115 protein-coding genes, 1 tRNA gene and 2 pseudogenes (1 of these 118 only partly in view) are annotated in these 113,853 nt (G+C 53.6%); 47 read left to right on the top strand and 71 right to left on the bottom strand.

Translation table 11 applies throughout. The features are described from left to right. On the bottom strand, positions 1-1,059 hold the start of the coding sequence (gene purL, locus JFT58_RS18370; RefSeq protein WP_054897796.1) for a phosphoribosylformylglycinamidine synthase. It extends 2,838 nt beyond the left edge of the window; the window shows 1,059 of its 3,897 coding nt (coding positions 1-1,059); it begins with the start codon at positions 1,057-1,059; the stop codon falls past the left edge of the window. Positions 1,060-1,345: 286 nt separating this feature from the next. On the opposite strand from purL, the gene mltF reads away from it, so the two are divergent. After that, the gene (gene mltF / locus JFT58_RS18365; protein WP_054897797.1) at positions 1,346-2,806 is read left to right on the top strand and encodes a membrane-bound lytic murein transglycosylase MltF; all 1,461 of its coding nucleotides are present in this window, start codon (positions 1,346-1,348) and stop codon (positions 2,804-2,806) included. Between the two features lie 136 nt (positions 2,807-2,942). Here mltF and JFT58_RS18360 read toward each other — a convergent pair whose 3' ends face one another. The 5 genes from JFT58_RS18360 to treP form a co-directional block, all read right to left on the bottom strand. Then, positions 2,943-3,221, bottom strand: coding sequence for a PTS transporter subunit EIIB (locus tag JFT58_RS18360; RefSeq protein ID WP_054897798.1), 279 nt, complete (start codon positions 3,219-3,221; stop codon positions 2,943-2,945). A 2-nt stretch (positions 3,222-3,223) separates the two neighbouring features. Next, positions 3,224-5,758: a phosphoenolpyruvate--protein phosphotransferase gene (gene ptsP / locus JFT58_RS18355; protein WP_054897799.1), complete on the bottom strand. Its 2,535-nt coding sequence runs from the start codon at positions 5,756-5,758 to the stop codon at positions 3,224-3,226. A 209-nt stretch (positions 5,759-5,967) separates the two neighbouring features. Beyond that, positions 5,968-7,188, bottom strand: coding sequence for a maltoporin (locus JFT58_RS18350; RefSeq protein WP_054897800.1), 1,221 nt, complete (start codon positions 7,186-7,188; stop codon positions 5,968-5,970). A gap of 166 nt (positions 7,189-7,354) precedes the next feature. Further along, positions 7,355-9,001 (bottom strand): alpha,alpha-phosphotrehalase, encoded by a 1,647-nt coding sequence (gene treC / locus JFT58_RS18345; RefSeq protein WP_054897801.1) that lies wholly within the window; start codon positions 8,999-9,001, stop codon positions 7,355-7,357. A gap of 122 nt (positions 9,002-9,123) precedes the next feature. Further along, positions 9,124-10,566: a PTS system trehalose-specific EIIBC component gene (gene treP, locus JFT58_RS18340; RefSeq protein ID WP_034128010.1), complete on the bottom strand. Its 1,443-nt coding sequence runs from the start codon at positions 10,564-10,566 to the stop codon at positions 9,124-9,126. A 254-nt stretch (positions 10,567-10,820) separates the two neighbouring features. Between treP and treR the strand changes: the two genes are divergently transcribed. Together treR and JFT58_RS18330 are read left to right on the top strand one after the other, a co-directional pair. Then, a complete protein-coding gene (gene treR, locus JFT58_RS18335) occupies positions 10,821-11,525 on the top strand; it encodes a trehalose operon repressor (protein WP_054897802.1) in 705 nt (234 codons plus the stop codon). A gap of 129 nt (positions 11,526-11,654) precedes the next feature. Continuing rightward, complete coding sequence (locus JFT58_RS18330; protein ID WP_054897803.1) at positions 11,655-11,966, top strand: hypothetical protein; 312 nt, start codon at positions 11,655-11,657, stop codon at positions 11,964-11,966. Positions 11,967-12,107: 141 nt separating this feature from the next. Here JFT58_RS18330 and guaA read toward each other — a convergent pair whose 3' ends face one another. The 4 genes from guaA to JFT58_RS18310 form a co-directional block, all read right to left on the bottom strand. After that, positions 12,108-13,685 carry a glutamine-hydrolyzing GMP synthase gene (gene guaA / locus JFT58_RS18325; RefSeq protein WP_014719806.1) on the bottom strand — a complete coding sequence of 526 codons (1,578 nt, stop codon included), beginning with the start codon at positions 13,683-13,685 and terminating at the stop codon, positions 12,108-12,110. 80 nt (positions 13,686-13,765) lie between these two features. Beyond that, positions 13,766-15,235 carry an IMP dehydrogenase gene (gene guaB, locus JFT58_RS18320; protein ID WP_034128014.1) on the bottom strand — a complete coding sequence of 490 codons (1,470 nt, stop codon included), beginning with the start codon at positions 15,233-15,235 and terminating at the stop codon, positions 13,766-13,768. A gap of 271 nt (positions 15,236-15,506) precedes the next feature. Continuing rightward, positions 15,507-16,055: a hypothetical protein gene (locus JFT58_RS18315; protein ID WP_005791157.1), complete on the bottom strand. Its 549-nt coding sequence runs from the start codon at positions 16,053-16,055 to the stop codon at positions 15,507-15,509. 137 nt (positions 16,056-16,192) lie between these two features. Beyond that, complete coding sequence (locus tag JFT58_RS18310; protein WP_054897804.1) at positions 16,193-16,960, bottom strand: sulfite exporter TauE/SafE family protein; 768 nt, start codon at positions 16,958-16,960, stop codon at positions 16,193-16,195. A gap of 101 nt (positions 16,961-17,061) precedes the next feature. Between JFT58_RS18310 and JFT58_RS18305 the strand changes: the two genes are divergently transcribed. The 4 genes from JFT58_RS18305 (at position 17,062) to JFT58_RS18290 (ending at position 24,511) form a co-directional block, all read left to right on the top strand. Continuing rightward, entirely contained in the window at positions 17,062-17,952 is an 891-nt protein-coding gene (locus tag JFT58_RS18305) for a LysR family transcriptional regulator (RefSeq protein ID WP_054897805.1), read from the top strand. A 10-nt stretch (positions 17,953-17,962) separates the two neighbouring features. Next, positions 17,963-19,342, top strand: a complete 1,380-nt coding sequence (gene xseA, locus JFT58_RS18300) for an exodeoxyribonuclease VII large subunit (RefSeq protein ID WP_054897806.1) — start codon at positions 17,963-17,965, stop codon at positions 19,340-19,342. A 3-nt stretch (positions 19,343-19,345) separates the two neighbouring features. Further along, entirely contained in the window at positions 19,346-20,167 is an 822-nt protein-coding gene (locus JFT58_RS18295) for a M23 family metallopeptidase (RefSeq protein WP_198834487.1), read from the top strand. Positions 20,168-20,497: 330 nt separating this feature from the next. Continuing rightward, positions 20,498-24,511 (top strand): membrane-targeted effector domain-containing toxin, encoded by a 4,014-nt coding sequence (locus JFT58_RS18290; protein ID WP_178111265.1) that lies wholly within the window; start codon positions 20,498-20,500, stop codon positions 24,509-24,511. A gap of 133 nt (positions 24,512-24,644) precedes the next feature. On the opposite strand, the gene JFT58_RS30355 is transcribed toward JFT58_RS18290, so the two are convergent. After that, entirely contained in the window at positions 24,645-24,866 is a 222-nt protein-coding gene (locus JFT58_RS30355; protein ID WP_229999534.1) for a hypothetical protein, read from the bottom strand. 43 nt (positions 24,867-24,909) lie between these two features. On the opposite strand from JFT58_RS30355, the gene leuA reads away from it, so the two are divergent. Beyond that, a complete protein-coding gene (gene leuA / locus JFT58_RS18280; protein WP_014719812.1) occupies positions 24,910-26,589 on the top strand; it encodes a 2-isopropylmalate synthase in 1,680 nt (559 codons plus the stop codon). A 167-nt stretch (positions 26,590-26,756) separates the two neighbouring features. Here leuA and JFT58_RS18275 read toward each other — a convergent pair whose 3' ends face one another. From JFT58_RS18275 to trmJ, 21 genes are all read right to left on the bottom strand, one after another. Further along, positions 26,757-27,548, bottom strand: coding sequence for an amidohydrolase (locus JFT58_RS18275; protein WP_054897810.1), 792 nt, complete (start codon positions 27,546-27,548; stop codon positions 26,757-26,759). Continuing rightward, positions 27,536-28,684 (bottom strand): pyridoxal phosphate-dependent aminotransferase, encoded by a 1,149-nt coding sequence (locus JFT58_RS18270; protein ID WP_054897811.1) that lies wholly within the window; start codon positions 28,682-28,684, stop codon positions 27,536-27,538. Before JFT58_RS18270 ends, JFT58_RS18275 begins: the two co-directional genes overlap by 13 nt. A gap of 134 nt (positions 28,685-28,818) precedes the next feature. Next, entirely contained in the window at positions 28,819-30,288 is a 1,470-nt protein-coding gene (gene der / locus JFT58_RS18265; protein ID WP_016977675.1) for a ribosome biogenesis GTPase Der, read from the bottom strand. A gap of 264 nt (positions 30,289-30,552) precedes the next feature. Continuing rightward, a complete protein-coding gene (gene bamB / locus JFT58_RS18260; protein ID WP_054897812.1) occupies positions 30,553-31,704 on the bottom strand; it encodes an outer membrane protein assembly factor BamB in 1,152 nt (383 codons plus the stop codon). Next, on the bottom strand, positions 31,697-32,338 hold the full coding sequence (locus JFT58_RS18255) for a YfgM family protein (RefSeq protein ID WP_003194010.1): 642 nt from the start codon (positions 32,336-32,338) through the stop codon (positions 31,697-31,699). The genes bamB and JFT58_RS18255 overlap by 8 nt, the downstream gene beginning before the upstream one ends. A gap of 41 nt (positions 32,339-32,379) precedes the next feature. Beyond that, the gene (gene hisS, locus JFT58_RS18250; RefSeq protein WP_034128022.1) at positions 32,380-33,669 is read right to left on the bottom strand and encodes a histidine--tRNA ligase; all 1,290 of its coding nucleotides are present in this window, start codon (positions 33,667-33,669) and stop codon (positions 32,380-32,382) included. 23 nt (positions 33,670-33,692) lie between these two features. Further along, positions 33,693-34,802 (bottom strand): flavodoxin-dependent (E)-4-hydroxy-3-methylbut-2-enyl-diphosphate synthase, encoded by a 1,110-nt coding sequence (gene ispG / locus JFT58_RS18245; protein ID WP_003175952.1) that lies wholly within the window; start codon positions 34,800-34,802, stop codon positions 33,693-33,695. A 2-nt stretch (positions 34,803-34,804) separates the two neighbouring features. Further along, complete coding sequence (locus JFT58_RS18240; protein ID WP_034128023.1) at positions 34,805-35,791, bottom strand: RodZ domain-containing protein; 987 nt, start codon at positions 35,789-35,791, stop codon at positions 34,805-34,807. Further along, positions 35,791-36,549 carry a type IV pilus biogenesis/stability protein PilW gene (gene pilW, locus JFT58_RS18235; RefSeq protein WP_034128024.1) on the bottom strand — a complete coding sequence of 253 codons (759 nt, stop codon included), beginning with the start codon at positions 36,547-36,549 and terminating at the stop codon, positions 35,791-35,793. The genes JFT58_RS18240 and pilW overlap by 1 nt, the downstream gene beginning before the upstream one ends. Before the next feature lie 12 nt (positions 36,550-36,561). Continuing rightward, complete coding sequence (gene rlmN / locus JFT58_RS18230) at positions 36,562-37,710, bottom strand: 23S rRNA (adenine(2503)-C(2))-methyltransferase RlmN (protein WP_003194014.1); 1,149 nt, start codon at positions 37,708-37,710, stop codon at positions 36,562-36,564. Between the two features lie 29 nt (positions 37,711-37,739). Next, positions 37,740-38,165 (bottom strand): nucleoside-diphosphate kinase, encoded by a 426-nt coding sequence (ndk, locus tag JFT58_RS18225; RefSeq protein WP_003175956.1) that lies wholly within the window; start codon positions 38,163-38,165, stop codon positions 37,740-37,742. A 92-nt stretch (positions 38,166-38,257) separates the two neighbouring features. Continuing rightward, positions 38,258-38,458, bottom strand: coding sequence for a Fe-S cluster assembly protein IscX (gene iscX, locus JFT58_RS18220; RefSeq protein ID WP_034128025.1), 201 nt, complete (start codon positions 38,456-38,458; stop codon positions 38,258-38,260). A gap of 14 nt (positions 38,459-38,472) precedes the next feature. Next, entirely contained in the window at positions 38,473-38,814 is a 342-nt protein-coding gene (fdx, locus tag JFT58_RS18215) for an ISC system 2Fe-2S type ferredoxin (RefSeq protein WP_032895388.1), read from the bottom strand. A gap of 3 nt (positions 38,815-38,817) precedes the next feature. Beyond that, positions 38,818-40,680 carry a Fe-S protein assembly chaperone HscA gene (gene hscA / locus JFT58_RS18210; protein ID WP_054897813.1) on the bottom strand — a complete coding sequence of 621 codons (1,863 nt, stop codon included), beginning with the start codon at positions 40,678-40,680 and terminating at the stop codon, positions 38,818-38,820. Positions 40,681-40,731: 51 nt separating this feature from the next. After that, positions 40,732-41,253 (bottom strand): co-chaperone HscB, encoded by a 522-nt coding sequence (hscB, locus tag JFT58_RS18205; RefSeq protein WP_034128027.1) that lies wholly within the window; start codon positions 41,251-41,253, stop codon positions 40,732-40,734. 8 nt (positions 41,254-41,261) lie between these two features. After that, positions 41,262-41,585 (bottom strand): iron-sulfur cluster assembly protein IscA, encoded by a 324-nt coding sequence (iscA, locus tag JFT58_RS18200; protein WP_003209680.1) that lies wholly within the window; start codon positions 41,583-41,585, stop codon positions 41,262-41,264. Positions 41,586-41,613: 28 nt separating this feature from the next. Beyond that, complete coding sequence (gene iscU, locus JFT58_RS18195) at positions 41,614-42,000, bottom strand: Fe-S cluster assembly scaffold IscU (RefSeq protein WP_003175965.1); 387 nt, start codon at positions 41,998-42,000, stop codon at positions 41,614-41,616. Between the two features lie 99 nt (positions 42,001-42,099). After that, a complete protein-coding gene (locus JFT58_RS18190; RefSeq protein WP_003194019.1) occupies positions 42,100-43,314 on the bottom strand; it encodes an IscS subfamily cysteine desulfurase in 1,215 nt (404 codons plus the stop codon). Between the two features lie 50 nt (positions 43,315-43,364). Beyond that, positions 43,365-43,856: a Fe-S cluster assembly transcriptional regulator IscR gene (gene iscR / locus JFT58_RS18185; protein ID WP_003194020.1), complete on the bottom strand. Its 492-nt coding sequence runs from the start codon at positions 43,854-43,856 to the stop codon at positions 43,365-43,367. Positions 43,857-44,143: 287 nt separating this feature from the next. Beyond that, positions 44,144-44,929, bottom strand: coding sequence for a serine O-acetyltransferase (gene cysE, locus JFT58_RS18180; RefSeq protein WP_034128028.1), 786 nt, complete (start codon positions 44,927-44,929; stop codon positions 44,144-44,146). A 2-nt stretch (positions 44,930-44,931) separates the two neighbouring features. Next, the gene (gene trmJ, locus JFT58_RS18175; protein WP_034128029.1) at positions 44,932-45,702 is read right to left on the bottom strand and encodes a tRNA (cytosine(32)/uridine(32)-2'-O)-methyltransferase TrmJ; all 771 of its coding nucleotides are present in this window, start codon (positions 45,700-45,702) and stop codon (positions 44,932-44,934) included. A gap of 145 nt (positions 45,703-45,847) precedes the next feature. On the opposite strand from trmJ, the gene suhB reads away from it, so the two are divergent. After that, complete coding sequence (gene suhB / locus JFT58_RS18170) at positions 45,848-46,663, top strand: type III secretion system regulator SuhB (protein ID WP_005791195.1); 816 nt, start codon at positions 45,848-45,850, stop codon at positions 46,661-46,663. A gap of 206 nt (positions 46,664-46,869) precedes the next feature. Here the strand turns inward: suhB and JFT58_RS18165 are convergent, their stop codons facing one another. The 6 genes from JFT58_RS18165 to queA all read right to left on the bottom strand — a co-directional run bounded on the left by JFT58_RS18165 (position 46,870) and on the right by queA (position 52,943). Continuing rightward, complete coding sequence (locus JFT58_RS18165; RefSeq protein ID WP_003194023.1) at positions 46,870-47,412, bottom strand: glycine zipper 2TM domain-containing protein; 543 nt, start codon at positions 47,410-47,412, stop codon at positions 46,870-46,872. 123 nt (positions 47,413-47,535) lie between these two features. Next, positions 47,536-48,450 (bottom strand): protein translocase subunit SecF, encoded by a 915-nt coding sequence (secF, locus tag JFT58_RS18160; protein WP_003194024.1) that lies wholly within the window; start codon positions 48,448-48,450, stop codon positions 47,536-47,538. A 9-nt stretch (positions 48,451-48,459) separates the two neighbouring features. Further along, complete coding sequence (gene secD, locus JFT58_RS18155; RefSeq protein WP_003194025.1) at positions 48,460-50,328, bottom strand: protein translocase subunit SecD; 1,869 nt, start codon at positions 50,326-50,328, stop codon at positions 48,460-48,462. 62 nt (positions 50,329-50,390) lie between these two features. After that, complete coding sequence (gene yajC / locus JFT58_RS18150) at positions 50,391-50,729, bottom strand: preprotein translocase subunit YajC (RefSeq protein ID WP_003175975.1); 339 nt, start codon at positions 50,727-50,729, stop codon at positions 50,391-50,393. A 43-nt stretch (positions 50,730-50,772) separates the two neighbouring features. Further along, positions 50,773-51,888, bottom strand: a complete 1,116-nt coding sequence (gene tgt / locus JFT58_RS18145; protein ID WP_032803964.1) for a tRNA guanosine(34) transglycosylase Tgt — start codon at positions 51,886-51,888, stop codon at positions 50,773-50,775. Between the two features lie 5 nt (positions 51,889-51,893). After that, positions 51,894-52,943 (bottom strand): tRNA preQ1(34) S-adenosylmethionine ribosyltransferase-isomerase QueA, encoded by a 1,050-nt coding sequence (gene queA / locus JFT58_RS18140; RefSeq protein WP_054897814.1) that lies wholly within the window; start codon positions 52,941-52,943, stop codon positions 51,894-51,896. A 108-nt stretch (positions 52,944-53,051) separates the two neighbouring features. On the opposite strand from queA, the gene JFT58_RS18135 reads away from it, so the two are divergent. Further along, positions 53,052-53,136, top strand: a tRNA-Leu gene (locus JFT58_RS18135). A 227-nt stretch (positions 53,137-53,363) separates the two neighbouring features. Further along, positions 53,364-54,074, top strand: coding sequence for an endonuclease NucS domain-containing protein (locus JFT58_RS18130; RefSeq protein ID WP_198834486.1), 711 nt, complete (start codon positions 53,364-53,366; stop codon positions 54,072-54,074). A 137-nt stretch (positions 54,075-54,211) separates the two neighbouring features. Here the strand turns inward: JFT58_RS18130 and JFT58_RS18125 are convergent, their stop codons facing one another. Continuing rightward, positions 54,212-54,727: a hypothetical protein gene (locus JFT58_RS18125; RefSeq protein ID WP_198834485.1), complete on the bottom strand. Its 516-nt coding sequence runs from the start codon at positions 54,725-54,727 to the stop codon at positions 54,212-54,214. Between the two features lie 380 nt (positions 54,728-55,107). On the opposite strand from JFT58_RS18125, the gene JFT58_RS18120 reads away from it, so the two are divergent. The 3 genes from JFT58_RS18120 (at position 55,108) to JFT58_RS18110 (ending at position 56,980) form a co-directional block, all read left to right on the top strand. Next, entirely contained in the window at positions 55,108-55,974 is an 867-nt protein-coding gene (locus tag JFT58_RS18120) for a ParA family protein (protein WP_198834484.1), read from the top strand. A gap of 18 nt (positions 55,975-55,992) precedes the next feature. After that, positions 55,993-56,382 carry a hypothetical protein gene (locus JFT58_RS18115; protein WP_198834483.1) on the top strand — a complete coding sequence of 130 codons (390 nt, stop codon included), beginning with the start codon at positions 55,993-55,995 and terminating at the stop codon, positions 56,380-56,382. A gap of 322 nt (positions 56,383-56,704) precedes the next feature. Further along, entirely contained in the window at positions 56,705-56,980 is a 276-nt protein-coding gene (locus tag JFT58_RS18110; protein WP_198834482.1) for a hypothetical protein, read from the top strand. 765 nt (positions 56,981-57,745) lie between these two features. Here JFT58_RS18110 and JFT58_RS18105 read toward each other — a convergent pair. Together JFT58_RS18105 and JFT58_RS18100 are read right to left on the bottom strand one after the other, a co-directional pair. Further along, the gene (locus JFT58_RS18105; RefSeq protein WP_198834481.1) at positions 57,746-58,339 is read right to left on the bottom strand and encodes a hypothetical protein; all 594 of its coding nucleotides are present in this window, start codon (positions 58,337-58,339) and stop codon (positions 57,746-57,748) included. A gap of 105 nt (positions 58,340-58,444) precedes the next feature. Continuing rightward, complete coding sequence (locus tag JFT58_RS18100; RefSeq protein WP_198834480.1) at positions 58,445-60,796, bottom strand: hypothetical protein; 2,352 nt, start codon at positions 60,794-60,796, stop codon at positions 58,445-58,447. A gap of 142 nt (positions 60,797-60,938) precedes the next feature. On the opposite strand from JFT58_RS18100, the gene JFT58_RS18095 reads away from it, so the two are divergent. Continuing rightward, positions 60,939-62,669, top strand: a complete 1,731-nt coding sequence (locus JFT58_RS18095) for a DEAD/DEAH box helicase (RefSeq protein ID WP_198834479.1) — start codon at positions 60,939-60,941, stop codon at positions 62,667-62,669. Between the two features lie 34 nt (positions 62,670-62,703). Here JFT58_RS18095 and JFT58_RS18090 read toward each other — a convergent pair whose 3' ends face one another. Both JFT58_RS18090 and JFT58_RS30350 read right to left on the bottom strand, forming a co-directional pair. Beyond that, positions 62,704-63,384, bottom strand: a complete 681-nt coding sequence (locus JFT58_RS18090) for a HEPN domain-containing protein (protein WP_198834478.1) — start codon at positions 63,382-63,384, stop codon at positions 62,704-62,706. Positions 63,385-63,399: 15 nt separating this feature from the next. After that, on the bottom strand, positions 63,400-64,026 hold the full coding sequence (locus JFT58_RS30350) for a DUF6988 family protein (protein ID WP_233095414.1): 627 nt from the start codon (positions 64,024-64,026) through the stop codon (positions 63,400-63,402). Between the two features lie 103 nt (positions 64,027-64,129). Between JFT58_RS30350 and JFT58_RS18075 the strand changes: the two genes are divergently transcribed. The 3 genes from JFT58_RS18075 to JFT58_RS18065 all read left to right on the top strand — a co-directional run bounded on the left by JFT58_RS18075 (position 64,130) and on the right by JFT58_RS18065 (position 65,788). After that, positions 64,130-64,495, top strand: a complete 366-nt coding sequence (locus JFT58_RS18075; RefSeq protein WP_198834477.1) for a hypothetical protein — start codon at positions 64,130-64,132, stop codon at positions 64,493-64,495. Positions 64,496-64,537: 42 nt separating this feature from the next. Then, on the top strand, positions 64,538-65,107 hold the full coding sequence (locus JFT58_RS18070) for an SHOCT domain-containing protein (protein WP_198834476.1): 570 nt from the start codon (positions 64,538-64,540) through the stop codon (positions 65,105-65,107). Between the two features lie 105 nt (positions 65,108-65,212). Further along, the gene (locus tag JFT58_RS18065) at positions 65,213-65,788 is read left to right on the top strand and encodes a hypothetical protein (protein ID WP_198834475.1); all 576 of its coding nucleotides are present in this window, start codon (positions 65,213-65,215) and stop codon (positions 65,786-65,788) included. A gap of 40 nt (positions 65,789-65,828) precedes the next feature. On the opposite strand, the gene umuC is transcribed toward JFT58_RS18065, so the two are convergent. From umuC to JFT58_RS18045, 4 genes are all read right to left on the bottom strand, one after another. Then, positions 65,829-67,118 (bottom strand): translesion error-prone DNA polymerase V subunit UmuC, encoded by a 1,290-nt coding sequence (umuC, locus tag JFT58_RS18060; RefSeq protein WP_198834474.1) that lies wholly within the window; start codon positions 67,116-67,118, stop codon positions 65,829-65,831. After that, positions 67,118-68,014 (bottom strand): abortive infection family protein, encoded by an 897-nt coding sequence (locus JFT58_RS18055; protein WP_198834473.1) that lies wholly within the window; start codon positions 68,012-68,014, stop codon positions 67,118-67,120. The genes umuC and JFT58_RS18055 overlap by 1 nt, the downstream gene beginning before the upstream one ends. Before the next feature lie 14 nt (positions 68,015-68,028). Then, positions 68,029-68,460, bottom strand: coding sequence for a LexA family protein (locus JFT58_RS18050; RefSeq protein ID WP_198834472.1), 432 nt, complete (start codon positions 68,458-68,460; stop codon positions 68,029-68,031). Positions 68,461-68,599: 139 nt separating this feature from the next. Beyond that, the gene (locus JFT58_RS18045) at positions 68,600-68,911 is read right to left on the bottom strand and encodes a helix-turn-helix domain-containing protein (RefSeq protein ID WP_198834471.1); all 312 of its coding nucleotides are present in this window, start codon (positions 68,909-68,911) and stop codon (positions 68,600-68,602) included. A 165-nt stretch (positions 68,912-69,076) separates the two neighbouring features. Here JFT58_RS18045 and JFT58_RS18040 point away from each other — a divergent pair, with 165 nt between their 5' ends. From JFT58_RS18040 to JFT58_RS18020, 5 genes are all read left to right on the top strand, one after another. After that, positions 69,077-69,403 (top strand): hypothetical protein, encoded by a 327-nt coding sequence (locus JFT58_RS18040; protein ID WP_198834470.1) that lies wholly within the window; start codon positions 69,077-69,079, stop codon positions 69,401-69,403. 68 nt (positions 69,404-69,471) lie between these two features. Then, positions 69,472-70,020: a hypothetical protein gene (locus JFT58_RS18035; RefSeq protein ID WP_198834469.1), complete on the top strand. Its 549-nt coding sequence runs from the start codon at positions 69,472-69,474 to the stop codon at positions 70,018-70,020. Further along, positions 70,017-70,448: a hypothetical protein gene (locus JFT58_RS18030; protein ID WP_198834468.1), complete on the top strand. Its 432-nt coding sequence runs from the start codon at positions 70,017-70,019 to the stop codon at positions 70,446-70,448. The genes JFT58_RS18035 and JFT58_RS18030 overlap by 4 nt, the downstream gene beginning before the upstream one ends. Before the next feature lie 192 nt (positions 70,449-70,640). Continuing rightward, on the top strand, positions 70,641-71,501 hold the full coding sequence (locus JFT58_RS18025) for an N-6 DNA methylase (RefSeq protein ID WP_198834467.1): 861 nt from the start codon (positions 70,641-70,643) through the stop codon (positions 71,499-71,501). Further along, positions 71,498-72,373, top strand: a complete 876-nt coding sequence (locus tag JFT58_RS18020) for a hypothetical protein (protein ID WP_198834466.1) — start codon at positions 71,498-71,500, stop codon at positions 72,371-72,373. Before JFT58_RS18025 ends, JFT58_RS18020 begins: the two co-directional genes overlap by 4 nt. Positions 72,374-72,413: 40 nt before the next feature. Here the strand turns inward: JFT58_RS18020 and JFT58_RS18015 are convergent, their stop codons facing one another. The 8 genes from JFT58_RS18015 to JFT58_RS17980 form a co-directional block, all read right to left on the bottom strand. Continuing rightward, entirely contained in the window at positions 72,414-73,469 is a 1,056-nt protein-coding gene (locus JFT58_RS18015; RefSeq protein WP_198834465.1) for a hypothetical protein, read from the bottom strand. Positions 73,470-73,544: 75 nt separating this feature from the next. Beyond that, on the bottom strand, positions 73,545-73,895 hold the full coding sequence (locus JFT58_RS18010) for a hypothetical protein (protein ID WP_198834464.1): 351 nt from the start codon (positions 73,893-73,895) through the stop codon (positions 73,545-73,547). Positions 73,896-74,195: 300 nt separating this feature from the next. Continuing rightward, a complete protein-coding gene (locus JFT58_RS18005) occupies positions 74,196-74,525 on the bottom strand; it encodes a hypothetical protein (protein ID WP_198834463.1) in 330 nt (109 codons plus the stop codon). A gap of 87 nt (positions 74,526-74,612) precedes the next feature. After that, positions 74,613-77,762, bottom strand: a complete 3,150-nt coding sequence (locus JFT58_RS18000) for an efflux RND transporter permease subunit (protein ID WP_198834462.1) — start codon at positions 77,760-77,762, stop codon at positions 74,613-74,615. Between the two features lie 455 nt (positions 77,763-78,217). Next, entirely contained in the window at positions 78,218-78,661 is a 444-nt protein-coding gene (locus JFT58_RS17995; RefSeq protein ID WP_198834461.1) for a globin domain-containing protein, read from the bottom strand. A gap of 505 nt (positions 78,662-79,166) precedes the next feature. Next, on the bottom strand, positions 79,167-79,604 hold the full coding sequence (locus tag JFT58_RS17990) for a hypothetical protein (protein WP_198834460.1): 438 nt from the start codon (positions 79,602-79,604) through the stop codon (positions 79,167-79,169). 224 nt (positions 79,605-79,828) lie between these two features. Further along, positions 79,829-82,471, bottom strand: coding sequence for a DEAD/DEAH box helicase (locus JFT58_RS17985; protein WP_198834459.1), 2,643 nt, complete (start codon positions 82,469-82,471; stop codon positions 79,829-79,831). Positions 82,472-82,473: 2 nt separating this feature from the next. Beyond that, positions 82,474-83,985, bottom strand: a complete 1,512-nt coding sequence (locus JFT58_RS17980; RefSeq protein ID WP_198834458.1) for a site-specific DNA-methyltransferase — start codon at positions 83,983-83,985, stop codon at positions 82,474-82,476. Between the two features lie 154 nt (positions 83,986-84,139). Between JFT58_RS17980 and JFT58_RS17975 the strand changes: the two genes are divergently transcribed. Beyond that, positions 84,140-84,883, top strand: coding sequence for an abortive infection family protein (locus JFT58_RS17975; protein WP_198834457.1), 744 nt, complete (start codon positions 84,140-84,142; stop codon positions 84,881-84,883). A gap of 50 nt (positions 84,884-84,933) precedes the next feature. Here the strand turns inward: JFT58_RS17975 and JFT58_RS17970 are convergent, their stop codons facing one another. Further along, a complete protein-coding gene (locus tag JFT58_RS17970; protein WP_198834456.1) occupies positions 84,934-86,493 on the bottom strand; it encodes an SIR2 family protein in 1,560 nt (519 codons plus the stop codon). 208 nt (positions 86,494-86,701) lie between these two features. Here JFT58_RS17970 and JFT58_RS17965 point away from each other — a divergent pair, with 208 nt between their 5' ends. The 5 genes and pseudogenes from JFT58_RS17965 to JFT58_RS17950 all read left to right on the top strand — a co-directional run bounded on the left by JFT58_RS17965 (position 86,702) and on the right by JFT58_RS17950 (position 90,509). Continuing rightward, entirely contained in the window at positions 86,702-87,175 is a 474-nt protein-coding gene (locus JFT58_RS17965; RefSeq protein ID WP_198834455.1) for a hypothetical protein, read from the top strand. Continuing rightward, positions 87,169-87,993: a GIY-YIG nuclease family protein gene (locus tag JFT58_RS17960; protein WP_198834454.1), complete on the top strand. Its 825-nt coding sequence runs from the start codon at positions 87,169-87,171 to the stop codon at positions 87,991-87,993. Before JFT58_RS17965 ends, JFT58_RS17960 begins: the two co-directional genes overlap by 7 nt. A gap of 28 nt (positions 87,994-88,021) precedes the next feature. Further along, positions 88,022-89,074, top strand: a pseudogene (locus tag JFT58_RS17955) (tetratricopeptide repeat protein); the annotation flags it as partial. 480 nt (positions 89,075-89,554) lie between these two features. Next, positions 89,555-89,641: pseudogene (locus JFT58_RS30820) on the top strand (SEC-C metal-binding domain-containing protein); the annotation flags it as partial. 52 nt (positions 89,642-89,693) lie between these two features. Beyond that, on the top strand, positions 89,694-90,509 hold the full coding sequence (locus JFT58_RS17950; protein WP_198834452.1) for a restriction endonuclease: 816 nt from the start codon (positions 89,694-89,696) through the stop codon (positions 90,507-90,509). Positions 90,510-90,565: 56 nt separating this feature from the next. Here JFT58_RS17950 and JFT58_RS17945 read toward each other — a convergent pair whose 3' ends face one another. The 3 genes from JFT58_RS17945 to JFT58_RS17935 form a co-directional block, all read right to left on the bottom strand. After that, a complete protein-coding gene (locus JFT58_RS17945) occupies positions 90,566-90,814 on the bottom strand; it encodes a hypothetical protein (RefSeq protein ID WP_198834451.1) in 249 nt (82 codons plus the stop codon). Between the two features lie 187 nt (positions 90,815-91,001). Further along, entirely contained in the window at positions 91,002-92,135 is a 1,134-nt protein-coding gene (locus JFT58_RS17940; RefSeq protein WP_198834450.1) for a hypothetical protein, read from the bottom strand. A 172-nt stretch (positions 92,136-92,307) separates the two neighbouring features. Beyond that, positions 92,308-92,973 carry a hypothetical protein gene (locus JFT58_RS17935; protein WP_198834449.1) on the bottom strand — a complete coding sequence of 222 codons (666 nt, stop codon included), beginning with the start codon at positions 92,971-92,973 and terminating at the stop codon, positions 92,308-92,310. 473 nt (positions 92,974-93,446) lie between these two features. On the opposite strand from JFT58_RS17935, the gene JFT58_RS17930 reads away from it, so the two are divergent. From JFT58_RS17930 to JFT58_RS17920, 3 genes are read left to right on the top strand one after another with little or no spacing between them, the layout of a single operon-like run. Next, positions 93,447-93,938 (top strand): hypothetical protein, encoded by a 492-nt coding sequence (locus JFT58_RS17930; RefSeq protein WP_198834448.1) that lies wholly within the window; start codon positions 93,447-93,449, stop codon positions 93,936-93,938. 13 nt (positions 93,939-93,951) lie between these two features. After that, a complete protein-coding gene (locus JFT58_RS17925; protein WP_198834447.1) occupies positions 93,952-94,785 on the top strand; it encodes a hypothetical protein in 834 nt (277 codons plus the stop codon). Between the two features lie 18 nt (positions 94,786-94,803). Next, complete coding sequence (locus JFT58_RS17920) at positions 94,804-97,107, top strand: hypothetical protein (protein WP_198834446.1); 2,304 nt, start codon at positions 94,804-94,806, stop codon at positions 97,105-97,107. A 24-nt stretch (positions 97,108-97,131) separates the two neighbouring features. Here the strand turns inward: JFT58_RS17920 and JFT58_RS17915 are convergent, their stop codons facing one another. The 7 genes from JFT58_RS17915 to JFT58_RS17885 form a co-directional block, all read right to left on the bottom strand. After that, complete coding sequence (locus tag JFT58_RS17915) at positions 97,132-97,755, bottom strand: hypothetical protein (RefSeq protein ID WP_198834445.1); 624 nt, start codon at positions 97,753-97,755, stop codon at positions 97,132-97,134. 117 nt (positions 97,756-97,872) lie between these two features. Continuing rightward, entirely contained in the window at positions 97,873-98,208 is a 336-nt protein-coding gene (locus JFT58_RS17910) for a hypothetical protein (RefSeq protein WP_198834444.1), read from the bottom strand. 190 nt (positions 98,209-98,398) lie between these two features. Then, positions 98,399-98,713, bottom strand: coding sequence for a hypothetical protein (locus JFT58_RS17905; RefSeq protein ID WP_198834443.1), 315 nt, complete (start codon positions 98,711-98,713; stop codon positions 98,399-98,401). A gap of 75 nt (positions 98,714-98,788) precedes the next feature. Continuing rightward, the gene (locus tag JFT58_RS17900) at positions 98,789-99,532 is read right to left on the bottom strand and encodes a hypothetical protein (protein WP_198834442.1); all 744 of its coding nucleotides are present in this window, start codon (positions 99,530-99,532) and stop codon (positions 98,789-98,791) included. A gap of 181 nt (positions 99,533-99,713) precedes the next feature. After that, positions 99,714-100,100, bottom strand: coding sequence for a hypothetical protein (locus JFT58_RS17895; protein WP_198834441.1), 387 nt, complete (start codon positions 100,098-100,100; stop codon positions 99,714-99,716). 96 nt (positions 100,101-100,196) lie between these two features. Further along, entirely contained in the window at positions 100,197-100,439 is a 243-nt protein-coding gene (locus tag JFT58_RS17890) for a hypothetical protein (protein ID WP_198834440.1), read from the bottom strand. Then, positions 100,439-100,747 carry a hypothetical protein gene (locus JFT58_RS17885; protein WP_198834439.1) on the bottom strand — a complete coding sequence of 103 codons (309 nt, stop codon included), beginning with the start codon at positions 100,745-100,747 and terminating at the stop codon, positions 100,439-100,441. The genes JFT58_RS17890 and JFT58_RS17885 overlap by 1 nt, the downstream gene beginning before the upstream one ends. 84 nt (positions 100,748-100,831) lie before the next feature. Between JFT58_RS17885 and JFT58_RS17880 the strand changes: the two genes are divergently transcribed. Then, positions 100,832-101,620 carry a hypothetical protein gene (locus JFT58_RS17880; RefSeq protein ID WP_198834438.1) on the top strand — a complete coding sequence of 263 codons (789 nt, stop codon included), beginning with the start codon at positions 100,832-100,834 and terminating at the stop codon, positions 101,618-101,620. A 40-nt stretch (positions 101,621-101,660) separates the two neighbouring features. Here the strand turns inward: JFT58_RS17880 and JFT58_RS17875 are convergent, their stop codons facing one another. Beyond that, positions 101,661-102,827: a hypothetical protein gene (locus JFT58_RS17875; RefSeq protein WP_198834437.1), complete on the bottom strand. Its 1,167-nt coding sequence runs from the start codon at positions 102,825-102,827 to the stop codon at positions 101,661-101,663. A gap of 74 nt (positions 102,828-102,901) precedes the next feature. On the opposite strand from JFT58_RS17875, the gene JFT58_RS17870 reads away from it, so the two are divergent. Genes JFT58_RS17870 through JFT58_RS17860 form a run of 3 tightly spaced genes read left to right on the top strand, consistent with a single transcriptional unit; the run spans position 102,902 to position 104,842 of the window. Next, the gene (locus tag JFT58_RS17870; protein WP_198834436.1) at positions 102,902-103,699 is read left to right on the top strand and encodes a hypothetical protein; all 798 of its coding nucleotides are present in this window, start codon (positions 102,902-102,904) and stop codon (positions 103,697-103,699) included. 26 nt (positions 103,700-103,725) lie between these two features. Next, positions 103,726-104,157: a hypothetical protein gene (locus JFT58_RS17865; RefSeq protein ID WP_198834435.1), complete on the top strand. Its 432-nt coding sequence runs from the start codon at positions 103,726-103,728 to the stop codon at positions 104,155-104,157. A 1-nt stretch (position 104,158) separates the two neighbouring features. Continuing rightward, complete coding sequence (locus tag JFT58_RS17860) at positions 104,159-104,842, top strand: hypothetical protein (RefSeq protein WP_198834434.1); 684 nt, start codon at positions 104,159-104,161, stop codon at positions 104,840-104,842. A 10-nt stretch (positions 104,843-104,852) separates the two neighbouring features. Here the strand turns inward: JFT58_RS17860 and JFT58_RS17855 are convergent, their stop codons facing one another. Both JFT58_RS17855 and JFT58_RS17850 read right to left on the bottom strand, forming a co-directional pair. Then, complete coding sequence (locus JFT58_RS17855; RefSeq protein WP_198834433.1) at positions 104,853-105,521, bottom strand: hypothetical protein; 669 nt, start codon at positions 105,519-105,521, stop codon at positions 104,853-104,855. Next, on the bottom strand, positions 105,518-106,804 hold the full coding sequence (locus tag JFT58_RS17850) for a hypothetical protein (protein WP_198834432.1): 1,287 nt from the start codon (positions 106,802-106,804) through the stop codon (positions 105,518-105,520). The genes JFT58_RS17855 and JFT58_RS17850 overlap by 4 nt, the downstream gene beginning before the upstream one ends. Before the next feature lie 167 nt (positions 106,805-106,971). Between JFT58_RS17850 and JFT58_RS17845 the strand changes: the two genes are divergently transcribed. From JFT58_RS17845 to JFT58_RS17810, 8 genes are all read left to right on the top strand, one after another. Further along, positions 106,972-107,688, top strand: a complete 717-nt coding sequence (locus tag JFT58_RS17845) for a hypothetical protein (protein ID WP_198834431.1) — start codon at positions 106,972-106,974, stop codon at positions 107,686-107,688. Positions 107,689-107,849: 161 nt separating this feature from the next. After that, positions 107,850-108,572 (top strand): hypothetical protein, encoded by a 723-nt coding sequence (locus tag JFT58_RS17840; RefSeq protein ID WP_198834430.1) that lies wholly within the window; start codon positions 107,850-107,852, stop codon positions 108,570-108,572. Between the two features lie 69 nt (positions 108,573-108,641). Beyond that, positions 108,642-109,235 carry a HEPN domain-containing protein gene (locus tag JFT58_RS17835; RefSeq protein ID WP_198834429.1) on the top strand — a complete coding sequence of 198 codons (594 nt, stop codon included), beginning with the start codon at positions 108,642-108,644 and terminating at the stop codon, positions 109,233-109,235. A gap of 132 nt (positions 109,236-109,367) precedes the next feature. Next, positions 109,368-109,805, top strand: coding sequence for a hypothetical protein (locus tag JFT58_RS17830; RefSeq protein WP_198834428.1), 438 nt, complete (start codon positions 109,368-109,370; stop codon positions 109,803-109,805). Positions 109,806-109,838: 33 nt separating this feature from the next. Then, positions 109,839-110,282, top strand: a complete 444-nt coding sequence (locus JFT58_RS17825; RefSeq protein ID WP_198834427.1) for a hypothetical protein — start codon at positions 109,839-109,841, stop codon at positions 110,280-110,282. A gap of 58 nt (positions 110,283-110,340) precedes the next feature. Further along, the gene (locus JFT58_RS17820) at positions 110,341-110,595 is read left to right on the top strand and encodes a hypothetical protein (RefSeq protein WP_198834426.1); all 255 of its coding nucleotides are present in this window, start codon (positions 110,341-110,343) and stop codon (positions 110,593-110,595) included. Next, positions 110,571-110,855 (top strand): hypothetical protein, encoded by a 285-nt coding sequence (locus JFT58_RS17815; protein ID WP_198834425.1) that lies wholly within the window; start codon positions 110,571-110,573, stop codon positions 110,853-110,855. The genes JFT58_RS17820 and JFT58_RS17815 overlap by 25 nt, the downstream gene beginning before the upstream one ends. After that, on the top strand, positions 110,855-111,607 hold the full coding sequence (locus tag JFT58_RS17810; RefSeq protein ID WP_198834424.1) for a hypothetical protein: 753 nt from the start codon (positions 110,855-110,857) through the stop codon (positions 111,605-111,607). The genes JFT58_RS17815 and JFT58_RS17810 overlap by 1 nt, the downstream gene beginning before the upstream one ends. Before the next feature lie 27 nt (positions 111,608-111,634). Here the strand turns inward: JFT58_RS17810 and JFT58_RS17805 are convergent, their stop codons facing one another. Continuing rightward, positions 111,635-111,871, bottom strand: a complete 237-nt coding sequence (locus JFT58_RS17805; protein WP_198834423.1) for a hypothetical protein — start codon at positions 111,869-111,871, stop codon at positions 111,635-111,637. A gap of 349 nt (positions 111,872-112,220) precedes the next feature. Continuing rightward, complete coding sequence (gene merR / locus JFT58_RS17800; RefSeq protein ID WP_003425050.1) at positions 112,221-112,652, bottom strand: Hg(II)-responsive transcriptional regulator; 432 nt, start codon at positions 112,650-112,652, stop codon at positions 112,221-112,223. Between the two features lie 71 nt (positions 112,653-112,723). Here merR and merT point away from each other — a divergent pair, with 71 nt between their 5' ends. From merT to merC, 3 genes are all read left to right on the top strand, one after another. After that, complete coding sequence (gene merT / locus JFT58_RS17795) at positions 112,724-113,074, top strand: mercuric ion transporter MerT (protein WP_003425049.1); 351 nt, start codon at positions 112,724-112,726, stop codon at positions 113,072-113,074. A 17-nt stretch (positions 113,075-113,091) separates the two neighbouring features. Next, positions 113,092-113,367: a mercury resistance system periplasmic binding protein MerP gene (gene merP / locus JFT58_RS17790; protein ID WP_003425048.1), complete on the top strand. Its 276-nt coding sequence runs from the start codon at positions 113,092-113,094 to the stop codon at positions 113,365-113,367. 12 nt (positions 113,368-113,379) lie between these two features. After that, positions 113,380-113,853: organomercurial transporter MerC (gene merC / locus JFT58_RS17785; RefSeq protein WP_442963551.1), on the top strand; the 474-nt coding region annotated here is incomplete at its 3' end.

Below are 113,853 nucleotides of genomic sequence, written 5' to 3'. Positions count from 1 at the left end.
CTTGCCGTACGGCACTTCCCACGGCTGTTCGAAGCCCGGGATCTGCAGGTTGGACACGGTGAAACCGGTAAGGCCCGCCTTGGGCTTGGCACCACGGCCGGTGGCGCCTTCGTCACGGATTTCGCCGCCCGAACCGGTGGCTGCGCCCGGGAACGGGGCAATCGCGGTCGGGTGGTTGTGGGTTTCAACCTTCATCAGGATGTGCACCGGCTCCTGCACCGCGCCGTACTGGCGGGTTTCCGGGTCCGGGAAGAAGCGACCGGCGACGGAGCCGACGATCACCGAGGCGTTGTCCTTATAAGCCGACAAAACGCCTTCGCTGTGCATCACGTAGGTGTTCTTGATCATGCCGAACAGGCTTTTTTCCTGGCTTTGGCCGTCGATGTCCCAACTGGCGTTGAAGATCTTGTGACGGCAGTGCTCGGAGTTGGCCTGGGCGAACATCATCAGTTCGATGTCGTGGGGGTTGCGCTTCAAGCCGGTGAAGGCGTTGACCAGATAGTCGATCTCGTCTTCGGCCAGGGCTAGACCCAGCTCGGTGTTGGCCTTCTCGAGGGCGGCGCGGCCACCGCCCAGCACGTCAATCGCGGTGAGCGGCTTGGGTTCGGCGTGGCTGAACAGGCCGGCAGCCTGTTCCAGCTGGCTGACGATGATCTGGGTCATGCGGTCGTGCAGGCTGCTGGCGATCAGCTCGGCCTCGGCGTCGCTGAACTGCCCGGCGACGTAGAAGGCGATCCCACGCTCCAGGCGCTGGATTTTATCCAGGCCGCAGTTGCGGGCGATGTCGCTGGCCTTGCTCGACCAGGGCGAGATGGTGCCGAACCGTGGCAGAACCAGGAACAAGCGGCCAGTCGGCTCTTGAACGGGAACGCTTGGGCCGTACTTCAGAAGGCGTGCCAGCACTTGCTGTTCGTCGGCGGTCAAGACGCCGGTTACGTCGGCGAAGTGAGCAAATTCAGCGTACAGGCCTGTAACAGCTGGAACCTTCTGGCTCAGTTGCTCAAGGAGTTTGCTGTGGCGAAAGGCAGAAAGGGCAGGAGCGCCGCGCAGGATCAACATCTTCGGGACAGCCTCGGGAAGGGGTGTGCTTTGAGGCCGTGCATTCTAGCGTAAACCTTCGCCAACGGCACCCGAAACGCTACCGGTGGCCGCCGCCGAACGTCAGTTGGCACGCTTTGCCTGCAGTTACGGCGTTATCCAGGGTATTGGGCGCAGTTATTTTAACCGTCACAATCGCTCGCCAAGCCCCGTTTCTGCGGGCTGCAGCACAGTTTTACGCTGGCTAGCAGACAAGTGCGCCGCTGTCGAGATATGGCGCCGTGAGCCGTTTGCGTATACTGCGCAGATGTTCTTCCCAACTGTTTCGCGCCTGCGATGCGCCAAATGGCTCATCGCCACCTTGCTCTTCCTGATGCTCAGTGCCTGTGTTGATAAACCCAGCACACTGGAGCGAATCAAGGAGGATGGCGTATTGCGGGTGGTCACTCGCAACAGTCCCGCTACGTATTTCCAGGATCGCAACGGTGAAACCGGCTTCGAATACGAACTGGTCAAGCGCTTTGCCGACGACCTGGGGGTGAAGCTGGAAATCGAGACGGCCGACAACCTCGACGACCTGTTCAGCCGGCTGGGCAAACCCAACGGCCCGGTACTCGCCGCCGCCGGCCTGGTGAGCAGCGACCAGCGCCAGCAGCAGGTGCGCTTCTCCCACCCGTACCTTGAAGTCACCCCACAGATTATCTACCGCAACGGCCAATCGCGCCCCACCAACGCCGCCGACCTGGTGGGCAAGAAGATCATGGTGCTCAAGGGCAGCACCCACGCCGAGCAACTGGCGGCGCTGAAAAAACAGAACCCGGCCATCGAGTACGAAGAATCCGACGCCGTTGAAGTGGTGGATTTGCTGCGCATGGTCGACGAAGGGCAAATCGACCTGACCCTGGTGGACTCCAACGAAGTGGCCATGAACCAGGTGTACTTCCCCAACGTGCGCGTGGCCTTCGACCTCGGCAATGCCAGCAATCAAAGCTGGGCCGTGGCAGCAGGCGACGACAACAGCCTGCTCAACGAGATCAACAGTTACCTGGACAAGGTCGAGAAGAATGGCACTTTGCAACGCCTGAAGGACCGCTACTACGGGCACGTCGATGTCCTCGGCTATGTCGGCGCCTACACCTTTGCCCAGCACTTGCAACAACGCCTGCCCAAGTACGAGAAACACTTTCGCGCCTATGCCAAGGCCGAGAAAGTCGATTGGCGTTTACTGGCAGCCATTGGTTATCAGGAATCGCTGTGGCAACCCACGGTCACGTCCAAGACCGGCGTGCGCGGCCTGATGATGCTGACCCAGAACACCGCGCAAGCCATGGGCGTGTCCAACCGCCTTGACCCCAAGCAGAGCATCATGGGCGGCGCCAAGTACCTGGCCCGGATCAAGGATGAGCTGGACGACAAGATCGCCGAACCCGACCGCACCTGGTTCGCCCTCGCCGCCTACAACGTAGGCACCGGCCACCTGGACGACGCGCGCCTCCTGGCGAAGAAAGAAGGCCTGAACCCGAACAAGTGGCTGGACGTGAAGAAGATGCTGCCACGCCTGTCGCAGAAGCAGTGGTACAGCAAGACCCGCTACGGCTACGCCCGCGGCGGCGAGCCGGTGCATTTTGTGGCCAACATCCGGCGTTACTACGACATCCTCACCTGGGTGACCCAGCCGCAGCTGGAGGGTAACCAGGTGGTGGAAGGCAACCTGCATGTGCCGGGCGTGGACAAGACCAAGCCACCGCAAGACACCCCGCAACTCTGATCACGACAGCCCGCACACAGCAAATCTCTGTGGGAGCCGGGCTTGCCCGCGATGGCGGCCTGACAGTCGAGGTAGTCGGCGCCTGACACACCGCTATCGCGGGCAAGCCCAGCTCCCACATCTGATCATCGTCGCCTTATAGGCCGGTGAGCAGATGGAGCACGCCGCCCGGCAGTACCATCACTGCGGGTATACCGGCAGCCTTCAACGCCGACTCATCCAACCCACCCACCTCCTTCAATTGCACGCGCACCCGCGTGAGTGCCACGCGCTGCTGTGACGTGACGTTCCCCTCCCCGCCCAATGCACTCACCACATCGGCCGACAACAGGCTCGGCGTCGTCGGTGCGACCGTCTCGGCCACCAAATCAGGCGTCAGGGCTTTCCAGAACGCCCGCTGCAATTTCTCGAACATGCTCAGTGCTCCACGACAGGTGAGGTTTCAACGGTGGCCGCGTGGTACAGGCGCAGGGCCTCGCGCACTTGGTCGGCTTCTTCCAGGCCCAGCACTTGGCGGGCAATGATCTGGCAGTCGTGCAGGTCCAGTTCGCGCACGGTGGCCTTGATGGTGGGGATCAGCGGCACGCTGACCGACAGCTCATCCACACCCAGGCCGATCAACGCCGGCACAGCAAGGGTTTCGGACGCCAGCGCACCACATACGCCCACCCACTTGCCATGGGCATGGGCCGCCTTGACGGTGATGTCGATCAGGCGCAGGACGGCCGGGTGAAAACTGTCGGCCTGGCTGGCCAGGCGCGGATGGTCGCGGTCCATGGCCAGGGTGTACTGGGTCAGGTCGTTGGTGCCGATGGAGAAGAAATCCACATAGGGCGCAAACACATCCGCCATCAGCGCTGCGCTGGGGACTTCGATCATGATGCCCAGCTTTGGTAACTCGGCCAGCCCGAGGGCCAGCGCCTCTTCTTCGAGCATCTTGCGCGCCAGATGCAGCTCCGACAGCAGGCTGACCATCGGCAACATGATATGCAGCCGCGCCAAGCCTGCACTGGCAAGAATCGCACGCAACTGTTCACGCAGCAGTTCGGGGCGTTCCAGGCACAGGCGGATACCGCGCAGGCCAAGGAATGGGTTGGTCTCGCTTTCCATCGGCACATAGGCCAAGGGTTTATCGCCGCCCACATCCAGGGTACGTACCACCAGATTACGCTCGGGGCCGAGGGCGCGGGCGATGGCGCTGTAGGTGTCGGCCTGCTCCTCTGCGCTCGGGGCACGGTTGCGTTCCAGGTAGAGGAACTCCGAACGCAGCAGACCCACGCCTTCAGCGCCCAGGGTCAGTGACTGTTCCACTTCCTGCAATGAGGCGACGTTGGCTGTGACCTCGACGTGGTGACCGTCGCGGGTGACCGCCGCCTGTGAGGCCTGTGCCACTTCACGCTGCAGCCGTAGCTTTTGCTGTTGACGAACCGCCTGCAGTTGCTCGATTTCAGCCAGGTTCGGCTCCAGCTGCAGCTCGCCTTTGTCGGCGTTGAGCAGTACCCGCTTGCCGTTGGCCAAGGCCAATACTTGACTGGGTACGCCGCAAAGGGATGGCAGGCCGAGGGCCCGGGCGAGGATGGCCACGTGGCTGGTAGCGCCACCGGCGACCGTGACGAAGCCCAGCACTTTGCTGGTATCCAGGCCGGCGGTTTGTGAGGGGGTCAATTGTTCGGCGACCAGAATGGCGCACTCCGGCAGCTCCATGGAACGCTCCGGCACCCCCAGGATCAACTTGAGCACGCGCTGGCCGACGTCGGCCAAATCCGCCGCACGCTCAGCCAGCAGCGTTTTACCCAAGCCTTCGAAGAGCCTGGCGGTCGCCACCGTGGCCGTATTCCAGGCAAAGGCCGCGCTCTTGCCTTCGGCCAGCAGGCTATGGGCTTGTTCAAGCAGGGTCGGGTCTTCGAGCAGTTCCTGGTGGGCGCGGAAGATCTCGGCCTGGGCACTGCCGGCCGCCTTGGCCTGCAACGCTTGCAGCGCCTCGTTTGCCGCCCGCAGGCCACGGGCCAATGCGGTACGTTCGAAGGTTTCTCCGGCACCGGCTTCGGGAATCTCAAGCGCCGGTTCAGCCACTTGGACAACCTGGCCGAACGCCGAGCCCGGCGACGCGCAGACGCCTCGCAACACGGACGCAGAAGACGCAGGCGTGGCGGGCTCGTTGATCGCCTCGACCGCTACCGGCAGCGTCTCGCCACAGCCGTCGAGCAGCAACGCCACCAGCGCCTGGATTGCCGCCTCGGCATCTTCCCCCGCCGCGCTCACTTGCACGCTGTCGCCCTGGGAGGTCTGCAGCGCCATGATCGCCACAAGCGACTTGGCATTGGCGCTCAGGGTTTGCTTGTGCAGGAAAATGCTGGAACTGAACCCCTTCGCCGCCTGGGCAAAGACCGCCGCAGGGCGGGCGTGCAGGCCGCTGGCATTGGGCAATGTCACTGGCTTGGAAAACAGCGCATTGCCCTCTTCCTCGTCCACCTCAGCGGGCATCGGCCCCGGTGAGACCTGCACCAGAGGCTGGCCGGACTCCACCAGCGCCTGACCGGCCACCAATGGCACAAACGGCTCGCCGCTCACAATGAGCATCAAGGTCAGCAGGCTACGTGCATTGAGCGCCACATAATCGGCATCGAACTCGATCAGCGGCTGCCCGGCCTCCACCCGCTGGCCCTCCTCGACCAGCCGGGTGAAGCCCTGGCCTGCCAGGTTCACGGTGTCCAGGCCAATATGCAGCAGCACCTGCACTCCGTTATCGGCGGTGACACTGACGGCGTGTCCGCTGTCCTGAATATTGCTGATCACCCCGGCCAACGGCGCGCAGAGGGTCTGCGAGGTGGGGTCGATGCACAGGCCATCGCCAATCACGCGGCCGGAAAATACCGGGTCGGGGACCTGATCCAGCGCCAGCAAACCCCCGGACAAGGGTGCCAGCAGTTCCAGGGGTTGAGATGTGGTCATGACTTCACCTGTTTGTGTTGTTCTTTAAAAATCATTGAGTCGATGCAAGGATGAGGATGACGAAGATCAAAGGTGGGAGCGGGCTTGCTGTGGCGAGCAAGCTTGCTTGCGCTGGGGTGCGAAGCGCCCCCAAAAGCCTGCGACTGCTGCGCAGTCGAGCGGGAGCAAGCTCCCTCGCCACAGCAAGCCCGCTCCCACACGAGCCCGGCTTACTTCCACCAATATTCGACCTGCACACCGACGTTCGACCCATGCCGCGCCGTGCCATAGGCGCCGGTGTCGGACAACGCCGAGCCCGCCGCCAGCTCATTGGCCGCACGCTTGGCCGCTTTGTTCCAGGACGCATAGGTGTAATACAACCGCACTTCCGGCCGCGCCCAGAACTCAGGACCTTTGGGCGACCAGGTCGGGGCGAAGGTAAATTTGCTCAATTTGCGCGTACCGCCGGTGGCCTCGACCTGATCGTGCCCCAGCTCAGTGACCAGTTTGAATTGCTCGCTGAGCGCATACGCAGGACGCACACCGAGCGACATCCAGTTCTGGTCCTGACGCCCTGGGCGCACATCTTTCTGGTACACCGCCTCGACTTGCCCGCCGAAACGCGGGGTCACTTGCCAATCAAAGAACTCCACGGCGCGGTAACTTTTGCTGCTTTTGTCCAACGTGGTATTGCCGGTGTAACCCAGACCGGTGCCGGGGCCTTCGCCGTACTGCAGGGCAAACTTGTTCTTGCCACCCAGGAAGGCCGCTTGTACATGCTGCGCCGTCAGCGCCCAGCCACTGTTGGTGTCACGCCCACCGGCCTTGGCGATGTAGCTCAAGCCAAGTTCCAGTTCGCCACCGGGGTTGGTCTTGAAACCTGCGACGTTGAAGTCGTGACGGGTGGCGTACTCCTTCTGGTACAGGTTGTCCTTGCGCGACAGGGCGTAGCTGTATTTCAAGCCGCCGATCAACACGTCCTCGATCCCGCCACCGGTGGCGCTCTGGTTCCAGTAGTAGAAGTCGGAAATATGGATGTCGTTACGTTTGTAGTAACGCCGCCCGGCCCACAGCGAACCGCCATTGAGACTGGGCAGGTTGGACCATTGCGCATACATCTGCGGCATGCGCGCCGAGCCATTGTTTTCACCCTGGAACTTCAGGGCACGGTCGTACTTGTTATAGAGGGAAGCCATGGCATCGACGCTGAACACCGAACCGTCATCGAGGGTCAGCAAATCCTGACGCAGTTCCAGCTCGGCGTACTGCTCGCATTCGTTGCCCAAGCGGTACTTGGTTTGCGCACCCGGCAGTTGGAAACATTGCTGCTTGCCGCTGCCCGTTGACGTGCCCGCGCCGCTGCGCAAATACCCGGCAAATTCCAGGGCTTGGGCGCCGAAAGGCACCGTGAGGCAGGAAGCAATAAGGCCCAGTTTTATTGTTGTTTTCATGAAGTGCTCCTTTTATTTTTATTGTTTTTTCTTGCTGTCTTGCGTGACGCGATCACCTGTAGGAGCGAGCTTGCTCGCGAAGAATTTGCAACCTCCACGCAACACCTGGAGGGGCGCGTTAGCGTTGGCGATCTTCGCGAGCAAGCTCGCTCCTACAGGGGGCATTTCAACCAGTCAGGTGCAGCACGAAGGATTCATAAGGGCGTAGCACCATCGTGCTCGTGCGCAGCGGGCAATCGGGGTAGTTGCTGATCAGAAGGCGTTGCTCGTTTGCGGCGTTGATCACGCCTTCGGGCAGTTGGATCTCGCACGACGATCCATAGAAGTTGTTGAGTACCAACAGGCGCTCGCCATGACCTTCACGCAGGTACGCCCAGACCTGGAGATGGTCTTGCAGCAACGCACGGTAAACGCCTTGCTGTATCAGCGGCTCGCGACGGCGCAGGTCGATCAGCCTGCGGTAGTGATGCAGCACCGAATCCGGGTCATCCATCTGGCTGTTGACATTGATCTGCGCAGCATTCGCGGGAATGCCGATCCAGGGTTCACCGCGGCTGAACCCGGCGTTCGCTTCGGTGCTCCACTGCATGGGCGTACGCCCGTTATCGCGGGACTTCTGCATGATCGCCGCCATGCTCGAAGCTTCGGACTCTCCCGCGTCGCGCTTGAGGCGGAAGATGTTCAGGGTTTCCACATCGCGGTATTGCGAAATGCTGTCGAAGCCGGGGTTGGTCATGCCCAGCTCTTCGCCCTGATACACATATGGCGTGCCCTGCAGAAAGTGCAGCGCCGTGGCGAGCATCTTGGCCGAGACCACGCGGTATTCGCCGTCGTCACCAAAGCGCGAGACCACCCGTGGCTGGTCGTGGTTACACCAGAACAACGCGTTCCAGCCGCCACCGGCCTGCATGCCCACCTGCCAGTCGGAGAAAATCTGCTTGAGTTGCAGGAAATCGAAATCGGCCTTCACCCACTTCTGCAGGTTCGGATAATCGACTTTCAGGTGATGGAAATTGAAGGTCATCGACAGCTCTTTCGACGCTGGATTCGAGTAGCGAATGCAGTGTTCCAGGCGGGTGGATGACATCTCGCCCACGTTGATCAGGTCATGGCCTTCAAAGACCTCGCGGTGCATTTGCTGCAGGTATTGGTGCACGTTCGGGCCGTCGGTGTAGAAACGGCGACCGTCGCTGTTGTCTTCGGGGAAATCGGCGGGCTTGGAGATCAGGTTGATCACATCCAGGCGGAAGCCGCCCACGCCTTTGTCGCGCCAGAAGCGCATCATCTTGAACACTTCGGCGCGTACCTTGGGGTTATCCCAATTGAGGTCGGCCTGGGTATGGTCGAACAGATGCAGGTAGTACTGGCCAGTCTGCGCTTCGTATTCCCAGGCCGAGCCGCCGAACTTGGATTCCCAGTTGTTCGGCTGGTCACGCCAGATGTAGAAGTCACGATAGGGATTGTCGAGGCTGCTGCGCGCCTGCTGGAACCATTCGTGTTCGATGGAGGTGTGGTTGACCACGATGTCGAGCATCAGCTTGATACCACGCTTGGCGGCTTCGCTGATCAGCAGGTCGCAGTCGGCCATAGTGCCGTAGCTGGGGTCGATGGCGTAGTAGTCGCTGATGTCGTAGCCGTTGTCGCGCTGGGGCGAGCGCAGGAACGGAGTAACCCACAGGCAATCCACGCCCAGCCACTTGAGGTAGTCGAGTTTGTCCACGATGCCCAGCAGGTCACCGGTGGCGTTACCCGCGTGGCTGTGGAAGCTTTTGGGGTAGATCTGGTAGATCACCGAGTGTTGCCAGGTTTGCATGGTGGATTCCTTCAGTAGAGTTGGGTGTTGGCCCTTCCGGCCTCATCGCAGGCAAGCCAGCTCCCACATTTGAATGTGTTCACACATCACTGTGGGAGCTGGCTTGCCTGCGATAGCGATCTTCAGGCGACCCGGTAACCAGGCCGAACGATCTTCATGCTCAACATGCACGTCAGCGCAAACGGCACGACCATCGCCACGACCATGCCAATCACGAACATCGGAATGGCGCTCGGTACGATCGAGATAAACCCGGGTAGCCCACCGACGCCGATGGCCGAGGCCTGCACCTTGTTCAACGACAGGAAAATGCTGCCCAGCGCCGAGCCCAGCAGAGCGGCATAGAACGGGAATTTGAAACGCAGGTTCACCCCGAACATCGCCGGCTCAGTGATGCCGAAGTAAGCTGAAATGGCCGAGGTCGAGGCCATGCTTTTGTCCCGCGCATTGCGAGTCATGTAGAACACCCCGAGCGCGGCGCTGCCCTGGGCCAGGTTGGACATGACGATCATCGGCCAGATAAAGGTGCCGCCCTGGGTGGAAATAAGCTGCAGGTCGACGGCCAGGAACATGTGGTGCATACCGGTGATCACCAGCGGCGCATAGAGCAGGCCGAAAATCGCGCCGCCGATCATAGGTGCGATTTCAAACAGGGTGACCAGGCCTTCGGTAATCAGGATGCCGAGGTGACGCGTCACCGGGCCGATGATTGCCAGGGCCAGCACACCAGTGACCACGATGGTGGTGATCGGCACCACCAGCAGTTGAATGGCATTCGGCACCCGCGCCCTCAGCCACTTCTCGATCACGCTCATGACAAAGGCCGCCATCAGGATTGGCAGGATCTGCCCCTGGTAACCCACCTTCTCGATCTGGAACCAGCCGAAGATATCGAAGTACGGCAGGCTCTGGCCGTCGAGGCCGGCTACCGCCTTGCCGTAGTTCCAGGCGTTGAGCAGGTCCGGGTGCACCAGCATCAGGCCCAGCACGATGCCGAGGATTTCACTACCGCCGAACCGCTTGGCCGCCGACCAGCCCACCAGTGCCGGCAGGAACACGAAGGAGGTGTTGGCCATCAGGTTGATCAGGCTCCACAGGCCATCCAGATTCGGGTAGGCCTCCAGCAGCGTCTGGCCTTCGATGAACATGCCCTTGGCGCCCATCAGGTTGTTCACGCCCATCAACAGGCCGGCAATGATCAGCGCGGGCAGGATCGGCATGAACACATCGGAGAACACCCGCACCAGGCGCTGCATGGGGTTGGCCTTGTCGCCGCCGGCTTTCTTGACGTCGGCAATGGTCGAAGCGGCAAGGCCGGTCAGTTCGCGCAGGGCGGCGTAGACCTTCTCCACTTCGCCGGGACCGATCACCACCTGGAACAGGCCGCCGGTAAAGAACGAACCCTTGACCAGATCGACCTGGTTCAGGGCACTGCTGTTGACCAGGCTGGGGTCCTTGAGCGCCAGGCGCAGGCGGGTCACGCAATGGGCAGCCTGCTCAAGGTTTTCGCGGCCTCCGAGGTTGTCGAGGATCTCGCGGGCAATCGTTGAATAGTCGTGGCTCATGCTCGTTTTCCACTGTGATTGTTTTTATGGGTGGCAGTCGTTGGCAGCACGCCGAGGAGGGAAAAGTACTCGTCTGTACGAGTTAAATCAACAACTCGTCTGTACGAGTTACACTTTTGTTTATTCATACGATCTTTCCGTCAGGTTTTTCACCTACGGGCACGGGTGTCCAATGGACAAACCCAACCTCTGCCACTAAGGTTCCTGCCTTGAACGCGCAGTCCACCTTCATAACGCCGGGCAAGAGCCATCCCATGAGCAAATACAACCAGATCTATACGGATCTGCTTGCCAGCATCACCACCGAGCGCCTGCAACGCGGTACGCGCCTTCCCTCCGAAACCGAACTGATGGACGCCTACCAGGCCAGCCGTGGCACCGTGCGGCGCGCCATCGAGCAGTTGCAGGAACGTGGCTTTGCGCAAAAGATCCACGGCAAGGGCACCTTTGTGTTGTCGCCCAACCCGATCGAGTTCCAACTGGGCGGCATCGTCAGCTTCCACGAAACCCACGCTGACCTGGGCGATGATGTACGTACCGACGTGGTCGAGTTCACCCAGATCCCGTTGGAAGGCTCACTGCTGCAACACATCGAGGCCGAACCCGGCACCCTGATCACGCGCGTCAAACGGGTGCGCCGCATCGGTGGCAAACGCGTGATTCTGGACATCAACCACTTCATCAGCGACCTGATTCCCGGCCTGGACCGCGACATCGCCGAGCAGTCGATCTACGCGTTTATCGAGCAAACGCTGCAGCTGCAGATCAGCTACGCGCAACGCACCATCGAAGCCCTGCCACGCAGCAAGGACGACCAGGCGCATCTGGATCTGGAGGGGCAAAGCCATGTGATTGTGGTGAGTAACCAGACGTTTTTGCAGGATGGAAGGCAGTTCGAGTACACCGAGTCGCGGCATACGTTGGATAAGTTTTACTTTTCGGATATAGCGCGGCGGTAAGCGTAAGCCGTGAAACCCACTGACACCACGAAAAATACCCTTCACGAAAAACCTTCTTCGTAGTGACTGCATTAACTGTTGCGCAGACGCCGTACACATTATCCGAGTCAAACCAAGGGAGAGAATACGATGTTCAGGAAGAGCCTGGTGTCGAGTATGTACGCGTTGCTATTGATCGGCTGCACCGGCAGAGGCTTTCAACCACCGCCGCCGGAATTTACCAATTGGAAGAAGATCGGGGTGTCTGAAGAGGGCGTCAAACACGCCATGACCGCATGCGGCTATACCAACCTGATAGGGACGGGCGACAGAACCCCGATTGACCAGGTGCTCACGCGGTTTTATTGCATGAAAGACGCAGGTTTCAAGCGCACAGATAACATTGACCTTTGCAAGGAAGGCCGCATCGGCGAATCACCCGTTTGCGAAGGCCGCCGGTAATCCGTCAGCGAAAAGACACAAGGTGCTTGGCGATGCACAAAGCTGCCAGAATTTGCCAGACCCAAAAAGCCAAAAGCCCGCAATTACGCGGGCTCCAGGGCATTTCTTGCTAGATCGTGCCGGACAATGCCGGACGTCCCATCATTCCCACTCAATCGTCGCCGGCGGCTTGCTCGACACGTCATACGTCACGCGCGAGATACCTTCGATCTCGTTGATAATCCGGCCGCTGACCGTCTCCAGCAGTTCGTAAGGCAGGTGTGCCCAACGCGCTGTCATGAAGTCGATCGTCTCTACGGCACGCAACGCAACAACCCATGCGTAACGACGACCATCGCCTACAACGCCAACCGATTTCACCGGCTGGAATACCACGAACGCCTGGCTGACCTTGTGGTACCAGTCGGCCTTGCGCAGTTCTTCGATGAAGATGTGGTCGGCGCGACGCAGCAGGTCGGCGTATTCCTTCTTCACTTCACCCAGGATACGCACGCCCAGGCCCGGGCCTGGGAATGGGTGGCGGTAGACCATGTCGTACGGCAGGCCCAGTTCCAGGCCCAGACGGCGGACTTCGTCCTTGAACAGTTCGCGCAGCGGTTCTACCAGCTTGAGGTTCATCTCCTCAGGCAGGCCACCCACGTTGTGGTGGGACTTGATCACGTGGGCCTTGCCGCTCTTGGCGCCGGCCGACTCGATCACGTCGGGGTAGATGGTGCCCTGGGCGAGGTACTTGATGTTGTCCAGTTTGTTGGACTCGGCATCGAACACGTCGATGAAGGTGCGGCCGATGATCTTGCGCTTCTTCTCCGGGTCGGACTCGCCGGCCAGGTTGTTGAGGAACTGGTCCTCAGCGTTGGCGCGGATCACCTTGACGCCCATGTTCTCGGCGAACATGGCCATCACTTGCTCACCTTCGTGCAGGCGCAGCAGGCCGTTGTCGACGAATACGCAGGTCAGCTGGTCGCCAATGGCCTTGTGCAGCAAGGCGGCCACAACCGAGGAGTCAACGCCGCCGGACAGGCCAAGCAATACGTTGTCAGTGCCGACCTGGGCGCGCACTTGGGCGATGGCGTCTTCAGCAATTTTCGACGGGGTCCACAGGGCTTCACACTCGCAGATGTCGAGGATGAAACGCGACAGGATGCGCCCGCCTTGCTTGGTGTGGGTCACTTCCGGGTGGAACTGCACCCCGTAGTAGCGACGCTCATCGCTGAACATGCCGGCAATCGGGCAGCTCGGGGTGCTGGCCAGGATGTGGAAGTCTTCCGGCATTTTGGTGACCTTGTCACCGTGGCTCATCCAGACGTCGAGGCCGAACAGGCCGTCGGCGTCGATGTGGTCTTCGATGCCGTCCAGCAGGCGGCTCTTGCCGACCACGTCCACACGGGCATAACCGAATTCACGCAGCTCGGAGCCTTCTACCTTGCCGCCCAGTTGCTCGGCCATGGTCTGCATGCCGTAGCAGATGCCGAATACCGGCACACCCAGGTCGAATACCGCTTGCGGGCAGCGCGGACTATTGGCTTCGTGAACGGACTCGGGGCCACCGGCGAGAATGACGCCTTTGGGTGCGAATTCGCGGATCGCTTCATCGTCCATGTCGAACGGATGCAGTTCGCAGTACACGCCGATTTCACGCACGCGGCGGGCGATCAGCTGGGTGTACTGGGAACCGAAGTCGAGGATCAGGATGCGGTGGGCGTGAATGTCGAGGGCCATGAAGTCAGTCTCGTCTAATGAATCAGAAACAACTCGGGGCTGAAGAACAGCCCCGGTTACTTAACGTTTTGCTGGAAGCCTCAACCTACACGGTAGTTTGGCGCTTCCTTGGTGATCTGCACGTCGTGGACATGGGATTCAGCCATGCCGGCGCCGGTGATCCGTACGAACTCTGGCTTGGTGCGCATTTCTTCGATGTTGGCACTGCCGGTGTAGCCCATCGAGGAACGCAGGCCGCCCATCAGTTGGTGGATGATCGCGCTCAGGGTTCCTTTGTACGGCACACGGCCTTCGATGCCTTCCGGTACGAGCTTCTCGGCGCCTGCCGAAGAGTCCTGGAAGTAACGGTCGGAAGAGCCTTGCGCCTGGGACATGGCGCCCAGCGAACCCATGCCACGGTAAGCCTTGTACGAACGGCCCTGGAACAGTTCGATCTCGCCCGGTGCTTCTTCGGTACCGGCGAACATCGAGCCCATCATCACGCAGGAGGCACCGGCTACGATGGCCTTGGACAGGTCACCGGAGAAACGGATGCCACCGTCGGCGATCAAGGGTACGCCAGTGCCTTCAAGGGCAGCGGCGACGTTGGCGATGGCGCTGATTTGCGGCACGCCCACACCGGCGACGATACGCGTGGTGCAGATGGAGCCTGGGCCGATACCGACCTTGACTGCGTCGGCGCCAGCTTCGGCCAGGGCCTTGGCGGCAGCGCCGGTAGCGATGTTGCCGCCGATCACCTGCACTTCAGGGAAGTTCTGCTTGACCCAACGCACGCGGTCGATCACGCCTTTGGAGTGGCCGTGGGCGGTGTCGACCACCACCACGTCAACACCGGCAGCGACCAGGGCCGAGACGCGGTCACCGGTGTCTTTACCGGTACCGACCGCAGCGCCCACGCGCAGACGACCTTGGTCATCCTTGCTGGCCAGCGGGTAAGCCTTGGCTTTTTCGATGTCATTGACGGTCATCATGCCTTTGAGGGCGAATTTGTCGTCGACGATCAGCACGCGCTCGATGCGGTGCTTGTGCAGCAGTTCGCGCACATCGTTCTTGTCGGCGCCTTCCTTGACGGTGACCAGACGCTCTTTAGGCGTCATCACTTCGCGGACGGTGACTTCAAGGCGGTTCTCGAAACGCACGTCACGGGACGTGACGATGCCGACCAGGTCGCCATCGTGCAGCACCGGGACGCCGGAGATGTTGTGCATACGCGTGAGTTCGAACAGGTCACGCACGGTGGCGTCAGCTTCGATGGTGATCGGATCTTTCACCACGCCGGCTTCGTAACGCTTGACCTTGCGCACTTCGGCAGCTTGCTGCTCGATGGTCATGTTCTTGTGGATGATGCCGATGCCGCCTTCCTGAGCCATGGCAATGGCCAGACGGGCTTCGGTGACGGTGTCCATGGCAGCGGAAACCAGGGGAATATTCAGCTCGATGCCACGGGTTAGGCGGGTCTTGAGACTGACTTCGTTAGGAAGCACCTCGGAATAACCGGGCACTAGGAGAATGTCGTCGAATGTCAGAGCTTCTTGGCTGATACGCAGCATCGCGGGGGCTCCCGAGCGGGAAAATGGAAGCGCGCCATTATATACATGCACCCTGCCGGGCTCAATGTAAAACTCTGACAAACTTGGTAATACTGATAGATGGGTAATTTCATCGCCCCGATCATTCCCATGCTCCGCGAGGGAATGCCTCTGGTGACGCTCCGCGTCGCCTTGGGGCAGGATTCAAAATCTCCGACAACAACGGAACGCGGAGCGTCCCATGCGGCGTTGCCCACGCGGGAGCGTGGGAACGATCGTGTTCGGCAAAAAGTTACAGTTCGACTTTGACCCAGCTCATTTTTTGATCGAGCCAATCGGCAAACTCGTCGATAAAGCTCTGTTTGAAGCCCGCCTCCGCCCAGTTGTTGAAAATGAATCCCAGGTTGGAAAACCCGCATTCCTGCAGGAATAGAAAGCCGTTGATGTCGTCTTCATGCCCACATAGCGGGCAGGTGAAGTTATCGGTGTGGCCAGGCATCCAGTCTTCCAGGCTTTCAAACAGCGCCTCGCCGACTTCCTTGAGGCACTCCGGGCAGCCCGCTTCTTCGAGGAACCCCTTGGCCGGGGTATAGATGCAACGCTTGTAGATGATCTCCAGGCCATTGACCGGCTCGTTGAACGGCAGCGCTTCGGGGTGCAGCACCACCGCGCGGGCACCATCGGCCAGGGCGTAGCCCATGCGGTTGCCGGTACGCCCGCAAGTGGTGAGCTCTTCCTTGATGATGTTCTTGCGCACCAGCCAGCGCACAATCGCCCGGGCGCGGGGTTCGTGGACCGGCAAGGTGGAGATTTTCGGGACAAGGATGCTTTGGGAGTTCATGGGAGTCCTGCGGTGTGGCTATTGGCGCCATCGCGGGCAAGCCCGGCTCCCACAGGTGATCGCATTCCAATGTGGGAGCCGGGCTTGCCCGCGATGACGCCCGGGAGGACGGCAGCTTAATCCCTGAAAAAATCAGGTCAAGTACTCAAATACCGTCCGATCAACGCAATACCGCTGGCCAATACCAGCCAGGTCACCAACCGCACGAACGCCTCACGGGACAGCCGCATCGTCAGCCTGCGCCCACACCACAACCCCAGGGCCATCGCCGGCAACAGGCAAACCGCCAACATCAATAACGGCAAATCTGCATACACCCCGGCAATCAGGAACAGACTCAAACGCACGACCGTGCTGCAACTGATCAGCGCGCTTTGCGTAGCCCGCGCAGCGTCCTTGGGCAAACGGCTGTTCAGGTAAATCGCATATAAGAAGCCGCCACTGCCGAATAGCGCCCCAAACAGGCCGCCAACGGTGCCCATGGGAATCGACCAGCCCGCCGCCAGCTGAGTCGGCCTTGCTTTCACCGCCAGGCTGTAAATCGCGTAGGCGCTGATAAACAGCCCCATCAATAACAGCAACAGGTCCGAATGCAGGTTGAGCAAAAACACCACGCCCAGGGTGCAGCCGATGGCCATGCAGGGCAGCAACCGCAACAGTTCCGGCTTGTTCACATCGCGCCGCGTTTGCAGCAGGCCGCCAAACGCCGCGACAAAGTCCAGAAGCACCAGCAACGGGATGATCTTCGACAGCGGCATGAATAAAATCAGGATCGGCCCCGCCACCAGCGCCGTGCCGAACCCGGCAATGCCGAACACGATATAAGCCACCGTCACGCCCAGGCCGATCACCAGCCAATCAATACCGCCGAAAGTCCACTGGCTCATCAGCTCAACCGGGCTCATGACTTATTCCTTCTATTGAGATGCCGTTCACTTTAGCCATCGGCAAGGGTTGCGACTAATATCTTCCAGGCTCACTACTCATCTCAAAAAGGCATGACTCTTTGATCTCCACCCGGCAACTGCGTTATTTCGTCGAAATCGCCGACAGCGGTAGCTTCAGTGCTGCCGCCGAGCGCCTGTTCGTGGCGCAATCAGCCTTGAGCCGGCAGATCAAGGAGCTTGAATCTCAACTGCAAACCCCACTGTTCGAACGCACTGCACGCCAGCCAAGGCTGACGGCCGCCGGCGAAGCCTTCTACCCACGGGCGCGCAACCTGCTGAGTGAGTTGCTCAAGGCCAGCGACCTGGCGACACAAGTGGGCCAGGGCCAACTCGGCACCTTGCGCCTGAGCCATTCGAGCACCGTGCCGATGAGCGGCGCGTTACTGCAAGGCATCAGCACGTGGCTGGAGCGCTGCCCGGGTGTGTCGATGGATATCGTCAAACTCTCCTCCGAAGCCCAACTGGAGGAAATCGTCGAGGGCCGCCTGGACGTCGGCCTGCTGCGGTTGCCGGTGTTGCGCCAGCGCGAAGGCGTGCGCGTGGTGCCTTGGTACACCGAGCCGTTGGCGCTGGCAGTGCCTGCGGGTCATCCCTTGGCACGCGGCAACGCAGCGGTCGAGTTAATGCAACTCAAGGATGAGGCGTTTATTTCAATCCCCCACCCTCAGCGCGGCGGGCTGAGCTATCTGTCGGCTGAATTGTGCATGCGTGCAGGTTTTTTCCCCAAGGCGGCGCGGGTAATGTCGCGCAAGACCACGCAGTTGCAATTGATCCAGGCCGGTTTCGGGATTGCCCTGTTACCAAAATCCATGCAGGACATCGCCCCGCCCAACGTGCAATTTTTGCCCTTGGCCGACCCTGACTGCGACAGCACCGTAGCCCTGGCCTGCGCGCAAGCGCCGAACGCGCTGGTGGAGCAATTCTGTCAAACCCTGCACGAATGCCTATAAACTGCCGCCCATGATTAAAGATCCTTTTGCCCGCTTGGGCCTGGACCGCGAAGTCCTGACTGTCAGCCAACTCAACGGCCGCGCGCGGGTGTTGCTGGAAGACGTGTTCACCAATATCTGGGTGGAAGGCGAGATCTCCAACCTCGCCCGCCCGGCCTCCGGCCATGTGTATTTCACGCTCAAGGACAGTGGCGCCCAGGTGCGTTGCGCGCTGTTTCGCAATAACGCGGCGCGGGTACGTCAGGCGTTGAAGGATGGCCTGGCGGTGAAGGTGCGCGGCAAGGTCTCATTGTTCGAGGGCCGCGGCGATTACCAACTGATCCTCGATACCGTGGAGCCGGCCGGTGATGGTGCGCTACGCCTGGCCTTCGACGCACTGAAGGAAAAGCTGAGCGCCGAAGGCCTGTTCAGTGCCGAACGCAAAGTGGCGCTGCCGGCGCATCCTCGGCGCATCGGCATTATCAGCTCGCCCACCGGCGCGGTAATTCGCGACATCATCAGCGTATTCCGCCGCCGCGCGCCGAACGTTGAACTGACCCTGATCCCTACTGCCGTGCAAGGCCGCGAAGCAATCCCGCAGATCGTGCGGGCGCTGAAACTCGCCGACGCCCGGGGTTTCGACGCGCTGATCCTGGCCCGTGGCGGTGGCTCCCTGGAAGACTTGTGGTGCTTCAACGAAGAGGCTGTGGCCCGCGCAATTGATGCCTGCGTTACCCCTATCGTCAGTGCCGTTGGTCATGAAACCGATGTGTCCATCAGCGACTTCGTGGCGGACGTCCGCGCCCCTACTCCCTCCGCCGCCGCCGAGTTGCTGGCTCCCGACGCCAGCCATCTGGTGCGTCAAGTGGAAAACCTGCAGCGCCGCCTGGTGATGCTGATGCGCAACCGCCTGAGCCACAGCCGCCTGCGCCTGGAAGGCATGGCCCGGCGCCTGCGTCACCCGGGCGAGCGCTTGCGCCAGCAGGCCCAGCGCCTGGATGACCTGGACATGCGCTTGCGCCGCGCCTTTGAGCGTAGCCTCAATACCCGTCGCGAGCGCTTGATCCGCCTGGAAACCCGCCTCGCCGGCCAGCACCCCGGCCGTCAACTGGCACTCTTGCGCCAACGCCTGGACAGCCTCGCCGAACGCCTGCCCCGCGCCATGCGTGAAGGTCTCAAGGCTCGGCGTCTGCAACTGCAGAGCCAAGTGCAGACATTGCAGGTGGTCAGCCCGCTGGCGACCCTGGGCCGCGGCTACAGCATCCTGTTGGACGAGCGCGGCCAGGCGATTCGCAATGCCGCACAAACCCACACCGGCCAGCGCCTCACCGCGCGCCTGGGTGAAGGCCAATTGCAAGTGCGGGTGGAAGACAACCACCTGACACCCGTCACCCTTTCATTATTGGATTGATCGATGCCACGCCTACTGAGCCTGTTGATGCTGTTGTGCCTCACATTTCACGCCCACGCCGACAGTTACATCACGCGAACCCTTAACAAACCGGTGCCAGGCGGCGTGGCCGTCGTCGAACTGGGCCCTTCGGCCACGGCGCCGAAAGCCACCTACCAGGGCAAGCCGGTGCTGGTGGTCAAGGAGCAGGACAACTGGCTGGCGATTGTCGGTATCCCGTTAACGGTCAAGCCTGGCAACGAGCGCATCAGCAGCGGTGGGCGCAACCTGCCGTTTATCGTCGGTTACAAGAAGTATCCGGAACAGCGCATCACTTTGAAGAACAAGAGCCAGGTCAACCCTGACCCGGCCCAGCTCAAGCGCATCGAAGGCGAACTGGCAGTGCAGCTCAAGGCTTACCGCAGCTTCAGCCCGAACCTGCCTAGCAACCTGGTGCTGGATAAACCGGTGAACGGGCCGCTTTCGAGCAAATTCGGCGTGCGCCGCTTCTTCAACGGTGAAGAACGCAACCCGCATTCGGGCCTGGATTTCGCCGTACCGGCCGGCACACCGATCAAGACACCCGCCAATAGCAAGGTGATTCTGGTCGGCAATTACTTCTTCAACGGCAATACCGTGTTTGTCGACCATGGCCAGGGCTTTATCAGCATGTTCTGCCATATGTCGAAGATCGATGTGAAGGTGGGTCAGCCACTGGTGCGCGGTGCGGTAATCGGCAAAGTCGGCTCGACAGGCCGGGCCACCGGGCCGCATATGCACTGGAACGTCAGCCTGAACGATGCACGGGTAGATCCGGCGATTTTTATCGGCGCGTTTCAACCCTGAATACCGTGGCCGTGAGGGGCGTCAGTGATTTCCTGCGCTGGTGCCTGATCTGTCGGAGGATCGCTGCAATGCATTGTGATCTTCTTACACTTTTGCGATGAACCATCCGACACCCGAGACTCACTCAACCAGCGATTTACACGGACGTAATGAGCAGGACCTGAGCATTGGAGATCCAATTCCCATGAGACTCTTTCCATGTCACTTACCCCAGCACTGTCAGAGCGACATTCGCAAAACCTCCTGACCTCATCTCACGCCTCACCCGGTACCCCCCCGACCAGCCCGCCTACACGACCCGCAACTCTGCAACAACCTGCATCAGTCCCCTTGCCCGCCGCCGCCAATTACGCCCCCGATGACCCGCCTACTCCCGCCTCGTCAGGTATTACCCCGGCGAAAATGCGATACCCGCAGTTGGTGAAGCATTTCAAACCCAGCAATGAAACACAGTTCACCGCTGAACACGCGATGCTGACTGAAGACAAGCAACGCCTGCATAGCCAGCAACCCGGCTTCAAGGCCTTTGTACAGTCGCAACTTGAGGAGGCCTTCCCCGCGATCAGGCCGCTGAATCCGGACATGCTCAGTTTCAATCGCTACAGAGTGGGCGATGGACGCGAATCACTGGCCTCTTCAGAGCCCCTGATGGCTGCACTGGCCAGGATGATCCGCGACATCCAGGCCAACCCGAATGCGTTGATGCGCCCGGAGCGAGGCATAAGCACTGAATTCACTTATCGACGAACCATTGCCGACATGGCGGTACCGGCCTTTACCGAAGGCACGCTGCAATCCATTGCTCGCAGCATTGCCACGCAATACCCGCAGGCGCTTGAAGAATACTGGAGCACACCGCGGCCGGTGGAAAATCAGCCGACGCTCCAGATGCCGCCGCAAGAGCAACTGTTGTTCCTGCACAAAAAACAGCTGTCGATCCTCGCCTCACTGCGCCTGAGCGATGGCACCCTGAGCGCGACCGGCAAAGACCTGATCGACTCCGCGTTGCGCTACCCCACCCTGCAAGACCGGGAAAAACGCTTCACCGACGGTGATCGCTTAGGGGTGTACCCCGTTACTGTGGATGACCAAACGGAACATGGCGCGATGCTGCCAGGGGCCTTTCTCATCACCCGAAAAGACGGCTCCTATGCTACGCCGCCCACCTGGCCGAATGGGCGCGCACTTGCGCTCAACGATGACAATGGCCCCGTCGTGATGTACACGCCCAGCGAAGGTTTCGAGGAATTCGCAACGCCGGCCCAGGCGCGCCAGGCTTTGGCCAGCCGCCTGGACCAGGGAGGTGTCGAGGCCAAGTTGCTGCTGCAAGGCCTGCCCCCGGCTCTGCAAAACAGGCCCGACCCTATTACCGGAAAAGATCTGATGTCCAGTGTCGAGCCATCGGCCGGGGATGTGTTGGCGCAATCCATCCCCTGGATGCTCAAACGCCAGCGGGCAGACATTAATACCCACCTGAGCACAGCATTGGCGCCAGGCAAAACCGTCAACCCCCTTCTCGACAGCGCCACATTGGAAGGTATCGATAATGCGGCCGACTGGTCGTACCTCACCGATGGCACCAACGCCATGCTGGCCCGGGACGCCAAACTGACCGACAAACTCCAACCCGAATGGTTGAAGAATCTAAGCCCCTTTCAAGAAGCCTTGTTTTTGCACTTGGACAAGGCGCAGGAACGGAGCCTGGATGCGCTGACGCCCCTGCTTGAAAAAATCCCGGCGCTGAACACCTTCGCCCGTGACCGCCTGAATGCAGCCATCAAACAGCGATACCCGGCAGCAGAAATCGATGCGGATCAACTCATGGTGCAGGTCCACACCCGCACCGCCATCCACGGCGGCAGAGGGACTGGCCAACCCCTCTATTCGAAACAAGACGCGGTGTCCCTGACCGACTTGGCGCTGAAGAATCCCAGTGGCTTCCCTGCCGTCGAAAGAGGTGTATACACCGATGAGAAAATGACCTTGCCTCTGCGCGACAAGCACGGCAAGCCCGTACGAGACCTGAGCGGCAAGCCGGTTACCCTGGATACCGACGATCTCAAGGCACTGGTCAATACCGCCGATGTCGGTGGCGAATACACCAAACTGCTCAAACAGGAAATGGCCCCAGATGCCCAATCGGGGAGCGCTGTGCACTTGCGCACAGCGTGGAAAGCTCATCTGGCAGACGCGATGGACAAAGAGGCGTTTCTGGCAGAACTCAGCCCCGACGCCTATACGGAACTGGCCAGCGACAACATCCATAAACGCGCGGCGCAGTGGGCGGATGCGGTACTGACTCACCCCGACCCGGCCACCCGCCCTCAAGTCGATGGGAAAACCATCGTCGCCAACAGCCTGCTCCACAGGGGGCTAGCGGTGCAGGGCGTGATGGTGATCGGCAACCAGACAGATCCATCGCTGGTGCTGTACACCCCCAAGGCTCCCGACGGCATTACTTATCGCGAAGTCGCGGACCACAAGGCCCTCGACACCCTCCTGGAGAAAAAAGAGTGGGCAACCTATATCGCGCAAAGAAAATCACCCGTCAGTAAAGATGAGGTCGATCAGTTCAAGGGAGCGCTTAAAGAAGCTGCGTACAGCCCAACGAAATTGATGTCACCCGAGCTGGCGGTCTCGTCGATCAAGCTGCTGGGAGGCGCCACTCGCCTTGAGCCCATAAAAGGTGATTTCCAAGACCATCTGTACAAGCAACACGTACAGATGGCGATCGACCGAGCGGACCACCAGTCCGTAAGCAGTGCGGAGGTCGCACGGCAATCGCTCAAGAACAAAATCGAGTTCGGCATTGAAGTGGCATTGATCTTTACCGACCTGATACCGGTGGCTGGCAAAGGCGTGTCTGCGGGTTTTCGTCTGGGCAAAGCCGGCATCAGCGCACTGCGCGCCAACAGCAGAGTGTTGCCGCACCTGATCAAAAGACCCGGCCTGGGACGGGCGATCTACAGTGATTTCACCCTGTCTGCCGCGGGTATCTCCAATGTTCGCGCGGCCCCCCTACGCCCGGTATTCAAGTCGTCGACGGCGACAGGCGCGATTACCCCGCGCCCAGGGCCAAGAGCACTGCCTGCGCCCGTCAGCCCAGTGCCGGCACGACCTTTAGCCAGCACCGGCAACACTATCGCCGGCTCACGCACGCCCAACGACGCCGTCATTCCCGAGCGCGACTTGAGTGCGTACGCCAGGCCTGGCGATATGATCAACGGCCGGACGCTAAGGAGTGACGGTACCTATAACGTTGGCGACGAGTGGTTCATCCGATTTACCGACAGTACCCGCGTGAGCAGGGTTTATCAGATCGATTCAGCCTTTCACGCTCGCAGTGGCTGGGTCAATATCATCGACCCGAACGTCCCAGCAACTGCGCCCAAAAGCAGCAGAATCGTCGCCTCTGTACAACATGCGGGCAACGGTGAATGGCGCCTGAATCAACTGCCCGGTGGAGCCCCCACGCCGACACCGGGAGCTTCGACGACAGGCGCCGAGGCCCCTGCCCGACCAGCGTTACCAGACGCCGAGTATTTCAGCCTCAACAGAGGGCGGCTGGTCGAAGCAGACTTCACCCCGAAAACCCTGCCACTGGCCAGGTATTGGTTCAGGCGGGATTTGTATAACTTCTACAAGAACATGCTCACTCAAGGCCAGATGCCGCCGCGCCCGTCCCGGCTGGAGCTCGCACCCGGCACCTCGCCGGCCGACCTGTTGCGTAAGGCCTACGAAATCACTGATGTGGTGGTACTGGGCGAGCGCCATAACGAAATCGCCAGTTTCCAGATGCTCAAAGAGAATATGCAGGCCCTCAAAGAGTCGGGAGTTACCACGTTTTATATTGAAGGTGTCGAAACCAATGCCGCGGGCCAGCTCATGGATGTGGGCATGGGTGGCCACCGTCCTCAAGGCGCGTCTCCCACGCTCTCGGAACTGGTTCAACTTGCCAGTGACAATGGAATCACCGTCAAATCCCTCGAGCACCACTACTTGACCCGCCGATCGGATATGCCCGATTTCTACAAGTACGTTGGGGACAACGACAACGGCATTACGCGCCTGCAAGAATTCAATTACTTCGCGACCCGTATCTTGGAAACACGCAAGCCGGGCGAAAAAGTACTCGCCTTGGTAGGCCGGGCCCATATGAACACAGCCCGAAACGTTCCAGGTCTGGCGGAACTCACTGGAGGGGTGGGCATAGGCGTTTACCCGGACAAAGCATTCAACAAGAGTGTTGCCATCAGCGGCCCGTCAATACCAAGGGATCCCGGGGCCAACGTCACGGATAGCTTTACGGCAGGGGATTATCAGATCTTCCATAAAGTGATTTGAGTAATCACCGTCGTGCGTTGTTTGCGCGATGGTGAGCCCTTCACTGCCGCATGCGGCGCCACGGGAAAACCTCATCACCAAAATTGCGCCACCACCTACAGCAGCGCAACAATGTGAAGAAAACAAGACACTATTAGCAATAAATATTCATAAAGCTTGTTTTATACAGAAAATCTATCAATTTTTCCTGACCACCTTGCCATCTCACTTGGCCACGGTTAGGGTTGGGCTTATGAAAACCTCTCACACCCTCATTCAGCTCCGCCAGCACCGCAGCCTGTGCCTTGTCAGCGCACGACTGCCAGGCTGAATCGATCTGCCTCGCCCTCAGTTTTATCCCCAATAACAGTTCCACGGCAGGCCGCCTTTTCTCGGCCCCTACAACCAAGGATTTCCCGATGAGCATGCTCAAAGACCCGTCTTCGAAGTACCGCGCGTTCCCCACCATCGACATTCCGGACCGTACCTGGCCGTCGAAAACCATCACCCAAGCGCCTATCTGGTGCAGCTCCGACCTGCGTGATGGCAACCAGTCGCTGATCGAGCCGATGGACGCGGTGAAAAAGCTGCGCTTCTGGAAGACCCTGGTGGCCGTTGGCGTGAAGGAAATCGAAGCCTCGTTCCCGGCCGCGTCGCAAACCGACTTCGACTTCGTGCGCACCCTGATCGAAGACAACCACATCCCCGAGGACACCACCATCCAGGTGCTGACCCAGGGCCGTGAAGACTTGATCGCACGCACCTTCGAATCCCTGCGCGGCGCCAAGAAAGCCATTGTGCACTTGTACAATGCCACCTCGCCGTCGTTCCGCCGCATCGTATTCAACCAGGACAAGGACGGCATCAAGGCCATCGCGGTCAACGCCGCCAAGCTGTTCGTCAAATACGCCGCCCAGCAGCCGGAAACCCAGTGGACCTTCGAATATTCCCCAGAGACCTTCAGCGCCACTGAGCTGGAGTTCGCCAAGGAAGTCTGCGACGCGGTGATCGAGGTGTGGAACCCGACGCCTGAGCACAAGATGATCCTCAACCTGCCAGCCACCGTCGAGTGCGCCACGCCGAATATCTATGCCGACCAGATCGAGTGGTTCGGTCGCCATATCAACCGTCGCGACAGCGTGATTATCAGCCTGCACACCCACAACGACCGTGGCACTGGCGTGGCGGCCACCGAGTTGGGCCTGATGGCCGGCGCCGACCGTGTGGAAGGCTGCCTGTTTGGCAACGGCGAGCGCACCGGTAACGTCGACTTGGTCACCGTGGCACTGAACATGTACACCCAGGGCCTGGACCCGCAGTTGGACTTCTCGGACATTGACGGCGTGCGCAAAGTGGTCGAGGAATGCAACCAGATCCAGGTGCACCCACGTCACCCGTATGTCGGCGACCTGGTGCATACCGCATTCTCCGGTTCCCACCAGGACGCGATCCGCAAAGGTTTCTCCCAGCAGAAAGACGATGCGCTGTGGGAAGTGCCGTACTTGCCGATCGACCCAGCCGATATTGGCCGCAGCTACGAGGCGGTGATCCGCGTGAACAGCCAGTCGGGCAAAGGCGGTATCGCCTACCTGCTGGAGCAGGAATACGACATCAGCTTGCCGCGTCGCATGCAGATCGAGTTCAGCCAGGTGGTGCAGGCCGAAACCGACCGCGTGGGCCTGGAGATGACCGCGCCACAGATCTACGCCTTGCTGCAGCGTGAATACCTGCAAGCCAACACGCCGTATGCGTTGGTCAGCCATCGCTTGCAGGAAGAAAACGGCAACAGCTTTGTCGAGGTCGAAGTTTCCGGCAAGGGTCAGGGCGAAACCAACCTGCACTGGAAAGGCAAAGGCAACGGTGCGCTGGAAGCCTTGGTGGCCGGCCTGCCGATTGGCGTGGAGATCATGGACTACAACGAGCACGCGATTGGTGCGGGTACCAATGCCAAGGCGGCGGCCTATATTGAACTGCGCGTGAACGGCGAACGCCCGGTGCATGGTGTGGGGATCGATGAAAACATCACTACCGCCAGCTTCAAAGCGCTGTTCAGTGCGCTGAACCGTTCGTTGAGCCAGTTGGAAGCCAAAGCGGCGTAAGTATTGCCGTAATGCAAAAGGCCCCTGGGTGAGAATCCAGGGGCCTGATCGTTCCCACGCTCTGCGTGGGAATGCAGCCCTGGACGCTCTGCGTCCGCCCTTAGAAGCGGTACGCAGAGCGTCCCAAGAGGCGTTCCCACGCAGAGCGTGGGAACAATCTAAGAGCCTTAGACTAACTGAAAGCTATCGGCATCCAGATTCGCCGGGAATCGTGTACGGTAAGCCGCCAGCTCCGCCGCATCCAGGATCACCTGGAACACCCCGTCCGCTTCCCCTGCACTCAGCAAGGTTTCACCCTGGAAATCCAACACCTGGCTATCGCCGGTGTAGGCAAACCCCTTGCCGTCGGTGCCCACCCGGTTCACCGCCGCCACGTAACACAGGTTCTCAATGGCCCGCGCCGGCAACAGCCGATTCCAATGCTGACGCCGAGCGCCCGGCCAGTTGGCGGTGTACAGCAGCAGGTCCGTATCCTGGGCGTCGCGGCTCCACACCGGGAAGCGCAGGTCATAGCAGATCAGCGGGCGAATGCGCCAACCCTTCAACTCGAACTGCACCTGACGTTCACCTGGGGTGTAATGGTCATGTTCACCGGCCATGCGGAACAGGTGGCGCTTGTCGTAATGCAACACCTCACCATCCGGCCGCGCCCACAGCAGACGGTTGCGGTGGCTGCCATCGGCGGCCTGGATGATCACACTGCCGGTAATCACGGCCTGATACTTTGCCGCCTGGGCCTGGAGCCAATGATGGGTGGGGCCGTTTTCCGGCTCGGCGAGAGCTTCTGATTCCATCGAAAAACCGGTGGTGAACATCTCTGGCAGCACGATCAAGTCGGCGCCTTTGGCCTGCTCCAGCAGCAACTCGAAGTGTTCGAAATTGGCATGCCGGTCATGCCAGGCCAGGCTCGTCTGCACCAAGGCAATGTTCAGATTGGGCAGTACACTCAGATCACGCATAGTTTTTCCGCCGCTTGTCGCAACGTCTCCTCGCGTTTGGCAAAGCACAGGCGCACCAGGCGCTGGCCTTGGGGTGGGTGCTGGTAGAACACCGAAACCGGAATGGTCGCCACGCCATGTTCGCGGGTCATCCACAGGGACATGGCGACGTCATCCAGGTCTGGGCGTATCTGCGAGTAATCCACCAGTTGGAAGTAAGTGCCGGTCACCCGGGTAAAGCTCAAGCGCGATGGCGCCAACAGGTCGCAGAAAAGGTCCCGCTTGGCCTGATAGAAGGCCGGCAGTTCTTCGACATGTTCCGGGTGTTCGGCCATGAAGTCCGCCAAAGCGTACTGCAAAGGGGTGACGCCGCAGAAGTTGACATATTGATGCACCTTGCGCAGTTCGGCGCTGAGGGCCGGTGGCGCGACCACGTAGCCGGTCTTCCAGCCTGTGACGTGATAGGTCTTGCCGAATGAGCTGACCACGAATGCGCGCTGATACAGTTCCTGATGGGCCAATACGCTGACGTGGGGCACACCGTCGAATACCAGGTGCTCGTAGACCTCATCGCTGACCAGGTAGATATCGCGGTCGCGGATCAGTTCGGCCAACTGGTCCAGCTCGACACGGCTGATCAATGCACCGGTGGGGTTGTGCGGGCTATTGAGGATGATCATGCGCGTACGCGGTGAAAGCGCAGCCTTGAGTTTCTCGAAGTCCAGGGCGAAGCCTTGCAGGCTCAGTTGCACATGCACGCAGCGGCCACCGGCCAGTTCAACCGAAGGCTCGTAGCTGTCATAGCTGGGGTCGAACACGATGACTTCATCACCGCTGCGAATCACCGCCTGAATGGCGCAAAAAATCGCCTCGGTGGCGCCTGGCGTGATGGTCACTTCAGTGTCGGCATTCACCGTGACGCCATAGCTGCGGGCGATCTTGGCCGCCACTTGCTGACGCAGCACCGGCAGGCCTGTCATGGGGGCGTACTGGTTATGACCGAGGGCGATGTGCTTACCCACTGCATCGAGCAAACCCTGCGGACCATTGAAATCGGGAAAACCCTGGGACAGATTGAGCGCGCCGGTTTCGGCGGCGAGTTGCGACATGGTGGTGAAAATGGTCGTGCCGACGTTTGGCAGCTTACTGGTGATCATGGGAGCCCCCTTCGGGTGAGCTGCAAGTTTTAAGCTGCAAGCTGCAAGCAGGTCAAGGGGCAAACCGTCAGGCACAAAAAAGGCTCCAAAGGAGCCCTCTCTTGCAGCTTGTAGCTTACAACTCGAAACTGCCGTTATTTTTTATCACGGCGCTTCTTGTCGGCCTTCTTGTGGTGAGTCATCAAACGACGCTTCTTGTTCACCTGACGGTCAGTCAGCGTGTTCTTGTTGCCTTCGTATGGGTTCTCGCCACCCTTGAACTCGATACGGATCGGCGTACCGACCAGTTTCAAGACACGGCGGTAGGTGTTTTCCAGGTAACGCACATAGGACTTGGGCACCTTCTCGATCTGGTTACCGTGGATCACGATAATCGGCGGGTTGGCACCACCCAAGTGGGCGTAACGCAGTTTGATCCGGCGGTTGTTGACCATCGGTGGTGCGTGCTCGCCCACCGCGTCTTCAAGGATCTGGGTGAGACGGTTGGTCGGCCAGCGGGTGACCGCAGACTTGAACGAGTTCTGTACGGACGCGTAGAGGTTGCCCACGCCGGTGCCGTGCAGTGCCGAGATAAAGTGGATATCGGCGAACTCGACGAAGAACAACCGACGCTGCAGCTCGATCTTGACGAAATCGCGCTCGCTCGGCGTCATGCCGTCCCACTTGTTGATCGCGATGACCAGGGCACGACCGGCTTCCAGGGCAAAGCCCAGCAAGTTGAGGTCGTGGTCCACCACGCCTTCGCGGGCGTCCATCACGAAGATCACCACGTTGGCGTCTTTGATCGCCTGCAGGGTTTTGACCACCGAGAACTTTTCAACTTCTTCGTGGATCTTGCCGCGCTTGCGCACACCGGCGGTGTCGATCAGCGTGTACTTTTCCTCGTTGCGTTCGAACGGGATGTAGATGCTGTCGCGAGTGGTACCGGGTTGGTCGTAGACGATAACGCGGTCTTCACCGAGCATACGGTTGACCAGGGTCGACTTGCCGACGTTCGGGCGGCCGATGATAGCGATCTTGATACCGTCTTTTTCGCTCGGGCCAGGAATGCGCTTGGCTTCCTCGCCTTCAGCGACGATCTCTTCCTCGCCCTCTTCTTCCTCGACATCATCCTTTGGGAAGTCGCGCAGGGCGATTTCCAGCATCTGGGTGATGCCGCGGCCGTGAGCACCGGCGACCGGAATCGCATCGCCCAGGCCCATCGGGCTGAATTCGGCACGGGCGGCCTCAGGATCGATGTTGTCGATCTTGTTGGCGACCAGATAGGAACGCTTGTTGCGCTTGCGCAGGTGCTCGCCAATCATCTGGTCAGCGGCGGTATAGCCCGCACGGGCGTCCACCAGGAACAGCACCACATCGGCTTCTTCGATAGCGAGCAACGACTGCTCGGCCATCTTTTCGTCCATGCCATGCTCGTCACCGGAGATACCACCGGTGTCGACAATAATGTAGGAGCGCCCTTGCCACTTTGCCTCACCGTATTGGCGATCACGGGTCAGACCGGACAAGTCGCCGACAATGGCGTCGCGAGTCCTGGTCAGGCGGTTGAACAAGGTGGACTTGCCGACGTTAGGTCGGCCCACCAGGGCGATTACGGGAACCATGCGGCTCTCCACTTCGTTATTTCAGAAAATACAAAAGCCGCTGCAGGGCAGCGGCTGGTGCTCGGGGCGGCATTTAACATGCCACATGCCCTGCTTCTGCCCCCGCCACTGTAGGAGCGAGCTTGCTCGCGAAAAAACCGAGAACGACGCGTTTATGCAGAAAACCCGCGTTATCGTTGACGTCCTTCGCGAGCAAGCTCGCTCCTACAGCAACCGGTATTGAAGCAGGGCCGCCTGGGGGTTACCCCAAGCATAGTCAAACCTTTACTTGATGGTCAGGGCTTCCAGCTTGCCGCCGTTGCCATACACATAAAGCATGTTACCCACCACCAGCGGACGCGCACGCAGGCCGTCGCTGTCGATACGCTGGCGACCGACAAAACGACCATCCACCTGGCTCAGCAGGTGCAGGTAGCCTTCAAAGTCACCGACCGCGACGTAGCTGGAGAAGACTTCCGGTGCCGACAGTTGACGGCGAGCCAGGGAGTCATTGCTCCACAGTGCAGTGGTGGAACGCTCATCCACACTTTCAACGGTGCCGGATGCCAGGCTCACGTAGACGCTGCCAAACCCTTGGGCGACACCCGCATAGCTGGAGGCATCACGCTGCCAGTTGATGCGACCGCTTTGCAGGTCCAGCGCGGCAACACGCCCCTGGTAGGTGGCGACGTAGAGGGTTTCACCCGACAGCAGCAAGCCGCCGTCGATGTCTACCACGCGATCCAGTTCGGAGCGACCTTGCGGGATGGCCACACGAGTTTCCCAGGCCGGCACGCCGTTCTGGGTATTCAAGGCAACCACTTTACCGGTCGACAGGCCAGCAACGGCCAGGTTGCTGGTCACAATCGGACCACTGGTACCGCGCAGGGTCAACACCGCAGGGGTGCTGTCGTACAACCAGCGTTGGTCCCCGGTGGAGGCATCCAGGCCGATCACGCGGTCGTCCTGGGTTTGCACCACGACGATATCGCCGTTGGTAGCCGGCGCCGAGAGCACTTCACTGGTCACGCGAGCGCGCCACTTCTCTTCACCGGTGCTGGAGTCCAGCGCGACCACGTCACCCTTGAGGGTACCGATCAGCACCATGCCGTAGCCGACGCCCACACCGCCGGAAACCGGCAGTTCGAGGTCTTTCTTCCACTTGACGTCGCCGTTCATGCGATCCATGGCAACCACAACGCCAGTGGAATCAGTAGCCACGATGTTGTCGCCGTCAATCGCCGGCTGCAACAGGTTGTAGAGGTCGCCCTGCCCATCACCAATGGATTGGCTCCATTGTTTTTGCAGGACCACTTCTTCCTTGAAGCTGGTCAGCTCGGCAGGAGGCAGTTCTTTTTTGCTGTTGCTGCTGCAACCCGCGGCCAAAACGGCCAGAGCCAGCAATGCTGCATGTTTCCAACGGATCACGTCACGCATCCCCTTTGGCCAAGTCGTCGAGCTTGATTTGTAAGCCACCGACCGCCGCTTCATCAGACAGCGCCGCCTTGGCTTTTTGGTACGCAGCATGGGCTTCGTCGGTACGACCCAATTGGACCAACAGGTCGCCCTTGAGCTCTTCGCGAGTGGCCACGAATGCCTTGTCAGCATCGCCGTCGAGCAGTTTGAGTGCTTCGTCAGCCTTGTTCTGCGCCGCCAATACCTGTGCCAGGCGCTGACGTGCGATTTCACCCAGGGTCGGGTTGGTCGGCTTGTCGGCAATGGCCTTCAGCTCGGTGGCGGCGTCATCCAGCTTGCCGGTATCGACCGCGACTTTAGCGACGAACAGGCTGCCGTATTGGGCGTAGGTGCTACCGCCGAATTCGTTTTTCAGCTTGCCGGCCAGGTCTGCCACCTGCGCAGGGTCAGGCTTGCCGTCCGGCGTCAGGGTAGTTTCCAGCAATTGCTGATAAACGATCGAAGCGCCCTGGGATTGGTTGGCCTGATACTTGGTCCAGGCTTGCCAGCCGAACACCACCACTAAAGCCAGCAGGCCGCCAGTGACCAGGGGCTTGCCGTTACGCTGCCACCAGTCCTTGAACTCGGCCAGTTGCTCATCATCAGTACTCGACACCCCAATACTCCTTAATCGCTAAATTCGGCTGTTCGACAGCTTCAACCCTGCACGACGCAGGTGGCCAAGTGCGCAGCGAGCGCATCAAAGGCAATGTTCTGTTGTTCACCCTGGCCACGCAGGGGTTTGAAACCTACCACTTGCTGGGCTAGCTCGTCATCGCCGAGGATCAGTGCGTAAAGCGCACCGCTCTTGTCGGCCTTCTTGAACTGGCTCTTGAAGCTACCAGCGCCGGCATTGATCTGCAGGCGCAGGTTGGGCAGTTGGTCACGTACTTTTTCGCTCAAGGCCAGGGCCGCCAGTTCGGCAGCCTCGCCGAAGGCGCACAGGTACACGTCCACCTGACGGGAAATTTCTTCCGGGACCTGCTCCAGGGTTTCCAGCAGCAGGATCAGCCGCTCGATGCCCATGGCAAAGCCTACGCCCGTGGTCGGCTTGCCGCCCATTTGCTCGACCAGGCCGTCGTAGCGACCACCGGCACACACAGTGCCCTGGGCGCCGAGCTTGTCGGTGACCCACTCGAACACGGTCTTGCTGTAGTAGTCGAGGCCACGCACCAGCTTGGGGTTGATCACGTAGGGAATACCGGCTGCATCCAGACGCGCCTTGAGGCCCTCGAAATGCACCCGGGACTCGTCGTCCAGGTAATCAGCCATTTTCGGCGCATCGACCAGCACGGCCTGGGTGTCGGCGTTCTTGGTATCCAGGACGCGCAACGGGTTGGTTTTCAGACGGCGTTGGCTGTCTTCGTCCAGCTTGTCCAGGTGGGCCGACAGGTACTCGACCAGGGCTTCGCGATAGCGACCCCGGGACTCGCTGGTGCCCAGGCTGTTGAGTTCAAGCTTGACCGCATCGCGGATGCCCAGTTGGCCCCACAGGCGCCAGGTCAGCACGATCAGCTCGGCGTCGATGTCCGGGCCGTCCAAGTTGAACACTTCGCAACCGATCTGGTGGAACTGGCGGTAACGGCCTTTCTGCGGGCGCTCGTGGCGGAACATCGGGCCGATGTACCACAGCTTCTGGGTCTGGCCACCACCGGTGATGCCATGTTCCAGTACGGCGCGAACGCACGCGGCAGTGCCTTCCGGGCGCAGGGTCAGGGAGTCGCCGTTACGGTCTTCAAAGGTGTACATCTCTTTTTCGACGATGTCGGTCACTTCACCGATGGAGCGCTTGAACAGCTCGGTGAACTCGACGATCGGCATGCGGATCTGCTTGTAACCGTAGTTATCCAGCAGGCGCGCGACAGTGCTTTCGAAGTAGCGCCACAGTGGCGTCTGCTCCGGCAGGATGTCGTTCATGCCACGAATGGCTTGCAGAGACTTGCTCACATCAGATCCTTAAATTCGTTCAATCAGCCGCGAGCGATCAGCGCTGCGTCAGCGGCGACCTTCTCGGCCGCTTTCTCGCGGATCAGCTTTTCCAGCTCATCCACCAGATTGTCATTCGTTAGCTTCTGCGACGGTTTGCCGTCGATGTAAATCAGGTTCGGTGTGCCACCCGTCAGGCCCACGTGGGCCTCTTTGGCCTCACCCGGCCCGTTGACCACACAACCGATCACTGCGACATCCAGCGGCACCAGCAGGTCTTCCAGGCGCAACTCCAGGTCGTTCATGGTTTTCACCACGTCGAAGTTCTGCCGCGAGCAGCTCGGGCAGGCGATGAAGTTGATACCACGGGAACGCAAACGCAGGGACTTGAGAATGTCGTAGCCGACCTTCACTTCCTCTACGGGGTCTGCCGCCAGGGAGATGCGGATAGTATCGCCAATCCCTTCGGCGAGCAGCATACCGAGACCCACAGCAGATTTCACTGTGCCTGAGCGCAAACCGCCCGCTTCAGTGATACCCAGGTGCAGCGGTTGCACGATTTCCTTGGCCAGCAGGCGATAGGCTTCTACGGCCATGAACACGTCCGAGGCCTTTACGCTGACCTTGAAGTCCTGGAAGTTCAGGCGTTCAAGGTGTTCAACGTGGCGCAGCGCCGACTCAACCAGCGCCGCCGGAGTGGGCTCGCCGTATTTCTTTTGCAGGTCTTTTTCCAGGGAGCCGGCGTTGACGCCGATGCGGATCGGAATACCGCGATCACGGGCAGCGTCCACTACGGCACGCACGCGGTCTTCACGCCCGATGTTGCCGGGGTTGATACGCAGGCAGTCCACACCCAGTTCGGCCACGCGCAACGCGATCTTGTAGTCGAAGTGAATATCGGCAACCAGTGGGACCTTGACCAACTGCTTGATACGACCAAAGGCCTCGGCTGCGTCCATGTCCGGAACGGACACCCGTACGATATCCACGCCAGCCGCTTCCAGACGATTAATCTGGGCAACGGTGGCAGCCACATCGTTGGTGTCACTGTTGGTCATGCTCTGCACTGCAATGGGGGCGTCGCCACCCACCGGCACCGAGCCGACCCAGATCTTGCGCGATACGCGACGTTTGATTGGAGATTCGCCGTGCATGACTATTGTCCCAACTTGAGGCGAGCAGTCTCGCCACTGGTGAACGGCGCCACGTCTACAGGCTGGCCGTTGTAGGCCACTTGCGCGCCACGGGCGAAGCCCAGACGCAGCGTCAAAGGAGGCTTGCCGCCCTGGTCAAGCGTATCGCCCTTACGCTTCAAACCGCTGAACAGCACTTTGCCGTTGCCATCGGTAACTTGCGTCCAGCAGTCAGCGATGAAGGTAATTTGTACGCGCCCGTCACCGGCGATCAACGCCGGAGTGGTGGGAGGCGACATCGCCGGCGCTGCGGGTGCGGCTGGCGCAGGGGTCGCAGGTGCAGGCGTCGGAACCGCCGGAGCCTGGGCCACAGGTGCTGCCGGAGCGGTCGGAACAGCCGGAGCCGGTACCGCAGCAGGGGCCGTGCCGGCGTCTGGCGCGGGTTGTTCGGCAGTGGCCGGCGCTTGCGGCGCAGCTTGCCCCTCTACCACGGCCTGGTCTTCCGGCTCGTCCAGGGGGTGAATCTGGGTGGTGCCGTCGGCGCTTTCGACTTCGACATGTTCCATGGCGTTGCTGGTCAGGTCTTTGTTGCGCTGGGAGGTCTGGTCTTGCCACCAGACAAAACCGCCGCCGACCACGGCAATCAGCAACAACAGGCTGACAATCCGCAAAATGGTATGGGAAACGCGCGTAGGCTCTTCGATGCGCCCCAACCCATGGACATTACTGCCCTGGGCATCGGTGCCGGTGAACTGGTCGAACTCCTGGACCAGCACGGCCTGGTCGATACCCAGCAATTTTGCATAAGCGCGGATATAGCCGCGGGCAAAAGTGTGCCCAGGCAGCTTGTCGAACGCGCCGGCTTCCAGATTGGCCAACGAGGTACTGGTCAAATTGAGCTTGAGGGCCACTTCAGCCAGCGACCAACCATTGCTTTCGCGGGCCTGGCGCAAGGTTTCGCCTGGGTTGACGCGATTAGCTGCTACATCTTCCGGGTGCGCGGCTTTCATCATTGCTCCGACAGGTATTGCTGATATTCCGGCGTACCGGGATAGAGTCGTTCGAGTTGCTGGCCAAAACGTGCGGCCGTGTCGTGTTCTTCATGAACCGTCGCCAGGCGCACACCGAGCAATAGACTACGTGCATTTTGCCCGCTGAGCAGGCTAAAACGCTCGTAATAGTCACGTGCTGGCACATAATGCCTGTCTTCGTAAGACAACTCAGCCATTTCGAGCAATGCCCGTGGCTGGCGACTGTTCAGGTGCAGGGCTTTTTCCAACTGCTGGCGAGCGCTGTCGCGCTGACCGAGGCGCATCGAGGTCACACCGAGGTTCTCGAACACCCGCGAACGCTGCGGGTATAGGGTATCGGCGGCGGCTTGCTGAAAATAACGTGACGCCAGGTCGTACCGTTGCTGCTCGAACAGGAAACTGCCGTAGTTGTTCAGCAGCCGCGGATCGGCAGGGCGGGAGGCCAGGGCCTTGTGGAAATAGCGGTCGGCCAGCTCGGGCTCGGCCTGAGCCTGAAACACCAAAGCCAGCGCGGCGTTGGCATCGGCATCATCGGCGTCCAGCTCAAGGGCCTTTTTCAACGGCACCTTGGCCTGCTCGCTCATGCCTTGGCGCAGATACCCCAAACCCAGTTGCACATAGGCAACTCGCGCCTCATCACGGCCTTTATCAGTGCGCAACGGGCTGTCATGACCCGATGAAACGCAACCGGCCACGAGGCCGGTAAACAGTAAAAGCAGCGCAAGGCGCAAGGGCATAGAGATCCTCTCTCAGATTCGATTTACAGCGATTTGCGGCAAATCTTCAGCGGCGTTAAGTTCGCGCACGGCGATATAACGTTCACTGCGGCGGGTGCGGTCCATCACCTGCCCTACCAATTGGCCACACGCGGCATCGATGTCTTCACCACGAGTGGTTCGCACAGTGACGTTATAGCCGGCCTGGTGCAGTTGATCCTGAAAACGACGGATGGCGTTGTTGCTCGGCCGCTCGTAGCCAGAATGAGGAAACGGGTTGAACGGGATCAAGTTGATCTTGCACGGGGTGTCCTTGAGCAATTCGATCATCTCGACCGCGTGCTCCAGCTTGTCGTTGACGTCCTTGAGCATGGTGTACTCAATGGTCAGCACACGCTTCTCACCCAGGGTCGCCATATAACGCTGGCACGATTCGAGCAGCATCTTAAGCGGATATTTCTTGTTGATCGGCACCAATTGGTTACGCAATGCGTCATTAGGTGCGTGCAGCGACAACGCGAGGGAGACGTCAATGTGCTTGGCCAGCTCATCGATCATCGGTACCACGCCGGAGGTCGACAGGGTCACACGGCGCTTGGAGATGCCGTAGCCCAGGTCGTCCATCATCAGGTGCATGGCCGCAATCACGTTGTCGAAGTTCAGCAGCGGCTCACCCATGCCCATCATCACCACGTTGGTGATGGCACGGTCGACGGTCGCCGGGACGCTGCCAAAGGATTTGTTGGCAATCCACACCTGGCCGATGACTTCGGCGGCGGTGAGGTTGCTATTGAAGCCTTGCTTGCCGGTGGAGCAGAAACTGCAGTCCAGGGCACAGCCCGCCTGGGACGAAACGCACAAAGTGCCACGTTTGCCCTGAGGAATGTACACGGTCTCGACACAGCTACCGGACGCCACGCGCACTACCCACTTGCGGGTACCGTCGCTGGAAATGTCCTCGCTGACCACTTCGGGACCACGCACCTCGGCAATGGCCTTGAGCTTGTCGCGCAGGGCCTTGCTGACGTTCGTCATGGCGTCGAAATCGTCGACGCCAAAGTGGTGAATCCACTTCATTACCTGACCGGCACGGAAACGCTTCTCCCCGATTGAGTCGAAGAATTTCTCCATTTCCGGCTGAGTCAGACCCAGCAGGTTGGTTTTAACAGTCGATGTAGTCATGGATTCACCCTCACTCTTTAAGCCGATGCTTAGCGAGCGGTTACTTCAGTAGCAGCGAAAAAGTACGAGATTTCGCGAGCAGCAGCAGCTTCGGAGTCCGAGCCGTGAACAGCGTTGGCGTCGATGGATTCAGCGAAGTCAGCACGGATGGTGCCAGCAGCAGCTTCTTTAGGGTTGGTAGCGCCCATCAGCTCACGGTTCAGAGCGATAGCGTTTTCGCCTTCCAGAACCTGGACAACAACAGGACCGGAGATCATGAAGGCAACCAGGTCGCCGAAGAAGCCACGAGCGCTGTGCTCAGCGTAGAAGCCTTCAGCTTCAGCCTTGGACAGTTGCTTGAGTTTCGAAGCTACAACCTTCAGGCCGGCTTTTTCGAAACGAGTGGTGATCTCGCCGATGACGTTTTTTGCAACAGCGTCAGGCTTGATGATGGAGAAAGTACGTTGAACAGCCATGGTGTAACTCCAGAAACGGTAATTTACGAAAAATTAAACCCGCGAATTATACGCGGGTTATTGGGTATTGCCTAACTGCGTAAAAAGGCGGCTCAGTCTGCTTCTTCGATCCACAGGCCTTGAATCGCCTCAAGGACCTTTTCGCCACCCCGGTCAGGGATGTCGTCGAAATCCGGCAGTGCCATTACGAGGTCGCGCAGCTTGACGAAGTTCACGGTAAGAGGATTGACCTCAGGATGAGCTTCAGCAAGTTGTATAGCGATTTCTTGTACATCAACCCATTTCAGGCTCATGACATTTCCTTGAATCAATGCGGCGCTTCGGCTGCATGGTTGAGCGAATATTTCGGGATTTCGACGGTGAGGTCTTCAGTCCCCACTTTCGCCTGACAACTCAGGCGCGACGTCGGCTCCAGGCCCCACGCCCGATCAAGATAGTCTTCTTCCAGGTCGTCAGCCTCATTTAGGCTGTCGAAACCTTTACGAATGATGCAGTGACAGGTGGTGCAGGCATTGACGCCGCCACAGGCACTTTCGATCTCGATGTGGTTGTCATGGGCGACGTCGAGCAGGGACTTGCCGGTCTCAGCCTCCACGACCATGCCCTCAGGGCAATGTTCGGCGTGCGGTAGAAAAGTGACCTGCGGCATCAGTTATTCCTCAATTTCATTCAGGTTGCGGCCCGCCAGCGCGGCTTTAACCGTCTGATCCATACGGCGGGCGGCAAAGGCATCAGTCACTTGCGACAGGCGCTTGGTCTGTTGCTCGATGGCGTAACCATCGTTGCCTTTCATCAGTTCGGCCAGTTCCTGCATCTGCAGGTCAATGACCATGCGTTCTTCGGCATCCAGCAAGCGCTCGCCGTCGGCTTCAAGGGCGCCCTGCACCGCTTCGAGCAGGCGCTGGGCATCCACTTGCTGCTCGCGCAATACGCGGGCGACCTTGTCGTCACCGGCATACTGGAACGAATCCTTGAGCATCTTGGCGATTTCGCCATCGGTGAGGCCGTAGGACGGCTTGACCTGGATGCTGGCTTCAACGCCAGACGCCAGTTCGCGCGCAGCGACACTGAGCAGGCCATCGGCATCGACCTGGAATGTCACGCGAATCTTCGCCGCGCCCGCCACCATGGCCGGGATGCCACGCAATTCAAAACGCGCCAGGGAGCGGCAGTCGCTGATCAGCTCACGCTCGCCTTGCAGCACATGAATCATCATGGCCGTCTGGCCATCTTTGTAGGTAGTGAAATCCTGAGCGCGAGCAACGGGAATGGTGGTGTTGCGCGGGATCACCTTCTCCATCAGGCCGCCCATGGTTTCCAGACCCAGGGACAACGGGATCACGTCGAGCAAAAGCAATTCGCCGCCATCACGTTTGTTACCAGCCAGGGTATCGGCCTGGATGGCAGCGCCGATGGCGACGACTTGATCCGGGTCGATTTCGGTCAGTGGTTGGCGCCCAAAGGCTTCGGCTACCGCTTCACGCACGCGCGGCACGCGGGTGGAACCGCCTACCATGACCACTGCGCCAACGTCCTCCAACTCGATACCGGAATCACGCACAGCACGACGGCAGGCTTTGAGGCTGCGGGCGACCATCGGCTCGATCAGCGCATCAACGGCTTCGCGAGTCAGTGGCGCCGACCAGTTACCGTAGCAAACGTCAACAGAAGCAGCGTCAGTCAGCGCCTCTTTGGCCGCACAGGCAGTTTGCAGCAGGTTGCGCTGCGCGCCTGGGTCCAGGTCGGCCGACAAGCCGGCACTGCTGATGATCCAGCCAGCGATGGCGTGATCGAAATCATCGCCACCCAGAGCGCTGTCGCCGCCGGTCGCGAGCACTTCAAACACACCGCCGGTCAGGCGCAGGATCGAAATATCGAAGGTACCGCCGCCCAGATCATAAATAGCGACCAGGCCTTCAGCGTGCTGATCGAGGCCGTAGGCCACAGCCGCCGCAGTCGGCTCGTTGAGCAAGCGCAGCACGTTCAGGCCGGCAAGTTTCGCCGCATCCTTGGTGGCTTGACGCTGGGCATCATCGAAATACGCCGGAACGGTGATAACCGCCCCTACCAGCTCACCACCCAGGGTGTTTTCCGCACGCTGGCGCAGCACCTTGAGGATATCGGCCGACACTTCCACCGGGCTCTTGGGCCCCTGGACAGTGTCAATGAACGGCATATGGGACTCGCCGCCGACAAAGCGGTACGGCAGTTGGTCACCCAATTGCTTGACGTCGGACAACCCACGACCCATCAAGCGCTTGACCGACAACACCGTGTTCAAGGGGTCTGCGGACGCGGCGAGCTTGGCCGATTCGCCCACTTCAGTGCGGTCGGCGTGATAACGCACGGCAGACGGCAGGATCACCTGCCCATCGGCGTCGGGCAGCGGTTCGGACAGGCCGCTGCGCAAGGCAGCAACCAGGGAATTGGTGGTGCCCAGGTCAATCCCGACCGCCAGGCGACGCTGGTGCGGTTGAGGGCTTTGGCCGGGTTCGGCGATTTGCAGTAGAGCCATGGTAATCAGGTCTTATCTGTCTATCAGGCGTGCATCACGGGCAGCACTGGGTTAATCGTCGAGGCGCTCTTCTAGCTGGCGCACTTCGTAGGTGAGCTTGTCGAGAAACTGCATGCGCCGCATCAGGCGTTCGGCCTGTTCGCGTTGCGCCGCATCATCCCAACAGGCTGCGAAGCTTTCGTTGAGCTCATCCTGGGCGGTTTTCAGACGACGCTTGAAGACCGCAACACCGGCTATATCGGCTTCGTCCTGCAAGTCTTCGAGCTCTTCGCGCCACTGCATCTGCTGCATGAGGAAGTCCGGATCGTGCACCGTAACTTCCAACGGCAACTCGCCACCGTTCAGGGCGAGCAGGTAACGCGCGCGTTTCGCGGGGCTTTTGAGCGTCTGATAGGCTTCGTTGAGGCTGGCCGATTGCTCAAGGGCCAAGCGCTGCTCACGCTCGGAAGCGTCAGCGAAGCGGTCCGGATGCACCCCACGCGCCAATTCACGGTAGCGCGTGGCGAGCTGCTCAAGGTCCAGCCGAAAGCTCGGCTGCAGCTCGAATAAAGCGAAATGACAAGGAGTACCCACGAGTAGCCTCAGATGTTGAAGCTTTCGCCGCAGCCACATTCACCGCGCACGTTAGGGTTGTTGAACTTGAAGCCTTCGTTCAACCCCTCCTTGACGAAATCGAGTTCGGTGCCGTCCAGGTAGGTCAGGCTCTTGGGGTCGATGATCACTTTCTCGCCGTGACTTTCGAACACCTGATCCTCTTCAACCACCTCGTCGACAAACTCCAGCACGTAGGCAAGGCCGGAACAGCCCGTGGTGCGTACACCCAGACGAATCCCCTCACCTTTACCGCGCCCATTCAGGGAGCGGCGAATGTGCTGCGCAGCCGCTTCTGTCATGCTGATAGCCATCGTTGACTCCTTACTCGTCGCCAAATGCTTAGATCAAGCCTTTCTTCTGCTTGTAGTCGCGAACGGCTGCCTTGATGGCATCTTCAGCGAGTACGGAGCAGTGGATTTTCACTGGCGGCAACGCCAGTTCTTCGGCCAACTGGGTGTTGCTGATAGTGACAGCCTCATCCAGGGTCTTGCCTTTCATCCATTCGGTCGCCAGGGAGCTGGATGCGATGGCCGAACCGCAGCCGTAAGTCTTGAATTTGGCGTCTTCGATAACGCCAGCATCATTGACCTTGATCTGCAGGCGCATCACATCGCCGCACGCCGGGGCGCCGACCATGCCGGTGCCGACATCTGGATCCTCCGCGTTCATCTTGCCGACGTTGCGCGGGTTTTCGTAGTGGTCAATGACCTTTTCGCTGTAAGCCATGGTACTGAATCCTCACTCATCAGGGCCGCTCTGGAACCCTGTAGAAACGCCTGCGTTTTCCGCCACGTTCCTACAGAGCTTGGGTGGCGGCTTCTATAGTTAGTGTGCCGCCCACTCGATCTTGGAAATATCGACACCGTCTTTGTACATGTCCCACAGTGGCGACAGAACGCGTAGCTTGTTGACGGCTTCGCAGACCTTCTGCGCGGCGTAGTCGACTTGCTCTTCAGTGGTGAAGCGGCCGAACGTAAAGCGGATAGAGCTGTGGGCCAGTTCGTCGTTGCGGCCCAGGGCGCGCAGTACGTACGAAGGCTCAAGGGACGCCGAGGTGCAGGCCGAACCGGACGATACCGCCAGGTCCTTGAGCGCCATGATCAGCGACTCGCCTTCAACGTAGTTGAAGCTCAAATTCAGGTTGTGCGGTACACGGGCGGTCATGCTGCCGTTGATGTACAACTCTTCAAGATTTTCGACCTGCTTGTAGAAGCGATCGCTCAGGGCCTTGATGCGCACGTTTTCGGCAGCCATGTCTTCCTTGGCTACACGGAAAGCTTCGCCCATGCCGACGATCTGGTGGGTCGCCAGGGTGCCCGAACGCATGCCGCGCTCGTGACCGCCGCCGTGCATGGTGGCTTCGATGCGCACGCGAGGCTTGCGGCTCACGTACAGCGCGCCGATGCCTTTAGGGCCGTAAGTCTTGTGGGCCGAGAACGACATCAGGTCGACTTTCAGCTTGGACAGGTCGATATCGACCTTGCCGGTGGACTGAGCAGCGTCGACGTGCAGCAACACACCCTTGGAGCGGGTCAGCTCGCCGATGGCGGCGATGTCGTTAATCGTGCCGATTTCGTTGTTCACGTGGATCACCGAAACCAGGATGGTGTCTTCACGCATCGCAGCTTCGATCATCGCCGGGGTGACGATACCGTCGGTGGTTGGCTCAAGGTAGGTGACCTCGAAACCTTCACGCTCCAGTTGGCGCATGGTGTCCAGGACAGCCTTGTGCTCAATCTTGGTGGTGATCAGGTGTTTGCCTTTGGTCGCGTAGAAATGCGCCGCGCCCTTGATAGCCAGGTTGTCGGACTCGGTGGCACCGGAGGTCCAGACGATTTCGCGCGGGTCGGCATTGACCAGGTCAGCGACCTGGCGACGAGCGTTCTCGACCGCTTCCTCGGCTTTCCAGCCGAATACGTGGGAACGGGAGGCCGGGTTGCCGAAGTTTCCGTCGACCAGCAGGCATTCGCTCATTTTTTGCGCGACACGCGGATCAACCGGGGTGGTCGCTGAGTAATCAAGGTAAATCGGCAATTTCATGGACTTTCTCCTAAATCAGGCTGGCTGGCGTGCCGTTAGCTCTTCGGCTGTCACTCGACGGCGGACGCTTCGATCTTGTCCAGACGCGGCGCCTTGGTGTTGCAACGGCGCTGGTCCTGACGCTGGGCTACTTCTTGCACCTCACGGCGAGTCACAAGATCAGCCAAGCTGATACCACTCAAAAACTCATGGATCTGCAGGCTCAAGTCACACCACAAGTGGTGTGTCAGGCAGGTGTCGCCGGCATGGCAGTCACCCAAACCCTGGCATTTGGTGGCATCGACGGATTCGTTGACCGCGTCGATCACCTGGGCCACCTGAATACCCTGCATGTCGCGGGACAGCTGATAGCCGCCACCCGGACCGCGAACGCTGGAAACCAGATTGCTACGGCGCAATTTGGCGAACAACTGCTCGAGATAGGACAGGGAAATGCCTTGGCGCTCGGAGATATCGGCCAGGGACACCGGCCCAGTTTGCGCGTGCAAGGCCAAGTCGAGCATGGCGGTCACCGCGTATCGGCCTTTTGTAGTCAGTCTCATGGACAAGTACCAAGGTGTTTCAGAATGGGAGCAAGTATGCGATTCCCGAGTATTTAAGTCAACTATAAGACCTAGTACTTTAGTCAGGATTACCCGTAAAAAGGGCGCGCGAATCATAGCAGGATGGGGTGGGATCGAACAGCGCAACCAGGCCTGCTGCAAGACCACCCAACCAATGGAGGTCACATGTGGGAGCTGGCTGGCTTGCGATAGCTGTCTAACAGCTTGCTTATAGGTTGCTGGCCCACCGCAATCGCAGGCAAACCAGCTCCCACAAGAGACCGCGCTCAGCCTGCCTTGGTGGTAGCGGCTTCGTCCTTGATTTCAGCAAAATCTTCCTCACGCAGTTCAGGCAAGTCTTTGGCACAGTAGGGGCTGCCCAACTCCTTCAGCGCCCCGCACATACCCTCCAGCTTGCCGTCCACCGCCTGCAAATGATCAAGCAATTGACCAATCGCACGAGCCACCGGGTCGGGCATGTCTTCACTGACGCCATAGGCATCGAAACCAATCTTCTCGGCCATCGCCTTGCGCTTGGCCTCTTGCTCATCACCGACTTGCGGCTTGACGATGATGCGGCCTGGAATGCCCACAACCGTAGCACCCGGCGGCACAGCCTTGGTCACTACCGCGTTGGAGCCAACCTTGGCGCCGGCACCCACCGTAAACGGCCCGAGCACCTTGGCGCCCGCCCCTACTACCACGCCATCGCCCAGCGTTGGGTGGCGCTTACCCTTGTTCCAGGTGGTGCCGCCCAGGGTGACGCCTTGATAGAGGGTGACGTCATCGCCGATCTCGGCCGTCTCGCCAATCACGATACCCATGCCGTGGTCGATAAAGAACCGACGACCTACCTTGGCACCCGGATGGATCTCGATACCGGTCAACCAACGCCCAAAGTTCGATACCAGCCGCGCCAGCCACTTCCAGCCCATGCCCCACAGGGCGCCGGACAAGCGGTGGATCCAGATCGCGTGCATGCCCGGGTAGCAGGTCAGCACTTCAAAGGCGTTGCGCGCCGCCGGGTCACGGTGGAAAACACTTTGGATATCTTCTCGCAAACGCTCGAACATTTTTAATCCTTCCGCTCAAGAAGCTCACCACGGGCCGCTTTCTGGGTTTCCGTGAGGATGCCACGCAATATGTTCATTTCGGCCCGGCTCACCGAGCTGCGGCCGTATAAGCGACGCAGGCGCGCCATCAAGTGCCGTGGCTTTTCAGGGTCGAGGAATTCGATGGCGACCAGGGTTTGCTCCAGGTGCTCATAGAACCGTTCCAGCTCGTCCATGGTGGCCAACTCGCCACTTTTGGTCGAGGCAACCTCTTCCTTTTCCATTTTGCTCGGCTGGCCAGCAGCGGCCAGCCAGGCCATGCGCACTTCATAAGTCAGCACCTGCACCGCAGCCCCGAGGTTCAGCGAGCTGAACTCAGGGTCTGAGGGAATATGCACGTGGTAATGACATCGCTGCAGCTCTTCGTTGGTCAGGCCGGAGTCTTCACGGCCGAACACCAAGGCGATTTCAGCACCGCCAGCAGCCTCTTCCACCACTTTGGTGCCGCATTCACGCGGATCCAGCAGCGGCCAAGGGATACGACGATCACGGGCGCTAGTGCCGAGCACCAGATTGCAGCCGACCAAGGCATCCTCCAAGGTGGCGACCACTTGGGCATTTTCAAGCAAGTCATTGGCGCCGGACGCACGGGCATCAGCCTCGTGGTGCGGGAATACCCGCGGTTCGACCAGCACCAGGCGCGTCAGCCCCATGTTTTTCATGGCTCGCGCCACCCCGCCGATGTTGCCGGGATGACTGGTATTGACCAAGACGACACGAATGTTTTGCAGCAAGGGAGGCGCTCGCGGACACAGGAAAGGGGAGCAAATCTTACAGAACCGCCTAAGGTTATGCCATGAAAGCGAACGTCGTCCTTCACCTGAGGAAAGTTTCTGCTAGAATGCTCGGCTTTCTTTAACAACCTTAGGTGACCTATCCATGCAGCCCATGCTGAATATCGCGCTGCGCGCCGCCCGCAGCGCCAGTGAATTGATCTTCCGCTCCATCGAGCGCCTGGATACCATCAAGGTCGACGAAAAAGACGCCAAGGATTATGTATCCGAGGTGGATCGCGCCGCCGAACAGAAAATCATCGACGCCCTGCGCAAGGCCTACCCTACCCACGGCATCCTCGGTGAAGAAACCGGCCTGCACAAAGGCAGTGGCGAAGGCGAAGACTACCTGTGGATCATCGACCCACTGGATGGCACCACCAACTTCCTGCGCGGCATCCCGCACTTTGCCGTGAGCATCGCCTGCAAATACCGTGGCCGCCTGGAACACGCCGTTGTGCTGGACCCGGTTCGCCAGGAAGAATTCACCGCCAGCCGTGGCCGTGGCGCCCAACTGAACGGCCGCCGCCTGCGTGTCAGCGGCCGCACCAGCCTGGAAGGCGCCCTGCTGGGTACCGGCTTCCCGTTCCGTGACGACCAGATGGACAACCTGGAGAACTACCTGGGCATGTTCCGCGCCCTGGTTGGCCAGACCGCCGGCATCCGCCGTGCCGGTGCAGCCAGCCTGGACCTGGCGTATGTAGCCGCCGGTCGCTTTGATGCGTTCTGGGAGTCGGGCCTGTCCGAGTGGGACATGGCAGCAGGCGCCCTGCTGATTCAGGAAGCAGGCGGCCTGGTGAGCGACTTCACCGGTGGTCATGACTTCCTGGAGAAAGGCCACGTCGTGGCTGGCAACACCAAATGCTTCAAGGCAGTACTGACGGCGATCCAGCCGCACCTGCCGGCTTCGCTGAAGCGCTAAGCGAGCGAGCACAAAAAAGCACCCCGCGGGGTGCTTTTTTTATGCGTGGGATTTAGCAAAAAACCAATTCCAACTGACTCAATACAATCCAATGTGGGAGCTGGCTTGCCTACGATGGCGGGCTGCCAGCCAACTGATTAGTTACTGACCCACCGCTATCGTAGACAAGCCAGCTCCCACACTTGGATCGAAACCAGACCTGGGGATTACTGCTGGTTCTGACCGAGGATCAGACGACCTTCCTTATCCACCGGGATCTGGCTGCCAGGGTCGCGCTCCATACGCACGGTACCTTCCTTGCCGTCCAGGTTGTAACGCACGTCATAACCGACCACCTTGTCACTGATGTCGTTAACGGTGTTACAGCGAGTTTGCGTAGTGGTGTAGGTATCGCGGTTCTGCATACCTTCCTGAACCTTGTTACCGGCGTAGCCACCACCGACCGCACCGGCCACGGTGGCCAGCTTCTTACCGTTACCGCCACCAATCTGGTTGCCCAGCAGGCCACCCGCAAGGGCGCCCACCACAGTACCGGCGATTTGATGTTGGTCCTGCACCGGACGCTGCCGGGTCACGGTGACGTCCTTGCAGACCTCACGCGGGGTTTTGATCTGGGTTTTAACCGGCTGCACCGCCAGTACTTGCGCATACTCAGGGCCGCTTTTTACCAGGCTGTAGGTGGCAACAGCGCCTCCGGCAGTCACACCGACAGCACCCAATACCGCACCAACCAGCAACGACTTGTTCACATGAACCTCCTGACCATCACAAGCGGACCGAAAGATCCGCGCTATACCCAGCCTTGGAGCAAAAAAAAAGGCGCGAGTTCAATACTCGCGCCTTTCTTGTAACAGCGGATCAACAAACGCCCATCAAGGACGGTCGTCGACCTCCTTGTCGGTAGCGGCAGGAGGGATCAAGTCTTCGCTGTTGAGGTTCAGCCAGATCAGCACCACGTTGGCGATGTAGATCGACGAGTAGGTACCCGCCAGAACGCCGATAAACAGCGCCAGGGAGAAGCCCCACAGGTTGTCGCCACCGAAGATCATCAACGCAGCAATCGCCAGCAAGGTGGAGATCGACGTCGCCATGGTCCGCAGCAGGGTCTGCGTGGTGGAGATGTTGATGTTCTCGATCAACGTCGCCTTGCGCAGCACGCGGAAGTTCTCACGAACCCGGTCGAAGACCACAATGGTGTCGTTGAGCGAGTAACCAATGATCGCCAGCACAGCCGCCAGTACGGTCAGGTCGAAGGTGATCTGGAAGTAGGCCAGGATACCCACGGTCACGACCACGTCGTGGATCAGCGACACAATGGCGCCGACACCGAACTTCCACTGAAAGCGGAAAGCCAGGTAGATCATGATGCCGACCAGCGCCATCAGCATGCCGAGGCCGCCCTGGTCGCGCAGCTCTTCACCCACTTGCGGGCCGACGAACTCGACGCGCTTGACCGATGCCGGGTTGTCGCCACCCACCTTTTGCAAGGCCTCGGCTACCTGGTGACCCAGTTGCGGGTCTTCGCCAGGCATGCGCACCAACAGGTCTGTGGTGGCGCCGAAGCTCTGCACAACGGCTTCGTGATAGCCGGCCTTGACCAGCTCGCTGCGCACCAGGGTAACGTCGGCCGGCTTCTCGTAGGTCAGCTCGATGAGCGTACCGCCGGTGAAGTCCAGGCCGTAGTTCAGGCCCTTATGGAACCAGCTGAACAACGCCAGAACGGTAAGGAGCACGGTGACGCCGAACGCAACGTTGCGAACGCCCATGAAGTTGATTGTACGTAACATGGCAGCCCCTTAAATCCACAACTTCTTGAAGTCACGCCCGCCAAAGATCAGGTTGACCATTGCGCGGGTCACCATGATGGCCGTGAACATCGAGGTAAAGATCCCGAGGGACATGGTCACCGCAAAGCCTTTCACCGGGCCCGTGCCCATGGCGAAGAGAATCCCGCCGACCAACAAGGTGGTCAGGTTGGAGTCGAGGATCGCGGTAAATGCCCGGCCGAAGCCTTCGTTGATTGCACGCTGTACGGTCATGCCGGCGGCGATCTCTTCACGAATCCGCGAGAAGATCAGCACGTTGGCGTCCACCGCCATACCCATGGTGAGTACGATACCGGCGATACCCGGCAGGGTCAGTGTGGCGCCCAGCAACGACATCAAGGCCAGCAGCATCACCATGTTGCCCGCGAGGGCGACAGTGGCGATCACACCAAAGAAGCGGTAGATGGCGATGATGAACAGCGACACGAACAACATACCCCACAGCGCCGCATCGACACCCTTGGTGATGTTGTCGGCACCCAGGCTCGGGCCGATGGTACGTTCTTCAGCGAAGTACATCGGTGCCGCCAGGCCACCGGCACGCAGCAGCAACGCCAGCTCGGAAGACTCGCCCTGGCCGTTCAGGCCAGTGATACGGAACTGAGCACCCAGCGGCGACTGGATGGTCGCCAGGCTGATGATCTTCTTCTCTTCCTTGAAGGTCTGCACTGGCACGTCTTTCTCGACGCCATTGACCATCTGCTTGGTGTAGGTGGTCACCGGGCGTTGCTCGATGAAGATCACCGCCATGCTGCGACCGACGTTGCTGCGCGTGGCGCGGCTCATCAGTTCGCCACCGTGGCCATCCAGACGGATGTTCACTTCAGGCGTGCCGTGCTCGCCGAAACCGGCCTTGGCGTCGGTCACCTGGTCACCGGTGATGATCAAGCCACGCTCGATCAGCGCTGGAGGGCGGTTGCCTTCGCGGAATTCGAATTCTTCGGAAGTGGCACGCGTAGCGCCTGGGTCTGCCGCGAGACGGAACTCCAGGTTGGCGGTCTTGCCGAGGATACGCTTGGCTTCAGCGGTGTCCTGTACGCCTGGCAGCTCAACCACGATGCGGTTGGCGCCCTGGCGCTGCACGATCGGCTCGGCTACACCCAGCTCGTTGACGCGGTTACGGACCGTGGTCAGGTTCTGCTTGATGGAGTATTCGCGGATTTCAGCGATCTTGGCCGGGCTCATCGCCAGACGCAGCACCGCTTGACCATTGAGGTCGGCCGGTACGATGTCGAAGTCATTGAAGTTCTTGCGGATCAGCGCACGGGCCTGTTCGCGGGATGCTTCGTCAGCAAAGCCCAGCTGGATGGCGCCGTTGAGCTGCGGCAGGCTGCGATAACGCAGCTTCTCTTTGCGCAGCAGGCTCTTCACGTCGCCTTCGTAGACCTTCAGACGTGCGTCCAGGGCCTTGTCCATGTCGACTTCCAGCAGGAAGTGCACACCACCGGACAAGTCCAGACCCAGCTTCATCGGGTGCGCGCCAATGCTGCGCAGCCATTGTGGCGTGGTCTGGGCCAGGTTGAGCGCGACAACGTAGTCGTCACCCATGGCCTTGCGTACGACATCCTTGGCCGGCAATTGGTCTTCTTGCTTGGTCAGGCGCAACAAGCCGCCTTTGGAACCAGCCGCCAAGGTTGCCGCTTTAACCTGGATGCCCGCGTCGTTGAGCGCTTTGCTCGCACGGTCCAGATCAGCCTGATTGACCTGCAGCGAAGTGCTGGCGCCAGAGATCTGGATCGCCGGGTCATCAGGATAGAGATTGGGAGCGGAATAAATAAAACCGATCGCCAGCACCGCCAGGATCAGTACGTATTTCCACAGAGGGTATTTGTTCAGCATCACGCCGCCCGCTTATAACGCGGGGCGCCTTGCGCGCCCCGTCGATTGGTAAAGGTTGTTACTTAGATCGCTTTGAGCGTGCCTTTAGGCAGCGTGGCGGCGATGGCGCCCTTCTGGAACTTCATTTCCACGGTGTCGGAGACTTCCAGTACCACGAAAGCATCGGAAACCTTGGTGATCTTGCCGGCGATACCGCCAGTGGTCACGACTTCGTCGCCTTTTTGCAGGCTGCCCAGCAGGTTTTTCTGCTCTTTGGCGCGCTTGGCCTGTGGACGCCAGATCATCAGGTAGAAAATGACCAGGAAGCCGACCAGGAAAATCCACTCGAAACCACCGCCCATAGGGCCGGCAGCAGCAGGCGCAGCGGCGTCAGCCATGGCGTTAGAGATAAAAAAGCTCATTTAGCACTCCAGTTGCAAATAGTGAATCTTAGGGTCGGAAAACTCAGTCCAAGGGCGGCACAGGGAGGCCACGCTTGGCATAGAAGGCATCGACGAAGGCGGCCAATGTACCCTGTTGAATAGCCTCGCGCAAACCAGCCATCAGGACTTGGTAATGACGCAAATTGTGGATGGTATTCAACATGCTACCCAGCATTTCCCCACACTTGTCCAGATGGTGCAGATAAGCACGGGAGAAGTTCTGGCAGGTGTAGCAGTCACAGGTAGGATCCAGCGGCGAATCATCATGGCGATGGAACGCGTTACGGATCTTCAGCACGCCTGTATCGATGAACAGATGCCCATTGCGGGCATTACGGGTTGGCATCACGCAATCGAACATGTCCACACCGCGGCGCACACCCTCTACGAGATCTTCCGGTTTGCCAACGCCCATAAGGTAACGAGGTTTGTCTGCGGGCATCAGGCCTGGCAGGTAATCGAGCACCTTGATCATTTCGTGCTTGGGCTCGCCCACCGACAGACCGCCGATGGCCAGGCCGTCGAAGCCGATCTTGTCGAGGCCTTCCAGCGAGCGTTTGCGCAGGCTTTCATGCATGCCGCCCTGGACAATACCGAACAGCGCCGCCGTGTTATCGCCATGGGCGTTCTTCGAACGCTGGGCCCAACGCAGCGACAGCTCCATGGAGATACGCGCCACGTCTTCATCGGCCGGGTACGGTGTGCACTCGTCGAAAATCATCACGATGTCCGAGCCCAGGTCACGCTGCACCTGCATCGACTCTTCCGGGCCCATGAACACCTTGGCGCCGTCGACCGGCGAGGCGAAGGTCACGCCCTCTTCCTTGATCTTGCGCATGGCGCCCAGGCTGAACACCTGGAAACCACCGGAGTCGGTGAGGATCGGGCCTTGCCACTTCATGAAGTCATGCAGGTCGCCATGCTTCTTGATCACTTCCGTGCCCGGGCGCAGCCACAGGTGGAAGGTATTGCCGAGGATAATCTCGGCACCGGTGGCGACGATGTCGCGGGGCAACATGCCTTTGACGGTGCCGTAGGTGCCGACCGGCATGAAGGCCGGGGTCTCCACAGTGCCGCGCGGGAAGGTCAGGCGGCCGCGACGGGCTTTGCCGTCCGTAGCGAGCAATTCAAACGACATACGACTCATAAGTTGTCCTCAGGGCCGCGCGGCGCCGGGTTACGGGTGATAAACATCGCATCACCGTAGCTGAAAAAACGGTACTCGTTAGCAATGGCGGCCTGGTAGGCAGCCATGGTTTCCGGGTAACCGGCAAATGCCGACACCAGCATCAACAGCGTGGATTCCGGCAAATGGAAGTTGGTGACCAGGCAATCGACCACATGAAAAGGTCGCCCTGGAAAAATGAAGATATCGGTGTCGCCACTGAACGGCTTGAGCACGCCATCACGCGCTGCACTCTCCAGCGAACGCACACTGGTGGTGCCCACGGCAACCACTCGACCGCCACGCGCCTTGCACGCCGCCACCGCATCCACCACGTCCTGGCTGACTTCCAGCCACTCGCTGTGCATATGGTGGTCTTCGATGTTATCCACACGCACCGGCTGAAACGTACCGGCCCCCACGTGCAGGGTCACATAGGCCGTGTCGACGCCCTTGGCGGCAATCGCATCCAGCAATGACTGGTCGAAATGCAGCCCGGCAGTCGGGGCGGCGACGGCGCCGAGGCGCTGTGAGTACACGGTCTGATAGCGCTCGCGGTCCGCGTCTTCATCGGGGCGGTCTATATAAGGAGGCAACGGCATATGGCCGACGCGCTCCAACAACGGCAACACTTCTTCGGCAAACTTGAGCTCGAACAAGGCATCGTGGCGCGCGACCATCTCGGCTTCGCCACCGCCCTCAATCAAGATGCTCGACCCCGGTTTGGGCGATTTGCTGGAGCGCACATGGGCGAGCACGCGGTGGCTGTCCAGCACCCGCTCCACCAGGATTTCCAGCTTGCCGCCGGATGCTTTCTGGCCAAACAGCCGCGCCGGAATCACCCGGGTATTGTTGAAAACCATCAGATCGCCTGGGCGCAAATGCTCAAGCAAATCAGTGAATTGACGGTGTGCGAGGGCACCGCTGACCCCGTCCAGGGTCAGCAGTCGACTGGCGCGACGCTCGGCCAAAGGGTGGCGAGCGATCAGCGAATCAGGGAGCTCAAAAGTAAAGTCAGCAACGCGCATGATGGGGTTCGTCTAGCAGGGCCGGGAAGTCTAGCGGAAATAGTGAAAATAGACCATGAAACGTGATTGACCAACGGTAATCTCATCTCTATACTTCGCCGCCATTGAGCCCTGATGGCGGAATTGGTAGACGCGGCGGATTCAAAATCCGTTTTCGAAAGGAGTGGGAGTTCGAGTCTCCCTCGGGGCACCATCTAAAGCCTTTAAAATCAAGCACTTAGCGGTTTTGAAGGAAAAGTTTTTGGAAGTAAATTTTGGAAGTGTTTTTGGAACTTCCAAATCAAGAAACCCAGCCGAAACGCTGGGTTTTTTATTGCCTAAAATTTGACCAATCCCTTGAGCAACCTCGCCGCGCTGGCAGTCCTACGCACCAAGCAGCTACCCTGCCCGCCCACCACAGCCAGTCATGGACGAATCTACATGCAGCCACCCAAGGGTTACTTCGTCGTTTTTTGTACGCCTGCAGGCACGCGAAACCTCTACCCAATGAAGGAATGGTGCAGACAATTCCCTGATGAAGCTCCGCCGTTGAACCCCAACACAACCAACTCTCAGGCGCTTCGCAGAGGGTTTGCTCGCATGGGCTGGACCGTCGAAGAGACGGAAACTCAGGTTTTGATGCTAGCCCCCGGCACCCCCAAGAACGTTGTGGAAGCCATCGAAAATGAAGACTTGGCTCTTGAAGACCAAGACACTCAAGACTCAGACCGCGAGACGGTTTTTGAGCTGGAATGGCAGCTTCGTGACTTTATTGCTCACAACATCGAGACACTTCGCGTAGACGGTAAAGCCTTGCGGTTGTACGTCGATGACATTGGTCGTGATGGTGTGGAGTACCCAACCGGCGTAGGTCCAATCGATATTCTCGCGCTGGACTCTGATGACTCGTTCGTGGTGTTCGAGCTTAAGCGGGGACGTGTGGCAGACAAAGCGATTGGTCAGATCAGCCGGTACATGGGTTGGATCAAGAAGAACCTTGCGAAGGGGAAAATGGTGAAGGGGGTCATCGTAGCGAAGAGCATCAGCTCCAACCTGCGCCACGCGATTGTAGCCGTGCCGAACGTCTCGCTTTTTGAGTACGAGGTGGCATTCAGTCTGAACCAGATCCAAGAAGCCGATGAGTCACTATAAGAGGAAGCGAAAGGAGCTTTAACCGCTTTTCCCTACCTCGACGTGCCTCATCACAGACACACTAAACGCCTTCCCCGCGCAGCGGAGTGAGCTTCTATATAGACGTTGCACCACACAGAAGCCCGCTCCCACCACCATCAGAATTTCATTTTGTAGGGCTTCGACTTCGCTACGATCTGGAATTGCTTCGACTTCTCATCGAATATCACCACCCCATCGCTCTGCATCATGTCAGTGCCTTTATAGTCGAGACTCGACATGAAAATCATGTTGCTCGACACCTGATGAGCCTTCCCACCGCTCACCTTGGGGAGGTCGGTCGTTTCGCTTGGGAACTGCATCGGGGACTTATAGATTTTCCCGTCATTCACATCGACGAACGCAGTGGACTGGCACCCGGTCCCGCAACTGAATGAGGTCACGACGAAGTGACCCGCGAAGTCAGCCTTCTTCCCCACTGTCCATTGAACAGCGTCCTTCGACTTCAGGTCTTTCGCGTATGCAGGGTTCGACTTCCAGTCAATCTTGCTCACAGCCTTCTGACTCACGTCAGACGCCGGATACGCCTCGAACTTGAAGCGTTCATCAGCACTGGCACCCATCGCGCCGCTCACACATGCAACCACCAGCAAACCCTTCAAAATCCCTTTCATTTGACACCCTTTGAATGACGTTGAGGCTGAAAAATAACCTCACCTTGAAAATCCCGCAACGGGTATTTCTTTTCAACGAAAATTACCGCTTGGCAATTGACTTCAGTAGATTCCCTTTTTTGATATCCGATCATGCAATTTCTTTGATTTCTGATATCGCTTCAGTCTAAAAACCGCCGATCTTTGAATTTACTGAAGCTTTCGATTCGTTCATGATTCATTTCCATCAGACGCAGGTATTACGAACGTCAGACGTAAATCAGACGAAGGTAATACGAGCATCAGAAATATTTCTGATTATTTTCAGATTAACGTCAGAAAAGCGAAAAACAAATGGTATAACTTTAGATATAACCAAATAATTTTAAAGGAATCGCACAATGAATGCACAAATCCCTAGCTTCAACCTCAACCAAATTGAAACAGCTCAAACAAAAACAATCATCCTTGCGCAGCACAAAAGCAGCGGTAAAACGACTTTCGTGTTGAATTTCGCATCGAAGCTCATCGCAGAAGGTAAGAAGGTGTTGATCGTCGATTTGGACCCAATTCGCGCAGCCGAAGACTTCTACAAGCTCAACGAATCGAACGTGAAAGCGCGCATCGAAAACCTGACGAAGCTTGTGAGCGAAAGCCTGAACGACAATCGCTTGGGCGACGTGAAGCGCTACACGAACAGCATCAGCGCATGGAACAAGAAAACCACGCTCAACATCTACGGCTCTTCGCTATCAGCGTTTTCTCTCAAAACAGTGAAAAGCACTCACCCTGACTTTGACTACATCCTGATCGATATTCCTGCAAACCTCTACACAAGCGCAGATGAAATCAAGCCAGAGATCAGCCAATTGTTCATTGATTCTGACCTTGTGATTTTCCCTGTGAAGGCAGAGCCGCAAGAATTGAAGACAGCACCAAAGCTTGGGAATTATGTTGCTAACCTCACCCAGTTCTGCCAATCCAAAGGCATTCCGGTCAACACAAAATTCCGTTCCATGCTTTGCTTCGAGTCCGCGAAATACAGAGGCGATAAGGGCTTGGTAAAAATCACTGACACAATCGTTGGTTTCGCGAAAACGTTCCACAGCACTATTCCGCCAATCCTAGCGCCGATGGTTTTCCGCTCACTGTATCCAAACAAAATCAGTGAAGCGCGCTCTATCTACAGCTCTGAATCCGTGGAAGCGAAAACCGCTCAGCAGGAATTCGATGCAGTAGCTCAACAAATCATCAACACACTTAACTAAAAAATACGGAGAATAAAAATGTCAAAAGTAATAGATTTCAACGAACTCAACAGCCGAATCCTCAACACTCAACCTGATACCCAAGCCAGCCAGCTTGGAGGGTTCGCCTTGGCTATCGAAGCCAAGACCCCGGCGCTGCTCGCAGAAGAGGCGTTGATCGAGCTGAACGAGCTTGAACCCGGCAACACCAATCGCAGATCGACGTTTGCCATGAACAGCCATGCAAAGCGTTCCATCGAGCTTGTAGAAGCCGTTACCAACACCAAACGCTACAAGAACTCGATCTTCGCAGCAGTAGGTTTAGACGTAGAGATGATGAACCGCTTGCGCTTGAAGGCAGTCAGCGATCCAGCTATCCAAGCAATTTTGGATGAGTTGAAGGCTGAAACCGACCGCCGAGATGACTGATGTTTAGCGCCTCAGAACACCCCGCAGCCCCTTAACCGGGGCTTTTTATTGCCCGTCATACCCTTATCTGACCTACATCTGACGTAAGTCAGACCCGAGTCCTACCCTTCCCCTGAGACACAGAAGCCTCCATACCCCCGAAAACATTACGTCTGACGTTCATCAGTCGCACGTCATACCTGCGTAATACTTAAATCATACGAAAGTCAGAAAAAAGTCAGAAATAAATACGCTTAACGTAAATTGGCGATTTTCGAAATGCTATAATTCAGGTATGAGAAGAAAAACTTCTTAATCAATCAAATAATAGAGATAAATAAAAATGAACAATTCAAACCTTACTTTAGCCGACAAATACCTTAACGAATTAGGAAACTTCAAAGACAGCATCAAGCCAGTCAAAGGAAAAACCATTCACTCAATCGACAGCAAGGTAGTTAGAGTCAAAAATGAATACACAGGTGAAATAGCTAATTACAGCAAAACAGACCTTAACGAACAATTAGCTTTTCAAATGTACATCGGTTTAACGCCTGTCGAAATCACTAAGGAGAACGCACAAAGCCGTGCAGTGGAGGTTTTGAGTCTTTTACCATGAACCTGCACCAAATCGAGAACAGCCCTAACAGGGCTTTTTTTGTGTCTGTCCTACGCCGGTCCAAACGTAGGACCAACGTCTTACCAACATCCTACCAACGTCTTACCAACATCCTACCCACGTCTGACCTATGTCAGAACCGAGTTATATGCCCAGCCAGCCTAGCTATGAACTGTGGCATACGCAGGTAGGACCAACGTCTGATCCACGTCCTACGTCCGTCACACCTACCTACCCTCTCCGTCCAACGAACATCTCACAAAGGTACGACTAACGTCATGTGAGGTACAAACGGGAATGCACAGGCGCTCTGTGTTGAATTTCAGAAAATTGATCGAGGATTTGCCCGCTGAAAATCAACACAGCGAAGCACTGGAAAGGTGTTTTTACGTCTGACGTGCGTCTGACATTAGTCAGATGTAGGTATGATAATAGTATGACGCTCGTCTGACATTTATCCGTTAAAGGGAAATTGAGATAGACGCATTTGGTATAATTAGGACTATAACCAACTAATACTATAATGAACAAATCTCAACCAACCCAGCAAAAGCCCGTAACCTCTCATCAAATGAACAAGCAGATTAATCTCTTAGCCGATTTTTACTGCACCGGCATTTCACCAGAAACGCTCAAGAAACTGACCAACCCCAAACCTCACTGAGTATCTTTCCCCGCTTCAAGCGGGATTGGTCTTTCTGCCCCTTCCCTTTCAACCACCACCAAATCGCAGGCAAAAAAAAGCCACTCAATCGAGCGGCAATTTTAGTGTGCTGTGCGAGCAGCATTTCTATACACAGCCCTTCGAGCATCATCAGCCAGTGTCTTGAGGTAGTAATACCCAATGCTACCACCCACCACGTACACCGCAAGGAATGAGTAAAGGGCTTTGTACATCGGCATCTGGTCATTCGTGAAGAAATCCTGCTGTGCAACCCTCACAGTGCCAATGGTGTATTTGTTCTCGAACCAGCTTCTTTCAGGCGTGAAATCGAAGAAACTCACCCCGTAGAAATGCACGATTGCGAAGCGGTACGTCACAGCCATCGCCACAAAGCACATAGCGTATTTGTACAGCCCCATCAAGCGGTACATATTCATTTCCGCTGCACATCTTTCCCCGGCACGATTGACATGGCACTGCCTATCGATCTTTTGGAACGCCAAACCGGCGAAGCCAATCGCGAGCATCATCAAATAAGGGAAAGGATAAGCCCAATTCTGATACGTCAGCCAGAAATTGTCGTGAGGCTTTGTGCCCCAAAACGTAAGCCCCGTGATGTTTAAAAAAGCATAGAGATATAATGGAAAAGACAAATGCAAATATCTGTGCGTTGAATCTCTCAAAAAGTAGTTCATAAAATTCTCCGAAAGGGTATTACCCTTAATGCAATTATAGCATTTATTTATCTTATAACTCCAGATAAGCCGAAAAACAAGATCCGCTTGTCGAAACGCTAGGAATTATCTAGACAATTTCGACGAGATTAGTTTTATTTTGCTCTCTATATCCTGATATTTCTCTTGAGCCTCACCAGCTAAATCGCTCACGCTTTCGGCTTTAAATATGCTCTGCACAGAATCTAATATCCTCATCATCGAAACGCATAGCTTGAACCCAACGTAAACGTTGAGCATTGTGAACACCAAAAGCATGAACAGAATGGCGATAGCGTTCTCAATCAATCCACCTGTCTGCACAAGCGGCATCACAATGAAATACGTGCAGTTACTCACGAAAACGACAAGGATTCCTTGCAGCGCGATTGTCACAGTGAAGAGGAAAAGGATTATTAACGGCTCCAGCATTCTCCACAGCAAGGACAGAATCAGGTCTAGGAACACATGGAACGACCTTTCTTGATCGTGATTTTTCCCATGCGGGAATATGAGGCTTCCGATTTTGATGTACATGACGATCAAACTGCTTGGTAAGCTGAAAATCCCCTGAGCGAATCGCCCGAGGAAGAACAGCGGAGCTAAGAGACCGCTTAACACCAAAGCGCCGGTCAAAAAGCTGATCGCGAAAGCCGTCATAGACACGAAGAAGCCAAGAGCGCGAGCCATTGCTTTCATTCTTTGGCTTTCGAATTCATCGAACGTGAGCTGACCCGTCTTAAAGACTATGTACATAGTCCAATAGTGTTTGAGTGCCGTCATGCCATTAGAGAAAAGCGCAGCAGACTGATTTAGCGCAGGGGCTATACACGTATTCACTTCTTTCGTGCAGTCCTCGAACGTGAATCCTGACGTGGTGTAAAGGTTTCCGAAAAGCCAGTTGGCTGTGTACTCCATTGAGTTTTTGAGCTTCGCCTTGTTAGCCTCGGAACTGGTGGGCAGTACGAGGATTGAGATCGTCTTATCAATATCAAAGACGCTCTCAGTTTGCAGCGTCTCGGACACCCTGCGTCTGTTATCCAGCTCAGTGTTCTGAGTGAGCGCAGACTGGCTCTTGAAGCCCAAAATCACTGGGTCATACACCGCCTGAACGTTCTCTGTGTACTCCTTTTTGATCTGGCTTTCGAGATCCCCAGCCACACGGTTTACGGTTGAAATGTCGAGCATGAAGCTCGCTATGTCAGCTAGAGGACGCTTCACAGCATCCTTCGCTTCCTGTGCATGTGTCTGCACGAACGCCCCTGCAGAAGCGATGTAGATCAGTCTCATCTGCTCGATCTGAGCTTGGATTGAAGCCTTAGTGATTCCGTCATTCTGAGGGAAGAACTGAATCTGCCCATCAGCGGCATTCTCAACACCACCAGACGCGATGCGGTTCAAGCACTGGTCATACACCATCCAGTGAGGTGCCCACTGCACACGACGATCTTCGACGTTAAGCGCATTGCCGCACATGAATTTTATCGAGTCGAAGGCGACCATATGAGCAAGGTCGTTCATCTCAAGCAGCGCCGCTTTCGTAGACTCATCCGATCCTTGATAGCTCACATGCCCAAGGTTGAACGTCTCATAGCCCACCTGCTTCAAGCATTTCTGAGTCTTCTGAGCCTCACCGTCAATTAGGAGAGTAGCTAGGAAGCGCGATGGCTCAGCCGACTGCTGCATGCATTGTGAGTAAGCCGTCTCCTTGTAGACCCTCTCCCCCTTATCATTCGTCTCGTAATTGAACGTGTTGAACTGCTTGCTGTTAAAGAGGATGTTCGCCGCATGCTGCTGAATCATCGCCATGATGATTTGCGTCGATTCGTTTCTAGCCAGCGCATTTGCCTGAGTCGTGTTGAATCCCACGTCGAGCTGGGTGTAGGTCCAGAGCTTCAACGACATGTTCACGACGAACGAAATACCTACCACGACACCAGTTAGCAGCGCTCCAGCGTAAAGATCGAACAGAACGCCAAACCCCAGCAGGATCATGATTCCCGCCGAGATGATGGCGAAGTACACAATGTCCTTTCGGTCTTTACCAATGAAGCTGGTGGCTTGCCCTCTGAAGATTAGGTAGCAGGCGAACGCAGTGTAGAGGTACAGAAACGCTACCCCACCGCTCCAAACCAGCTTGTCCCTCGACTCTGAAAGGTAATCCGATTTCGTAGTGTCGTGCGTCAGTGTGAACTGCGAATCACTGCCGAAATTTGTGAGCTTGTTGCCTGCGTAATTCACAACCAGCAACGACCGATCCGTTTCAAGCGTGTTGAGCAAAGGACCAATGTACGGCGCATTGGCTACCGCATGATCCATGCACTCATTCAGCGTCTTGTGCGAGTCGGGGCGGTAGCAGTCTTTGAAGTCATCAGCGAATGCGAAATTCGAGCTAATCAAAAGGGCTATGAATAAGAGAAAAGGCTTTATGTAATTCATTTCGAGCTAAATAGTATTGTTCATATTATACCATTTAGAAACCGCCTTTAATTACCCTAAAAATAATTGAAAATAATTACCGCTAAGCCCTTGATTTAATTATTAATTTGGTATAATTCGCTCATAACCAAATAATAATTAAATGCTTAACTTACATTTCGACAATAACAAATATATATGCAAGACAATTTATGACTTAAAAGACTTTCCTAAAGACGCTGGATTCAATTGGGACGGAACAATAAAAGCTTGGACCACATCAAGCTACATCATGGTTTCCAACATCCTCGCAAACCTCAAAGAACAAAAAGAGCCTTTCTCAACCACTCCAGCTTTTGACTACCAAGCCGACATTGCCAAAAAGGCATTAGCAAAGAGAGTCGCAGCAGCTAGCAAAGTATCTTCAAATTTCAAAGCCCCTGCACCAGTCGGTTTGGATTACCTTCCGTACCAGAAAGCGGGCATCCAATACGCAGTAGAAAAGGGAAATGCCCTAATCGCTGACGAAATGGGTTTGGGAAAAACCATCCAAGCGATTGGCGTAATCAATTACAAAGACGCGAAAAAGGTTTTAGTGATTTGCCCTGCAACCCTAAAATCCAATTGGAAAAGAGAACTGAAGAAGTGGTTAGTAAATCCTAAGACCGCTGAATCTGTATCCATCATCGCTGGCTCAGCAAAAATAGACCTTTCGAGAGAATACGCTGTAGATATTTTGACGTATGGAATCGTAGGTAAGAATGCAGAGGTTTTAGCAGCTTCAAATTATGATTATGTGATTTTCGACGAAAGCCACTACATGAAAAATCCAAAAGCTAAGAGAACCATCGACTGCTTAGCTGTTCCATCGAAGAATTTCATAGCTCTCACTGGCACACCGTTCTTGAACAATCCTTTTGAGATTTTCACAGTAGCTCACAAGCTCGCACCAGAAGCATTCAAATCCTATGGTTCGTTCGGATACAGATATTGCTCTGGCGTATTCGAGCCAAAGATTCACCCTCAATTTCTAAAAAACATGAACGAGCTTCAGGTAAAGCTTAAGGAAGCCGGGATGATTCGTCGCTTGAAGAAAGACGTGCTTACTGAATTGCCAGATAAGATTCACAGCGTTGTGCCAATGCCTTGCGACCATGCCTCACTCAAAATCGCTATCAAAGGTGAAAAAGACATAATCGTCAAAACGCACAAATTGTACGAAGGCTTGATCAAAGTCATGAACAAATATGACCCTAAAAGCCCAACGTACAGAAAAGCCGCTCAGGACATGAGAGAGTTGAGAAGCGATTTCATGTCACAGCTTGCGACTGTGCGTAGACTGAGCGCCGTGGCAAAGGCTCCTTTGGTAGCTGAGTACATCCAAGAGGCAGTGGAATCCCAAGGCAAGGTCGTGTTCTTCGCTCACCACCAAGAGGTTCTGGACCTCATAGAATCCACGCTCCAAGAAGCTGGCATCAAGACCACAAGAATCGATGGAAAGGTGCCACCAGCTCAGCGCGGAGCGCGTGTAGACGAGTTCCAGAACGGCGATGCTCAGGTGTTCATCGGTTCCATCAAGGCTTGTGCCGAAGGAATCACGCTCACAGCTTCAAGCACTGTAATGTTTGGAGAGATGGATTGGACCCCAGCGAAAATGGTCCAGTGCGAAGATAGATGCCACAGAATTGGTCAGAAGAACTCAGTCAATATCATCAATCTCGTAATCGAAAACTCAGTTGATGATTATTTGACCACAGTCCTTCACAACAAGAAAATCGTACTCAGTGCGTTATTGAACGAAGGCGACGAGCAAGAAGCTGAATTCATCGACTTCGATATGTTCGACATTTTCAAATATTTCGGATTATCCAAAGCGGAATCCCAAGCAGCATAAGAAAGCCCCTAGGGGCTTTTCTTCATAGCAGTGGTCATATTATGTGAATGCCCGCCTCATCTTTCATCGCTCTGTCAATGGTTTCAAATATGTCCCGCGCAAAGCTTTCTATAACTTCAACGGTTGAAACAATTGTCTCAACATTAGTTTCCAGCTCTACGCCTTTTATCGTCTTGCCATTTCTATGCACGAAGTCGTGCCTACGCTCAGCAATCTCTTGCATTTTCGCCATGTGAGTATCAGGTAATACCTTACCCGTTAGCAAATTGACGTATTTTTTAACCGTGATTGGATTATGGTATATCTGCTGATTTAGAATGCCTAAGACGATTCCATTCAAGCCAAGCTCTGCAATTTCAGTAATGTGAAATTTATTACCCTTATCTTCACCCAGCTTATTGACCATTTTCTGCATGAGGGTTGGGTATGCCAAAATCGTAGCTTTCAAAACGTCGCCTACCATCGCCTCAAAAAGCGTAACGGCATGGACATAAGCCATTTTGTGCATCATTTCTGAATCGAAACTGTCAGCAGGCTTCTTCACCATGAGCTTCAATTGCAAGAGCATGTCATTGAACACGCTGTACGTTTCGAGAAACGGATGTTCCTCAAACCACTTCATTTCAGCTTCGTATTGCTCATATTGGTAGTCAAGCTCCCTGTCACGCTCCCTTTCCTCCATAAGCTCCAATGCCCAGTCGCTCGACCTACCCATATATCCGATTCCTTTCTAAAGTGGCGAAGCCAGACCCGGTAGGATCTGGTGAAATTCTTCCTGCACAGCCCTGATGACGCCATTGAAACGCGGATCGCCGCTCAAAATCACGCTCATTTGGAGAGTCATCACGTTCAGTCCATTGCTGTTCCTGAGCACGTCCTGAATCAGCTTCACCGGGTAGCCCTCGGCATGTCGGCGCAGCGGATGGATTCCGCTATGCACGAATGAGTTCATCGCATGGTAATTCGTCTCTTTGAAATTAAGCAGCATCCTTGACGCTTGCTCAGGAGCTGTCTTCCCTATCTGTTCGAGCATGACGGCGAACATGGGCATTTTCTTGGCTGCGTGCTCTGCGTCAAGCGTGAGTGGCGATGCCAGTGTCTCAACCTGCAAGTCCGTAGCGGCATACAGCAACCAGACGCTTCGCGTGAGGGCTTCGTACTGAAGACGCATCATGGATAACGCAGAGGTGTAGCACTGCGCTCTCACCAACAGGCGTAGGCTCAGAGCGTGTTCCAGCGCCATACCGCACGCTACCAAGGCAACCTCATGCCGTATGCCGGGATAAGCTGGTACGCCATCGAGCAGTTTCAAAATCTCTACGTGCAGCTCATCTGACCTGTCCAGAAATTCGTCCATGCTTAGCCCCCTCCCTTTTGGTCAAATCAGCGGTGATGCTACTATGCCATGCACACAAGGTTCGCCATAGCCGCGTACCCACGATTATGACTAAGGAAGGGACATGGAAGTATCAGCGCCAGAAAAAGAAGTGAATGGTCAAAACGAACCTGATGCTTCCAAGAAAAAACCTACGTCTCTAGCACTCGCGATTGTCCTTTCGATGATTAGCTTTTGCATCGTTTTCTATGCAAGCGTGAAGCATGATTTCAATGCATTGCCCGTCTTTGACATTGTGCGAGAGCCAGTCCTGTTCCAAAGCTACATTTCTAGAGCCATCGGCGGAAGCATTTTTATACCTCTGATTCATATGGGTATTGCTTCCTTCTTCAAGTCAAAACGCAACAGCTCTACGCGCCGCAGAATTTTCATTGGCTGGGCAATCGTAATTATCTCAGTAGAAGCCTTGAAGTTTTTCACAAAGCATTAATCGAAGCCTTTGGAATCCAATCTGACAAACACGGATGCAATAATGACCAACACACCTTTATCCAGTGGCGAGCAGAGCAAGCTGCTGATTTTCGTGCTTCTGCTACTGCCATCTCTGTTTTTCGTGGTAGGAATCATCCCAGCCATTTTTCTAATTTTTGGCTTGGTGATGATGAAAAAAAACAGTGATTTCAGCCACATCGAAACCGCAGCTAGGAACTACAAGGGCTACGTCTCCATAGCCTTGATTGGCTGTGTCCTGTTCGCCCTGTACTTCGCTACGACGCTCGGGGCTGCTGACAGATGGGACCGCCAGACGAGCGAGTTCATTGCTTCGGCAATCTTGGCTGGCATCGCCCTGCTGTACATCATCCTCCTGAACGTCCTGTTCCTCAGCCCTCTGCGCGCCCATGCACAGTGGATTGAAGCCAACGGCATTTTCTCTGGCAAAGCGAAAACCGTTCCTGAGAACAGTGACGTTGACATCATCAAGGGCGAGCGGCTTCGCACGTTCTCTGTCGCTGATGAGCTGATCAAATGGGCAAAGCTGAAAGAAGATGGTCACATCACTGAGCAAGAATTCAATGACGCAAGGAAAAAGCTTCTCCAGTGATGAAGCTGACTGCGTTTTAGAAAAAGCCCTTCGGGGCTTTTTTGTTGCCTACGATTTGGGTTTTTAGAAATGCTATTATTCTAGTAATTAACAAAAATAACTATAATGACACTAAAGGAAGAATTCAAAATCTTACGAGCAGAACTGAGCAAGAAGCCTGACACCAAAATAGTTCCTGCATTTATCATAACTGGCATGGAGAAGCTGGGCTATCGAATCGACGATCTTGAAGCACCAAAACCAGATGGCACGGTAAAAATCAGAGGGAATGAATACTCAGTCTTTGGCGAGCAAGGGAATTTCAATAAGCTCTTTGGTGCTCACCATGAGGTAGCTTCAATCCTCAAATCTAAATCAAAGCTTGGCGAAATGTCCTATGAGTGGCTTTACGGATTGCCAGCCACTGACGACCATGAGTTATTAGCCAAGCAGCTTTTCAGAGAGAAAGGCGTGGAAATGGGCTTTAGAGATTTACGCGATGATTACAGGGAAGGAGGAAAGCTGATCGATAATCTTGAGGGAGATAATAAGAAGATTGCCAAGCAGATTTTTGAGAACCCGCATGACTCATTCAGGATAGCTGTCCAAGGGTCTTACGAGATAAATGATTCCGTATTTTCTGCGAATATCCTCACCGCTATCGAGCACGACAACAAGCCCAAGCGAAAGGTAAAACCATAAAACTGTAAAGCTGAAAGAGCCTTAAGTGGCTTTTTTCTTTTCAGGTCATTTTCACACGTTTAAGTTGATGCCAGTCCGTGACGAAACTGTCACTCAAATAGTCCCTTTTCATAGCCCACTGGGCTATGGGTGGCTCTGTAGCAATCCTGATGCTTCCCCTTCCGTATCGAGCGTTGATTCCATCCATGACCTTCATCAACGTCTCTGAATTTCGCCTGCGCTCAGGTGCGAACAGGTCAGGCTGATACCCTTCCCCGCTCACGAATTGGCTCAGGATGATTCCTGCCTTGGCGTACCTATAGCCGGGAACAAAGATCTTGCTCAGCCCTTCCAGCGCAGCCGCCACGAATTCGCGAGTGTCGTTACTGGGAGTCACCAACGCACAGATCGCAGTACGGGAGTAAGGCTTTTCGTCGAACCTGCTGGTCTGGATGAACACCTGCAGACACGATGACAATTGCCCCTCAGAACGGAGCTTCACACACGCCCTACTGGCGTATGTCGTTACCGCTTCACGAAGCCCCTGCAGCTCTGTAATTCGCTCACCAAAGCTTCGTGTACTGGCGATGGTTTGCTTCGGCTCAGCACCTTCGGAAAGCGCATAGCACGACACACCTTCCAGCTCCATCGAAGTCTTCTCAACGTTCACGTTGAAGAGCTTCCTCAACGACTTTCTGTCGTACCGTTGAAGGTCGATTGCCTTCTTCACGCCCATCGCTTCAAGGCGCTTGGAGAGCTGCCTGCCAATGCCCCATATCTCATCCACTGGCATCCAAGCAAGCAGCTTATCCCGACGAATTTCGTCCATGAGAACCACCACACCGCCGGTTTGCGCACGCCATTTTTTCGCGCTGAAATTCGCAGCCTTTGCGAGCGTTTTCGTAGGTCCAAATCCAACCCCAACGCCAATGCCAACCTGCTTTTTGACAGCGGCTTGGATCTCACGCCCAAGCTTCTCCAGATCGCCTTGTACACCGCTGAAATCGAGCCAAGATTCGTCAATTGAGTAGACCTCAATTCGAGGCGCGAACGTCTCTAGAACGCGCATTACGCGGTTACTGACTTCTTGGTAAAGCGCGTAGTTGGACGACACCACACGCAAGCCGTGGCTCTTCATGAAGTGCTTTATTTCGAAGAACGGCGCGCCCATTTTTATGCCGAGTTCACCAGTGCGGGGATCTTTGCTTTTAGCGATGGGGCACCGCGAAACGACACAACCATCCGAGTTCGAAAGCGCGACTACGGGAACGCCTATCAACGTAGGGTCAAACAGGCGTTCAGCCGATACGTAGAAGCAGTCACAATCGACCAGACAGAAGACCCTGTTCATTACCCAGCCTTCGTCACTCGGTCAGTCTGTTTCATCACGAAAACTGAGACGACCCCCGCGAGGTGATTTGCGAGTTGAGCGAGGTCAGCAGATGGCGGCACGTACCCTTCACTTTTTCCATGAGATGAGCTTTTGAAATTCCGTGTCTCACCAATGGACTTACTCATCGTAATAGCGCCTTGGACCATCTCAGCGGTCACTGTGTCGATGGTGTTGTCAGCCTTGAGCATATTGAGAGTTTTCCTAGCGAGCTTTTCTATCGCGAGGGTTTCGTACTCAGTGGCACCAAGCACTTTGAGGCAACCTTTGAGGACCGTCTCTACGTGCGAACAGCTCAACGTGATGGATTGCTCTGGGTCTGTCTGAACTGCTTTACGAGCCTTCATCCACGACTCCAGCAGCTTTGCATTACCGCTGAAAAGCTCATCAAGATCCGAGTCGATTTCTGCCTTCTCAATCGTCATGAACTGGGACAGCGACTGCACCACAGGCGCGGTTTTCTCGTACTCAGCATCAAGGCTAATCAGGAGATTGGCTACTACAGAATCCAACACCTTTGGGTTGCTGACCTTCCTCCGCCAATCGGTGCTGATTTTCTCAACTGGCTTGTACTCCCAGCGTGCTTCCTCGAAGCCGGGATGCGGTTCCTCTTTGTAGTTAACCCAAAGCTCTTTCCCGTCGAAGAAAAGCACGCCGAAGACGTGACCAATAATTTCATCCTCATGGTCGAAATATTCTTCGAACGTGACGTACTCACTCACGCCAGTGCAGTTCAGCCCACCAACCAGATCGACCAATTTCTGTTCAAAGGATTTAAGCCCCTCAAGCAGCAAACGATGTTCATTCCTCACCTTCTCGGATCGAGCAGCCAGCTCAGCAAATCCATCGTCACTCATCACCTTCTCCATCGTTACCGTGACACGCTGTGAAGGTTGTACAGGACCACGCCCCAGAGGTCGATTTCTTCCCAATCCCCAACCTCAATATCAGCATTCGCGGGGTTGTGAGCGACTAGAAGCGGTGACTGACCGAGGCGTTCGCGATACTCCTTGCAGCAGAAATCTGCGCCGATGACGACGACTACAATGTCTCCGTCCAGCGGCTCCAAAGCTTTATCGACGACAAGCACATCACCATCGTAAATCCCAATCCCCGACAGAGAATTTCCATCAGCCCGGAGCAGCCAGCGGCTTGGCTCACGCAGGCACACAAGGTCGTCGATGCTCAAAGGAGGTTCGGTGTATTCGAGTGCGGGACTCGGAAAACCACAGCTCACGCGCCCAACAATGGGCTTCTTGATGGGGTTTGGGCGCGCTGTGATGGGACCGAGGATGGTGATCATGTGGGACTGCTCAGGATACTGTACATTTAAACAGTAGCAGTGAGTCCCAAGGATCGGCAAGTAGCCACTGACAAGATGATCGTTTTCCGCCTCATCTGTGCCCAAGGTGTTGAAGCTGAAAAGCTTTTTTCGTGGTGGGTTACTTCTTGACTGGCTGGCTCACAAGCTCCACTAGACGGTTCAATTCCTTCGAATCAGCACGGCAAATCACGTTGAAAAGGTACGCCCTTTTCTGTTCGTCATCGTCGAATTCCAAGAAGAAATCACGCACAGAGCAGTCCAACTGAATCGCCAGCTTGTACAGCGCATCGACGCTTGGCGTGACTGTCCCAAGCTCAAAACGTGAGATCGTGTTGGAGTCAAATCCAGCCCGTAAACCCAATTCAGCTTGGCTCAAACCAGCAGCCCCACGCAGACGCTTTAACGTCTGCCCCAGTTGTAAATTTTTCATTTGCCAATTTCTGTAAAAGAAACAAGCAGTTAACTCCTTTTCTCGTTCGCTCGTAACAACGCACAACGTAGACTACGCTTGAGTAATTCTACTTTATACGTAGAATTACACTAACAGCCGCCCGTCCGGCTCCCATCTGATGTTCACACACGCGAGAAAATGGACATGAAACGTGCAATCAGCTTTGCCGCGACCCTTACCATCCTGAGCCTGACCGGCTGTGCAGATCTCCAACAGCAAGCAAGCGGCTACATGCCCGGTTCACAACCAGCTCAGCCAACCGTGGCGAGCTACGAAGGTGGGCAACAAGTCCAATTCATTCCGGGCAATGCCAAGACCACCAACACCAGCTACCAAGCCGCCAACACCAATGCGTCTGGTCAGCAGGAATCCAGCTTCATGGGCGACATGGTGAAGAGCGCGACGGACACGATGAAGAGCGAAGCCAGCTCCACAGTTCGTTCGACCGTGCGTGGTCTGTTCAGTCGTTAAGACCAACCGCCACTAACGCCTCCAAGCCCCTTAGCCGGGGCTTTTTCATGTCTGCAAGGATTCCATGCATGAGAACGCTAACCGCCCTCGCCTTCGCTCTGGTAGCCACCCAAGCGCACGCTAAATGCCAAGATCGGTATTACTACTACGAAGCCAAACCGTTGCCGGTAAAGGTAAAGAACTGGCAGATGCTGGAAGACAACAGCATTCAGTTCAGCCGAGAGATCAAAGATTTCCTCGACATGACTGCCAACTGCTCACCAGCCCAAGGCAACGAGGCGTACCACTTCACCGCGTATCTGAACTACATCGTCGAGCCGAATTTCTGGAAGAAGGTCGCGAACCCTTTGTACAAGCAGCCAGCCATCAGATTGCCCAATGGCGTCTATGCGCATGGGGCTAACGCTTCCACGATGGACGTGTACGAGCAGAACCAGAAAGACCGAAAGCACTTCACGCAATACCGGGCAGAGCTGAGCTACGCCGGGAAGACCTCTGTCATCTACGTGTACGTCGTTCGCAAAGGGATTGACCCGATGTACACTCCGTCGCTCAACGTCAGCTTCTCGAAAAGCTACCAAAGGGACGGCTACTACTTCACAGAGTACAAACCATGAAAAAGGTCGTAGGAACGGAATCAGGCGGCAAATCTGCGTACCAAGCAGGCGATGGAAAATACTATGACACCGCTGGGCGTGGTCACATCAACGAGCGCGATGCAAACGTTCACATCGACGCAGAGATTCAGTACAAAGAAAGCCAAGGCATCAACACCATCACAGGCATCGACGGCATTATCTGCCTCATCGTCTGCTTGATCCTGTTCGCCCTTGGTGTCTATGGCTTGCACATATTCAGCCGTGGGGAGCCGTTCAAAGGAATTGGCGCATTGGCTCTGGCTATCCTCCCGGTTTACCCGATCTACCGATTTTTCTTTTACACATACTCAAGCACCAGACAGGTGGTTTACCTTTTCACGGTTGCGATGATGTTCCTGATCAATTGGATTCTCACAGATCTCTTCGACATACACCTACTGAAATGAACCACAACAAAGCCCCTTATTTGGGCTTTGATTTATATCGCGAAAAAGCCGTAAACAAAAATTGAAGATTTTACACCCAAATAAAATTCCACTTTTCGTGCGACCTCAACCACAAAGACATTATAATAATATCCTTGACATTTAGATTTAATTCGAACTATATTTTGCACCTCATTACTAAATAGGTGAAAAATGAATGATCTAAAAATCCAAATCGTAAATCTGAAAAAAACCATATTTAAGATTTCTGATAATCCAAAAAAATCCGATACACAAAACCAGGACCTTTCGTTCAAGACCTTTGTCCTTGTAGGACTCATGTCAGGCATCGAAACCCTAGCTCAGCGTTATGTACACTACGGTTTACCGAAAACCGACTTGAACAACTACATTGCGACTGGCGAAGCCCTACAGAGATTTCAAGGCACACAAGAAGATTGGGAGTGTATCGACCAAGATTCATTAGCGATTGCAGTCAATCTGTACAACAGCATCGTCAAACAAAGCGACCCCTTCGAAGACATTCTTTCCCTTCTTGCAGAAGACATTTTGCTAACCAAGGGTCGTGGAGTAGCAAAGGGTCAGTTCATGACACCTCCAGACTTTGCCCAATTCATGGCTCAGTTGATTTACGAACCTAAAGACTTAAACCCTCAGAAATTTTGCGATCCCTGTGTTGGATACGGCGCTCTTATGCTTGCGCATTTGTGGAACCAACACAAAAAAGATCCTGAATCAGTAAAGAATATTGACGTTATTGTAAATGACATTGACCCGTTCATGTGCCATGTCAGTGCCTTGCAAATCCTTGCCAATACGACTCAGCACAATAGTGACGTTAAAGGCTTTGTGGTTTTATGCTCGGACGTTATCACTCAATACAAATCAGGTGATGCAAAATTTGTCTTAAATTTTATAACACCAGAAATTGTATTTAATCGGATTGACGAGTTGCAAACCATTAAGCTATTTCAAGAATTGATGAGTGAAGCTCTTGATGTGCAGCCGACCAAAAAATCTACAGATTCTGAAATTTTGGTAAGTGCCGTATGAGCCAGCCAATCGATCTCAAAATCAAAGCCCTGAAATCATCCATCTTCCAGATCACTAGCCACCACAACGGAGGCGAGCGAGCCAAGCAGGATCTGGCGTTGTCAGTCTTCGTGAAATTCAACCTTGGCGTCATGTTGAACCAGCTCGTTGCCCGGTATCGACGCTACGGAATCACGGACCAAGAGCTTACCGAGCACGTCTACATCGACGACACCCATTTTGCGCTTGATGAGAAGCTATTCAGCACGCTCAACGTCGAAGCCTTGGCAACGTCCGTGAGGATCTATAAAGAGGTCGTAGAAGCTTTACCGGCGTTTTCAGACGTGCTGACCATGCTCATCGAGGAAATCGCCCTATTCCGCAGATCTGGTGAAGGCTTGGGTCAGTTCCTCACACCAACTGACCTTTCAAGCCTTATAGGTTCTTTGCTTCACACACTGGAAAATCAGAACAGAACCCTAGGAACCGATTCATGGACGCTCTACGACTCTACGTGTGGAGCAGGAAGCCTCCAGCTACCAAGAGTCGCCATCGAAGCGGGCAAAGGTCGCGAGAAAACCAGACTCATCAATCTCGAAATGAACGACATAGATCCATCCATGTGTTGTGCAGCAGCCCTGCAGTTCGTCGCAAGCATTGTCGTGCATGAGCAAGACCTTCACCAGTTACGGGTCACTTGCTCCAATGCGCTCACAGAAACGAAGCCTCACAGCAAATCTATGGTCGTCATCAAAACACCAGAGAAGCTTTTCAGCCGGGTCAGCGAGGCGCGAGACGTGAAAATTCAGAAAACGATTAACCTTTATAGAGTCTTCAACAGGCTCACTGAAAAGGTACTAAACAAACCAAGATGCAGGAGAATTACCGCTTAAAGCTTGTATTTGAAAATAAAATAGCCCACTAGGGCTTTTTTTATGCCTTCTCTGTGCTTATAGCCCGCCAGACCTTCGTCCAAAATCCTGCCTTCGCTTCCTCCAACTCACCCTTCAGCGTTTTAATATCATTGACCCTGTTCGTATACGCCGTCTTGTATTTTCCAAGCTCGACCTTCAGATCTTCAACACTTTGAGTCAGTTCCTTGGTCGAAGCTTCAAGACCAGCCTTGTCCTTTTCCAACAGACCCTTCGCCTCAGAAAAGCTATCGCGCTCCTTGCCCAAAGCATCAGCGAGCGATTCAGCCTCGCGAACCTTATTAAATAGTAACATGGTTTCGCGCTTATTTTTCTCGACTAGCGCTATCCGATCCTTCTCAGCTTGCCGTGCGAAATCCTCATGGAATCTGGTGCTCACCGGGTCAGAAAGCACTTTGCAATACAACTGCCGAGCGACGATTTCAGAAACCTGTCGGTAGCGCCTCTCAAGACTGCCCTCAACGTCATCTTTCTTGATGTACTTCTCAACCTTGATGCTGTCAGTGATCTTGATTTCGATGATGGGGATTCCGTGGTCACGGAAATCGACGACCTTCTGCATGCTGCATGGGTTCGAGTAGCAAACCTCAATCGCCAGCTTCCCGCCCCACTTCTTGTAGTAGGGGTTGTCGGAGGTGAACTCGCCGTAGAGGTCGGGAACGTAGGCATTGCCGTTCCCGAATCTCAGCCGGGTTTCCTCAGTCACAAGGCGCGTGAACGTGAATGGGACGATCTCGTTATCAATGACAAAGTTGATCGTTTGGAGCTGGGATAGGATGGCGATGAGGCAAGCGTGGGAAAGGGATTCCCCATCACTGTCACCAGAATTAGCAGTCATAGGATCGAGGTTCTTGTACCGGAAATGCCCACTCTTCACTGCGACCATCTCACGGCGCTTCTCCACGCGAGAATGGGTACTGAAGAAGGTCAGAGCGCTGAATTCAGCGGGATTCTCTCGCTTCATCTTGAGAATTTGCCAGATGAAGTACAGCTTGTACTGCCCGTCCTCTCGGTTGATGTAGCCGTTAGGACCTTTCGCACACGCCCAAATCTTCATGCCGCTCCCTAACTATGAAACGCTCTAGGTCAGACCTTACCAGCGCCTGAGAGCGTTTCAAAGCAAGGCATTCCATCAGTACCCCAGAGTGTCCTTGGTCTGCTTGCAGGTTGCTAAGCGACCACGGACCTGACCAGTCAGCATACGGGTTTGCATGGACTGGTAGGCTTTGGTCGAGCTGTATTGCTGCTTCACAGCATCGAGCTTGTTCTTAGCCTCAGTCATCTGTGTCACGCAGTCATTGATGTCTTTCTTCGACAGCGTTCGCGTGCCCGCGTCATTAGGCGTGCCTTGAGGGCGATTCTCGTACATCTTCTGGACCTCATTGAGGGTAGCCAGTGCAGCCGCTTCATCCTCATTGCTTGCTGCCCACACAGAGCCACACATCACTAATCCAACCATTCCTGCGACACACAGCTTGATCAATGGAATCTCCCTTGTCATTGATGGGTTTCTACCCGCACAGAACCAGTCAGCGACTGGCTACCCGCACCGGGTCATTGTCTTCACCCAAGAGGGCTTTGAGAACATTGGTCTTTTCAGACTCAGGAAAGTCGAATGGGTTCGCACACACCGCCAGATCCAGCGATGGTAGACCCTGCCAAACGCCCACATTTCGCACAGGAGCGTGGTCTGCAGATAGCTTGGCGTTTGTAGAACTGGTGATGGAAAAGACCGCTACGCACGCCACGGCAAGCCAAGCCGCACGAGAAAAGCTAACCCAAATCACGGAAGAACCTCACGCTCGACATTTCTAAAATCCTTTCGAGCAGCATTGAGTTTTGCAAGGTGATCTTTGGCTTTCTTCTCATCAGCGTCACGTTTCAATCGTGCGTCTGTTTCAGCTATTCTTTCTTGAGCCGCTTTTCGCAGTTTTAATGAGTAGAAAATGCACACCAAGGCAACAGCCACAATTCCCGCGTAAGCGAGTGCGCTTTGCAAACCAACCGTTGATAAGAGAAATATTATAGTAAATGGAAAAACGATAACCAGCGGAAGGAAGCGTTGGTGCTTGTGAAATTCCTTGGCGGGCTCAGCCTTGTCTAAATCGATCATTTTGCATTGAATTTGTTTTCCTTATTATACCATTTCATGCCCACCGAAAAGCGCCATAAAAAACAAAACCCCTTTCGAGGCTTGTCATCACTCAGCTTCTCTTTTTCTTGTTCCATCACTTGATTGCGGAACGATTGGATTTCGAGGTACATCACTGAACTGTCTTCTCAAATTCTCTTTTTCTTTATCAGTATAGTTTTTAACAGCATTTGGTACAGCTTGTGTTCCTTGCTGCAATACCAATTGGAACGCGCTGACCATCTGAGGATTAGTCATTATCGCAACAACCTTTTCATACGTATTGTCATCTTGAGCGCTTTGCTGATGAGTTAATGCTGTCATGATTTCAGTGTGATAGGTTTTCATTGCTTTGACGAATGAGAAGTAAATCCAAAGCATTCCAATCGCAACCATGACTGATGCAACGATTTGCGCCATCAAGCTACCGTCACCCATCGTCAGGATGCTCCAGATAAGCCTTTTTGGTACAAAGTTTTCAAGCATGAATCCAAGGAAATTGTACACGACCACAAACGCAGGAATTAACAATGCCACTCTGAAAAGCTTCATACCTAAATCTTTCAAGTATCCCGCACTTGCTTTGTCGTCATTCGCAATTAATGCTCTGAATAAAAGCCACGGCGCATAGATCCCTTTGAGTATCGCCACTTCCCAGCTAAACACGATAATCACGCTTATCATCAAGAAAATCTTAACGATTGGGAGGAAATACATGCAGAAAATACCGATACCATAATTCATATAGGCTACTGGCAACAATCCACCAGCAATTATCAATGTTCCATAAACCGCAGTCATAAAAATGACTGTTCCTCCCTGCCAAGCAAGCTTTAACCAACTCACACTGCTTTTATCAGCAACACCAGCAGTGCTGGCTTCAAGCACGGTAGGAACCATGTCTTTCGCTTCCTTGACGGCTTTTGCTACAACGTAAGCTCCGATGACCTTGTTCGCATAACCGATGGATTCACTGCCCATCAATCTCATACCAGTTTCAAAATTCACGGTTGGATTGCCTTCGCAAACGCTTGGATCATTCTTACATTCAGTTGCACCGTCATACATTGATTTACCTTGATCCATGCCGCCCAAAAGCTTTATGGAATTACTTTCTACCGACAATAGATTCCCTACTAGCTTAGCAACGTTGAAGGCGCTTTCAGCCGATTGGTCGCTGAGCAATGAGGAAGGCGCTACGTTAGTCACAGAAGAAATCATCAGCATGCTGAATGGCAACACTGGGAAAGAATCGGCTACCCATTTCAAATCTTCGTCAGACAAATCAATATCGTTCGTTCCTCTGAGCATTGATAAATTCACGAAATTGTAGTTCTGGATTCCGCTATTTCTGAAAGTGAAATACAAGCTGCTGTTCAATGAACGAGCTTTCACTTGCTGCGCATTGAGGTAATTGGAAACGGTTACATCAGCCAAACCAAGACCTAACACGCCTTCCTTAACTTGGAGCCATACCGCGTATTTTAAAGCACCTTCGTGAGCTTTATCATCTGCAAGAGAATCCTTAATCCCTAGATAAATACTGGAATCAAGTTCAGATTTAGCTAGGGAACCAGCTAAAGCGTCCATTTTGAAAGCTTCTGCATCTTCTGGATTTTGTGTACCAAGAACGTCGATTCTATGAGTAGCTGCGTTTATTTCAGCACAGGCTAAATTCAATCCAAGCAACTTATGGTTCCTGATGAAATCGCTCATTGGCGTTTCGCCGGGAATATCATTGAAGCGCTGAACCATGATAGTAGCGTTTACGTAAGCGTAAGAATCCTCGGTACACACAGCGGATCGGAATGGCAATACGATTTCTTTTCTTATCCAGTCTTGCTGCGCACGAATCAATTGACCATCGCTAGTCATGTCGTGACCTCTCGCCCCGGCGAAGATTGTCGCACCAGCTATGCCCGAAACCACGTCATACGTCTGAGGCATGGTTGCCTGAAGCCTGTCGTACTGGATGGTATTGGTGCGAATATCGGTAGAAGCGGCTCTGTACTTCTTGCGTATGGAATCCACCACCGTCTTCACAGCAGGGTTCGCTGACGGGTTTGTTGTATCGATGGCACCAGCTTTCAACTGCGCCAATATCACGGTTTTGAGCGTACCCAACTGAGGCACGTACCGAGGTCCAAGCGACTCTGCAGCTTCCTTCTGTGCAGAACGAAGCATGTTCATCATCGTCCCGTCATTCAAGCTTTCACCACCCGCTTGTTGCTCAACGTTTTCACCATTCGATCCCACCTCAACCGAACCGTAAACCGTCTCAAAGCCATAGGCATCACGGTATTCAGGACTGTATTCAGCTTTCTTCGTTAGCGTGTAACGACGCCCAAGTTGAAATGCGTTAAGGATGTCTTCAAGATTTTTAGAAGCATCGAAATTCAGCTTGGTTTCCTTGTTGATCTCAATCGTCAAGCTGCCTTGCTTAACGGCTTCTTCTAGGGCTTCGTCTTTCGTGAGGCTATTGGACCCGAAGAATGTGCCCTGTACCTTCGTCATGCGAGGATGGTTGAACTGGAAAAGCGCTTGAGTGGTTACGTCTTCCTCGGCAGCCATTTTAATCTGGCTTGCATTGTTCGCACTGAGCATAAATTTCTCAGTCACTTCCAGCGAATTCTTGAGCTTTCCTGTTTCGAAGGTGCTTTTCACCTTCCCAGCAATCTGACCATTCGCCATGAAAATCCCAATCGTAGGGAAGTACATGATTATCGCGCCACCAAACAGAAGGTAAATCGCCACCAACAGCACAGCAAAAAGTCTCACAGGGTATTTTGCGAAGGTCGCTAATGCACTCCCTGACTTTGCTCCCTCTATACAGATTCTGACAATCAGCCAAACAGCGGCTGGAATCAGCACAAATGAAACAATCAAGAGTATAGAAGCCATCATTGACGACAGCGCGTTGTTTTCGGGATAGACAGTATCGAAACCAGCGTCCTTTAAGGTTGGCTTCAATGGTGCGAAGCTATCACTTTCGGTGCCAAACAGTGCAGCCAGCGGAGTGAAAGCGGAATCCTCATTGCAGATGAATCCAAAATCGTTTTCGTAGGGAGTGGCATCGAAGTTTTCTACGTTCTTCAATCCCGGTTGAAGACTGCATATAGGGGATACATTCATACCCCATAAAAGACCTGATTGCGCATTTGCTTGAGCGCCCGCGCCGAGAAGCACCGTGATCATAATTAGACGGATAATGTTACGCATTTTAATGTTTGTAGTTATGTGAACATATTATACCATATTGAACGTCGAAATTGAGGCGAAAAAAACCGACTATTTCTAATCGGTTTCTTTAGTATAATTTCATTTTGATTCCATGCTCTTGAGCATAGTATCAAAAACTCCATTCCAATATTGATGAAATGGAACATCGTCGCTTAGACGCTTTAGTTCAATTCGCATAGGCCCATGCTTTTCAACTGGTTGGGAATTTTTGTACCAGATAGCCCCGAATATCAATCCATAGAATAATATTGTGTAGGGCAATGCTTTTGATTTGTCAGATTTTTTCATGGTAGTATTATTTGGTCTATAGACGAATTATACCAAATTGAAACCAGCCAATTTACCTATAACAGGAAATATTTTAGCAATAAAAAACTCGCCCTACTTATCAAGCGGGGCGAGCCAATTATGCGAATAGGTGTAAGAAGTGCTGACTACGAAGCGGTTTGGTAAAGCGCCTTCTCACGACTGATCATTAGGTCAGCAAGGAACCAGTATGCTTGACCCCATGCGTTAAGAATTTCATCAGTTGCTGCTTCTCCAAGCACCTCCTTGATTGCTGGCAAAAGCGCATTAGCAACGGCGGGGTAATGCTCAGGCTTGATATGCGTTGCCACATGGCGTGCGCAGATATTATTCACCGCACTGTCTATGACCTCAAGCCTATCTACATTGTTAGCAAAGGCAAGAATTGCCCCAGCCAAACGCTTGGGTTGCTCGCCGGATTTCTGCGCCGCTTCGTCGAACAGCGCCTTGATTTCAGGATCAACGAACAGACGTTCGTACATCCGCGTCGTTATCTCAACGCCGTGTTTTTGCAGCGCCGGAGCTGTGGATTTGATGATGGTGATGGTTTCAGGTGATAGTGGTTCACTCATAAGTAACTCCGCATCAGGCTTCTAGGTAAACGGTTCATTGATTCTAGCCTAGACCTACCGTTTTCGACACCAGCATCCGGCATCGCTCTGCGAGAACCTTCCCGCTGAACGAATTCAAAAATAAAAACCGATTGTTAATCGGCGTCATCTACAAATCTGTATTCCCACCTCGTTTCATAATAATTACCCATGAAGCTTGGAGCCATCGTGCGAACCTTAAAAGGCAACTGATGTACTTGACAATGTAATACAATGCTCTGAGCCGTTTCTCTTGAGAAGCAAAAATATTTCACGCCCAAGATTCTATTGAAGCGCGAATCTATAGATTCAATACGCATCAGACGCAGGTCCACTGGTAGGCTTTTCTCTATCAGTTTTCGAATCATTTTTTCTTGCTGAATTTCATTTAGTGAGTGTTTATCTTTTATCCAATCTCTATCCATTATCGATCATATTGTTATCGAACAATTTTACCATTTGAAAAATGAAGTCCGGCTGGATCACATTAGTCACCACCTCCACCACCATCACCTCCCCCGCCGCTATCGCCACCGGAATCGCCGCCAGAGGATAAGTCATCAGCGAAGCTGGCAAACAAACCTTTCTTTTTCTCGGCAGGCTCTACTGGAGCTATTTCTTTGGTTTTCGATAGTCTGACTTTCCCCTTTGCTGGCTTACCAACGTGAGGATTTTCACGCTCATTGATTCGGTCTAGCTCGATCCTTTTGGCTTGAGAAACTTGGGAGAGCTTCGTTCCAGCTACGTAGATCGTAGCTAGTGAGGCAGCGATGATGAAAAAGGTCAGGGACATGTATAGCGCAAAGGCTATTTTTGTGGATAAACCCAAAGACATGAAAAGGCTTGTGTTTATAATGCGAGAAATGATTGGAGGGAAAACGATGATTCCTCCAACAATTAAAGCGAATGGTATTTTGTGCTTCATTTAGAGTTATTTGGTTTATGCCCTCATTATACCAAATCGGGATGGCGGATTTTCAGTTAAGGGAAAGGATTCTGGTAAAGACCGCTTCTGCCTCACCGGCAGAGGATAGGGGTACAATGCGCCTCTAGGATGGCGTACTGGCAGGGAGTGAAAAGCGGATGAGCAATGGAGTGATTGACCTATGACGGCTCAAAGCCAAGTAACTTGAGCCGCCACACTGAGCGTCAGGACGCTGTGTTGATGGCGTTGAGTAGCTGCTCGCGCAAGCCACGCCCTTGCTCATCCTTCTTCTGCGCCATGAGGTAAATCCCCTTCCCACCTGACTTCTTACCCCATAGCTCACCGATCAAGCGCTTCTCCTTGCTGTCATCGTTGCTCACACGGTCGCCGCCCTTGTACTCGATCACAAAGAGGCGTCCATCCTTGAGCCGCGCCACAAAGTCCGGGTAGGTACGTTGAGTCGCGGTAGGCATCCAGAACTGTGTTGCGTGGACGAGGTTCCGAACCCAAAAATCGACCTCATCCAATAGCTCAATCGCCTGCGCACAGAGGTATTCCTCTGCGTCCTCCCCCTTTGACGTTTTCCATGGAAGCATGCCGGGGAATGGGTAGTAGTGTTTCTTGAACTTGAACGACCCAGCGTAGTACGAGGTAGCAGGGTACAGCGCCATGTCTGCCGGATAGGTAAACGCATGGTCCGGTTCTGAGGATGTGACCAGCTCCAAATCATCGTGGAACAGAGCCTGCTGGAATCCTTCGTCATAGGCGTTCTTCTTAGCCAGCAACAGTTGCTCACCGAGCTTTCTACGAAGAATGAATTGACCTTTGAGAAGCTGTGACAGGGAGAAGCCGCGATCCTCCAACAGTACGGTAACGGCTCGACGCAACCATTCGCGAAGGACTGGCTGCTTGATTGATGGCTCACGTATTTCCTGATCCAACCAACCAATCAGGTCTGTCGCTGTACGGTCTTGCGCGAAGCCGGGAAGGTACGTCTGAACATCGTCTTTCATGTTCTGAAACTGGACAGTTTTATCGTCCAGATACACCTCGAACGTCATGCTCGATTCGTCAAAACGGAACGATGAAAGATCTGGTGGAGACGACAGCAGATCCCAACTAAACGACGCTGAAACCGCGCCACGGTCAACCAATTCAAGTTCACCTTGCTCGACCGAGTAAAGGCGTGGAACCTGAAAGACCACTCCCCTTTCACTAGGAGCTTTAGCAGCCACTGTAGCTTGCTGATGCCTCTCTACCTCAGCAGCGACCGCTGCCTTTTTATCCTTACCTAAAACGGTCGAAACAATGGCTTCAACGGTCAGCAAATCGAGTTCATCTTTCAGCTCGACTACACCACCAGGTCCTTCAGCATCCAGCACGAACAGAACCCGCTCATGGTCCCGCTCAGGAATCTTCGAAAAGTCAGGAGCCTTTGCCACGAAAACCCGTGACACAGGAAGCTCAGGACTGCCGATCTGACCGCCTTGCAGTGCCAGCTCAGGGGTCTTCTCTTTACGGATGGCGGCAGCAGCTTCCATCGGGTTAAAACCGATATTGATGATTGACTGGGTAAGCTCACCTGCAGCACGACCAAAGGTATCCGTGGTGACGTGTGCATACGCCTTGCTCATGGCTTCTTGACGGCGAGGGACCGCATACGGCATGCGCAGAACACGCCCAAGAAGCTGCTGAATATCCTTGTCAGATTTAACCTGAGCCACAGAGCAAAAGACGTAGGCAAAGGAGCAATCCCAGCCTTCTTTCAGAGCCTGCTTGGTGATGATGACTTCAATAGGACAGTTATTGGCAAACAGGTCGATTCCGTCAATTTCTCGTGTTGTGCCAGTGGCTATAGCAATCGCTTTTTCGTCCACACCATCAGTGTCGATGAGGTGCCGTTTGACCTCTTCAACCGTGGCTTCGCTCTTAGCATTTTCAGCCTGAATGAGCAGGATTGGACGAATGTACTCAGGTTCATCCAGCGCCGTCTTGGCGAGGCTTTTTCGCCGTGCTACGGCACTGCTGACTGCTACCTGCCATTCCCCATTGTGCTCTTTCAAGATCACAGGGAATTTGATCATGTTCTCTGCTTTCAGCTCGAATGCAGAAACGCTGACCAATACGTTCGAGCTGGATACATCAGGAGTGGCTGTAAGCTCCACCACAGCCTTTGGACCAAGACGCTCATACACCGTGTAGGAAAGCGGCGTCGTGGCGTTGTGGGCTTCGTCCATGATGACCAGCGGACCATGCAGCTTGAGAAGGTTTGCGAAAGACGCGACCGCTTTTCCGTCCTTTCCTTTGTCGAGATGTTGGAGCTGACTTGCAGAGCCAGTGAAATGCCCCTCAAGATCTTCATGATGTTCGTAGACCTTACGCCCTTCTTCTTTATCAACACGCAGTGCTGCGACGGTAGAGATAACTACACAGACCTTAGTGACCAAATCTGCCGGACGAATCCGTGTGAACTCTGCTACGTCGAATACTGCAACCTGACCGCCAAAGGCGTCATCAAGCTCTTGGCGATAAGGGTGACGGTGGTCGCGAAAAGCTTCAATAGTCTGAGTCTTAATCTGTGTCGTCGGCACCATCCAGAGAACAACAGGGTACTGACGCTCGAGGTAGGATGAACCACAGATTTGGATGATGTGGGCACCCATCACCGTCTTCCCGCCGCCCGTAGGAATGCGTAGACAAACGTATGGGATTTCAGGCAAACCCGGCATTAGTTTGTAGTCGCTGACCAGCCCTACATCAACGGTCTGCTCGAATGCCTTTGACGGTCCTTCCAAACGTGCCACATCGAGGAATTTCTCAAGGCTCGACAATGCGCGGTTTTGGTAAAGCTTTAGCGTCAGAGCCATGATCAACGAGCCTTAATGTCGTATGGGGTTTGCCGGAAGGTGATTTTCGATTCCAGAAGAAGCTCAGATGGAATTGCGCACGCCTCTCCGTAAATCACCATAGGACCATCAGTCTTCGGCAACGCTTTGAGAATCCGCTTGGTCAAGACGTTGCCGCCAGCCGCAGTCAAATCACCAAGAATGCCGTTGAATAGGAGGTAGTAGGACGTGCCGTGATGCTCACCAAGGAAAGGGGATTTTTCGGCGGATGACGACCGAGCGGTGCCCGTTTCAGCGAACCATACGTGAGCCGCCAGTTGCTCGAAGGAGATGCCTTCCCTGATGTGACCTGAGTCATCGAAGACTGGAACGCCGAGCTTGTAGTAGCGATAACCGCCACCACCAATCCATCCCATAGCTTCAGAGATGCCGCCTGCATCACCATCTACCACCTTGCGCAGTCGCGGTTCACAGAAGAGCCGTGCGTTGGCTGACATTTCAATGCCTATCCAATTACGCTTCATTTTGTGTGCGACCGCAGCCGTGGTGCCTGAACCTAGGAAGCTGTCGAGCACCAAATCACCGGGCTTGCTTGCCACTTCCAAAACCTGACGTATCAAACGTTCGGGCTTTGGTGTATCGAAAGCTTCAACGTCCTCAAATAGAGCGAGAATTTCTTTCTTGGCTTCCTCAGTGGTGCCAGCGTCCATAGCGTGCCAAAGCGTCATCGGGACCAGACCTTCGTCTTCCCATGGGAAACGCTTAATACGAGGTTTACCTTTCCCATCCTTGGGGAAATAGACACGATTCTCAGTGCGATATCGATTGAATACCGACTCTATAGCGCCCCAGCATCGACCTTTGGGAGGCAGATGGACGTCACCGGAATCGCTGGTGATTGGGTACATCTGATTAGGTCGGAACCCCTGCGCGGAGAAAGGGATAGATCGCCAAGGTCCGCGAGGATCTTGGTCGGCATTGCCGTAGCCTTTATCGTTGGACGGAAGCAGGTTCCGGTACTTCTTCCACTTGGACGCTTCCATTTTTGCGTACACAAGCATCGTGTCGTGAGACGAGCCTACAGCCGCCCGGTTTTCGCGTGATGTGCGCTTCTGCCAAATGATTTCAGCGATGAAGTTCTTTCGACCGAAAATTTCGTCGCAGATGACTTTCAGGTAGTGAGCTTCGTTGTCGTCGATGGTTATCCAGATCGAGCCTTCCTGACTCATCAGCTCCCGCAGAAGCTCCAGCCGGGGGTAAATCATCGACAACCATTTCGAATGTTCTAGGTTGTCGTCATACCGTTCGAACGCTGATTTCGTGTTGTACGGAGGGTCGATGAAAATACATTTCACCTGACCGGCGTAGTACGGCAGCAGGGCTTTCAAGGCGTCAAGGTTGTCGCCCTCGATGAGCATGTTCGGAGAGTCCGGCTCTCCATGAGACAGTTCAGCAACCGGCTCAAGCAGACGGTAAGGCGCAAGGGCAGCCCGCGTCAGGTCGGCATCACGGTTGAACCAAGACAGTAGAGGCATTCGGAGGGGTTCCAAGAGACTGCAAATCAATCCCCTACTTTACCTGCTTTGGACCTACCCGATCCATCATCCTCCCCCACAGATGGCTCTTAGCCGGTATGGTGTAAACTCATTCCGCAGGCATCACCACGCTCGAATGCACTCAGGGTAGAAAATGCATCCACTGTCAGAAGAAGCAGAAGCTCTCCAGCACATGCTGGTCTCGCAGGCTACAGGCGGTAGTGAAGACGACGCCGCGTATCTGATGCTCAGGCGCACGATTCTCGACGATCCCACCCTTGCTACGATGGTCCCTCGATGCGTGAACACATGCCGCAGCCTCAGCCAGTTTTGGCAGTTCATCAAGAACAAATACGGCACCTATGCCGAACGCCGGACCTACCTGTGGGACGAATTTCGTCCATTGCTGGACTACGTAGTGAAAGGTGGATCGTCACCAGCAGACCACGTTGTCACAGGTGCGATTGAGCGGTTTGATTCGGAGCATGTGAGGGTTGCTTGGACGAAATCGTTGGAACGGCGCACCACAGATCCAGAAGGCGCAATCACTATGGCGCGCACGCTTCTGGAATCCGTCTGCAAACACATCTTGGAAGAAGCTGGGATCGAGTACGACGACAGCCCCGACCTCAACAAGCTGTACCGGCAAACCGCTGAATTGCTCAACCTTGCACCTTCCCAACACACAGAGAAGGTTTTCAAGCAGATCCTTGGCGGATGCACGTCAGTAGTCGAGGGACTGGGCGCTTTGAGGAACCGTCTGAGCGATTCCCACGGCACTGGCAAAGCCGGTGTGAAACCAGCTCCACGCCATGCTGAACTGGCGGTAAACCTCGCTGGCTCGCTTGCTCTGTACCTGCTCAGCACATGGGAAGCCAAATCCTCAACCAATGGATGAATGCAGCCAAAATTTAACCAATAGTTGTAAAATATTAGTCGGTGGCACTCTTATAGCGGAAATCCGTCCTCAATCAAATCAATGAGACAGCCAAGCCTTCTATAATACGTGGCATAGTTCCCGCTAGCCAACCCTGTCGTATTCGCTTGCAAAAAATCTTTAACTGCGGCAATGTCGATATCGCTATCATTTTGCTGGGGTATCATGATTGCAGCTTTTTCACTAGTGAGGTTAGCTATTATTTCAGCCGTACTCAACCCTGCATACAAAGTAGAAAACTGCTTTTGATATTGCTTTATTCTATAGTCCTCCCGAGTTGCCTTACGCAAAACCTCCTCTAAATTGGAATATTCGGAAGCCTTTAAATCACTCAAAGAATTTATTCCCACTGCCCGCAAGTGTTTATAAATTGGAATATATTTATTTGACCGCTTTATCAAAGTCGGATAGAAATCCTTTAAGAGCGTGTGAGAATTAAACTTGGAACCGCCCCCAATTATATCAAGAAGAATATCGTTTACTGTGATTGCAATATATCCTAGGGACGATACAGCATCTTTTGCAACACCAACCCCCATGACAAATTCTACGTCATCTTTATTTTCGATTTGATCCAAATCAATTACAGCCAGCTTCCCTTCTGGATCATTATCCCGAACCAGATCATACATTTGCTCTTTGCAATATCTTAAAATTCGCGCTGGGATCTTCCGTTTCGTGCTTTCTATAGCTTCGTATATTTCTAAAAAATCAGTTGTCTTGATTACAGTGATTGAAAGCCGGGTATCACCAATGGACATTATCGCATCATTGAAGCTTGGCGCTTCACCATTCCTAGGTCGTTGTACAAATACCAAATTTCTACCGAATTTATCCAGCTTGTCTTGCCCAAGGCAGTTGACTATTGACTCAATAATCTTTTGGATATTTTTATCGCTAATCGAGTAGCCAATAAAAATTATAGGATGTTCGATGAATAATGTTATCAATTTAGCGGCTAAATAAGGGTTTTTCCCTTCAAATTCTTCGTAATCTTCAGATGTCAACACCAAGCTATTCGAGCGAGACGAGCAACCATGAATTTTATAAATTTCGGCAATCGACTGGGGATTTGAAAACAACAGTTCCTCTTGACCCACGAAGACCTGATAATCAGGGAAAAGCTCCTCAAGAAAAAGATCCCAATTTGTAGTGATAATTCCATCAACATTTATTCTGGACAGCACCTCAAGCTCTTGTAATAATTTTTCGTCAGACGGCTTGTTACTGCTAATCTCGCGAAGATATTTAGATATTTCGTATTTCAACGCAGACGAAACACTATCCATACCTCCTTCATTCAAACCCCGAGACTCTGCGTATTCATCATTTTCCCACCAGACCGGGTTAAAATCCTTAGCCATATCGCTGGCGGTTTTAGGCATATCTCTATTATTTTGCGAACTGTAAAAGCCAAAGCTTTTTATATTTTCACAAAATTTTGAAAGTAGCTCCTCCCAATTTTCCAGACCAATGTATCGCCGCGAAAAACCTGAACCTATGAACAAGAAAGGAGCTGCCGTATTAGCTTTCAACAGCCTTGTGAGCTGATCCGTGATATGTGAAGACATTTGGCTATCCATAGATGAGTATGAAGGTAGGCAATCAGGTACTGGTCGCTACGCTAGACAGCCTCATGGTAACCATGACCTGTTCAAGCGGTTCTGGATCAGTGAGTATGGCACCTATTATGAAGGATGAATGCTAGCAGGCTATTGATGCTGTCTCACAGCCTCCGCACGATGGAAAAGCGCATGACCCAATACACGGATTGACGACATGAACAACGGATTGATCAACCTCGAAGACGAGATGTACCGTCTCTACCTGACGTTCTTCCCCAAAGGCAAAGCGGTAAAGACTGGTTTTGATGCTCTACCCTCCAAAATCATCAATCTCATCAGCCAATACCCGGAAGAAACGGCACACGTTCTAGCCAACGGCGCTTACCGCCTGCAAAGGCGAGTGTTCTCCCAGCCCTTCACCGTGAAGCGTCATCAGCCTCGGTCGCTTATCAGGCTTCGTCCAGCTCGCACGCACGTCTACACCTATCAGTCACAGCAAGACCTGGCTCTTGCAATTCGTCATGCCATCGACAAGCCTGCAGATCCTCAGATCCTGCAAGAACTCGCGTGCTTGACGTTCAAGAGCATCAACCAACCATCCCTCAACATAGACGTTGATTCCCTTCGCGATTCGAGTGAATCCGTGGCGATTGCCGTTCACAAACTCACCAGAGCCAAGCCATGCTGATCCAGCTTCTGACAAGCCTCCTACCGTCCCTTACAGCCCAAAACACGAAGGTGCATCTCGCTCAGCACAACGGGATCGAGCATCCGATGGATGTGTACCTAGCCGGGGATTTTGATGAGTGGCAATCGTGGCAGTCCCGCAGGAATTTCGAGTGTGAGTACGTCATTGGATTGGTCGAGCTTCCCGGCACGAAGAAATGGCTTCTGGCTGGTGTGTACGACTCGTTGAAGCTCAACGACACGAAGACCAAAAAGGAGAAGCGTGACTTTGTGTACGACTACCGCCGAGTGCCCGAATTTGCCGAACTGGCTGGACGCTTGATCCTCGACTACACGAAGCCTCGCGGAAATTACCTATGGCTTGAAACGTGCCTGAAAAGCATGGTCGTGTCCTCCATCCTCGAAAAGCCAATGACGGTTGGCAGATTCCCCGGCTTCAAGGAAGTAGATGTGTCCCACGGCGAGTTGAAGATCATCGTCAACCAAGGCTTGGAATCATGGCAGACAGCCCTCTCCAGCGTGGCAGGGGTCTACCTAATCTCTGACCGCACGGAAGGCGAGCATCAGCTTTATGTCGGCTCCGCGACTGGCACTGGCGGCTTGTGGGATCGATGGTCGAACTACGCAAACAGCGGGCATGGTGGGAACACGCGCATTCGAGATTTGCACACCAAACGCGGCAAGGGCTTCGCGGAGAAATTCAGATTCAGCATCCTCGAAATCGCTGACAAGCACACAGGCAAAGAAGAAATGATGCTCAAGGAAATCCATTGGAAGCGCCGCCTTTTAACACGCGACAGCGGCTTGAACGGCAATTGACGGTTTTCCAGATTTTTAGGATTGAGAAATGAACGACTACGAATTCGCAGAAAGCATCTCGGCTGACGTTGGAAAATTCTACGGCAGAGCGAAATCTCAGCTCATCGTCCTTCCTGAGCCATCGCTAATCAATCAGCGTTCACTGGCGGTAGTCATTTGCAATATAATAATAAATTACTTCTCAGCCGAAATTGACCTGCGCGCAGACCTTGACTACAAAATTTCCAAGCTAAAAAAATCCAATCTGATTAATTTTGACGTTGCGGATTCCCTGACCATAGTCAGGAAAAATGGGAACAAAGGCGCTCATCCCGACGAATACGAGCTATCCGACTCTGAATATCTGGAAATTGCTAAATCGTCCATCAAGGAATGTTTGAGCCTACTCGATTATACCTACCAGCTTATGCATGGGACCGCCTCTGTCCCTGTCTATGAGGTGACTGAGCCGGTGGATGACTTCCTGCAAACGATGAGCTACAGGGCAATGGTCGAAGGTGACGCAGAGTCCCAGTACCTCGCAGGCAAATACTTTCAAGGCAGAGCAGCGAAGTACGATGATGATGTTCGAAAGGCAGGCAGCGGCTTCTTCGGTCAGGAGTACCAATCGTACCTAGACCAAGCTCAGATGTGGTTCAAGCTTGCTCAACACCAAGACCACCGTGAAAGCCTGTATGAGTACGGCATGACGCTCGCCAATGGCAAGGACGAATCCATGAAAGGCATGGGTCAAGGTTGCATTGCCCGATCAGCCAGAAAAGGCTACGCAGAGGCTCAGGTTCAGTTTGGTATCTACCTGCGCGATGGTTCGAACAGCTTCGACGTAGACCTTCCAGAAGCCTTGTACAACTTCACAGAGGCAGCTCAACTGGACCATCCCGTAGCACTGGCAGAGCTTGCAGAAATGCATGCCAAAGGCTTGGGAACACCCGTAGACAAGCAGAAGGCTTTTGAATACTCAGTTCGTTCGGCGGAAGCTGGATACCCACACGGTCAATTCCACCTTGCGAAATGCTACGCGGAAGGCTTGGGCGTTGAGCCAAATGACGCACTTGCATACGAGTGGCTTGCTAAATCAGCCGAGCAAGGTCATCCCAAAGCGATGTTCATTCTTGCCAACGCTATCACCAGCGGGCTAACAACCGCTTATAAAATCGAGGACGCTAAAAAATACCTGTTTTTCTGTATGCACGTCCCTGACCTTCAAAATGAAGCGAAGATCGCCTATGCCAAATACCTACTGAAATTCGAGCAGGGTATCGAGGGGATGGTTGTCGCAGCGTCGATGCTTCAGGAGTGCTTTGAAAGCGAACCGGCAGGTTCACAGTTTTCCAAGGAATCCGCCTCGCTTGGCAGGCAAACCATTACAGATATTCGTCAGTCGCTCCCAACGCTACTCAACAACCCCAAACTTGTCGAAGCAGCAATGATCGTGTCGGCATACTACGACGAGCAAGGCTACCCGCACAGCAACCGAGCGGAACGTATGGGCATGCTCATAGATATGTCCAAGTCCCATCGAGCTGGCAAAAGCATCACCGGGCACATGAGAACGCTGGGAATAGCTCAAGATCGCCTAAAGCAAGGAAGAAACGAGCCTTGCGCCTGTCGTTCAGGAAAGAAATTCAAGCAATGCTGTGGAAAATGAATCACCACAGTCGTCAGCTAGCTCTCCGCATCCTCGCTATAGGACAACCGCAATGCTCGACGTAAAGAACAGCACCGAATACGAGAAGGTTGCCCAGCAGGTCTACCAAGCGATCCTAGCCACTACTGAGGTTGAGACGATTGAGGTTATACACAACGTCCAGATCACCGGGCGTTCAGGTGTAGCTCACCAGATTGACGTGTACTGGCGATACTTGAAGGACGGCATCGAGCATCAGGTACTGGTGGAGTGCAAGTACTACCAATCTAAAATCGACCTGATCCACGCCCGAAACCTACTTGGCTTGCTCACGGACATTCCGAATAGCCAAGGCGTGTTACTCACCACCGTTGGCTTCCAGAGAGGCGTGGTGAACCTGTGCAAGTTCTATGGGATAAGCCTCAAGCGGCTCAGAGATCCGCAAGGCTCTGACTGGGATGGATTCATACAGAAGGTCGAGATTGAAGGCATTCTGAACAAGACCGATTACGTTGATTTTTCCCTCGCGATTGATGGGAAGGACGCAGAGTCTGTCGCAACCTTGGCAGGTGACAACACCATCTCCATAGACTCGCTGGAAATGCTTTTCCAAGACGGGGCGGTTTCCCCTGTACCAGCAGTCACATGGCTCGACCGCAACGTGCCGTTCGACGAATCACAGGTCGGTAAGCCGTTGTCCATCACCCTCACACCAGCAAGCATCTACATCGTTCTGCAGTCAGGGCAGCGGGGCAAGATTCACACCCTTGACGTTCAGTACGTGCATTCGAGCAGAACGCTCAATTTCAGCTTTGACGCGATGGATCTGGTTCGAGGCGTATTGGAGGATTTCAATACCAAAGCCATCGAGCACACCCTTCACCACTGACCAAAAATCAAAAAGCCGACTGCAATGGTCGGCTTGCCTGACTCCTTATTTGAACCTCAATTATCTACGGTAATCGGTGCTGGTTCAGGTGCTGCATAAACCGTCACACCCGTTTCGCCATTCTGGTAAACCGGCTGACCTACGACAGAGATTATTTCTTTCGGTGCTGTGCTTTCATCAACTGCCACATTCACGCTGGTGCTCAAAGCACCGGATTGCTCTTGAGCTTCGTCCGCGATTGCTTGGATTGAAGAGAAAGAAAGGATTGTTGCTATGAAGCCTAACGCTAATTTCGATTTTTTCATTTTATAAATAGTTTGTCATACCTCTGATTATACCATACAGCATTTCGGAAACCGGAGCCTAAGCTAAAATTATTTCTGTAATTCGTAGCGTGTCAATATTTCGGCAAGAGGTTTCAAAATTGTGTTCGTTAATGAATAGCAGTCGTAAAAAAAGCCAACAAGGTTGGCTTCTATATAGAGATAGAAATTAAGAACGGACATGAAGCGAATTTATCTGCTCCTGAGCTTTAAGGAGCAAAGGGTAATTCTCATCTTGCTCACCAACAGCATTCAAAGCCAAAGCGCATTCCTGTTGAGCAACAGAAATAAAATTAGCCATGAAAACATCATCCTTTAGCACCCTAACCTTTTCCTTATTCCTAAACACATCCAACAAGAAAGAGTAAGAGTTTTTCAAAAGCCAGTCACTGTCGAAGCCTCGAAAGGATTCCAGATCTAAATACAGGCGCTCCATCACCGCAAGACCCGGAATAATCTTAACCACGTCAATTGCATCTTTAAGTTTGTGGCACTCGAGGAAAAATTCAATCAAGGCGTCGCGGGGGTAGCGCATCATTGATTTATTGAATCCATCGAATTTCTTGTTCCCGGCGTAACACAGAATTGAATTATAGATCGACTTGGCTACGGCTAGAAAATCATCCAAGGAGTAAATATTAATCCCAGTATTTTTTCCAAAAAACATAACGTCGCCGTCGAAGGCTTCGCCAGTCCAACGAATCTGGAGATCACCGTAAACGTCAATCAGCATGCCAACGAGTTTACGGGTCTCGTTGTGATCCCACTGGGACTGGTCCAAGAATTTTTCCAACCGATCCAGTCTAGTGCCGATACGGCGCAGCAGGTTCTCACCGCTCACTGTGTCGTCTAGGTCAACCTTGAACACAAGATTGGTAGGACCGTTCTTCGTAAAAATTTGGTTATAAAGGCTCTCACCATCCACGAAGACGAATTTGTTTTCGTGCGAGGTCTGTAGCTCCACCAGCCTATCCATGAAGAGCCGACGATGGTTGATGTACTGCTCAAAATTCATCGCAGCCAATTGAGCCTGTGTGACCTCGCGCTGGTACTCGTTGACCTTCTGTATCTCTTTGTTCTGATGCGCTAGGAAGAAAAGTGTGGCTACCGTGGCACCAGTACTGGCAATCATGAAGAAGCCGCTGAGGAGTGAACCGAAGCTGGACCATGCAGCGTGGTCGTTCGAGATAGGTCCTAGCTTCATGCCATAGGTAGTGAAGAGGACCACCCCAAATACGAACACGGCGAACCCAATCCAGATCCATGCAGACTTCAATCTGTCTTCCTTTTTGTTGAAGCTCACAGCCGCATCCCTTCCAAAAATTTGAGTGGTAGCATCCTACCAGCAGGACCAACCACCTTCACCATTCACACGGCATCACAGGACGGTTGTGCAACCAAGGGACCGGCACCAGGCAGATCGCTGGCACAAAAAAACCAGACCAATCGATCTGGCTTCCTACCCTTCTACACACTCACATGAAGCGCTTCAATTCCTCCATGGCTCTCGCTCTCATCGCGTTGATGGGAACATTGAGGAACGCTATCAGGACGACCAAGGCAAGGACCACGTACACCACGTTCACTGCAAAGATGTTGAGCGTGTCCATGACTACGTAAGTGACCATGAAGACCATCGTTGGTAGGACCAGACCGGCAACCAGCTCCAAGATCAAGCCTTGGCGTCTTAGAAGGAAAGAGCCTTCAGCATCGCCACCTTCCAGCAAAATTCTTCGCAAGGAAATTTTTGCAACGCTGGTTCGTTGTTCGAAGGTTGAAGCGCGAAGAGCAATTTGTGCTTTGAGAAAATTGAAGGAGGTGTACACAGCTATGGACGTGAAGAACAGGATGGAAACGACATTCAAGCCCATCATCATCCCTGAGACACCGGCGAAGAGTGAGCTTAGATTCCTGTAAAGGAGGAAGGCAAGGATGCAAGGGATTATCAAATGACGAATCGTATTGATGGGTAAGCCTGAGACAAATCTATCACCAACCATGACACGCTTGATTGATTCTGCTTTGTGTTTCTCATGATCAGTTTCAGATGTGGTTTCGGTCTTAAGGTGAAGCTCAAGGTCGGCGAGGATTTGTTTAACCGTTTCGGATTCCTCTTCGTGGTTGTATTTAGACATATTCATTTTATATTTGTTTATTCCCCAATTATACCATTGCGACTAGCCCGAACCCCTCGTTAAACGAAAAGAATTTACCCCTTCCGAAAAAATCTGAAAAGCATTGATCCAAACTGAAAGTCTTAAGGAAAGGATCGCCAAAATCGGCGCACTGTTGTTGATCAGAACCACCCATTTTCGCTGCACTGTCGTGAAAGAAGAATGGTCGATTCCTCTGCACTGTCAGACGAGAAGAACGCCAAATCTGGCGCACTGTTGTCTTTCGAGAAGCTATTTTTTTAAAGATTTAAAAGCATGCAAGGACGGAGTATTAACAGTGCGCGCACGTTATTACTAAGACTACGCGCTCCGCTTGTTGATTTCTGTATTTTGTAGACTTTTTCATCTGTTTCAGCTACTGATTTTCAAGCTGTTTTCATAACCTAAAATCCAGAACCGCCGAAATGGTATAATAAATTCACTAACAACCATTTCTTAAAATGACCGATACAAACCAAAACACCAACGATTTGGCTAACGCAAAAATCCCTACAGAGAAAGAAAACGAAGTAGCCAATCTACAATACACCTACGATTCAATAGCCAAGGCAATCAGCGTGCTTGATACTCGAATCAAAAACGATGAGAAGAAGATAGACAAGCTTGCCTCTGTCATCGCTGATGGTTCTGACGAAGAAGCTGCGAAGGCTAGGATCGACCGCAACGCCTTGAAGCAAACTGTTGAAGAAAACAAAACCACAAAGAAAAACAAGGCTACTGAAAACACTAACCTCTTGAAAAGAATCAATCGTCTACACGAAGAAATTTTGAAGGAAGGTAAAGGTCAGCACGCCATCAACATCGAAGCAATTACCAAGACGAAAATCTCAGAAGTTGAGAGAGGCTTCCCGTATCTGTTCCAATTCACCGGCACAGATAATTTCGTAGATTTCTTCCAAGTGGTCAAATCCCGATTCACTTCCAATCAATAAGCGGAGGTGATTCATGGCTAAAGCAAACGACAAAGTACAATTCGAAATTCGATGCACTACCCAGTTCCGTCAAAAGCTGACGGACTTGGCGTACCTTGCTGGCTTCATCAAAAAGGTAAAATCAGAAGAGGTAGACGAGTACGGATTCCAGATCGATGCGGCGAAGCTTGCTCAGCAAGAAAGGTTCTATCTGCTTGAGAAAAAGCAGGGAGTATCTGAAATGATAATGAGCATTGTCAGGGACGGTGCTCTCATCATCAACGCCGCAGACAAGTCAGACACCAAAGACCTTGCTACGAAATTCAACCGCACCAACGCGAATATATCACAGCTTCGCGATCTCACAGAAGGTCAGTCATTCTCAGCGAAGGGCGAGCAATACAACCTTCAGAAACTGTTCGAGGATTTCTTGAAGGTACGTATCGAGCTATCCAAAGACATAGACAAAATCATGGAAGGTAAAACGCTCTATGAAATCACTGACGGACCAGTCTATGAAGCCAAGAAAGCCTTCGCTTTAGATTTGGACATTGGTGGATTGAATGACCGAATGACATTCGTTACTGATGAAGAAACGGAGAAAGTTTTACGTTCAACTCACTTGAAACTCAAGCCTATGCTCAGGCAGTTGATTGGAAACGTGAAGCTGTACAAACGCGGCGCACCAATCAATCATCCTGATATCCTCGAAGCCTTGGATATTTACCAGAGGCTGAATAAAGATGTTGAAACGGCGCATATCCTAAACCTTGAAAATAAATCCTATACCGTTGACCTTTTCAAAGGACTATGGAGAAGACACAACGAGGCTGTCACTCTCGTTAAAAAAATTCGTGGTATAAAATAAAAACAACCGAGACAATAAATGGTAATTGACTTCACAAACAAAGAGGAATCTCAATCGTCAGCTTCGACCAACGCGAAGCCTGCCAAGACAAGCAAAGGCTCACCGGAAATCAGAGGTTTGAAAAGCCTCACGAAACACTCTGAGTACCTTGTTGAACCCAAGATTGATAAAAAGACAAAGCTTGACGTTCACTATGGACGCGAGTGGGCACAGACCAACATTCCCGCTGCAATGCTCCATCCAGCGCAGGCAGAGAAGACCCTATCTGCTATAGAGATGGTTCAGTACCGAAAGGAGTTCGCTGCGAACCGTGCTGCCTTTTTCCGCGACCATGCCGCTGATGGGAACAACAACCGCCCAAGGTCGAAGGGCAAGCAGATGGATGCTTTTCGCTTCATCATCTCCTGCAAGCCGGAAGAGTTGTCGCACTGCAAGACCGACGAAGAGCAAGCCAAATTTCTCTGCCACTTGGCGAAATCGGTCCTGCAAAAATTCTCAGGCAGCTCTGAAATCAATTTCTACTACGACATTGTTCCGCACCTGAAAGACGGCAACCCTCACATCCACATCATGATGAGCAGCTACTCCATTGATGGTCAGTACTACGATTTCTACCGTGGCAAGCAGGACCACGGCATGATCAAAATGGCTGATGATGTGAAGTACGAGCTTGAGAAGAAGCACCCCACCCTTCTGCGTATGGAGCATGACAAGCGCCTGAACCAACGCATGAGGGTCGAGGTGGACAAGGTGACGAAGGCGGTCACTGGCGACCACGCTGAGGTCTACACGAAGCTCCATGCCATTCTTGCCCAGCACACCGGGTCAGACTACTCACACCCAAAAATCACGGAGCAGTTGAAGGAAGCTGGCTTTGCTCTGCGCTACACCAAAGCCAAATCAACGGCGAAATACGAGGACGTGCAGGTACACCATGCCGACCTTGGCGAGGAATTTAGATCCATCGCAAACCTCCCTTTCTACGACAAGCGCGTACTCGAAAACTGGCAGACCTATCAACGCTTCAGGTTGAAGGACGGCATCAGCAGGGATGTGTCGAAGGTCATCTCAGCCGCTGTGAAGCTTGTGAATGAAGCTTCAAGCAAGAATGTCGTTGAGCTGAACAAGACCTTGTATGCAGAGCTAGGCGTGATGCTCACACCGACCTACAAGGTAGACACCAACGGGAGAAGGTTTGTGGGTAGCTGGTCGTTCTACTCAACCAGCGACAACATCAAATTCCCAGCCCTAAAGGCTGGAGTGTTGAACCCCGAACACTTCATTGCCACGCCTGACGAAAGCTTGTCGATCCACAATGAGATTGAGGATCTCATCAATTTCCACAAGGAAGCTCAGCGCGCCGCAGGGAAGAAAAAATACGAGCAGCAGGCGAGGAAGAGACTGCCGAAGTTCAGGTTCCTCGAACACGAAACCCTCCAGCAGTTCATCAGTCGCTACAACAGCTCTGGTGCGTACAAGCAGACGCTCACCAGCGGGATCGGCTTTGAGAACGCGCTGAAAAGTAAATGGACGGACAGGAAGCAGATCGAGATCGAGCATGACGGTACGGTCAAGGTCTACCAAGCCAATGCCTCATCTGCGAAGGCAGCGATCCAAGCTTTGGTTGCGCAGGGCTTCTGTGAAATGGAATTCAAGGGAACCGACAACCCTGAGATTCAGCGTCTCATGTACATCCAGTCTGTGTTGCACGATATAAAAATCACGAACTACACGCCATCGGCAGCATTGAAGGCAGAAGCCCAAGCGATGCTCGATGCTGAGCGTGACAAGCTGATCGAAGCGAACAAGGAGAAGGTCAAAAAACATCTTGAAGCTGTGCAGGCTCAACCTGATGCCAAGCCCAAGCTTCTGTACCTTCGCACGAACCGCAAGCTCGACGTGGATGTAGACCAACGTCCAAAGCTCTACGGGTTTCTGTACGGCGTGAAGATGGGCATGGAGCCAGAAGCTTTCGCTCACATGGACAAGCTCACCATCAGCAAGACAGAGCAGAAAAAGGTCATAGAACACTTCGCTAGCGCGGAAAATGTAACTGCCGTCGAGCTGGCAGACATTCTGAGACGTGCCGGTATAACCCTTGATGATGACCCATCGGCAGAAGAGCGTCAGAAGGCTCCAACAACTTCAATCCATACGAGCCAACCACCTGCACCGGCAACCGCTCCTTTGAGTCCAGCACCTGTCACCAGACCGGCTACGTCTACCAGCCCTGCAGGTTCATCAGCACCGGCAAAATCGAAACCGCCAGTCAGCAAACCTGCCAAGGCTGGCAGTGACCCCAACCGTAAAATAAAGCTCTAGAAGCAGCCCCGCATAGGGGCTTTTTCATGCGCGGGAAACGAGCTGGATCATGTTGATGTTTTCAGGGTAGGACGTGGATTTGGTTATGCCTCCTACCTCAATCGTCGTGTTGTAGAAGCGTCCAGTCTTGGCATCCTGCCGCTCATTCAGCCCGTAGGAATGGTTCGTGTAGGAGCAAGCCACTAGGTAGACCCCGGAATCATCATCCCGTCCCACAATCGCGACCCAGTGATCCCCCATCCCACCTTCCTCGAACTCAGCCTTCTCCTTAACACAGAGGATCGCCACCGAGTCCGAAAAATCCATCGTGGTTAGCGACTCAATATCTGTGGGAGTCACCACTGGGGACACAGCAGCTCCATCCGTCATCACGTCAAAGCATGTCGCGATGAAGGCTTGCTTCACCTTCGCATCGGTCGCATTCCTAAGCCTTCCGAAGTCACTACCCTCACCCAGCACGAAATTGTGGAGAGATGGCGTGTTGCCGATGACGCGTCTCCAGAAATTGGAGTTCCTGTACGCAAAATCAGAAGCTTTTTCGCTTGGGCTTCTCAGCGCTTTGTAGGCGTTGAACAACGAGTAGATGAGGCAGAGACCGTCAAAGTGACCTTGTGCCAAAATACGCTGGATGGTACGGGGGGATTTCAAAGCATCAGTCCTTTGAGGTAGGGGATTGAGAGGTTACACCTCTAAGTCACACAGGCACAACGCTACGAGCAGGCACAAAAAAGCCTCCATGCGGAGGCTTTAAGTTTAATCTGAAATTCACTTCTTTCTGCCCTTAGTTTTGTAATCCACAAATTTATTATAGCTCACTACACCAGCAGCCCTTTCAACCTTCAACGATCTGTTTATCTGCGAAACGTCTAAAACACATTCAGAATCACTAACCGGAACAAGTGAATAAATTTCGCCATCACGCTTAGCATCTGCTATTAGCAGCTTCACGATTGGATAACTCAAAGCTTCTTGCAAAGGAGCCTTGATATGAAATCGAGCGATATTTCCGCATGAACCTTCCGGCTTTGCTTCTTCGACCTTCTCAAAATCATCATCAAGAACCAATTTAAAGTCAGACTTTTGACCAAGCATGTATTTCATAAACCTCATAGTATTCATTGTCTTAGAAGGTACTTTTCTCGCTGAATTCTCAATTGAAATTATCATAATTATTTTTTGTATTATTGGTTATACTCGAATTATACCATGCAAAAATTAAAAAGAGCCCATTAAGGAATTTTATTTCTTAAATACTTCTTAAATTTATATTCCGAAATTACGAAACTACCATTTAGGCGGTCTGCTTCTCCATCTCAACAAGCATCTTGATTTGCTTATGCGTTACGAATGACCCGCCATACAAAAGCGTCACATCCTTGTTCTTAAATTTCCTGACTGCCAAGCCTATCTCTTTCACTACCGTCAAAGGTACATCAGCAGCCAAATGCACTGCATAATCTTCGAGAAGGATTAGGAACTCATCATTATAGTCTTCGAAAGCATTGCCGGATTTTCTGTATCCGTGCTGGGTAGCTATTTCAGTTATGGAGTCGTAGAGCGGAGCGAAGAATTCGGCAGAATCTTCGAGCGTGTAGAATTTAATCATTTCTGTATTATTTGGTTATGAATCAAATTATACCAAATCCAAAAACCGAAATTCGCCTCAACGGCGAATCTTTTCTCACATTTTCAGTTTTGGTCGATTAGACTTCTTTTCCTCAACCAGCTCAACCACGGGGGCAGGTTCTGCGAAACGCTTCTGAATCCTTGCAGCGTATGAGTTTTCGAAATCCCAAAACCTTTGCGGAACGATGAAATCATTCTTGAAGCCCTTGATGTGCGGGTTGAGCGCAATCCATGTGTTAGGCATATCTACCTCACGAAATCGGTCAAACGCTTCGCCTTTGAGGTTCTGGAGGTCATCAAGCGTCTTCACGGCAATGCCCTTCTCGTTCAGGTTGCTCACCAACTGAGCCGCAGGGTCTGGCATGAGCATCCCCTTCATCTTGCCGTACCATTCTTTCATTGTGTTATCGAGGTCGAGCAGCGGCACGCCTTGCGCTACTACGTGGTTCCTGAGCGTGATGTAGTTGTCTATGGTCTTGGTTAGGGCATTTACGGTCATCGGCGCATGGTCTGGCTTCGTGTACTCGTTGCACATGTCGAAGCCGTAGTAGCTCTCCCCACCCTTCTCAATCACAGTGTTGGTGAAGACTGGACCGCCGAAATTCAGCACAGAAGGACCAGACTCGCCCTGCCTCACGACTTCATCAGTCACAAGGGTTGTGAGCCAACGAGGAAGGAACGCTTCATCTCTGATTTTAGACATTTTGAAATCAGCTTCTTCGCTGACGTTGTTGGCATAATCCATTGCTTGTATGAAGCTCTGGACCTGAGCGCGGTATTCTGGCTTTAGATTTGACATGGTAATTTTGCTTGTTATGAGCTAATCATACCATTTCGGAACTGCAAAAAAGAAAACAGAGCCAAAGCTCTGTAATCTCACCACTCAACAATTTTCAAACATGAAAGCCTAAATTCCCATAAAGGCTACATAAACAGCTTAAAATTTCAAAACGAGAAAAAGCCTGTTAAGGCTTTTATTTTCATCTACCAGCGAATATTTTCCAAATTTCGTCTTTTTCGAATTTCGTCAGTACGTATTTTGTGGGAACCCCAAACTCATCATATCCACCGTCGAATTCGCTTTGCACCATACCCTTGGCATAATTGAAGCATTGGATTTTTGAAGGCGGCTCATAAGCTGGTGTGCCGTCTAACATGAGATCGTAGTCGCCGTCCTCGTTCAGGTAGTGCTTTTCATAAGCGTAGGCGAATTGTAGAACCCTATCCATCAGGTCTGATCGAGCACCTTTCATGTCTTTGACGCGCTTTTTTCCAGTTTCGTTTAGAAGGCAGATGCCTCGATAGATCGGCTTGTTCTTGATTACGTCTCTCGCATCCATTTCATCGTATTTAATTTCATATTTCATTTCGATTAACTATTATTTGGTTTGATAATCGAATTATAGCATTTTGACCATCAGCAATTTTCACATAAGATAAAAAAGCCAATAAAAAAAACCAGCTCATGCTGGCTTCTGTTTTTGCATTTCATCCCACAATGGTTTTTTGCGTAGCGTTTTGATGTACGGCATCAGGGCTTTCAGTTCTGCCTTGTTAGCCTTCAACCTTTTCTCAACCTCGATAGGCGTATTCTCATTTTCTTTCCATGCCGCTTCTATAGCTTTGCGTTTCGCTTCTGCCACTTCTGCTGGGTCTACCCAATCAGCATCTAGCTTCGCACGCTCAAGCTCTCTCAATTTTGTCATCACGAGACCACCTCTAGCGTGTTGATAATTTCATCACTCACCTCACTCAGCCTTTTGAGACTTACCATGTTGTTGTCCACACGGAATCCATCAACGAAGCGAGGGCTTACGCTGTGGACTTTAGTGATAGGTTTCAAGCGACTGGCTAGAACAGAGTATTTTTTCTTATCAAAAGCAATGACCAGTTTTACGAAAAGGGACAAACCGCCGCGCACGACCTCAGCGTAAAAAACGCCTTTCTCGTTCAGTTCGACAAGCGCCTTTTCCTTTGTTTTCCTTGCTTCTTCACTTTCAATTATTACGTTCATTCATATGCATGTTTGTTGTTAGCCATATTTTACCATTTTGAACAACCTCAAATGGTATAATAAGCGAAACAAATATAAACTCGAATGAAGTATATACAACTAAAGAAAATCGCATTAATAGCGATAATGGCTTTTGTGCTTTTTTTGTCGATGTCGATGGATGCAAGAGCCGATGACTCTGACGTAATTATCACACCCCAAAAAGATTCCCTTTCTACTCCACTGGTAACGACTGGTGGCTTGTCAGGCGAAACGGCATCGGGCACAACCTCTTCATCAGCACAGAGCGCACAGGACGATTTGATTTCTGCCGTCATCTGGTGTTTCTACGCCGGGGTGATGCTAGTAGGAGCCGCAACCCTTTTGATGGGGTTCTATGAGCTAAGGCTGATTGCTGAACAAAACAACCGGAACAAAGGTAAGGCTATTGCCCTTGTTCTTGTTGGGTTCCTGATGTTCGCTGGCTCATCGACTTTGAACACGACGCTTCACACTATCCGTGGTGATGGCACAGGAATGTGCTTTGTTTCAGATAGCCAGCTTGCAAGCAAGATTTCGTCGGGCAGCGGTTGCTGGGACACAGCTACAAGCGAGATAAACGGAGTATTGAAGGACAGAATCCTCCAAGAGGATAGCGATGCGAAAACCAAATTCCTTGAAAATCTTAGGGTAATTATTTATTTGTTCCAAGGTTTAGGTGTTATCTATTTCTTTATCGGATTGAATGGTTTGAGAAAATTCTCGGAGGGTAGCAACAGAGATTCGTATTGGAAGAATATTTGGATAATGATATTCGCAGTTTTGATTGTAGACTTGCCACACACGGCTACAGTTATAATGGAACAGCTACAAAAACTAGGCGTAAATTGGTAAAGAAAAACCCTCAGCTTGAGGGTTTCTTTTCTAGTGGAGATTATTTACCCCATCGCTTTTGGCTTCTGCGCATCACATCACGCACAGTGGTTTCCAGATCCTCACTCAGCCTTTTGTAATTCACTGACTTGTTCAGCACTTTCAAGAATTTCTCAATCGCCGGGAAATCGAGGGCTTCGATGGAAGCTTTCAATCCCTCTGTCAGCTCAGCAGACTCTTTCAAGCCTTTGTACGCCAAGCGCCTGAAATTCAGCTCGCGGGTTTCGAGTGAGTGGAAGCGTGCGTAAGTCTCATCCGTCATGAATTCGAGCTTCACAGCACTCACTGATTCCTTCTCCCCAAGGCGAAGCTGTCTGTCCAGTGGCGTAGGGACTGGCTTGGGTAAAGGCTTTGACTCAAACAAAGCAGCGTCAAACACCTCTATGGCAGTCATAACCGCTTCCTGAACGTCTTCTACTGGCTCCGCTGGCGAAGGCGTGAGGAACGGCAACACGTCCTTGAATTCCGCTTCTACATGGGTAGGAACCTCAATGTCAGGCGCAGGGATGAAGGACTCGTACACAGGCTCATCGTCAGCTACACCGGGCACTGTGAGATCGTCTGTTGTGGATTCAGGGGCGTGCTCTGCTACGGCTACCACTTCTACAGATTCAGAGGCATCGACTACTACCGGCGCTGCTACGTGTGCTTCATCCTCGATGGGGGATTCTGCCATCAATGCATCAGAGGCTTGGGCTTCGTCTACCGGGGCTTCCTCATCTGCATCGACAAAGAACGACTCATCTACGTCTATGTGAAGATCTGTTTCAACATCCTCCGCTGGCTCGTCTTGCTCTTGCTCTTGCTCTTCTCCATCACCCTCCGAGCTACCGATTCCAGCCGTGCCCCATTGAGAATGTGCCACAGGCGCGTTCGGCGTGCTTTGCTCAACCACTGGCTCAGGCTCAGGCTCAGGCTCGAATTGGTAGGTCAGTAAATCGCCTTCCAACCTCTCAACTGGTGTATCAGCCAATAGCTTTTTGGCTTGAGACATTGATCCGCAGGCGATGCCAAGATTTTTCAAGGACTGAACAAGCAGAACGGATCGTTCTAGGATTGAAGATTTTTCTACAGATGCTGGACCGAAATCCAATTGCTTTATCTCAGGCTCTTTGTGCTCAGAGATGAAATCTATATCAGGTAAAGATTTTAATTCGTATTCATTCATAATTTAACAGTTTATTTATGCTCATTATAGCATATCGCAAATGGTATAATATGCTAAACCTGAAATAAATAACCATGACACTTAATATTGATGATTCATTATGCGAAAACGATCTTCCGTTTCGACATTTCTGTAAAAGCGTGCCAGTCAGAATCCCCGACATAACAAAGCTGGATAAGTACGTAAACTCGCTGAAATTCCGAAACTATAAATGCAATCCCAAACATCTATTACTCATCAAAAGATACAGAAATGAGAAAATAGACAAGCACGAATATATAGCCTGTCACTTCTTACCAAACGAAGCGATTGACACGCATCTTGATAGGCTGGCTTTGGGGCACAGAGTAGAAACCAACGGTCACAGCCAATGGCATTTCAGACGTGCCCTGAAAGGTACTCAGCCTGACGAAGCTGAGCTTTATTTTCTAGAGAATTTCAGTCAGCTATTCTCGAACATTGTGGATCTGGACACGGGGAAGAATTGGAAGTACGAAAAACCCTTCAACGACAGTCGTTTTGATCTGCTGTACAAAAAGCCTCTGGCAGAACCAGCAAGCCTGTACACAACGAGTTTGATCGAAGCGATGGAGCCGTACACCTCACAAATACCCAACTGTGAAATCGAGCTTATCCATGAGTCAGGCAAGTCGTCTGAACCGCTCCAGCGTGGGATGTTTCAGACCCTAAAGCCTCACACAATGCTCATGCTGCGCGAGAAAGGAGCTGAAAAGATTTCGTGCTTTATCATTGTTGATTCCGCCTCGTGCAAAGTCGTTGGTGCGTTCACGAACGACAGCAACCCTGACCGTCGAGCGTTTTTGTACGCACTTAGGCTTGAACAGGAAGATTTCGCAAACAAAATGGTATAATTGCAGTAGTAACCAATTTTTTAACAATGAAAGTACTCAACACACCAAAATCTGTAGCCGCTTGGTTCGCATCTGATAAAAGCCTTTTCCCGGTCATCGCTAACATTTCAATATTTTTCTTCATGACGAAAGGAATGGAAGCGAGCTTCAACAACTATCTCGAAGTAGCTGTATTGCTGGTTATCGCCAATGTGATCTTTCACTTAACCAAGAAAATCGACACAGACAAGATCGCACGAATCTCATTTTACGCTTTTGCTGCCCTACTCATCTCAAGCAAATTCTTTCAGCTTGCTTTTGATTTCTCTTTCATTGATTGGCTTGTGACATTCACTGAATTCCAAAAGCAAGCACCAATGACGATTTTTGGCTTGTTGGCGTTTGTGGGATTACCTATTGCTGCCGGACATGGATTAAACAAATACCTAACGGCAAAGAAAAAGCTAAAGGAGGCTTGATATGTCCAGCACTGAAAATGACTTTACTAAAATAACGAAAGAGCAGCTAGCTTTGAAGTCGATTGAATTTGACGATCTGGACATTGACAATATGAGCTTCGGACCCGTAGAGACTCCAAGCGCGGTGCAGCAACACATTTCAGACCTAAAGGCTAAGCCAGTTGAAAGCCTTTCACCCGCTCGGAATATGACTAGATTTGAGTTGGACAGGGATGACTTGAGAAAAACTATAAATCTGTACGATGATGATATAGTCAAAACCATCGACAACCACCTAAGCTTCATGCCGGTCGAGCAAAATTTCTCATCAAGCTACATCATGGAAATAATCAGGACTCAAAAGAAGAAGGACAGTTTCGACCCAGCAATGATTAGCGCCCTTCGCCCTGAGATTGAAAGGTATTTAGCGATGCTGGACAGTCGCTATAGCCTATTCAGAAGAACCTTATTGAAGCCTGACGAAGACAATCCTCATTACGCTCAAAACCTTCACTTCCTTGACCAAGCCTATTTAAAAAATGGCTTTTCGTACAACAAGTGCAGCGTTCTGACGCCATTCCATGTGATGGAGTTGTTTAGCAGCAAGAACCTCAAGAAATACCATCTGGCATCACTCATCGTGGAGCTTGAAGAGGACCGTCTACCACCAGCCGCAGGCGTTGATAGCCACCTACCTCAGTTGTAAAAAAAGCCCTTCACTGGGCTTCTTTGTTGAAGGTGTTTGATGTGTCTCGCGTGTACAGATCATCGAACAGAACAGGTTTGTCCTTCTGCAACGTCCGATCCAAAATGCTTTTAAGGCTGTTCCCGGCGCTGACGAGGTGCGGACCTTTCGATCCCTTCAAGCGGGCTAGGGCTTCTGTGAGCCGTGGGCTTTCGCTCAGGTAGTCGTTCAGATCCTTCACAAGGTAGCGTGACGAGGTGCTGAGATACGCAGCCAGTAGAGGCTCCAATGCACCGCTCGCCAGATCCTCGGGCAAATCCCCTATCACTCTGTCCGTTGTGGCGATTACCGTCTGGATGAGGCTCTGTGACTCATCAAGCAGGACAGACAGGCAGAACTGCCCTTCGTCTGTAGCACTGATGGAGAATTCAAGAGCTAGGTTCACCATCATGCCTTTCAGGAGCTTCGCCTGAAGGTGCGACATGTCTCGGATCTGGTAGCCCTCCCCAGCAGCCAAAAGCCACTCCCGCCCGTTGGGCGAGTGAACATTGGACACTGGCACGATGATAGGAACCTCATGCACTGATTTTAAAAGACACCTCACAAGCCTTTCTTTAACAGCTTTGACAAAAGCATCTGTGAGGATGCTCTCATCTATGACTTTCTCAGGTCGCTTGGATTTGATAAAAAGACTGATCATATTTTGAGCTTCGTTCTGTTTTTCTTAGCTTCTGGCTCAGTCTCAGCATCAGGCGTTTCCTCTACCTTCTTCTCAGTAGAGTGGACCTTTGGATCGAACAACGCATCAAAATCAGCGGCATTGGTGGCTGGAGCTGGCTTACCAAGCTTATCTGCATAAAAGGCAATAGCCTCTTCCTTGTATAATTTCCCGTCAGGAATCTCAGCCGTCTGCAACGTCACTTTATGGATGTTATTGTCGGCTGCAGGCTGTGCGTTTTGGATGGTCACAGTCTCACCTTCTGCCGAAAATTCCACTTGATAATTTCTAGCCGCAAAACTGTCGTTCTGCTTTAGGAGAAGCCCGACATTTCCAGCGGCTGTATCGAGCGCCCAACGAAGCTCTTTTTCAAGCCTAGCCTTTTCCTCTTCTTCTTTGAATATAGGCTTCTTCGTACTCACTACATCATCATGCGTAACAGGCTCTATAGGCTTTTCTTTATTTAGGACGGTTTCGTTTGCCATAGAATCTAGCCACGACACGACCTTCGTATCCGGGTAAATTTCATCGACAGTTGTTGGTTTATCCTCAGCCTTGGATTGAGATTTTGCTTCGTCAGCTTCGACGGCAGGAGGCGCATTTGCTTGTGGTGTAGCGTGTGCAACCCCACTGACCCCGCTCTCAGGCTTGTCATTCTTATTTTCTTCTTTCGGCTTGTAGTCGTCTAAAATATGTCTCCATGTCTTGCTATTGATTTTCAAGCGTTCGAATTCAACACCTTCCTCAAGCATGATTTCGATTGTCAAACGTAAATTAGCTTCTTGCACTGCGGCTGGGATTTTCGGGTCATTCTCTTCAACGAAAGGACAAACCTTCAGATTGTTCTTCAAGAACTGACGCGCCGAGATACGTACCATGTCTTTGTAGTGGTCGCCTAAAATGTCATAGCCATTGTGCCTGAATTCACCATGCTCCTTGACGTTGTACACGCCCTTCCCTTGCGCGTCTTTCAACACATAGTTTCCGTAGAGCGGGTTGTAATGACTTGTTAGCTGATACTTCTCACAATACTCTTTGAGTATCGCATCGAATTTAATCTTCGCCTCTTCGGTCGGCTTGTCGTATTTCTCACTGCCGTTCTTCTTGATACCAGAAGTAATCCTATGACCAGAGAGGGTTCCATATTCGTTATCCACATCGATTTCTGACTTCATGCCGTTTTCAGCAGGGTCATCGTCTTCTTGAGGTAATAGGTCTGGATCGAGTGCAGGATTGTAGCTCCACACTTTTTTCAGGTGCTGCATTATTGCGTTAAGTGGTTTTGGAGATGCCATAATTTGTAATTTTGTTATGTACAGATTATACCATTTCTGGGCTAATGAATTTCTGCGAAGCAATGTTAATTGAAAGAGCACAACGATTTTGGTATATTACCGCCCCAATTTCGAACCCCAAGCTCAGCGGACAAACAATGACTGATTCGACCATTCAGCCTGAAGAAACCCTTTCGTTTAAAGAACAGTACGAAAACGCCATTGATAAATCTGACCACTTGCCAGAGGCAAAAATCATTGGCGAGTTTGTACTTGACGCTTTGATCAATTCGTCTGGCGAAAGTCAAAAAATTCGCGAGCTGCGTGAACAAATCAAAACAGCTATCGGCAACGCTGACGACGATGCAGCCCATGAGCTGATGGTTGAGCTGAAGACCATCAAGGATGCAGAGCAAGAAAACGCTGCTGCGCTGGCTGAAATCAGCTCGAAATTTTCTATCTCGCAGATTCTGTCGTCGTTCCGTCAAGACCCTGCATTCCAAGAGATCGTTTACGGGCTTGCCTTCAAGGTGCTGACCCACAGCCACCAAGCGCTGACCACACCCGTAGGCAAAACCAAAGCCTCACGTCCTAAGACTGAGCCGAAGCCACCCGTGACCCACACCATCACTAAGGGTGATGAGTCCGTAGTCGTCACAATGACTCGCGGTCCTCAGAAACCATCAGCTGATAAGCCATTCTATGAATTGCTTGGGTTCTCGATTCACGCTGATGAGTCAGGCAAAGAAACCATTGAGCCTGCTTCGTTCCTCCTGAATGATGGGACAGAATCCAATGCGAATAAGCGCGAAATTATTGCTGCCTTGATCAACCGCACGGCTTTTGAAGGCGTGGCTATCACCACCAATTCATAATTCTTTCCTAAAGAAAGCCCCATCGCGGGGCTTTTTTTCGTTTCCGATTATGAAATCTCGGGTTTCACGCTGAAATCGAATTGACAAGCCATTACCTCTGCACTACCTTTTCTGGCAAGTAATTCAATGCCCATTTACTACAATTGGAAGGATTCACGAAAATGGTAAACACTCCTAAAGCTCCTAGCTCTGCACAGAACGAATACGACAAGGTTCTTGGAGAACGTTTCTACAGCCAAGAAGCAAAGGAACTGGGCAAAAACATTTTCAAGAAAATCACTTCTGTTGGTGAAAGCACTAAACTGGCTGATATTCGCGCCGCTATGATGAAAGCTTTGTCCGAAGCTGACGACGAAACATTCGCTAAGCTCAATACTGAAATGGAACAAGCCAAGCGCGACGAGAAGAATCTCGGCGCTAAATTCAAAGAAATCCGTGGCGCGAACAAGTTTGAGACTATTGTCCAAGCTTGGGGTCCAGAAATCCGCGATTTGGCTTACGAAGTCGCTGCTGAAGTTATCAAGGGCACAAACGTAGCCCTGCAAAATGCTACTTCTGGTGAAGCGCCTAAGCGTACTCGCAATGCTGCAGCCGGAACTGAAAAAGGTCCAACCAAACCAGCTCAGAAATTCGAGATTGATAACGGTAAAGGCAAGAAGGCCATCCTTGTCATGCGCAAAGGTCTGTCTGGTCCGGGCAGTGATGAAGAAGCCTACAAACTGCTCGGCTTTACTGTCAGCGCTGATGGGAAAACTGTTACTCCATCTACCTTCAAATATGAAGACGGTACAGAATCGCCGGATGCAAAGCGCTCTACCATTCGTGCTGCACTGCTCGATAAAAAAGCATTCAAAGGCTTCACCATCACTGAAATAAAAGAGTAAATCTTTCTTTGCAAGAAGCCCCTTAATTGGGGCTTTTTTGTGTCTATAGAATTGATTTAGGACTTCACTATGACTTATGAGATCGATGGATACGATGACGATTACGAGCGCCCTTCCCTGGTCGAGGATAGAAACCATCGCAATCACTGGCTGAACCGTGCCAACGACCTTCACGCTTCTGCAGGTGCTATTTGGTACTCGATGCGCAGTGAGAACCACCAGAGCGTCTCAGAGACGCTTGGGTTGGGAAAAGGCTTCAGTATGCACACAGCCTGCAATCCCGTTTATCACATGCTGTGTGGACTCTCTTTGGAAGTCCTGATGAAAGCCGTCCTTGTCAGTCGAGGCGATGCAGCGCCTGAGATCCACGACCTGAACGAGCTGGCTTCACTGGTAGGCACAAAGCGAAACATCAACGAGAAGCGGATACTCAGGTTCTATCAAGAGTCTGTCGTTTGGGCTGGGCGATACCCCATCCCACGTAAAGCCAATGACCAGATGCTTCGCCAATACTGGAATCTAGCTAACAAGGTTCTGACCAAACCCAAGGACAAGGGTAAGGAAACGTTCCTCACCTTCTACGTCGCCAGTGGTGCAACATATTGGGAAAAGTATGACGCCCTGTACAAGAACTACAGCGCCCTGTTTGACCATCGTTACTGACCAGCCCACGATGTATGATTGCCGTTAGGCACCTTGGACCACAAGGCGCGCTGCAGATCCTGAAGCCAGCTCGATTGCACAAAAAGGGCGTGAAACGCCAACACTACACACGTAGAACGGAAGGAATTTATCATGGAGTTTTTGTTTGGTGCAGTCGTCGCAGGAATCGTGATTTTCTTCGTCTTCGTCAAAAAGAAAACTGACGACTTTAACAAGCTCACACGCTTGAATTTTCCGATCTGGTTGAGCCGCTATTACGCATCACAAATGCCTGAAACCATCGGCATGGCACGGGCATTCATCCTTCAAACCTTCCACCTCGCAGAAGAATTCAATGCCATAACCCCTCAGGAAAAAAAGGAGCTGGACGAAGGGAGCATGAAGGAAGACCCGATGCGAATGCTCAACGAGTGGATCGAGACGACCCTACCTACCATCGAGAGCGTTTTTGGCGGCACTGAAATGGACAAATCAGAGGCACGCATGATTGGTGTGCTGATGCTCGTTGCACTGAAAGGCGTGAACCCTGAAGGCGGTTTGAGAGCCTTCCTGCAGCAGTTCAATCACTGATTTCGGCAGCTTCATTTTTGTGGGGAAATGGAAATGGCGTTCTGGAAATTTGGCAAGAAGAAAGACGAACCAAAAGCACAGCCTCAGATCGATGATAAAACCCAAGCCGCCATCGACGTAGTCTCAGCACTCATCGACATGCAATTCACCATGGCACGAGAGCTACCCAACTTCGATGACCTTTTTTTCTGCCCGTTCGTGCGTGGATACTTGAGTGGTTCTTTCATGGCAGCCATGCAGGCGTTCAAGCTACCCGGCTACGGCGATGAGACCACAACGCTAGCGTTCATAGTGGGCGGTCACATCCACCTTATGGGCGAAAAAAGCGGATTCTCATACGCAATGGATTCCGCACATCTGCAAGGAAATCGAGACTATGACCTCGGCAATCGTATTGGAGGTCAGGAGCTGATTGACTTCCTCAAAACGAAAGCCGTTCCCCGGCAGCTGTACGACTATTGCAGAGGGAATAAATAGGCTCTAACGCTTTTGATTCACCATTCTCAATGAGCGGTCAGCAGACCTAGGAAAGCCAATGGAAGAGCTTGACCCTCAAGCCCTGCAATTCAAAGAAATGTGCGCGTACTACGGTGCGGCAATGCATATGGCGCAGGTGCTGGAGCATGGGATAGTGAACGCCCTGTTCTACCTCGATTTCCTGCCTCGCAAGGGTGAATGGACGGATGAGGAATACGAGGAATTTTTCGACGAAACCTTCTCAAAAACCTTCGGTAGGCTGGTCCACTCCCTCAAAAAATCACGACCGTGCCAGCCGATCTGGAATCCTTGATTCATCGGTCGAACAAGCGCAGAAACCACCTTGCACACACCTTCTTTCGCGAGAGCATGGACGTGCTGTATGCGGGAGATTTCGACGAGATTGTCACTGCCCTGAACGAAGACATCGAGCTGTTTTCAGAGACTGACAAGCGCCTCACCGCTCTCCTTGAGCCGCTATGGCTGCAAGCAGGCTGGACGATGGAGCGTATCGAAGCCGAGGCTGCTCAGTACAAGGCTGAACTGAAAAACAAACGTAGCGAGGGTCTGTGATGTTCAAGAGTAATGGTGATGATTCGTTCCGCGCCTACATAAACGCCGGGACTGAGAATCTGGACGAAATTCTGGCTGCAGGCTCACCGTTCCTGACCATGATGGACGACCTTGATAGTTTCCTGACCGAGCACGTCAGTGGCTCGAACGTCCAGCCTGACGATCTGGTCATTCACTCCATGCGCATCAATGCTCGATTCCTCCTGATGACCTCCTTCAGGATCGGCATGACGGGTCACGCTGGTGGCGTCTTCCCTACCCTTCGCACCGCTTTGGAGACAGCCTGCTATGCGCTCATCATGAGTAAAGACGAAGCCTTGTCGTTGGTATGGTTGAAGCGGAACAACTCACCAGAGGACTACAAAGCCTGCAAGAAAGCCTTCAAAGCTCCGATAAAAGACGCACAGAAACTGGTGGATGAACATGACCCCAAGCTAGGTGCATGGATGTACGAGCTGTACGAAAGCTCCATCGACTTCGGCGCTCATCCAAACGCCAAGACCGTGACCCTGCACACGCGCATGTTTGACGATGAGGTGGGCTTCACGCGGTTCGAAAATGTGGGGCTGTATGCAGTCGGAAATTACGGCTATGAGTGCGCCCTTCTGGCTTGTGTAGAGATGGGTTTAGTCACAGCTATCGTCCTGTCCATGACTCGCGCAACCGTGTCTCCGGCAGCGATTCAGGCGCTTCAAGCCCTGAATGACCAGAAGAATGTCCTTGAGGATTTGATACGCCAGAAGCACCCATGAAAAAAGGAGCCAACTGGCTCCTCCATTTCATCTTTTTGCTTGCTTCGCAACCTCTCGCATAGCTTCGACAAGCTTGGGTCCATCATCAGGTGCATCAACATTTTTGCGCCCCGCTTGATACAGAACCGTTTCAAAAGCTTGGATTATCTGCGGATTACCCAGCGCTGCATCGACTCGCTTCATTCTGCCTTCATCTTCAGCGCCCTCATAATTAACTCTAACCAATTCGACGAGAGTTAAAACGTATGCGTACGGCCAAGTCATCTACCCAGCCCTGCAAAGCCAAGACATGGTGTGCACTTACATTTAAGTGGGCACCAGTTCTGTAAGCGTCCGAACTACACCGCCTTGCATCTCAGACCTTAATCCCCTTTAACCGCTGATTGACGCGCTCACACTCAAAAACTGCGAAATTGCACCCCACTTGACCACCCATTTGCGTTGCAACTGACCAATCATTTGCATTCGAAGTGATCAGGACTCTCGGCTCTGTAGGGTAAGAGCGTGGCTAAAAGCAGACCGTAGGTTTGGCCAGTCAACGGGGCTCATTGAGCGCCGCTCTTTTCCTGTTCAAGCCGACAAACAGGGGGGCAATGAAACGGGAAATCGTAGGCTAAGGCGCGAAGTTTTCGTGGCTATCTATTCCATGCAGCGAATCGATCAGCGGGCAGCTAACCGTCCCGTGGCTCGCGCAACAGTCATCAACCAACTGCGCCAGGACCAACTCGATCCGCCGCAGATCCGCAAGTTTCCCCCGCACGTCTTCGAGCTTCTGCTCGGCGTGCACACGCGCATCATTGCAGTGCGTACCGTCATCGAGCCGCAACAGTCCGGCCACTTCATCGAGGCTGAAGCCCAGCCGTTGTGCGGACTTCACGAATTTCACCCGTGCAATATCCGCCTCGCCGTAGCGACGAATGCTGCCGTAGGGCTTGTCCGGTTCGGGCAACAGCCCTTTGCGTTGATAGAACCGAATGGTTTCCACGTTAACCCCGGCTGCCTTGGCAAAGACGCCAATGGTCAGGCTTTCCGCAGTGTTTTTCATACCGCTTGACTCCGTACCTGACTACGGAAATAACCTTAACCCATCGATCAAACATTCGAAAGGTTGAACCCATGTCTGAATCACAAAAGGGCCGTGGTGCACTCCTCGCTGGAGGTCTGGCGGCGATCCTTGCGTCCACCTGCTGCCTGGGCCCGCTGGTGCTAATTGCCCTGGGCTTCAGCGGCGCCTGGATCGGTAATCTCACCGTTCTGGAGCCCTACCGCCCGTTTTTCATCGGCGCGGCATTGTTGGCGCTGTTCTTCGCTTACCGGCGCATTTTCCGCCCGGCTCAAGCCTGCAAACCCGGTGAGACCTGCGCAATTCCGCAGGTACGAACTACCTACAAGTTCATTTTCTGGCTCGTGATGGCACTCGTGCTGGTCGCGCTCGGTTTCCCCTACATCCTCCCGTTGTTTTACTGATCAGGCAGGAGTCTCCCATGAAAAAGCTGTTTGCCGCTCTCGCGCTCATTGCCGTGGTTTCCCCGGTGTGGGCCGCCATCCAAACCGTCACCCTGTCGGTACCGGGCATGACCTGCGCCGCCTGTCCGATCACGGTCAAGAAAGCGCTGACCCAGGTCGAGGGCGTGACCAAGACCGAGGTGAGTTTCGAGAAACGCGAAGCCATCGTGACCTTCGACGATGCCAAGACCAACTCCGAGGCCCTGACCAAGGCGACCGAGGATGCCGGCTATCCATCTACCATCAAGCAATAGGAGGAAATACCAATGAGAAATCCTCTCAATCTGTTCACGCGGATCGGTGACAAAGCCAGTTCCGTCGGTGTGCTGGTTTCAGCCCTAGGCTGCGCCGCGTGTTTTCCTGCTCTGGCTAGCTTAGGCGCTGCAATCGGTCTGGGCTTTTTGAGCCAGTGGGAAGGCCTGTTCATCACCACGCTACTGCCCTTGTTTGCGGCCCTGGCGCTGCTCGTCAATTCCCTTGGCTGGCTCAAACATCGGCAGTGGCAGCGAACTGCACTCGGCCTGATAGGCCCTGTCCTGGTCTTGGCTGCGGTGTTTTTGATGCGGGCTTATGGCTGGCGGAGCGGTTGGCTGCTCTATATCGGTCTGGCCCTCATGCTTGGGGGCTCGATCTGGGATCTCGTGTCGCCCGCCCACCCCCCTGTCTTCTATCAACATCTGCCGCGGCCGGCGGCCACACCCGGTAAGGGTCCAGAGTTAGGCCGCATATCTAAAAAAAAA

Source organism: Pseudomonas sp. MF6767, from assembly GCF_016405475.1.
GTDB lineage: Bacteria > Pseudomonadota > Gammaproteobacteria > Pseudomonadales > Pseudomonadaceae > Aquipseudomonas > Aquipseudomonas paracarnis.
Note: the sequence above shows the minus strand (reverse complement) of the source record. Positions and strands in the feature narration are given on the sequence as shown.

What these genes read in the sequence shown, in the direction of transcription:
- ndk (WP_003175956.1), bottom strand. Translation starts at nt 38,165, where the DNA reads ATGGCTGTTCAACGTACTTTCTCCATCATCAAGCCTGACGCTGTTGCA.
- umuC (WP_198834474.1), bottom strand. Translation starts at nt 67,118, where the DNA reads ATGAACAGGGTCTTCTGTCTGGTCGATTGTGACTGCTTCTACGTATCG.
- JFT58_RS17995 (WP_198834461.1), bottom strand. Translation starts at nt 78,661, where the DNA reads ATGAGTGAACCACTATCACCTGAAACCATCACCATCATCAAATCCACA.
- xseA (WP_054897806.1), top strand. Translation starts at nt 17,963, where the DNA reads ATGATTAAAGATCCTTTTGCCCGCTTGGGCCTGGACCGCGAAGTCCTG.
- JFT58_RS18350 (WP_054897800.1), bottom strand. Translation starts at nt 7,188, where the DNA reads ATGAAAACAACAATAAAACTGGGCCTTATTGCTTCCTGCCTCACGGTG.
- JFT58_RS17970 (WP_198834456.1), bottom strand. Translation starts at nt 86,493, where the DNA reads ATGTCTTCACATATCACGGATCAGCTCACAAGGCTGTTGAAAGCTAAT.
- hscA (WP_054897813.1), bottom strand. Translation starts at nt 40,680, where the DNA reads ATGGCTCTACTGCAAATCGCCGAACCCGGCCAAAGCCCTCAACCGCAC.
- ispG (WP_003175952.1), bottom strand. Translation starts at nt 34,802, where the DNA reads ATGCACGGCGAATCTCCAATCAAACGTCGCGTATCGCGCAAGATCTGG.
- JFT58_RS17960 (WP_198834454.1), top strand. Translation starts at nt 87,169, where the DNA reads ATGCTGATCCAGCTTCTGACAAGCCTCCTACCGTCCCTTACAGCCCAA.
- JFT58_RS17880 (WP_198834438.1), top strand. Translation starts at nt 100,832, where the DNA reads ATGAAGTATATACAACTAAAGAAAATCGCATTAATAGCGATAATGGCT.
- rlmN (WP_003194014.1), bottom strand. Translation starts at nt 37,710, where the DNA reads ATGACTACATCGACTGTTAAAACCAACCTGCTGGGTCTGACTCAGCCG.
- JFT58_RS18110 (WP_198834482.1), top strand. Translation starts at nt 56,705, where the DNA reads ATGAACAATTCAAACCTTACTTTAGCCGACAAATACCTTAACGAATTA.
- JFT58_RS17805 (WP_198834423.1), bottom strand. Translation starts at nt 111,871, where the DNA reads ATGACTTGGCCGTACGCATACGTTTTAACTCTCGTCGAATTGGTTAGA.
- JFT58_RS18105 (WP_198834481.1), bottom strand. Translation starts at nt 58,339, where the DNA reads ATGAACTACTTTTTGAGAGATTCAACGCACAGATATTTGCATTTGTCT.
- JFT58_RS17865 (WP_198834435.1), top strand. Translation starts at nt 103,726, where the DNA reads ATGAAAGTACTCAACACACCAAAATCTGTAGCCGCTTGGTTCGCATCT.
- JFT58_RS17975 (WP_198834457.1), top strand. Translation starts at nt 84,140, where the DNA reads ATGCATCCACTGTCAGAAGAAGCAGAAGCTCTCCAGCACATGCTGGTC.
- JFT58_RS17900 (WP_198834442.1), bottom strand. Translation starts at nt 99,532, where the DNA reads ATGTCAAATCTAAAGCCAGAATACCGCGCTCAGGTCCAGAGCTTCATA.
- JFT58_RS18295 (WP_198834487.1), top strand. Translation starts at nt 19,346, where the DNA reads ATGCCACGCCTACTGAGCCTGTTGATGCTGTTGTGCCTCACATTTCAC.
- JFT58_RS17830 (WP_198834428.1), top strand. Translation starts at nt 109,368, where the DNA reads ATGGAGTTTTTGTTTGGTGCAGTCGTCGCAGGAATCGTGATTTTCTTC.
- JFT58_RS17950 (WP_198834452.1), top strand. Translation starts at nt 89,694, where the DNA reads ATGCTCGACGTAAAGAACAGCACCGAATACGAGAAGGTTGCCCAGCAG.
- JFT58_RS18050 (WP_198834472.1), bottom strand. Translation starts at nt 68,460, where the DNA reads ATGATCACCATCCTCGGTCCCATCACAGCGCGCCCAAACCCCATCAAG.
- yajC (WP_003175975.1), bottom strand. Translation starts at nt 50,729, where the DNA reads ATGAGCTTTTTTATCTCTAACGCCATGGCTGACGCCGCTGCGCCTGCT.
- JFT58_RS17905 (WP_198834443.1), bottom strand. Translation starts at nt 98,713, where the DNA reads ATGATTAAATTCTACACGCTCGAAGATTCTGCCGAATTCTTCGCTCCG.
- leuA (WP_014719812.1), top strand. Translation starts at nt 24,910, where the DNA reads ATGAGCATGCTCAAAGACCCGTCTTCGAAGTACCGCGCGTTCCCCACC.
- JFT58_RS17965 (WP_198834455.1), top strand. Translation starts at nt 86,702, where the DNA reads ATGAACAACGGATTGATCAACCTCGAAGACGAGATGTACCGTCTCTAC.
- JFT58_RS18190 (WP_003194019.1), bottom strand. Translation starts at nt 43,314, where the DNA reads ATGAAATTGCCGATTTACCTTGATTACTCAGCGACCACCCCGGTTGAT.
- JFT58_RS17980 (WP_198834458.1), bottom strand. Translation starts at nt 83,985, where the DNA reads ATGCCTCTACTGTCTTGGTTCAACCGTGATGCCGACCTGACGCGGGCT.
- JFT58_RS18025 (WP_198834467.1), top strand. Translation starts at nt 70,641, where the DNA reads ATGAATGATCTAAAAATCCAAATCGTAAATCTGAAAAAAACCATATTT.
- JFT58_RS17845 (WP_198834431.1), top strand. Translation starts at nt 106,972, where the DNA reads ATGACTGATTCGACCATTCAGCCTGAAGAAACCCTTTCGTTTAAAGAA.
- JFT58_RS17850 (WP_198834432.1), bottom strand. Translation starts at nt 106,804, where the DNA reads ATGCAGCACCTGAAAAAAGTGTGGAGCTACAATCCTGCACTCGATCCA.
- JFT58_RS17835 (WP_198834429.1), top strand. Translation starts at nt 108,642, where the DNA reads ATGACTTATGAGATCGATGGATACGATGACGATTACGAGCGCCCTTCC.
- iscX (WP_034128025.1), bottom strand. Translation starts at nt 38,458, where the DNA reads ATGAGCCTGAAATGGGTTGATGTACAAGAAATCGCTATACAACTTGCT.
- JFT58_RS18240 (WP_034128023.1), bottom strand. Translation starts at nt 35,791, where the DNA reads ATGAAAGCCGCGCACCCGGAAGATGTAGCAGCTAATCGCGTCAACCCA.
- JFT58_RS18315 (WP_005791157.1), bottom strand. Translation starts at nt 16,055, where the DNA reads ATGAACTCCCAAAGCATCCTTGTCCCGAAAATCTCCACCTTGCCGGTC.
- treC (WP_054897801.1), bottom strand. Translation starts at nt 9,001, where the DNA reads ATGCAAACCTGGCAACACTCGGTGATCTACCAGATCTACCCCAAAAGC.
- JFT58_RS18275 (WP_054897810.1), bottom strand. Translation starts at nt 27,548, where the DNA reads ATGCGTGATCTGAGTGTACTGCCCAATCTGAACATTGCCTTGGTGCAG.
- JFT58_RS17860 (WP_198834434.1), top strand. Translation starts at nt 104,159, where the DNA reads ATGTCCAGCACTGAAAATGACTTTACTAAAATAACGAAAGAGCAGCTA.
- guaA (WP_014719806.1), bottom strand. Translation starts at nt 13,685, where the DNA reads ATGGCCCTCGACATTCACGCCCACCGCATCCTGATCCTCGACTTCGGT.
- tgt (WP_032803964.1), bottom strand. Translation starts at nt 51,888, where the DNA reads ATGTCGTTTGAATTGCTCGCTACGGACGGCAAAGCCCGTCGCGGCCGC.
- JFT58_RS18330 (WP_054897803.1), top strand. Translation starts at nt 11,655, where the DNA reads ATGTTCAGGAAGAGCCTGGTGTCGAGTATGTACGCGTTGCTATTGATC.
- cysE (WP_034128028.1), bottom strand. Translation starts at nt 44,929, where the DNA reads ATGTTCGAGCGTTTGCGAGAAGATATCCAAAGTGTTTTCCACCGTGAC.
- JFT58_RS18000 (WP_198834462.1), bottom strand. Translation starts at nt 77,762, where the DNA reads ATGCGTAACATTATCCGTCTAATTATGATCACGGTGCTTCTCGGCGCG.
- iscA (WP_003209680.1), bottom strand. Translation starts at nt 41,585, where the DNA reads ATGGCTATCAGCATGACAGAAGCGGCTGCGCAGCACATTCGCCGCTCC.
- JFT58_RS18040 (WP_198834470.1), top strand. Translation starts at nt 69,077, where the DNA reads ATGAAACGTGCAATCAGCTTTGCCGCGACCCTTACCATCCTGAGCCTG.
- JFT58_RS17875 (WP_198834437.1), bottom strand. Translation starts at nt 102,827, where the DNA reads ATGAATGAATACGAATTAAAATCTTTACCTGATATAGATTTCATCTCT.
- JFT58_RS18095 (WP_198834479.1), top strand. Translation starts at nt 60,939, where the DNA reads ATGCTTAACTTACATTTCGACAATAACAAATATATATGCAAGACAATT.
- JFT58_RS17820 (WP_198834426.1), top strand. Translation starts at nt 110,341, where the DNA reads ATGGAAGAGCTTGACCCTCAAGCCCTGCAATTCAAAGAAATGTGCGCG.
- JFT58_RS17840 (WP_198834430.1), top strand. Translation starts at nt 107,850, where the DNA reads ATGGTAAACACTCCTAAAGCTCCTAGCTCTGCACAGAACGAATACGAC.
- JFT58_RS17930 (WP_198834448.1), top strand. Translation starts at nt 93,447, where the DNA reads ATGACCGATACAAACCAAAACACCAACGATTTGGCTAACGCAAAAATC.
- iscU (WP_003175965.1), bottom strand. Translation starts at nt 42,000, where the DNA reads ATGGCTTACAGCGAAAAGGTCATTGACCACTACGAAAACCCGCGCAAC.
- iscR (WP_003194020.1), bottom strand. Translation starts at nt 43,856, where the DNA reads ATGAGACTGACTACAAAAGGCCGATACGCGGTGACCGCCATGCTCGAC.
- JFT58_RS17870 (WP_198834436.1), top strand. Translation starts at nt 102,902, where the DNA reads ATGACACTTAATATTGATGATTCATTATGCGAAAACGATCTTCCGTTT.
- JFT58_RS17925 (WP_198834447.1), top strand. Translation starts at nt 93,952, where the DNA reads ATGGCTAAAGCAAACGACAAAGTACAATTCGAAATTCGATGCACTACC.
- JFT58_RS17895 (WP_198834441.1), bottom strand. Translation starts at nt 100,100, where the DNA reads ATGAAATATGAAATTAAATACGATGAAATGGATGCGAGAGACGTAATC.
- JFT58_RS18115 (WP_198834483.1), top strand. Translation starts at nt 55,993, where the DNA reads ATGTCAAAAGTAATAGATTTCAACGAACTCAACAGCCGAATCCTCAAC.
- suhB (WP_005791195.1), top strand. Translation starts at nt 45,848, where the DNA reads ATGCAGCCCATGCTGAATATCGCGCTGCGCGCCGCCCGCAGCGCCAGT.
- JFT58_RS17810 (WP_198834424.1), top strand. Translation starts at nt 110,855, where the DNA reads ATGTTCAAGAGTAATGGTGATGATTCGTTCCGCGCCTACATAAACGCC.
- JFT58_RS17890 (WP_198834440.1), bottom strand. Translation starts at nt 100,439, where the DNA reads ATGACAAAATTGAGAGAGCTTGAGCGTGCGAAGCTAGATGCTGATTGG.
- JFT58_RS18020 (WP_198834466.1), top strand. Translation starts at nt 71,498, where the DNA reads ATGAGCCAGCCAATCGATCTCAAAATCAAAGCCCTGAAATCATCCATC.
- JFT58_RS18070 (WP_198834476.1), top strand. Translation starts at nt 64,538, where the DNA reads ATGACCAACACACCTTTATCCAGTGGCGAGCAGAGCAAGCTGCTGATT.
- JFT58_RS18090 (WP_198834478.1), bottom strand. Translation starts at nt 63,384, where the DNA reads ATGGGTAGGTCGAGCGACTGGGCATTGGAGCTTATGGAGGAAAGGGAG.
- JFT58_RS18015 (WP_198834465.1), bottom strand. Translation starts at nt 73,469, where the DNA reads ATGAAGATTTGGGCGTGTGCGAAAGGTCCTAACGGCTACATCAACCGA.
- JFT58_RS18055 (WP_198834473.1), bottom strand. Translation starts at nt 68,014, where the DNA reads ATGAGTGACGATGGATTTGCTGAGCTGGCTGCTCGATCCGAGAAGGTG.
- ptsP (WP_054897799.1), bottom strand. Translation starts at nt 5,758, where the DNA reads ATGACCACATCTCAACCCCTGGAACTGCTGGCACCCTTGTCCGGGGGT.
- JFT58_RS17825 (WP_198834427.1), top strand. Translation starts at nt 109,839, where the DNA reads ATGGCGTTCTGGAAATTTGGCAAGAAGAAAGACGAACCAAAAGCACAG.
- treR (WP_054897802.1), top strand. Translation starts at nt 10,821, where the DNA reads ATGAGCAAATACAACCAGATCTATACGGATCTGCTTGCCAGCATCACC.
- JFT58_RS18075 (WP_198834477.1), top strand. Translation starts at nt 64,130, where the DNA reads ATGGAAGTATCAGCGCCAGAAAAAGAAGTGAATGGTCAAAACGAACCT.
- JFT58_RS17945 (WP_198834451.1), bottom strand. Translation starts at nt 90,814, where the DNA reads ATGAAAAAATCGAAATTAGCGTTAGGCTTCATAGCAACAATCCTTTCT.
- JFT58_RS18005 (WP_198834463.1), bottom strand. Translation starts at nt 74,525, where the DNA reads ATGATCGATTTAGACAAGGCTGAGCCCGCCAAGGAATTTCACAAGCAC.
- guaB (WP_034128014.1), bottom strand. Translation starts at nt 15,235, where the DNA reads ATGCTGCGTATCAGCCAAGAAGCTCTGACATTCGACGACATTCTCCTA.
- treP (WP_034128010.1), bottom strand. Translation starts at nt 10,566, where the DNA reads ATGAGCCACGACTATTCAACGATTGCCCGCGAGATCCTCGACAACCTC.
- JFT58_RS18100 (WP_198834480.1), bottom strand. Translation starts at nt 60,796, where the DNA reads ATGAATTACATAAAGCCTTTTCTCTTATTCATAGCCCTTTTGATTAGC.
- JFT58_RS17935 (WP_198834449.1), bottom strand. Translation starts at nt 92,973, where the DNA reads ATGAATATGTCTAAATACAACCACGAAGAGGAATCCGAAACGGTTAAA.
- JFT58_RS18310 (WP_054897804.1), bottom strand. Translation starts at nt 16,960, where the DNA reads ATGAGCCCGGTTGAGCTGATGAGCCAGTGGACTTTCGGCGGTATTGAT.
- JFT58_RS17920 (WP_198834446.1), top strand. Translation starts at nt 94,804, where the DNA reads ATGGTAATTGACTTCACAAACAAAGAGGAATCTCAATCGTCAGCTTCG.
- queA (WP_054897814.1), bottom strand. Translation starts at nt 52,943, where the DNA reads ATGCGCGTTGCTGACTTTACTTTTGAGCTCCCTGATTCGCTGATCGCT.
- JFT58_RS18125 (WP_198834485.1), bottom strand. Translation starts at nt 54,727, where the DNA reads ATGAAAGGGATTTTGAAGGGTTTGCTGGTGGTTGCATGTGTGAGCGGC.
- merT (WP_003425049.1), top strand. Translation starts at nt 112,724, where the DNA reads ATGTCTGAATCACAAAAGGGCCGTGGTGCACTCCTCGCTGGAGGTCTG.
- JFT58_RS18270 (WP_054897811.1), bottom strand. Translation starts at nt 28,684, where the DNA reads ATGATCACCAGTAAGCTGCCAAACGTCGGCACGACCATTTTCACCACC.
- JFT58_RS30350 (WP_233095414.1), bottom strand. Translation starts at nt 64,026, where the DNA reads ATGGACGAATTTCTGGACAGGTCAGATGAGCTGCACGTAGAGATTTTG.
- JFT58_RS18065 (WP_198834475.1), top strand. Translation starts at nt 65,213, where the DNA reads ATGACACTAAAGGAAGAATTCAAAATCTTACGAGCAGAACTGAGCAAG.
- secF (WP_003194024.1), bottom strand. Translation starts at nt 48,450, where the DNA reads ATGTTACGTACAATCAACTTCATGGGCGTTCGCAACGTTGCGTTCGGC.
- JFT58_RS18030 (WP_198834468.1), top strand. Translation starts at nt 70,017, where the DNA reads ATGAAAAAGGTCGTAGGAACGGAATCAGGCGGCAAATCTGCGTACCAA.
- JFT58_RS17855 (WP_198834433.1), bottom strand. Translation starts at nt 105,521, where the DNA reads ATGATCAGTCTTTTTATCAAATCCAAGCGACCTGAGAAAGTCATAGAT.
- merP (WP_003425048.1), top strand. Translation starts at nt 113,092, where the DNA reads ATGAAAAAGCTGTTTGCCGCTCTCGCGCTCATTGCCGTGGTTTCCCCG.
- JFT58_RS17885 (WP_198834439.1), bottom strand. Translation starts at nt 100,747, where the DNA reads ATGAACGTAATAATTGAAAGTGAAGAAGCAAGGAAAACAAAGGAAAAG.
- JFT58_RS18120 (WP_198834484.1), top strand. Translation starts at nt 55,108, where the DNA reads ATGAATGCACAAATCCCTAGCTTCAACCTCAACCAAATTGAAACAGCT.
- JFT58_RS17990 (WP_198834460.1), bottom strand. Translation starts at nt 79,604, where the DNA reads ATGAAGCACAAAATACCATTCGCTTTAATTGTTGGAGGAATCATCGTT.
- pilW (WP_034128024.1), bottom strand. Translation starts at nt 36,549, where the DNA reads ATGCCCTTGCGCCTTGCGCTGCTTTTACTGTTTACCGGCCTCGTGGCC.
- JFT58_RS18360 (WP_054897798.1), bottom strand. Translation starts at nt 3,221, where the DNA reads ATGTTCGAGAAATTGCAGCGGGCGTTCTGGAAAGCCCTGACGCCTGAT.
- JFT58_RS17910 (WP_198834444.1), bottom strand. Translation starts at nt 98,208, where the DNA reads ATGAAATACATGCTTGGTCAAAAGTCTGACTTTAAATTGGTTCTTGAT.
- merR (WP_003425050.1), bottom strand. Translation starts at nt 112,652, where the DNA reads ATGAAAAACACTGCGGAAAGCCTGACCATTGGCGTCTTTGCCAAGGCA.
- der (WP_016977675.1), bottom strand. Translation starts at nt 30,288, where the DNA reads ATGGTTCCCGTAATCGCCCTGGTGGGCCGACCTAACGTCGGCAAGTCC.
- JFT58_RS18045 (WP_198834471.1), bottom strand. Translation starts at nt 68,911, where the DNA reads ATGAAAAATTTACAACTGGGGCAGACGTTAAAGCGTCTGCGTGGGGCT.
- JFT58_RS17985 (WP_198834459.1), bottom strand. Translation starts at nt 82,471, where the DNA reads ATGGCTCTGACGCTAAAGCTTTACCAAAACCGCGCATTGTCGAGCCTT.
- mltF (WP_054897797.1), top strand. Translation starts at nt 1,346, where the DNA reads ATGTTCTTCCCAACTGTTTCGCGCCTGCGATGCGCCAAATGGCTCATC.
- JFT58_RS18130 (WP_198834486.1), top strand. Translation starts at nt 53,364, where the DNA reads ATGCAGCCACCCAAGGGTTACTTCGTCGTTTTTTGTACGCCTGCAGGC.
- secD (WP_003194025.1), bottom strand. Translation starts at nt 50,328, where the DNA reads ATGCTGAACAAATACCCTCTGTGGAAATACGTACTGATCCTGGCGGTG.
- fdx (WP_032895388.1), bottom strand. Translation starts at nt 38,814, where the DNA reads ATGCCGCAGGTCACTTTTCTACCGCACGCCGAACATTGCCCTGAGGGC.
- bamB (WP_054897812.1), bottom strand. Translation starts at nt 31,704, where the DNA reads ATGCGTGACGTGATCCGTTGGAAACATGCAGCATTGCTGGCTCTGGCC.
- JFT58_RS18035 (WP_198834469.1), top strand. Translation starts at nt 69,472, where the DNA reads ATGAGAACGCTAACCGCCCTCGCCTTCGCTCTGGTAGCCACCCAAGCG.